General features: G+C 69.9%; 101 protein-coding genes, 5 tRNA genes, 2 pseudogenes and 1 riboswitch (1 of these 109 only partly in view). Of the genes and pseudogenes, 42 read left to right on the forward strand and 66 right to left on the reverse strand.

Going from position 1 to position 112,548, the window contains the following annotated elements:
• Nucleotides 1–244, reverse strand: a pseudogene (locus ACYVDG_RS07930) (HNH endonuclease); the annotation flags it as partial.
• Nucleotides 245–1,246: 1,002 nt separating this feature from the next.
• On the opposite strand from ACYVDG_RS07930, the gene ACYVDG_RS07935 reads away from it, so the two are divergent.
• From ACYVDG_RS07935 to ACYVDG_RS07950, 4 genes are all read left to right on the forward strand, one after another.
• The gene (locus ACYVDG_RS07935; RefSeq protein WP_460747764.1) at nt 1,247–2,755 is read left to right on the forward strand and encodes an MmgE/PrpD family protein; all 1,509 of its coding nucleotides are present in this window, start codon (nt 1,247–1,249) and stop codon (nt 2,753–2,755) included.
• The gene (gene prpB, locus ACYVDG_RS07940) at nt 2,755–3,648 is read left to right on the forward strand and encodes a methylisocitrate lyase (protein ID WP_460747765.1); all 894 of its coding nucleotides are present in this window, start codon (nt 2,755–2,757) and stop codon (nt 3,646–3,648) included. Before ACYVDG_RS07935 ends, prpB begins: the two co-directional genes overlap by 1 nt.
• Nucleotides 3,649–3,663: 15 nt before the next feature.
• Nucleotides 3,664–4,800, forward strand: a complete 1,137-nt coding sequence (locus ACYVDG_RS07945; RefSeq protein ID WP_460747766.1) for a bifunctional 2-methylcitrate synthase/citrate synthase — start codon at nt 3,664–3,666, stop codon at nt 4,798–4,800.
• Between the two features lie 85 nt (nt 4,801–4,885).
• Nucleotides 4,886–6,538 carry a CocE/NonD family hydrolase gene (locus tag ACYVDG_RS07950; RefSeq protein ID WP_460747767.1) on the forward strand — a complete coding sequence of 551 codons (1,653 nt, stop codon included), beginning with the start codon at nt 4,886–4,888 and terminating at the stop codon, nt 6,536–6,538.
• On the opposite strand, the gene ACYVDG_RS07955 is transcribed toward ACYVDG_RS07950, so the two are convergent.
• Nucleotides 6,495–7,496, reverse strand: coding sequence for a lysostaphin resistance A-like protein (locus ACYVDG_RS07955; protein WP_460747768.1), 1,002 nt, complete (start codon nt 7,494–7,496; stop codon nt 6,495–6,497). The two genes, ACYVDG_RS07950 and ACYVDG_RS07955, sit on opposite strands and share 44 nt — an antisense overlap.
• 165 nt (nt 7,497–7,661) lie before the next feature.
• Between ACYVDG_RS07955 and ACYVDG_RS07960 the strand changes: the two genes are divergently transcribed.
• The gene (locus tag ACYVDG_RS07960) at nt 7,662–8,324 is read left to right on the forward strand and encodes a class I SAM-dependent methyltransferase (RefSeq protein WP_460747769.1); all 663 of its coding nucleotides are present in this window, start codon (nt 7,662–7,664) and stop codon (nt 8,322–8,324) included.
• A gap of 62 nt (nt 8,325–8,386) precedes the next feature.
• Here the strand turns inward: ACYVDG_RS07960 and ACYVDG_RS07965 are convergent, their stop codons facing one another.
• Complete coding sequence (locus tag ACYVDG_RS07965; protein WP_460747770.1) at nt 8,387–9,145, reverse strand: dienelactone hydrolase family protein; 759 nt, start codon at nt 9,143–9,145, stop codon at nt 8,387–8,389.
• 139 nt (nt 9,146–9,284) lie between these two features.
• Between ACYVDG_RS07965 and ACYVDG_RS07970 the strand changes: the two genes are divergently transcribed.
• Both ACYVDG_RS07970 and ACYVDG_RS07975 read left to right on the forward strand, forming a co-directional pair.
• Nucleotides 9,285–10,307, forward strand: coding sequence for a methyltransferase (locus ACYVDG_RS07970; protein WP_460747771.1), 1,023 nt, complete (start codon nt 9,285–9,287; stop codon nt 10,305–10,307).
• Nucleotides 10,308–10,445: 138 nt separating this feature from the next.
• Complete coding sequence (locus tag ACYVDG_RS07975; RefSeq protein WP_460747773.1) at nt 10,446–11,621, forward strand: beta-1,3-glucanase family protein; 1,176 nt, start codon at nt 10,446–10,448, stop codon at nt 11,619–11,621.
• 135 nt (nt 11,622–11,756) lie between these two features.
• Here the strand turns inward: ACYVDG_RS07975 and mmsB are convergent, their stop codons facing one another.
• From mmsB to ACYVDG_RS07995, 4 genes are all read right to left on the reverse strand, one after another.
• On the reverse strand, nt 11,757–12,695 hold the full coding sequence (gene mmsB / locus ACYVDG_RS07980) for a 3-hydroxyisobutyrate dehydrogenase (RefSeq protein WP_460747774.1): 939 nt from the start codon (nt 12,693–12,695) through the stop codon (nt 11,757–11,759).
• Nucleotides 12,692–13,834 (reverse strand): enoyl-CoA hydratase/isomerase family protein, encoded by a 1,143-nt coding sequence (locus tag ACYVDG_RS07985; protein WP_460747775.1) that lies wholly within the window; start codon nt 13,832–13,834, stop codon nt 12,692–12,694. Before ACYVDG_RS07985 ends, mmsB begins: the two co-directional genes overlap by 4 nt.
• A complete protein-coding gene (locus tag ACYVDG_RS07990; protein ID WP_460747776.1) occupies nt 13,834–14,976 on the reverse strand; it encodes an acyl-CoA dehydrogenase family protein in 1,143 nt (380 codons plus the stop codon). Before ACYVDG_RS07990 ends, ACYVDG_RS07985 begins: the two co-directional genes overlap by 1 nt.
• Nucleotides 14,973–16,472, reverse strand: coding sequence for a CoA-acylating methylmalonate-semialdehyde dehydrogenase (locus tag ACYVDG_RS07995; RefSeq protein ID WP_460747777.1), 1,500 nt, complete (start codon nt 16,470–16,472; stop codon nt 14,973–14,975). Before ACYVDG_RS07995 ends, ACYVDG_RS07990 begins: the two co-directional genes overlap by 4 nt.
• A riboswitch (adenosylcobalamin (AdoCbl) riboswitch) is annotated at nt 16,471–16,618 on the reverse strand. (Overlaps the previous gene by 2 nt.)
• Before the next feature lie 165 nt (nt 16,619–16,783).
• Here ACYVDG_RS07995 and ACYVDG_RS08000 point away from each other — a divergent pair.
• Nucleotides 16,784–18,529 (forward strand): hypothetical protein, encoded by a 1,746-nt coding sequence (locus tag ACYVDG_RS08000; protein ID WP_460747778.1) that lies wholly within the window; start codon nt 16,784–16,786, stop codon nt 18,527–18,529.
• Between the two features lie 19 nt (nt 18,530–18,548).
• Here the strand turns inward: ACYVDG_RS08000 and ACYVDG_RS08005 are convergent, their stop codons facing one another.
• A complete protein-coding gene (locus tag ACYVDG_RS08005) occupies nt 18,549–18,830 on the reverse strand; it encodes a hypothetical protein (protein WP_460747779.1) in 282 nt (93 codons plus the stop codon).
• Between the two features lie 64 nt (nt 18,831–18,894).
• On the opposite strand from ACYVDG_RS08005, the gene ACYVDG_RS08010 reads away from it, so the two are divergent.
• Nucleotides 18,895–19,515 carry a hypothetical protein gene (locus tag ACYVDG_RS08010; RefSeq protein ID WP_460747780.1) on the forward strand — a complete coding sequence of 207 codons (621 nt, stop codon included), beginning with the start codon at nt 18,895–18,897 and terminating at the stop codon, nt 19,513–19,515.
• A 48-nt stretch (nt 19,516–19,563) separates the two neighbouring features.
• Here ACYVDG_RS08010 and ACYVDG_RS08015 read toward each other — a convergent pair whose 3' ends face one another.
• Both ACYVDG_RS08015 and ACYVDG_RS08020 read right to left on the reverse strand, forming a co-directional pair.
• Nucleotides 19,564–21,339, reverse strand: coding sequence for a hypothetical protein (locus tag ACYVDG_RS08015; RefSeq protein WP_460747781.1), 1,776 nt, complete (start codon nt 21,337–21,339; stop codon nt 19,564–19,566).
• Complete coding sequence (locus tag ACYVDG_RS08020) at nt 21,261–21,809, reverse strand: ATP-binding protein (protein ID WP_460747782.1); 549 nt, start codon at nt 21,807–21,809, stop codon at nt 21,261–21,263. Before ACYVDG_RS08020 ends, ACYVDG_RS08015 begins: the two co-directional genes overlap by 79 nt.
• Before the next feature lie 178 nt (nt 21,810–21,987).
• On the opposite strand from ACYVDG_RS08020, the gene ACYVDG_RS08025 reads away from it, so the two are divergent.
• Entirely contained in the window at nt 21,988–23,274 is a 1,287-nt protein-coding gene (locus ACYVDG_RS08025) for an MFS transporter (RefSeq protein ID WP_460747783.1), read from the forward strand.
• Between the two features lie 60 nt (nt 23,275–23,334).
• Here ACYVDG_RS08025 and ACYVDG_RS08030 read toward each other — a convergent pair whose 3' ends face one another.
• Complete coding sequence (locus ACYVDG_RS08030; protein WP_460747784.1) at nt 23,335–23,928, reverse strand: TetR family transcriptional regulator; 594 nt, start codon at nt 23,926–23,928, stop codon at nt 23,335–23,337.
• Between the two features lie 491 nt (nt 23,929–24,419).
• Here ACYVDG_RS08030 and ACYVDG_RS08035 point away from each other — a divergent pair, with 491 nt between their 5' ends.
• Nucleotides 24,420–25,523 (forward strand): WD40/YVTN/BNR-like repeat-containing protein, encoded by a 1,104-nt coding sequence (locus ACYVDG_RS08035; protein ID WP_460747785.1) that lies wholly within the window; start codon nt 24,420–24,422, stop codon nt 25,521–25,523.
• Between the two features lies 1 nt (nt 25,524).
• Entirely contained in the window at nt 25,525–25,809 is a 285-nt protein-coding gene (locus ACYVDG_RS08040; RefSeq protein WP_460747786.1) for a MoaD/ThiS family protein, read from the forward strand.
• Nucleotides 25,810–25,837: 28 nt separating this feature from the next.
• Here the strand turns inward: ACYVDG_RS08040 and ACYVDG_RS08045 are convergent, their stop codons facing one another.
• On the reverse strand, nt 25,838–27,064 hold the full coding sequence (locus tag ACYVDG_RS08045) for a DUF418 domain-containing protein (RefSeq protein ID WP_460747787.1): 1,227 nt from the start codon (nt 27,062–27,064) through the stop codon (nt 25,838–25,840).
• A 267-nt stretch (nt 27,065–27,331) separates the two neighbouring features.
• On the opposite strand from ACYVDG_RS08045, the gene ACYVDG_RS08050 reads away from it, so the two are divergent.
• The 6 genes from ACYVDG_RS08050 (at nt 27,332) to ACYVDG_RS08075 (ending at nt 32,370) form a co-directional block, all read left to right on the forward strand.
• Entirely contained in the window at nt 27,332–27,739 is a 408-nt protein-coding gene (locus ACYVDG_RS08050) for a hypothetical protein (protein WP_460747789.1), read from the forward strand.
• The gene (locus tag ACYVDG_RS08055) at nt 27,736–28,620 is read left to right on the forward strand and encodes an MmyB family transcriptional regulator (RefSeq protein WP_460747790.1); all 885 of its coding nucleotides are present in this window, start codon (nt 27,736–27,738) and stop codon (nt 28,618–28,620) included. Before ACYVDG_RS08050 ends, ACYVDG_RS08055 begins: the two co-directional genes overlap by 4 nt.
• A gap of 39 nt (nt 28,621–28,659) precedes the next feature.
• Nucleotides 28,660–29,883: a sensor histidine kinase gene (locus ACYVDG_RS08060; RefSeq protein ID WP_460747791.1), complete on the forward strand. Its 1,224-nt coding sequence runs from the start codon at nt 28,660–28,662 to the stop codon at nt 29,881–29,883.
• Complete coding sequence (locus ACYVDG_RS08065; protein ID WP_460747792.1) at nt 29,880–30,530, forward strand: response regulator; 651 nt, start codon at nt 29,880–29,882, stop codon at nt 30,528–30,530. Before ACYVDG_RS08060 ends, ACYVDG_RS08065 begins: the two co-directional genes overlap by 4 nt.
• Before the next feature lie 156 nt (nt 30,531–30,686).
• Nucleotides 30,687–31,700 (forward strand): zinc-binding dehydrogenase, encoded by a 1,014-nt coding sequence (locus tag ACYVDG_RS08070; protein ID WP_460747793.1) that lies wholly within the window; start codon nt 30,687–30,689, stop codon nt 31,698–31,700.
• Between the two features lie 31 nt (nt 31,701–31,731).
• The gene (locus ACYVDG_RS08075) at nt 31,732–32,370 is read left to right on the forward strand and encodes a class I SAM-dependent methyltransferase (RefSeq protein ID WP_460747794.1); all 639 of its coding nucleotides are present in this window, start codon (nt 31,732–31,734) and stop codon (nt 32,368–32,370) included.
• Here the strand turns inward: ACYVDG_RS08075 and ACYVDG_RS08080 are convergent.
• The gene (locus ACYVDG_RS08080; protein ID WP_460747795.1) at nt 32,349–33,851 is read right to left on the reverse strand and encodes an SDR family NAD(P)-dependent oxidoreductase; all 1,503 of its coding nucleotides are present in this window, start codon (nt 33,849–33,851) and stop codon (nt 32,349–32,351) included. The two genes, ACYVDG_RS08075 and ACYVDG_RS08080, sit on opposite strands and share 22 nt — an antisense overlap.
• A gap of 187 nt (nt 33,852–34,038) precedes the next feature.
• Here ACYVDG_RS08080 and idi point away from each other — a divergent pair, with 187 nt between their 5' ends.
• Together idi and ACYVDG_RS08090 are read left to right on the forward strand one after the other, a co-directional pair.
• Nucleotides 34,039–34,599 carry an isopentenyl-diphosphate Delta-isomerase gene (gene idi / locus ACYVDG_RS08085; RefSeq protein WP_460747796.1) on the forward strand — a complete coding sequence of 187 codons (561 nt, stop codon included), beginning with the start codon at nt 34,039–34,041 and terminating at the stop codon, nt 34,597–34,599.
• Nucleotides 34,600–34,660: 61 nt separating this feature from the next.
• Entirely contained in the window at nt 34,661–35,347 is a 687-nt protein-coding gene (locus tag ACYVDG_RS08090) for an HAD family hydrolase (protein WP_460747797.1), read from the forward strand.
• A gap of 164 nt (nt 35,348–35,511) precedes the next feature.
• Here the strand turns inward: ACYVDG_RS08090 and ACYVDG_RS08095 are convergent, their stop codons facing one another.
• The 10 genes from ACYVDG_RS08095 to ACYVDG_RS08140 all read right to left on the reverse strand — a co-directional run bounded on the left by ACYVDG_RS08095 (nt 35,512) and on the right by ACYVDG_RS08140 (nt 47,855).
• Nucleotides 35,512–35,811, reverse strand: a complete 300-nt coding sequence (locus ACYVDG_RS08095) for a DUF6221 family protein (protein WP_460747798.1) — start codon at nt 35,809–35,811, stop codon at nt 35,512–35,514.
• Between the two features lie 210 nt (nt 35,812–36,021).
• Nucleotides 36,022–36,849: a glutamate ABC transporter substrate-binding protein gene (locus ACYVDG_RS08100; protein ID WP_460747799.1), complete on the reverse strand. Its 828-nt coding sequence runs from the start codon at nt 36,847–36,849 to the stop codon at nt 36,022–36,024.
• 23 nt (nt 36,850–36,872) lie between these two features.
• Nucleotides 36,873–38,276: a hypothetical protein gene (locus tag ACYVDG_RS08105; protein ID WP_460747947.1), complete on the reverse strand. Its 1,404-nt coding sequence runs from the start codon at nt 38,274–38,276 to the stop codon at nt 36,873–36,875.
• Nucleotides 38,277–38,486: 210 nt separating this feature from the next.
• Nucleotides 38,487–39,158, reverse strand: coding sequence for an FHA domain-containing protein (locus ACYVDG_RS08110; protein WP_460747800.1), 672 nt, complete (start codon nt 39,156–39,158; stop codon nt 38,487–38,489).
• 9 nt (nt 39,159–39,167) lie between these two features.
• Nucleotides 39,168–40,517, reverse strand: coding sequence for a VWA domain-containing protein (locus ACYVDG_RS08115; RefSeq protein ID WP_460747801.1), 1,350 nt, complete (start codon nt 40,515–40,517; stop codon nt 39,168–39,170).
• Nucleotides 40,501–41,868: a PP2C family protein-serine/threonine phosphatase gene (locus ACYVDG_RS08120; RefSeq protein WP_460747803.1), complete on the reverse strand. Its 1,368-nt coding sequence runs from the start codon at nt 41,866–41,868 to the stop codon at nt 40,501–40,503. The genes ACYVDG_RS08115 and ACYVDG_RS08120 overlap by 17 nt, the downstream gene beginning before the upstream one ends.
• 17 nt (nt 41,869–41,885) lie before the next feature.
• Nucleotides 41,886–44,435, reverse strand: a complete 2,550-nt coding sequence (locus tag ACYVDG_RS08125; RefSeq protein ID WP_460747805.1) for a tetratricopeptide repeat protein — start codon at nt 44,433–44,435, stop codon at nt 41,886–41,888.
• The gene (locus ACYVDG_RS08130) at nt 44,432–45,688 is read right to left on the reverse strand and encodes a hypothetical protein (RefSeq protein ID WP_460747950.1); all 1,257 of its coding nucleotides are present in this window, start codon (nt 45,686–45,688) and stop codon (nt 44,432–44,434) included. The genes ACYVDG_RS08125 and ACYVDG_RS08130 overlap by 4 nt, the downstream gene beginning before the upstream one ends.
• Before the next feature lie 338 nt (nt 45,689–46,026).
• Entirely contained in the window at nt 46,027–46,647 is a 621-nt protein-coding gene (locus ACYVDG_RS08135) for an AAA family ATPase (RefSeq protein ID WP_460747806.1), read from the reverse strand.
• A gap of 41 nt (nt 46,648–46,688) precedes the next feature.
• Nucleotides 46,689–47,855: a macrolide family glycosyltransferase gene (locus ACYVDG_RS08140; protein ID WP_460747952.1), complete on the reverse strand. Its 1,167-nt coding sequence runs from the start codon at nt 47,853–47,855 to the stop codon at nt 46,689–46,691.
• A 220-nt stretch (nt 47,856–48,075) separates the two neighbouring features.
• Between ACYVDG_RS08140 and ACYVDG_RS08145 the strand changes: the two genes are divergently transcribed.
• A complete protein-coding gene (locus ACYVDG_RS08145; protein WP_460747807.1) occupies nt 48,076–48,384 on the forward strand; it encodes a putative quinol monooxygenase in 309 nt (102 codons plus the stop codon).
• A 30-nt stretch (nt 48,385–48,414) separates the two neighbouring features.
• Here the strand turns inward: ACYVDG_RS08145 and ACYVDG_RS08150 are convergent, their stop codons facing one another.
• The 5 genes from ACYVDG_RS08150 to ACYVDG_RS08170 all read right to left on the reverse strand — a co-directional run bounded on the left by ACYVDG_RS08150 (nt 48,415) and on the right by ACYVDG_RS08170 (nt 55,249).
• Nucleotides 48,415–49,320, reverse strand: a complete 906-nt coding sequence (locus tag ACYVDG_RS08150) for an HdeD family acid-resistance protein (RefSeq protein ID WP_460747808.1) — start codon at nt 49,318–49,320, stop codon at nt 48,415–48,417.
• A gap of 212 nt (nt 49,321–49,532) precedes the next feature.
• Nucleotides 49,533–50,819, reverse strand: a complete 1,287-nt coding sequence (locus tag ACYVDG_RS08155) for a citrate synthase (RefSeq protein WP_460747810.1) — start codon at nt 50,817–50,819, stop codon at nt 49,533–49,535.
• Between the two features lie 803 nt (nt 50,820–51,622).
• Nucleotides 51,623–53,248: a peptide chain release factor 3 gene (locus ACYVDG_RS08160; protein ID WP_460747811.1), complete on the reverse strand. Its 1,626-nt coding sequence runs from the start codon at nt 53,246–53,248 to the stop codon at nt 51,623–51,625.
• Between the two features lie 107 nt (nt 53,249–53,355).
• Nucleotides 53,356–54,405, reverse strand: coding sequence for a hypothetical protein (locus tag ACYVDG_RS08165; protein WP_460747812.1), 1,050 nt, complete (start codon nt 54,403–54,405; stop codon nt 53,356–53,358).
• Nucleotides 54,406–54,493: 88 nt separating this feature from the next.
• The gene (locus tag ACYVDG_RS08170) at nt 54,494–55,249 is read right to left on the reverse strand and encodes a TetR/AcrR family transcriptional regulator (RefSeq protein ID WP_460747814.1); all 756 of its coding nucleotides are present in this window, start codon (nt 55,247–55,249) and stop codon (nt 54,494–54,496) included.
• A 161-nt stretch (nt 55,250–55,410) separates the two neighbouring features.
• Here ACYVDG_RS08170 and ACYVDG_RS08175 point away from each other — a divergent pair, with 161 nt between their 5' ends.
• Nucleotides 55,411–56,568: an acyl-CoA dehydrogenase family protein gene (locus ACYVDG_RS08175; RefSeq protein ID WP_460747815.1), complete on the forward strand. Its 1,158-nt coding sequence runs from the start codon at nt 55,411–55,413 to the stop codon at nt 56,566–56,568.
• A gap of 102 nt (nt 56,569–56,670) precedes the next feature.
• On the opposite strand, the gene ACYVDG_RS08180 is transcribed toward ACYVDG_RS08175, so the two are convergent.
• Nucleotides 56,671–57,486: an NAD(P)H-binding protein gene (locus tag ACYVDG_RS08180; protein ID WP_460747816.1), complete on the reverse strand. Its 816-nt coding sequence runs from the start codon at nt 57,484–57,486 to the stop codon at nt 56,671–56,673.
• Between the two features lie 217 nt (nt 57,487–57,703).
• On the opposite strand from ACYVDG_RS08180, the gene ACYVDG_RS08185 reads away from it, so the two are divergent.
• Together ACYVDG_RS08185 and ACYVDG_RS08190 are read left to right on the forward strand one after the other, a co-directional pair.
• The gene (locus tag ACYVDG_RS08185; protein ID WP_460747817.1) at nt 57,704–58,876 is read left to right on the forward strand and encodes a sensor histidine kinase; all 1,173 of its coding nucleotides are present in this window, start codon (nt 57,704–57,706) and stop codon (nt 58,874–58,876) included.
• On the forward strand, nt 58,873–59,568 hold the full coding sequence (locus ACYVDG_RS08190) for a response regulator transcription factor (protein ID WP_460747818.1): 696 nt from the start codon (nt 58,873–58,875) through the stop codon (nt 59,566–59,568). The genes ACYVDG_RS08185 and ACYVDG_RS08190 overlap by 4 nt, the downstream gene beginning before the upstream one ends.
• Before the next feature lie 70 nt (nt 59,569–59,638).
• On the opposite strand, the gene ACYVDG_RS08195 is transcribed toward ACYVDG_RS08190, so the two are convergent.
• The 14 genes from ACYVDG_RS08195 to ACYVDG_RS08260 form a co-directional block, all read right to left on the reverse strand.
• Nucleotides 59,639–61,396, reverse strand: coding sequence for a serine/threonine-protein kinase (locus ACYVDG_RS08195; RefSeq protein ID WP_460747819.1), 1,758 nt, complete (start codon nt 61,394–61,396; stop codon nt 59,639–59,641).
• 267 nt (nt 61,397–61,663) lie between these two features.
• The gene (locus tag ACYVDG_RS08200) at nt 61,664–62,764 is read right to left on the reverse strand and encodes a cytochrome P450 family protein (RefSeq protein ID WP_460747820.1); all 1,101 of its coding nucleotides are present in this window, start codon (nt 62,762–62,764) and stop codon (nt 61,664–61,666) included.
• Nucleotides 62,761–64,047, reverse strand: coding sequence for a cytochrome P450 family protein (locus tag ACYVDG_RS08205; RefSeq protein WP_460747954.1), 1,287 nt, complete (start codon nt 64,045–64,047; stop codon nt 62,761–62,763). Before ACYVDG_RS08205 ends, ACYVDG_RS08200 begins: the two co-directional genes overlap by 4 nt.
• Nucleotides 64,048–64,320: 273 nt before the next feature.
• Nucleotides 64,321–66,645: a heavy metal translocating P-type ATPase gene (locus tag ACYVDG_RS08210; protein ID WP_460747821.1), complete on the reverse strand. Its 2,325-nt coding sequence runs from the start codon at nt 66,643–66,645 to the stop codon at nt 64,321–64,323.
• Nucleotides 66,646–66,663: 18 nt separating this feature from the next.
• A complete protein-coding gene (locus tag ACYVDG_RS08215; RefSeq protein WP_460747822.1) occupies nt 66,664–66,849 on the reverse strand; it encodes a hypothetical protein in 186 nt (61 codons plus the stop codon).
• 1 nt (nt 66,850) lies between these two features.
• Complete coding sequence (locus ACYVDG_RS08220; RefSeq protein WP_460747823.1) at nt 66,851–67,060, reverse strand: heavy-metal-associated domain-containing protein; 210 nt, start codon at nt 67,058–67,060, stop codon at nt 66,851–66,853.
• Nucleotides 67,061–67,405: 345 nt separating this feature from the next.
• The gene (locus tag ACYVDG_RS08225) at nt 67,406–68,005 is read right to left on the reverse strand and encodes a GNAT family N-acetyltransferase (RefSeq protein WP_460747824.1); all 600 of its coding nucleotides are present in this window, start codon (nt 68,003–68,005) and stop codon (nt 67,406–67,408) included.
• A gap of 254 nt (nt 68,006–68,259) precedes the next feature.
• Nucleotides 68,260–69,756: an alanine/glycine:cation symporter family protein gene (locus tag ACYVDG_RS08230; protein WP_460747825.1), complete on the reverse strand. Its 1,497-nt coding sequence runs from the start codon at nt 69,754–69,756 to the stop codon at nt 68,260–68,262.
• 1,701 nt (nt 69,757–71,457) lie between these two features.
• Nucleotides 71,458–71,745 carry a GNAT family N-acetyltransferase gene (locus ACYVDG_RS08235; protein ID WP_460747826.1) on the reverse strand — a complete coding sequence of 96 codons (288 nt, stop codon included), beginning with the start codon at nt 71,743–71,745 and terminating at the stop codon, nt 71,458–71,460.
• Between the two features lie 126 nt (nt 71,746–71,871).
• The gene (locus ACYVDG_RS08240; RefSeq protein WP_460747827.1) at nt 71,872–72,810 is read right to left on the reverse strand and encodes a DUF5996 family protein; all 939 of its coding nucleotides are present in this window, start codon (nt 72,808–72,810) and stop codon (nt 71,872–71,874) included.
• A gap of 104 nt (nt 72,811–72,914) precedes the next feature.
• Nucleotides 72,915–73,685, reverse strand: a complete 771-nt coding sequence (gene narI / locus ACYVDG_RS08245; protein WP_460747828.1) for a respiratory nitrate reductase subunit gamma — start codon at nt 73,683–73,685, stop codon at nt 72,915–72,917.
• Between the two features lie 14 nt (nt 73,686–73,699).
• On the reverse strand, nt 73,700–74,422 hold the full coding sequence (narJ, locus tag ACYVDG_RS08250; RefSeq protein ID WP_460747830.1) for a nitrate reductase molybdenum cofactor assembly chaperone: 723 nt from the start codon (nt 74,420–74,422) through the stop codon (nt 73,700–73,702).
• An 11-nt stretch (nt 74,423–74,433) separates the two neighbouring features.
• Complete coding sequence (gene narH, locus ACYVDG_RS08255) at nt 74,434–76,230, reverse strand: nitrate reductase subunit beta (protein ID WP_460747831.1); 1,797 nt, start codon at nt 76,228–76,230, stop codon at nt 74,434–74,436.
• Complete coding sequence (locus tag ACYVDG_RS08260; protein ID WP_460747832.1) at nt 76,230–79,943, reverse strand: nitrate reductase subunit alpha; 3,714 nt, start codon at nt 79,941–79,943, stop codon at nt 76,230–76,232. The genes narH and ACYVDG_RS08260 overlap by 1 nt, the downstream gene beginning before the upstream one ends.
• A 163-nt stretch (nt 79,944–80,106) precedes the next feature.
• Here ACYVDG_RS08260 and ACYVDG_RS08265 point away from each other — a divergent pair, with 163 nt between their 5' ends.
• On the forward strand, nt 80,107–81,300 hold the full coding sequence (locus ACYVDG_RS08265) for an MFS transporter (RefSeq protein WP_460747834.1): 1,194 nt from the start codon (nt 80,107–80,109) through the stop codon (nt 81,298–81,300).
• Nucleotides 81,301–81,413: 113 nt separating this feature from the next.
• Here ACYVDG_RS08265 and ACYVDG_RS08270 read toward each other — a convergent pair whose 3' ends face one another.
• Complete coding sequence (locus ACYVDG_RS08270) at nt 81,414–82,142, reverse strand: rRNA methyltransferase (RefSeq protein WP_460747835.1); 729 nt, start codon at nt 82,140–82,142, stop codon at nt 81,414–81,416.
• A gap of 68 nt (nt 82,143–82,210) precedes the next feature.
• A tRNA-Asp gene (locus ACYVDG_RS08275) sits at nt 82,211–82,285 on the reverse strand.
• 98 nt (nt 82,286–82,383) lie between these two features.
• Here ACYVDG_RS08275 and ACYVDG_RS08280 point away from each other — a divergent pair.
• The 3 genes from ACYVDG_RS08280 (at nt 82,384) to ACYVDG_RS08290 (ending at nt 84,121) form a co-directional block, all read left to right on the forward strand.
• Nucleotides 82,384–82,791: an RNA-binding S4 domain-containing protein gene (locus tag ACYVDG_RS08280; protein WP_460747836.1), complete on the forward strand. Its 408-nt coding sequence runs from the start codon at nt 82,384–82,386 to the stop codon at nt 82,789–82,791.
• 9 nt (nt 82,792–82,800) lie between these two features.
• The gene (locus ACYVDG_RS08285; protein WP_460747837.1) at nt 82,801–83,457 is read left to right on the forward strand and encodes an aminoglycoside phosphotransferase family protein; all 657 of its coding nucleotides are present in this window, start codon (nt 82,801–82,803) and stop codon (nt 83,455–83,457) included.
• Nucleotides 83,458–83,626: 169 nt separating this feature from the next.
• Nucleotides 83,627–84,121, forward strand: coding sequence for a hypothetical protein (locus ACYVDG_RS08290; RefSeq protein WP_460747838.1), 495 nt, complete (start codon nt 83,627–83,629; stop codon nt 84,119–84,121).
• Here the strand turns inward: ACYVDG_RS08290 and ACYVDG_RS08295 are convergent.
• Complete coding sequence (locus ACYVDG_RS08295; protein WP_460747839.1) at nt 84,118–84,903, reverse strand: alpha/beta fold hydrolase; 786 nt, start codon at nt 84,901–84,903, stop codon at nt 84,118–84,120. The genes ACYVDG_RS08290 and ACYVDG_RS08295 overlap by 4 nt on opposite strands.
• Before the next feature lie 158 nt (nt 84,904–85,061).
• On the opposite strand from ACYVDG_RS08295, the gene ACYVDG_RS08300 reads away from it, so the two are divergent.
• Nucleotides 85,062–85,991, forward strand: a complete 930-nt coding sequence (locus ACYVDG_RS08300; protein ID WP_460747840.1) for a PP2C family protein-serine/threonine phosphatase — start codon at nt 85,062–85,064, stop codon at nt 85,989–85,991.
• A gap of 135 nt (nt 85,992–86,126) precedes the next feature.
• On the opposite strand, the gene ACYVDG_RS08305 is transcribed toward ACYVDG_RS08300, so the two are convergent.
• The 4 genes from ACYVDG_RS08305 to ACYVDG_RS08320 form a co-directional block, all read right to left on the reverse strand.
• A tRNA-Phe gene (locus tag ACYVDG_RS08305) sits at nt 86,127–86,200 on the reverse strand.
• Between the two features lie 28 nt (nt 86,201–86,228).
• Nucleotides 86,229–86,303 (reverse strand) — tRNA-Asp (locus ACYVDG_RS08310).
• Between the two features lie 90 nt (nt 86,304–86,393).
• Nucleotides 86,394–86,466, reverse strand: a tRNA-Glu gene (locus ACYVDG_RS08315).
• Between the two features lie 96 nt (nt 86,467–86,562).
• A complete protein-coding gene (locus tag ACYVDG_RS08320; RefSeq protein WP_460747956.1) occupies nt 86,563–88,095 on the reverse strand; it encodes a metallophosphoesterase family protein in 1,533 nt (510 codons plus the stop codon).
• A gap of 96 nt (nt 88,096–88,191) precedes the next feature.
• On the opposite strand from ACYVDG_RS08320, the gene ACYVDG_RS08325 reads away from it, so the two are divergent.
• Both ACYVDG_RS08325 and ACYVDG_RS08330 read left to right on the forward strand, forming a co-directional pair.
• Nucleotides 88,192–88,542: a metallopeptidase family protein gene (locus ACYVDG_RS08325; RefSeq protein ID WP_460747841.1), complete on the forward strand. Its 351-nt coding sequence runs from the start codon at nt 88,192–88,194 to the stop codon at nt 88,540–88,542.
• A 362-nt stretch (nt 88,543–88,904) separates the two neighbouring features.
• Nucleotides 88,905–90,221: an MFS transporter gene (locus ACYVDG_RS08330; RefSeq protein WP_460747842.1), complete on the forward strand. Its 1,317-nt coding sequence runs from the start codon at nt 88,905–88,907 to the stop codon at nt 90,219–90,221.
• Between the two features lie 152 nt (nt 90,222–90,373).
• On the opposite strand, the gene ACYVDG_RS08335 is transcribed toward ACYVDG_RS08330, so the two are convergent.
• The 3 genes from ACYVDG_RS08335 to ACYVDG_RS08345 form a co-directional block, all read right to left on the reverse strand.
• On the reverse strand, nt 90,374–90,634 hold the full coding sequence (locus ACYVDG_RS08335) for a PspC domain-containing protein (RefSeq protein ID WP_460747843.1): 261 nt from the start codon (nt 90,632–90,634) through the stop codon (nt 90,374–90,376).
• 302 nt (nt 90,635–90,936) lie between these two features.
• The gene (locus ACYVDG_RS08340) at nt 90,937–91,548 is read right to left on the reverse strand and encodes a TetR/AcrR family transcriptional regulator (RefSeq protein ID WP_460747958.1); all 612 of its coding nucleotides are present in this window, start codon (nt 91,546–91,548) and stop codon (nt 90,937–90,939) included.
• A gap of 133 nt (nt 91,549–91,681) precedes the next feature.
• On the reverse strand, nt 91,682–92,065 hold the full coding sequence (locus ACYVDG_RS08345; protein WP_460747844.1) for a PPOX class F420-dependent oxidoreductase: 384 nt from the start codon (nt 92,063–92,065) through the stop codon (nt 91,682–91,684).
• Between the two features lie 251 nt (nt 92,066–92,316).
• Here ACYVDG_RS08345 and ACYVDG_RS08350 point away from each other — a divergent pair.
• Nucleotides 92,317–92,389: transfer RNA gene (locus ACYVDG_RS08350), tRNA-Lys, on the forward strand.
• Between the two features lie 327 nt (nt 92,390–92,716).
• Here ACYVDG_RS08350 and ACYVDG_RS08355 read toward each other — a convergent pair.
• Nucleotides 92,717–92,866, reverse strand: coding sequence for a hypothetical protein (locus tag ACYVDG_RS08355; RefSeq protein ID WP_460747845.1), 150 nt, complete (start codon nt 92,864–92,866; stop codon nt 92,717–92,719).
• Between the two features lie 219 nt (nt 92,867–93,085).
• Here ACYVDG_RS08355 and ACYVDG_RS08360 point away from each other — a divergent pair, with 219 nt between their 5' ends.
• A complete protein-coding gene (locus ACYVDG_RS08360) occupies nt 93,086–94,489 on the forward strand; it encodes a peptidoglycan recognition protein family protein (protein ID WP_460747846.1) in 1,404 nt (467 codons plus the stop codon).
• A 369-nt stretch (nt 94,490–94,858) separates the two neighbouring features.
• Here ACYVDG_RS08360 and ACYVDG_RS08365 read toward each other — a convergent pair whose 3' ends face one another.
• Together ACYVDG_RS08365 and ACYVDG_RS08370 are read right to left on the reverse strand one after the other, a co-directional pair.
• Nucleotides 94,859–95,047, reverse strand: coding sequence for a DUF397 domain-containing protein (locus tag ACYVDG_RS08365; protein ID WP_460747847.1), 189 nt, complete (start codon nt 95,045–95,047; stop codon nt 94,859–94,861).
• 11 nt (nt 95,048–95,058) lie between these two features.
• Entirely contained in the window at nt 95,059–95,901 is an 843-nt protein-coding gene (locus tag ACYVDG_RS08370; protein ID WP_460747848.1) for a helix-turn-helix domain-containing protein, read from the reverse strand.
• Nucleotides 95,902–96,069: 168 nt separating this feature from the next.
• Between ACYVDG_RS08370 and ACYVDG_RS08375 the strand changes: the two genes are divergently transcribed.
• From ACYVDG_RS08375 to ACYVDG_RS08390, 4 genes are all read left to right on the forward strand, one after another.
• Nucleotides 96,070–96,327 carry a hypothetical protein gene (locus tag ACYVDG_RS08375; protein ID WP_460747849.1) on the forward strand — a complete coding sequence of 86 codons (258 nt, stop codon included), beginning with the start codon at nt 96,070–96,072 and terminating at the stop codon, nt 96,325–96,327.
• Nucleotides 96,327–96,845: a hypothetical protein gene (locus ACYVDG_RS08380; protein WP_460747850.1), complete on the forward strand. Its 519-nt coding sequence runs from the start codon at nt 96,327–96,329 to the stop codon at nt 96,843–96,845. Before ACYVDG_RS08375 ends, ACYVDG_RS08380 begins: the two co-directional genes overlap by 1 nt.
• 132 nt (nt 96,846–96,977) lie before the next feature.
• On the forward strand, nt 96,978–97,496 hold the full coding sequence (locus tag ACYVDG_RS08385) for an ATP-binding protein (RefSeq protein ID WP_460747851.1): 519 nt from the start codon (nt 96,978–96,980) through the stop codon (nt 97,494–97,496).
• Nucleotides 97,493–97,936, forward strand: a complete 444-nt coding sequence (locus ACYVDG_RS08390; RefSeq protein ID WP_460747852.1) for a hypothetical protein — start codon at nt 97,493–97,495, stop codon at nt 97,934–97,936. The genes ACYVDG_RS08385 and ACYVDG_RS08390 overlap by 4 nt, the downstream gene beginning before the upstream one ends.
• Nucleotides 97,937–98,069: 133 nt before the next feature.
• Here the strand turns inward: ACYVDG_RS08390 and ACYVDG_RS08395 are convergent, their stop codons facing one another.
• The 4 genes from ACYVDG_RS08395 to ACYVDG_RS08410 all read right to left on the reverse strand — a co-directional run bounded on the left by ACYVDG_RS08395 (nt 98,070) and on the right by ACYVDG_RS08410 (nt 101,808).
• A complete protein-coding gene (locus tag ACYVDG_RS08395) occupies nt 98,070–98,711 on the reverse strand; it encodes a response regulator (RefSeq protein WP_460747853.1) in 642 nt (213 codons plus the stop codon).
• A complete protein-coding gene (locus ACYVDG_RS08400; RefSeq protein WP_460747854.1) occupies nt 98,704–100,095 on the reverse strand; it encodes a sensor histidine kinase in 1,392 nt (463 codons plus the stop codon). Before ACYVDG_RS08400 ends, ACYVDG_RS08395 begins: the two co-directional genes overlap by 8 nt.
• A gap of 2 nt (nt 100,096–100,097) precedes the next feature.
• Complete coding sequence (locus ACYVDG_RS08405; RefSeq protein WP_460747855.1) at nt 100,098–100,799, reverse strand: ABC transporter permease; 702 nt, start codon at nt 100,797–100,799, stop codon at nt 100,098–100,100.
• 91 nt (nt 100,800–100,890) lie between these two features.
• Entirely contained in the window at nt 100,891–101,808 is a 918-nt protein-coding gene (locus tag ACYVDG_RS08410; protein WP_460747856.1) for an ABC transporter ATP-binding protein, read from the reverse strand.
• A gap of 203 nt (nt 101,809–102,011) precedes the next feature.
• On the opposite strand from ACYVDG_RS08410, the gene ACYVDG_RS08415 reads away from it, so the two are divergent.
• The gene (locus ACYVDG_RS08415; protein WP_460747858.1) at nt 102,012–102,977 is read left to right on the forward strand and encodes a D-2-hydroxyacid dehydrogenase family protein; all 966 of its coding nucleotides are present in this window, start codon (nt 102,012–102,014) and stop codon (nt 102,975–102,977) included.
• 97 nt (nt 102,978–103,074) lie between these two features.
• Here ACYVDG_RS08415 and ACYVDG_RS08420 read toward each other — a convergent pair whose 3' ends face one another.
• Both ACYVDG_RS08420 and ACYVDG_RS08425 read right to left on the reverse strand, forming a co-directional pair.
• Entirely contained in the window at nt 103,075–103,791 is a 717-nt protein-coding gene (locus ACYVDG_RS08420) for an ABC transporter permease (protein ID WP_460747859.1), read from the reverse strand.
• 52 nt (nt 103,792–103,843) lie between these two features.
• The gene (locus ACYVDG_RS08425) at nt 103,844–104,725 is read right to left on the reverse strand and encodes an ABC transporter ATP-binding protein (RefSeq protein WP_460747861.1); all 882 of its coding nucleotides are present in this window, start codon (nt 104,723–104,725) and stop codon (nt 103,844–103,846) included.
• Nucleotides 104,726–104,889: 164 nt separating this feature from the next.
• Here ACYVDG_RS08425 and ACYVDG_RS08430 point away from each other — a divergent pair, with 164 nt between their 5' ends.
• Nucleotides 104,890–106,047, forward strand: coding sequence for a sensor histidine kinase (locus ACYVDG_RS08430; protein WP_460747862.1), 1,158 nt, complete (start codon nt 104,890–104,892; stop codon nt 106,045–106,047).
• Nucleotides 106,044–106,646, forward strand: a complete 603-nt coding sequence (locus ACYVDG_RS08435; RefSeq protein WP_460747863.1) for a response regulator transcription factor — start codon at nt 106,044–106,046, stop codon at nt 106,644–106,646. The genes ACYVDG_RS08430 and ACYVDG_RS08435 overlap by 4 nt, the downstream gene beginning before the upstream one ends.
• A 40-nt stretch (nt 106,647–106,686) precedes the next feature.
• On the opposite strand, the gene ACYVDG_RS08440 is transcribed toward ACYVDG_RS08435, so the two are convergent.
• From ACYVDG_RS08440 to ACYVDG_RS08450, 3 genes and pseudogenes are all read right to left on the reverse strand, one after another.
• Nucleotides 106,687–107,514, reverse strand: a complete 828-nt coding sequence (locus ACYVDG_RS08440) for a class I SAM-dependent methyltransferase (RefSeq protein WP_460747864.1) — start codon at nt 107,512–107,514, stop codon at nt 106,687–106,689.
• A gap of 107 nt (nt 107,515–107,621) precedes the next feature.
• The gene (locus tag ACYVDG_RS08445) at nt 107,622–108,653 is read right to left on the reverse strand and encodes an SMP-30/gluconolactonase/LRE family protein (RefSeq protein WP_460747865.1); all 1,032 of its coding nucleotides are present in this window, start codon (nt 108,651–108,653) and stop codon (nt 107,622–107,624) included.
• A pseudogene (locus ACYVDG_RS08450) lies at nt 108,650–110,500 on the reverse strand (flavin-containing monooxygenase). The gene ACYVDG_RS08445 and the pseudogene ACYVDG_RS08450 overlap by 4 nt, the downstream one beginning before the upstream one ends.
• Nucleotides 110,501–110,722: 222 nt before the next feature.
• On the opposite strand from ACYVDG_RS08450, the gene ACYVDG_RS08455 reads away from it, so the two are divergent.
• Nucleotides 110,723–111,196, forward strand: a complete 474-nt coding sequence (locus ACYVDG_RS08455; protein ID WP_460747866.1) for a MarR family winged helix-turn-helix transcriptional regulator — start codon at nt 110,723–110,725, stop codon at nt 111,194–111,196.
• Between the two features lie 41 nt (nt 111,197–111,237).
• Here ACYVDG_RS08455 and ACYVDG_RS08460 read toward each other — a convergent pair whose 3' ends face one another.
• A complete protein-coding gene (locus tag ACYVDG_RS08460; protein WP_460747868.1) occupies nt 111,238–112,431 on the reverse strand; it encodes an AlbA family DNA-binding domain-containing protein in 1,194 nt (397 codons plus the stop codon).
• Nucleotides 112,432–112,540: 109 nt separating this feature from the next.
• Between ACYVDG_RS08460 and ACYVDG_RS08465 the strand changes: the two genes are divergently transcribed.
• Nucleotides 112,541–112,548, forward strand: the 5' portion of a protein-coding gene (locus tag ACYVDG_RS08465; RefSeq protein ID WP_460747869.1) for a CdaR family transcriptional regulator. 1,120 nt of this gene lie beyond the right edge of the window; the window shows 8 of its 1,128 coding nt (coding positions 1–8); it begins with the start codon at nt 112,541–112,543; the stop codon falls past the right edge of the window.

A 112,548-nucleotide genomic window follows, 5' to 3' on the forward strand; every position in this document is an offset into this window, starting at 1 on the left:
TCCTCTGTCCGCCCTGTTCCAGCAGCTGGCCGGTGGCTTCGAGTTGGGCCAGCCGTGCGGCCATGGAGACTTTGATCTGGTCGAGGTGTTCCCACACGCGGGTGGCCTGGTCCAGCACCTCGCCCGCTGCTCCCGGGGGCACGTCGCGGTCGAAGAACGCGGTGGTCTCGTCCCGAGCAGCGACCACCGCGGTATCCACCGGGGTGTGCCCGGTGGGGGTGGGTGCTTCAGGAGAGATCGTCATTCTTCTATTGTAAGCGAAAGGGTCGAACAAAGGAAGTATTATCGCTGGTTCGTGCTGAATGCATGACTTTCGTCAGGGGTGCCCCCTGACTTTCTTCAGGCTCCTGATTCAGGCCACCTGGTGTGGTGTTTATTGGCACCGGGAATTCCAGGTCGCTCATAGGGGATGATCTTGCCCCTGTCTCCACTCTCGACGGTCGAGGGTGGAGCTGGGGGCAAGATCATCGGGGAAAAAGGCCGCCCGTTGCGGTTCGCAGCAGAGAATGACCGGCCGCGACACCCGCAACCGTTCCGCGCCGGCGCAGGGGCAGGCATCGGCCCCCAGGCCGAGGGGTTCGCAGCAGAGCATGACCCGCCGCGACACCCGACCCGTCAACGCGCCGGCGGAGTGGCCGCTGACGGCCGCCAGGCCGTGCTTGTGCCGTTGGGGTCCGGCCGAAGGCCGGACCATCGCTACCCCGACCACACCTCCCCCTTTCCTGACTGCCGCCGACCCGCCGTCGCAGCGAAGCGGGTCAAGGTGGAGCGCCAATGACGCGCGAAGCGCTCGATGGCGACGACCTTGAGGCGCGCAGCGGAGACGGCCACCATCAAGCGGCAGGAAAAGGGGGAGAACCACCCGCACAAGACCGCGGCCCCACTACCCCAACAGCCCCAATACCCCAAGCGGGCCCACCCAGCGGACCCACTACCCCAGCGCACCCAACACCCCCACGGGCGAACCCACCCCCAAAACCCAACGAGCCATGCCCACGAGCACACCCACAGGGCATGAGGAATGAGCAGGCCAGGGCATGAGGAATGAGCAGGCCTCAGCACGCCTCAGCCGGCACAACAGCCTTAGCAGGCTTAGCTGAATCACCCCACCCCGTTAGCACAACCCAGCAGATTTAGGTCCTTCCACCTGCCCTTACCACCGTGCCAACCTCGGTCGCACAGCATCGGTCGCACAGCATCGGTCGCACAGCATCGGTCGCACAGCAACAGCGTCGAGGGGATGAACATGGTGCAGCACCGCGTCCGGGTCCACCGGAGCTCCGAGGGGCCCGCCAAGGAAGAGCAGCTGGCCCACCGGATCGCCTCCGTGGCGACCGACGGGGTCCCGGTGGAGCACGACGTCGTGGAGATGATCGGGAACCGGATCATCGACAACGCGGCCGTGGCCGCCGCCTCCCTGCGCCGCCGCCCCGTGCGCGGCGCGCGCGCCCAGGCCACCCGGCACCCGCTGACGCCCGGCGCGGCGATCATGGGCACCCCGCCGTCCACCCGGGTCTCACCCGAGTGGGCCGCCTGGGCCAACGGGGTCGCCGTCCGCGAACTGGACTTCCACGACACCTACCTCGCCGCCGACTACTCCCACCCCGGCGACAACATCCCGCCGATCCTCGCCGTCGCCCAGCACCTGGGCCGGGACGGCCGGGACCTGGTGCGGGGCATCGCCACCGGGTACGAGATCCAGGTCGCGCTGGTGAAGGGCATCTGCCTGCACGAGCACAAGATCGACCACATCGCCCACCTGGGCCCGTCGGCCGCCGCCGGCATCGGAACGCTCTTGGACCTCGACACCGAGACCGTCTACCAGGCGGTCCAGCAGGCCCTGCACGTCACCACCACCACGCGCCAGTCCCGCAAGGGCGAGATCTCCAGCTGGAAGGCCTTCGCCCCCGCGTTCGCCGGGAAGATGGCCGTGGAGTCCGTGGACCGCGCCATGCGCGGCGAGGGCGCACCCTCCCCCGCTTACGAGGGCGAGGACGGCTTCATCGCCTACCTGCTCAGCGGCCCGGGTGTCGAGTACGTCGTGGAACTCCCCGGACCGGGCGAGGCCAAGCGCGGCATCCTGGAGACCTACACCAAGGAGCACTCCGCCGAGTACCAGAGCCAGGCCCTCATCGACCTCGCCCGTCGGCTCGGTCCGAAGGTCGGAGACACCTCGAAGGTCCTCTCGGTCACCATCCACACCAGCCACCACACGCACTACGTGATCGGCACCGGATCGGGCGACCCGCAGAAGATGGACCCGAAGGCCAGCCGGGAGACCCTGGACCACTCGATCCCCTACATCTTCGCGGTGGCCCTCCAGGACGGGGAGTGGCACCACGAGAAGTCTTACGCCCCCGAGCGCGCCCAGCGCCCGGACACCGTCGAGCTGTGGCAGAAGGTCACCACGGTCGAGGACCCGGTGTGGACCGAGCGCTACCACGCGACGGACCCGACCAAGAAGGCCTTCGGCGGCCGCGTGGTCGTGGAGCTGGAGGACGGCACCGTGATCGAGGACGAGATCGCGATGGCCGACGCGCACCCGCTCGGCGCCCGCCCCTTCACCCGCCCGGACTACGTGGCCAAGTTCCGTAACCTCGCCGAGGGGGTCCTGTCCAAGGAGGACCAGGACCGCTTCCTCGGACTTGTCGAGCGCCTGCCCGAACTCACCGCTGACGAGGTGCGCGAGCTGTCCTTCACTGAGGACTCCGCCACCACACCGGACGGCCTGCCCACCTCCAAGGGGATCTTCTGATGCTGCATGCCACCACGGCCCCGCACGAAAAACGACGCCGCCTGCGCGAGGACCTCGCGTCCAACCGTCTCCTGAAAGTCCCCGGCGCGGTCAACCCGCTCACCGCAGTGCTCATCCAGGAGCTGGGCTTCGACGGGGTGTACGTCTCCGGCGCGGTGATCGCCGCCGACCTGGCCCTGCCCGACATCGGCCTGACCACCCTCACTGAGGTGGCCGGGCGCGGCGGCCAGATCGCCCGGGTCTCCGACCTGCCCACGCTCATCGACGCCGACACCGGGTTCGGCGAGCCGATGAACGCCGCCCGCACCCTGCAGTCCCTGGAGGACGCCGGGATCGCCGGGTGCCACCTGGAGGACCAGGTCAACCCCAAGCGCTGCGGGCACCTCGACGGTAAGACCATCGCCGACACCGACACCATGGTCCGCAGGATCCGCGCCGCCGTCAGCGCCCGCCGCGACGACGGCTTCCTCGTGTGCGCCCGCACCGACGCGGCGGCGGTCGAGGGCCTGGACGCGGCGATCGACCGCGCCAAGGCCTACGTGGACGCCGGCGCCGACATGGTCTTCCCTGAGGCGATGCGCGGTCCCGCCGACTTCGAGGCCTTCCGTAAAGCCGTGGACGTGCCGCTGCTGGCCAACATGACCGAGTTCGGCAAGAGCGAGCTGCTCACCGCCGAGCAGCTGGAGTCCCTCGGGATGAACATGGTGATCTACCCGGTCACCACACTGCGCCTGGCGATGGGCGCAGTGGAGGACGGGTTGCGCACCATCCGGGACGAGGGCACCCAGGCGGGCGTCGTCGACCGGATGCAGACCCGCAAACGCCTCTACGAACTCCTCGACTACCCCGCCTACAACGCCTTCGACGGCGACGTCTTCAACTTCACGATCTGAACGGATGTGGTGAGCATGACCGACACGGCGATCCGCAAGGGCCTGGCCGGGGTGGTGGTCGACACCACCGAGATCTCCATGGTCGACGAGGCCTCCAACTCGCTGACCTACCGCGGCTACCCGGTGCAGGACCTGGCCGCCTCGTGCACGTTCGAGGAGGTCGCCTACCTGCTCTGGTACGGGGAACTGCCCACGGCGGCGCAGTTGCGCGAGTTCACCGCCCGTGAGCGGGCCAACCGCTCCCTGGACCGGCACACCCTGGAGCTGCTGCGCCGCCTCCCCGAGACCGCGCACCCCATGGACGTGCTGCGCACCGCCATCAGCTACCTCGGCGCGGACGACCCCGCCGAGGAGGACAACTCGGTCGCGGCCAACCGGGTGAAGGCCGAGGCGATGCTGGCCAAGCTCCCAACGGTCGTCGCCGCCGACCACCGGCGCCGCCAGGGCTTGGAGCCCGTCCAGCCGGACCCGGGCCTGGACTACGCGGAGAACTTCTTCTACATGTGCTTCGGGGAGGTGCCCGAGACCGAGGTGGTGCGCTGCTTCGAGGTCTCGATGATCCTCTACGCCGAGCACAGCTTCAACGCCTCCACGTTCACCGCCCGTGTGGTGACGTCGACGCTGTCGGACATCTACAGCTCGGTCACCGCGGCGATCGGCGCGCTCAAGGGTTCCCTGCACGGCGGCGCCAACGAGGCCGTCATGCACATGCTCACCGAGATCGGTTCCGCCGACCGGGCCGCCGGCTGGCTGGACCAGGCGCTCGCCGACAAGCGCAAGATCATGGGCTTCGGCCACCGCGTCTACAAGCGCGGAGACTCTCGGGTCCCCACCATGCACGACGCGCTCGGGAAGTTGGCCGAGCTCAAGGGCGCCGACGGGCTCATGGAGCTGTACGAGGCGATGGAGCGGGCCATGGCCGAGCGCAAGGCTATCCACCCGAACCTCGACTACCCGGCGGGCCCGGCCTACCACCTGATGGGATTCGAGGTCCCGACGTTCACCCCGCTGTTCGTGATGGCCCGGATCACCGGCTGGACCGCGCATATCCTGGAGCAGCAGGAAGCCAACGCGCTCATCCGCCCGCTGAGCAGCTACACCGGCCGCGAGCGCCGTTCGGTGCCGCTGCCCGCCCAGCGGCTGGCGGGCTGACCACCACCGGGGTCCTCCCCTCCTGCAGGGCCCGCAGCGTAGGGTCGGTGGCCCGGACGCTTCACCCTTGCAGGAGGGGAAGAACATGCCCGAGAACCAGACCCTGCTCAGCCGACGAGCGCTGACCCAGAGCCTGTTCACCGTTCGTGTCGAACACGACCTCGAGATCCCGATGCCGGACGGCGCCACCCTCCTGGCGGACCGCCGCTACCCGAGCAACGACCCCCAGGCCCCGCTCGTCCTCATGCGCGGCCCCTACGGCCGCAGCGGCCCCCAAGCCATACTGGACCGGTTCATCGCCGCCCGCGGCTACCAGGTCCTGCACGTCAGTCTGCGCGGCACTTCCGGCTCCGGCGGCGCCTTCGCGCCGTTCCGCTCCCCCGAGGGCGACGGCCCGGCGACGGTGGAGTGGATGCGCGTCCAACCCTGGTTCCCCGGCCGCTTCGCCACAATCGGCACCAGCTATCTCGGCTTCTCCCAGTGGGAACTGGCGCGCGAGCACATCCCCGAGTGGCGTGCGGCCGTCATCCAGGACGCGCCCTCCCGGATCCACCCCTTCCTGTACCCGGGCGGCGCGTTCGCCCTGGGTAGCGCGCTCGGCTGGACCGACGTGGTCCACCGCCTGCACTCCCCCGGCGGCGAGTCCTTCCTACGCCAGCTGCGTGAGGAGGCGGACGCCGACCGCCGGATGCGGGAGGCGTGCGCGAGAGTCCCGATCACGGAAGCGGACGCGGCGGCCGTCGGCGAACACGTCGACTGGTTCCAGGAGTGGCTGCGCCACCCAGAGCCGGGAGCGTACTGGGAGGGTACGGACTTCAGCTCAGTGGAGCACATGCCGCCGGTCGTCCACCTCTCCGGCGGTTGGTTCGACTTCTTCCTGCCGACCATGCTCCGCGACCACTCCGCTTTGGTGGAGAGCGGCCGCGAGGTACGGCTGCGGATCGGACCGTGGTCGCACGGCCAGGGGGTGATGTCGCCGAAGCACCTGCGGGACGCGTTCGCGACCCTGGACCTGGCCCTGCGCGACAGGGGTTACCTGCCCGAGCCCGAAGTGCGGGTGTTCGTGGGCGGCGCCGACCGCTGGTGCAGGTCACCCGCCTGGCCGCCGCCGGGTGGGACTCCCGAAACCTGGCACTTGCGCGGAGGTGACGTCCTCTCCCCCACCGAACCCGCGCTCGGCTCCCACACCGCGTCCCCGTCCCGGTTCCGCTTCGACCCGCGGGACCCCACCCCCAGCGCGGGTGGTTCGGTCATGCGGGGCGGCGGGTCTGTGGACAACCGGGCGCTGGCCGAACGGGACGACGTGCTCACCTTCACCGGGCCCGCCCTGCCCGAGGACCTGTGGGTGGTCGGGCCGGTCAGCGCCCGTATCCACGTCCGCACCAGCGCACCCGACGCGGACGTCTTCGTCCGGCTGTGCGACGTGGAACCGAACGGGCGCGCCAGGAACGTCACCGACGGCCTGGTCCGCCTCGACTCGCACACCCCCGAAGCCGCCGACGGCACGCGCGTCGCCGAGGTCGAGCTGTGGCCGACCGGCCACGTGTTCCGCGCCCGCCACCGGCTCCGAGTGCTGGTGGCGGGCGGCGCCCACCCCCGGTTCGCCCGCAACACCGGTACCGGCGACCAGCTGGACACCGAGATGCGGGCGGTGGACTTCGAGGTCGTGCACGACGCCGACCACCCGTCCGAGGTCACCCTGCCGACCCGTGCTCCCGGGACGCCGCACCGGCCCTGACCGGTCCGGAGCCGACCACACCACTCCTTCGCGCCACCAGCAGGGTGACCGCGAGAGCCGCCGAGGCCATGACCGCCAAGCCGATCAGTCCTCCGTTGCCCCCGGGAAACAGCCAGGGGGCGCTCGGACCGTCGGCGTGCATCAGGGTGAGCGAGATGACCGGCAAGAAGGCGTTGTTGACCCCGTGCCCGACCACGGCGGGCCACACCGACCGGGTGGCCAGCCGCAGCCAGCCCAGGATGAGCCCCATCAGGACGACGGAGGCGAGGAACGACAGGTTCTCCGCGATCCCGAAACTGCCCACAGTGCTGTGAATGAATAGCTGGGGACTGTGCCACAGGCCGTGGATCACCCCGCTGACCAGTAGCGCGGGCCACACGCCCAGCGGCATCAGTCGCGGCAGCAGGTAACCCCGCCAGCCGAGCTCCTCGCCGAAGCACATCAGCAGGACCAGCGGAGACGCGAGCACGACCCCGCCCAGGACCACGAGGTAGGCCTCCGAGGGGAACCCGGTCTCCGGCATCGCGGCCGCGGCCTCCGGGGCCCGTTCGGCCAGCACCTCGCGGATCCCGGAGAAGTGCTCGAGGTCGAGCTGCACGACCCCGGACGCGACCGCCACCAGCAGGCTCACCGCGGGCAGGAGAACGAACAGCGCGAAGGCGGACAGCGTGTACCCGCCGACCCTGCGTACCGGGCGCAGCGGGCTCAGTCCCAAGGCCCGCCACACGTTCGCCGGACGCCAGAGGAAGAAGGTCACCAGGAGCGCGGCGACCGCCGGGGTGAACATGTAGACCTGGGAAGCGACGGCGAACGCCGGGTCGGCCGGCGAGGTGCCGTTCAGCAGGAGCGGGGTGAAGACGAGCCAGGCCAGCCCGTAGGCGAGCAGAACGAAGATCGAGATCTCCCGGAGGGGCAGTGCGCCGCGTCCGGGACCGGTGTTCACGGGTGGGGAGCTCATCCTTAGACGCTAGGAACCGGGGCCTCCGACCGGTATGCGGCCAGCCCTCCGATCCACCTGCGGTCAACCCCAGGACGCCCATGAGGTGCCCCTCGGCGGCCCGGGTCAGGCAGGGACGCCAGGTGCGTGGCCAAGGCGGGGATCGGAGCATGAGAGTCTTCACCCGTGACCGAACCCGCCTCCCGCCTCCGCGCAACAGCGCACGCCTACGATGCCGTGGCCGCCCGGTACGCGGAGTTCGCCCGCGACGAGCTCGACACCCTTCCCTTGGACCGCGCCGTGCTCGCCGCGTTCGCCGAGATCGTGCGGGACACCGGCGCCGGGCCCGTCGCTGATCTGGGATGCGGCCCCGGACGCGTGGCCGCGCATCTGCGGGGACTGGGCCTGGATGTCTTCGGCGTGGACCTGTCGCCGGTGATGATCGGCCTAGCCCGCGAGACCTACCCGGATCTGCGGTTCGAGGTCGGCTCCATGGTCGCCCTGGATCTGGCCGACGGCGGGTTGGACGGCATCGTGTCTTGGTACTCGGTCATCCACACCCCGCCTCCGGACCTGCCCGCGTACCTCGCCGAGTTCCGTCGGGTACTCGCTCCCGGCGGCCACCTCCTGCTCGCCTTCTTCGAGTCGGAGGGCGGGCCGGTAGCGGACTTCGACCACGCCGTGGCGACGGCCTACCGGTGGCCGGTGGACGAACTCGCGGGGCTGCTCGGCGAAGCCGGGTTCGTGGAGACCGGCCGGATGCTGCGCGAACCGGGCGCAGGGGAACGGTACCGCCGGGGCCACTTGCTGGTGTGCGCACCGGGGCGCCACCACGTAGAGAGCGGGTAGTCGCCTGACCGGTACACCCGGTCGGCGCGGTCTGCCCGCCCCGGCGCTCTTCAGAGCCCTTGTCAGGAGTCGGGTGGGGCTTCGTGCTTGCCCTTGTACGGCTCTCGCAGGTGCTCGGCGAAGAAGGCCTCGATCCGCTTCCACGCATCCGCCGCGGACTCCGGGTGCGGACCGGTGCCCATCGCGCGCAGTACCACGCGCAGGGGTTTCGGGCCGTTGGGCTCCTCATTGAGGAAGGAGTGCCCTGCGTCGAGGTACTCCTTGACGTCGTTGCGCACCCCCGCGTCGTAGAGGGCGCCGCGCAGCCGGTTGGCGGCACCTCTCAGCTGCCGGTCCTTGGCGCCGTAACTGGCCACCACCGGGCAGGAGCGCGCCGCGACGGCCTGGATGTCCGTGGGGAGGAATCCGTAGTTGGGGGCGGAGACGTCGAAGTCGGGGGCGGCGGCGATCGCGAAGCCGCCGCCTAGGCAGAAGCCGATGACGCCCACCTTCCCGGTGCAGTCGTCCTGGGCGCGCAGCCACTCCCGACCGGCGAGCAGGTCCGTGAAGGCCCGGCCGTGCCCGGCGCTGAGGGCGCGCATGACCCCGCGGACGCAGCGCAGCATTCCGCCTTCGCTGTAGAGGTCGGGGACAACGGTGAGGTACCCGGCGCGGGCCATGCGGTCTGCGTGGCGGCGCATCTCCCGGTCGACCCCGAAGGCCTCGTGCGCCACCACCACGCCTGGCCACGGACCCTCGCCCTCGGGGCGGGCCAGGTAGGCCCGAAGGCCCGGCGAGCCGTCACCGCCCCGGGTCAGGTCGCTGAGGTCGATCTCGGGCATGGCTGCCTCCTGATGTCCCGCCCCCGGGTCCACGCTTCCCTGACTCTAGACACCCTGCCGCTCTTGGGAAGGGGGTTACGGGGTACATCCGTCGGCGATGGGAAATCCGGGCCGACCGGGACAGCGGAGAGAGGGTTCGATGAGCGGGGAGCAGGGTTCGGAGGAGGAGCGGGAGGCCGCGGGGCGGCTGTGGGGCAAGGCCAGCCTGGTCACGCCGATGGCGATCCGTGCGGTGGCGACCCTGCGGGTGGCCGACCAGCTCGCCGAAGGGCCGCACACCGCCGAGGAGCTCGGCCTCGCGGTGGACGCCCGGCCCGAGGCACTGGCCAGGGTGCTGCGGCACCTGGTGCACGAAGGGCTGTTCACCCGGGACGGGGACCGCTTCGCGCTCACGGAGACCGGTGCCGCGCTGCGCTCGGACCACCCGTACTCGAGGCTGGACTGGTTCGCCGCGGACAGCGCCCACGGGCGGGCCGACCTGTGCTTGGCGCAGCTGGCCGAAGCGCTGCGCACCGGGGAGACCGCGTACGGGCTGCACTTCGGGGGATCGGGCTTCTGGGACGACCTGTCCGCCGACCCGGCCCTGTCCGCCTCGTTCAGCGGGATCATGGGCTCGCGCATGGCGGCGCAGGCCCGCGTGCTGGCCCGGATGTACGAGTGGGAGGCGCTGGAGCACGTCGTGGACGTGGGCGGCGGGGACGGTTCGCTGCTGCGCGTGCTGCTGGACCGCTTCCCGAGCACGGGCGGGACCGTCGTGGACCTGTCCGGCCCGGTGGCGGAGGCCCGGGAGAACTTTCGGGTCGCCGGGCTGGCGGACCGCGCCGCGGCGGTCGAGGGCAGCTTCTTCGACCCGCTGCCCGCGGACGGGGACGCGTACCTCCTGTGCTGGATCCTGCACGACTGGGACGACGCCTCGGCCCGGGCCATCCTGCGCCGCTGCGCCGAGGCCGCCGGACCGGAGGGCACGGTCCTGGTCGCCGAGTACGACGCCGGCGGGGGCACCACCGAACTCGACGTGCGGATGCTGGCGTACTTCAACGGCAGGGAACGGGACAGCGAGGCACTGACGGCGCTGGCCGAGGAAGCGGGACTGAGTCTCGCGGGGGACCACGAATCACACGGGATCAGGCTCCTGGAATACACGGTCGGCCGACCAATGTGACATGAATCACACACAACGCCATAACCACGGGTAACGCGGGCACCTCAGAAACCAACCCTGCGAACCCGTTGACGCGAATGCGGCCTCCTGGCTCTATTGGTGCATCTCTTCAACCCGCTACTGAGGAGCAACACCTACATGATCAATCGCAGGCTCTTCCTGGGCGGCGCCTCGCTCGCCGCCGGGGTCCCACTGCTCGGCGCAGCCGGTTGCGCCACCAGGCCCCAGACTGCCAACCCCGTTTCCGGCACGGCCAACTTGGGAGCGCTCCCGGTGAGCGTGGCCAACGAAAGCGGCCGCTACGGCGACGACGAAGTGCTCCTGTACGTCGTCGGCACCGACCTGGTGGACGACGTCCACTGCTGGGTCGACGCCGAAGGCACGCCCCACCCGGTCAGCGTCGACGACAACACCGACGACGGGTACACGGACTACTCGATCCCCCTGGACTCCCTGCCCGATGACTGGACGGTGCCGTACATGTCCGGCCGGATCTACTTCGCCCTCGGCGGCAAGCTGGGGATCCGGATCGTCGAGGACGGCGACGGCAACCCCGCCCTCCAGCTCCCCTCGGGCTGGGTCGAGGACGACGACAGCTTCGACGTCCTGCACGACTCGGTGGAGTTCACCCACAACGAGGACGGCATGTTCTGCAACACCACGATGGTGGACCAGTTCAGCGTGCCGATCGGGATCCGGCTGACCGGTGACGACGACCAGAGCACCGGCTTCCTCCTGCCCGGCGGGCGCGACGCGATCTTCGAGACGGTCGCCGCCGACCCGGACTTCTCATCGCTGGTGTTCGACGACCGGATCATCGCCCCCGGCCACGGTCTCGACGCCGGGATCTTCCCCACCGACTACTACGACCCCTACGTAGACGAGGTGTGGTCGCACTACGCGGGCACCGACCTGACCGTCACCACCAACGCCGGGACCTTCACCGGCCGGGTGGAGGGCGACGAGCTGCTGTTCGACGGCGGGGTCTCCCCGATCGCCAAGCCCAGTACGCGCGACGTGTTCTTCTGCGACGGCGCCCTGGACGCACCCAACGACGGCATCACCGGCCCGGTGGCGGCGATCGTCGGCGCCGCGCTCAACCGCTCCACCCTGCTGGACTTCGCCGACCAGCCCACCAACGACCCGGCCGAGTTCTACCTGGCCGACATCGCCAACCGCTACGCCGGCGTCTTCCACGACCACACCGAGGACGGCAAGGCCTACGGCTTCGCCTTCGACGACGTCGAGGACTTCGCGTCCTACGTCCAGGACCACGGACCCTCCGGCCTGGAGATCACCCTGACCCCCTTCTGACCGGCCCCGCACGGCGGCCGCCACAAGCGCGCGCCCCGGGTAGCCCCGAACCGGGATGGGAGCGGGGGCACCCGGGGCGCGCCCGTGTGTGCCGCGGGTCGGCCTCCCAGTCGGGATCCCGCGGTCCTCAGCGGCTCACTCCGAAGCCGGTTCAACCGGCTTCTCTGAACGCTCGCGGACGGCCTCAACGATCGCGGAGAAGTCCCGCTCACCGTCCAGTTCGTCGGCGAAGGCCCGGTAGATCTCGGCCGCCCGGCTCCCGATCCGCGACTCCACACCGGCCTGTTCGAGGGCGTTGGCGGCCAGACCCAGGTCCTTGGCCATCAGCGAGGCCGCGAACCCCGGCTTGTAGTCGTTATTGGCCGGGCTGGCGGGAACCGGCCCCGGGACCGGACAGTAGGACGTCAGCGACCAGCACTGCCCCGAGGCCGTCGACATCACGTCGTACAGCGCCTGGTGGGTCAGTCCCAGCCGCTCCCCCAGCACGAACGCCTCGCTCACCGCCAGCATCGACGCGCCCAGGACCATGTTGTTGCAGATCTTGGCCGCCTGGCCGCCGCCCGGGCCGCCGCAGTGGACGACCTTCTTTCCCATCGCGCTCAGCAGCGGCTCCGCCGAGGGGAAATCGGGCTCGTCCGCACCCACCATGAAGGTGAGCGTCCCGCCCTCGGCACCCGCAACACCCCCGGAGACGGGTGCGTCCACGGACCGGTGTCCGGCGGCGACGGCGGCCGTGTTGGCGGAGCGTGCGTCGGCCACGTCCACCGTCGAGCAGTCGATGAACAGCGTGCCGGTCCGGGCCGCGGTCAGCAGCCCGCCGTCCGCACCGCCCGTACCGTCGGCACCCTGGTAGGCGGCGAGCAGGTGGCGGCCGCTCGGCAGCATGGTGACGACGACGTCGGCGTCGGCCACCGCCTCGGCCGCGGAGCCCGCCACCAGCACACCGGACTCGGCTGCCCGTTCCAGGGCCTCGGGAACCAGGTCGAACCCGGTGACGGAGTGTCCGGCGGCGGCCAGGTTGGCGGCCATCGGACCACCCATGTTGCCGAGGCCCACAAAGGCGATCGCGGTCATGGCGCACCTCCGGTGGCGGACTGCGTGTCGGACCGCTCGGAGCCGGGCGGATCCGCGAGACCGACCGGCCCGTCCGGCACCGGTTCGAAGGCGCGGGCGACGTCGGCGCCGGTGACCTCCGCGAGAGTGGCCGGGGACCACTGCGGGTTGCGGTCCTTGTCGATGACCTGTGCCCGGATACCCTCCGCGAGGTCCGGCCAGGCCAGCGCGGCACAGGAGACCCGGTACTCCTGCTCCAGGACCTCCTCCAGGGTGCCGAGCCCGCGAGCGCGGCGCAGCGCCGCCAAGGTGGTCTTCACCGAGGTCGGCGACTTGCTCTCGATCAGGTCAGCGGCCTTGGCGGCCTCCGGGTCGCCGTGGGCGCGCAACCGCGCCACGATCTCCTCAGCGTCGTCGGAGGAGTAGCAGCTGTCGATCCAGGACCGCTGGTCCGCCAGCTTCCCGGCCGGGGCGATCTCGGCGTAGCGGCCCACCGCACCGGCGACGTCGGCCTCCGGCGCGGCCTTGGCGATCGCGGCGACCAGGTCCTCCAGCCGGTCGGAGGGCACGAAGTGGTCGGCCATGCCGGTGTAGAGCGCGTCCGCGGCACCGATCGGGGTGCCGGTGAGCGCCAGGTGGGTCCCGGTCTCGCCCGGCGCCCGCGAGAGCAGGTAGGTGCCGCCCACGTCGGGCACGAACCCGATGGTGGTCTCCGGCAGGCCCACAGAAGAGCGTTCAGTGACCACGCGCACTGCGCCGTGCGCGGACACACCGACGCCGCCGCCCATGACCACGCCGTCCATGAGGGCGACGTAGGGCTTGGCGTAACGGGCGATCCGGGCGTTGAGGTGGTACTCGTCCCGCCAGAAGTCAGCGGCCTGGCTGTCTCCGTCCACGGCGCTGGCCCTGATGGCGCGGATGTCGCCGCCCGCGCACAGGCCCCGGTCTCCTGCGCCGTCGAGCAGCACCACCGAGACCGCGTCATCCCTCTCCCAGCGGGTCAGGGCGTCGTCGAGGACGCGGACCATGTCGTGGTCGAGCGCGTTGATGGTGCGGGGCCGGTTGAGCGTGGCGTGCCCGAGCCCGTTCCCGACGCTGAACAGGACCTTGTCGTCCTGCGGCGCCGCGGTCCCTTTGGGGGCGCTGGCATCGTTCGGCATCAGGCGGCCCCGGTCAGTCCGCGGGCGATGATCAGACTCATGATCTCGTTGGTCCCTTCCAGGATTCGGTGGACCCTCAGGTCGCGCACGATCTTCTCAATGCCGTACTCCGTCAGGTAGCCGTACCCCCCGTGCAGTTGGAGGGCTTGGTCGGCGACGGTGAATCCGGCTTCCGTGGCGAACCGCTTGGCCATGGCGCACAGGTGCGCGGCCTCGGGTTCGCCCTCGTCCAGGGCTGCGGCGGCCCGCCGCAGCAGGGAGCGGGCGGCCTCCAGTTCGGTGGCCATCTCCGCGAGCCGGAACTGGAGCGCCTGGGCGTTGATCAGCGGGGCGCCGAAGGCCTCCCTGCTACCAAGGTAGGAGGTCGTGGCCTCCAATGCGGCGAGGGCCCCGCCGAGTGAGCAGGCGGCGATACCGAGGCGGCCGCCGTTGAGCCCGTTCATCGCGATGCGGAAGCCGTCGCCCTCCGCGCCCAGGCGCCGGTCGGCGGTCAGGCGCACCCCGTCCATGAGGACCTGGCGGGTGGGCTGGGCGTTCCAGCCCATCTTGGCCTCGTCAGCGCCGAAGGAGACCCCGGGGTCCTCTCGGTGGACGACGAACGCGGAGATCCCCGCGGCGCCGTCGCCGCCGGTGCGGGCCATCACCACGTACACCTCGGAGGCTCCCGCCCCGGAGATGAACTGCTTGGACCCGGTCAGGACGTAGTCGCCGGCGTCGCGGACCGCGCGGGTGCTGAGCGCGGCGGCGTCGGACCCGGCCCCCGGTTCGGTGAGGCAGTAGCTGCCCAGGGTCTCCATGGAGCACAGGCCGGGCAGCCAGCGGGCCTTCTGGTCGTCGTCGCCGTAGCGGTCCACCATCCAGGCGACCATGTTGTGGATGGACAGGTAGCCGGCGACGGACGGGCAGCCGGTGGCCAGGGCCTCGAAGGCCACGGCGCCGTCGTGTCTGGTCAGACCGGTGCCGCCGGATTCCTCGGAGACGTAGAGTCCGCCCATACCGAGTTCGGCTGCCTTGCGGAGCACATCGACCGGGAAGTGCTTGTTCTGGTCCCACTCGACGGCGAAGGGCGCGAGGTGTTCGTCGGCGAACCCGCGCGCGGTCTCGGCCAGCGCGCGCTGTTCGTCCGTGGTCGCGGGGGTCACCGGACGACCGGGATGGTGAACTCCGCGCCCTCCTTGACCCCGGAGGGCCAGCGCGAAGTGACGGTCTTGGTGCGGGTGTAGAAGCGGATGGAGTCGGGCCCGTGCTGGTTGAGGTCGCCGAATCCGGAGCGCTTCCAGCCGCCGAAGGTGTGGTAAGCGACGGGCACCGGGATGGGCACGTTCACGCCGACCATGCCGGTGTCGACCCGCTGTGAGAAGTCGCGCGCCGTGTCACCGTCCCGGGTGAAGATGGAGACGCCGTTGCCGTACTCGTGCTCGCTGGGCAGACGCAGGGCCTCCGCGTAGTCGGCGGCGCGCACCACGCACAGCACCGGGCCGAAGATCTCCTCCTGGTAGATCCGCATGTCCGGGGTGACGCGGTCGAAGAGGGAGGCCCCGGTGAAGAAGCCGTCCTCGTTGCCCTTGACCTTGTGGCCGCGGCCGTCGACCACCAGTTCGGCGCCCTCTTCGACGCCCAGCCCCACGTAGGAGTCGACCTTCTCCAAGGCTTCCTTGGACACGAGCGGGCCGAAGTCGGCGTCGGGGTCGTCGGAGGTGCCGACCGTCAGGTCGGAAATGCGCTCGGTGAGCTTGGCGACGAGGGCGTCCGCGGTCTTATCGCCCACCGGAACCGCGACGGAGATGGCCATGCAGCGCTCGCCCGCCGAGCCGTAGCCGGCGCCGATGAGGGCGTCGGCGACCTGGTCGAGATCCGCGTCGGGCATGACGACCATGTGGTTCTTGGCCCCGCCGAAGCACTGGGCGCGCTTGCCGTGCGCGGTGGCGGTGGAGTAGACGTGCTCGGCGATCGGGGTGGAGCCCACGAAGCCCACCGCGGCCACGCGGGGGTCGGTGAGCAGGGTGTCCACGGTCTCCTTGCCGCCGTTGACGACGTTGAGCACACCCGGGGGCAGCCCGGCCTCCAGGAACAGTTCGGCCAGCCGGAGCGGCACCGAGGGGTCGCGTTCGGAGGGCTTGAGAATGAAGGCGTTCCCGCAGGCCAGCGCGGGTGCGACCTTCCAGAGCGGGATCATCGCCGGGAAGTTGAACGGGGTGATGCCCGCGACCACGCCGAGGGGCTGGCGCAGGGAGTGCACGTCGATCCCGGCGCCCGCGTTGTCGGAGAACTCGCCCTTGGCCAGGTGCGGGATGCCGGCGGCGAACTCGACCACCTCCAGACCCCGCTGGAGGTCGCCGTGCGCGTCGGCGACGGTCTTGCCGTGCTCGGCGGACAGGGCCCGAGCGATGGACTCCCGCTCCGGCTCGACCAGCTGCAGGAAGCGCAGCAGGACCCGGGCCCTGCGCTGGGCACTCCAGGAACCCCACTCGATCTGCGCCGCCTCGGCGTCGGCGATGACCTGTTCGGTCTCCGCCCGGTCCGCCAGGGGGACGCGTGCCTGCACCTGACCGGTGTTGGGGTCGTAGACGTCGCCGAAGAGACCAGACCGGCCCGGGACGTTCCTGCCATGCACGAAATGCGTCAGCTCGCTGACCATGCGTGTTCGCTCCATCCTCGTGGATCACACGAATTCTCGGGCCGCGAGCGGTGACCTGACTCCCGGGCGTTCCCCCCGGTCACAGTGGCGGGACCGTGCTGGATTCGCACCAGCTTCCCCGCTCCGCGGCCCCTTCACCATATAGTTGGACGTCCTACTAAATCTAGACCCGGGGCCCCTTGGATCACGCGCGGACGCGGAGCCGCAGGCCAAGGACACTGCGGAGGACAGCGCCAGCTGCGACACCACCGCGAACGGACATACCCGACTCTTTGCCGGATGGGCGACACCCCCAGTAGGCTCTGCGACTTGTGACCGCCAAGGAGCCTCCCCGCACAGCCGACCGGATCCTCGCCCTGACCCCCGAGTGGCGAACCGTCGACACCAGCCTGCGCGTACTCCTCGTGATCCACAGCGTTACCGCCGCCACCCGCATCGCCGACATCCTTCCCGCGCTCCACGACCCCCGCGTCCAGCTCTACTGCGCCCAAACCAGCGGTGCCGTCTTCGCCAACGGCGTCCAGGAGTACATCCGGGAGAACGGCGTCCGCCACCTCCCCTGGGACCAGGCCCGGAAAAGGGAATTCGACCTCGTCGTCACCGCCAGCCTCGGCGATAATCTGCACGAGATAAATTCCCCGATCCTGAGAATTCCCCACGGCAACGGATATAATAAGAGGTGGAAGCAGGAAGCAGGAAGCAGGAAGCAGGAAGCAGGAAGCAGGAAGCAGGAAGCAGGAAGCAGGAAGCAGGAAGCAGGAAGCAGGAAGCAGGAAGTCTTCGGGCTTTCCGACGGGACCCTCAAACACGAAGGGCGCCTGGTCCCTTCAGCCATCGCGCTCTCACACAACGAACAGTTCGACCGGCTCCGCCAAGGCTGCCCCGACGCCCTCCCCCTCGCCTTTCTCGCCGGTGACCCCTGCTACGACCGGCTACTCGCCAGCGCACCGCGGCGGCTCAACTACCGCGACCATCTCGGCCTGCGCCCCGGACAGAAGCTCATCACCGTCAATTCCACCTGGAAAACCGATTCCCTCTTCGGGTCCCACCCCTCGCTCGTACCACGGCTCCTCGCCCGACTCCCGTACGACGAATACCGCCTCGCGCTCGTCCTGCACCCCAATGTCTGGTCCTCGCACAGTGAGCGCCAGATCGAGGCGTGGCTCGACGAAGCCCTCCGCTCCGGCCTCCTCCTGATCCCGCCCGACGAGGGCTGGCGCGCCGCCGTCACCGCCGCCGACCTCGTCCTCTCCGACCACGGCTCCGTCAGCGTCTACGCCGCCGCCCTCGGCCGCCCGGTCCTGCTCTCCCCCGGCGGCCGCGACGCCGTCGACCCCGACTCCGCGCTCGGCCGCCTCTATGACGCAGCCCAGCCCTTCGACCCCCACGCACCGTTCCCGCCCCAGTTCCACCAGGCAGAGAAGCTCCGCGACCACACGCACGAGACCGCCCGCGCCTGGGTCAGTTCCGCGCCCGAGCAGTCGCTCGACCTCATCCGCGCCGAGGCCTACCGGATCATGGGGGTCGATCCGCCCGCGCGCACCCCCGCGCTCCTCGCTGTGCCGCCGCCGAGGGTCCAGAGCCTCGGGGCCGCCTCCCTGTGGGTCGACGTCACCCCGATGCAGGACTCCCTCGCCGTCCACAGGGTTCCCGCCGCCGCGAACACTGACGGCCCCGGGATCCTGGTCGTGTCCGACGCCGAACTCGACCACCGCCTCGCCGGGGCCGCCGACGCCTTCACCGTCGCGGAGGAGGGCCTCCCCGCCGACGAGGAACTGTGGTCCGACACCGTGTTCGCCCACCGGCCCGGCGCGAGGCTCACCGTCGTGCACTCCCCCGCGGGCGCCCGCCTGCGCACCCGCGAAGGGGCGCTGCTCCGGGTTGCTTTCGAAAACTCCCTCGACGACGACCACCTGGCCGTGTGCGTCCTCGCCGAACGCCTCGTCACGGCTGACCACCCGACCACCCCGGCGGCGCTCGCGGCCCGCAGCCCGCTGAGGATCCGGATCTCCCCGGAGCGCACACTCACCGTCCCCTTCGAGGTCTGCACCCGCTGATTTCCGGATTCCACCGACATCACGCGACCACGCTCTGTAGTTTCATGCCATGCCCGGATTCGACCACGAGCTGCAAGTACGGCTGTTCCAGAACCAGCCCGAGCTGGCACCTCTGATGCTGAGTGACACGATCGGTTTCCCCGTGCCCGACTTCGCCCGCGCGGAGATCGGCTGTGGCGACCACACCAAACTCAAACCCCAAGCCTTCAAGTCGGACAAGGTCGTCGTGCTCTACGACCGCGACGGCGCCAAAGTGCTGGCCATCCTCACCGAGGTCCAGCAGGGCGTGGACGAGGGACAAGCCCTATACCTGGCCGCTGTACCTCGCCACCGTCAGAGAGGAGCTGCGCTGCCCGGTTCGGCTGATGGTCGTGTGCCCGGACAGCCACACCGAGCGGTGGGCACGCACCCCCATCGAGGTGGAGACCGGAGGAGCCTTGCTCAGGCCCGCGATCCTTGGGCCCAGCAACACACCGGTCGTCGACGACATCGACCGGGCGAAGCGCCTCCCGGAGCTGGCGGTGCTCTCAGCAGCGGCACATGGGGAAAACCCAGCGGTACTCAAGGCCGCCGAAACGGCGCTGGACGACCTGCCCGAACACACGCGGCTCATCTACTATGACTTCATAGAGTCCAAGCTCAGCGCTGCGGCTCGACTGATGTGGGAGGAACTCATGGCAACCGGAACCTACGAGTGGCAGAGCGACTTCGCCCGCAAGTACGTCGGGCAGGGCCGCGAGGAGGGCCGTGCCCAGGGCCTCGCAGAAGGCCGTGAGGAAGGCCGAGAGGAAGGGCGCGAAGAAGGCCTGGAGGCAGGGCTCGCCAAGGCCAAGCGCGAGGACATCCTCCGCCTTCTAGTGGTGCACGGGGTCCCGGTCGACACCTCCGCGCGTCGGCGCATCGAGGAATGCACCGACCTGGAGCAGCTCGACACCTGGTTCGGCCGGGCCATCAAGGCCGAGACCACCGACGAACTCTTCGCCTGACCCCGTTCCAGCAATACCGGGGCCGGAGCTTCGTGCCCGGCCCCGACGCTATGCCCGCTCCAGCCCGGTGAGCTTCTCCCGGACGCGCTTGGCGGCTCCGGTCGCGCCGACGAGCTCGTACACCTCGGCCGCCGTGGTCCACCGCCCCCCTGGGCTGTCCCCGAGGTCGCCCAGGGTCTCCAGGACCTTGCCGACCTGGTAGGCGCGGTTGGCCGCGACGAAGCGGTCCAGGGCCTCCCCCAGCAGCGCGACGGCCTGGCCGGGGTGCTCCTCGGCCAGGATGCGGGCCTGGCTCACCAGCAGCTTGCCCTCGTTGGCGTGGTCGGGCCCTTCCGCCTCGGCGTGCTCGCGGAACAGCCGGAGCGAACTCGCGTACCGGTCGAGGGCCGCCTCCTGGTCACCGCCCAGCAGTGCCGTGTCCCCCATGTGCATGTGGTGGAGGGCTGACGGCCGGGCGCGAGTGTGGTCGAGGTAGGGAAACGACTCCTCGAGCCGACGTTCCGCGGCTTCCCGGTGACCCTCACGGCGTTCCAGGATGCCGAGCCACTCCAGGGCCGCGCCCCTGCCTCTCGGGTCGGCCCGCTCGTGCTCAGCGGCTTCCAGGGAGAGATCGAGCTGCTGCCTGGCCTCGGCCAGTCGGCCCCGCCCGAGCATCGCCTCGCCCCACTGCCCCCGGATCCGGGCCACGGCGTCGGCGCTCCCGCTGGCCTCGGCATCGCGGACAGCCAAGGCGAGCAGGGCCACGCGCTCGTCGGTCCGGCCGTGCGCGGTGAAGTAGCCGTTGGTTGCCTCGGCCACCTGCCAGGCGTAGCCGGGATCGGGCAGGCACCCGTCCCACACCCGGCCGGACCGCTCCACGCAGGCGATGATCGCGTCCAGGTTGGCCTCGAACCACTCGTCGGGGGTCGGATCGCGTTCCATCCGGCCGGGCACGAACTCGGCGCTGCGTTCACGGATCTCACGGCGCCGGACCAACCAGGGTTCGAGGCGGTCGGGAAGCCTGTCGTCCTGCCGGACCTGTTTCGCGGCCGCGGCGAAGTCCGGCAACGAGCAAGGGGCGGCTTTCCCGTACAGGGGACCGAGCTTCCAGCGCTGGGTGCGGACCGTGTCGGCCGCCACCGCGCCGTACAGGTAGTAGTCGGCGATACCCCGCAGGAGGCGGCGGCGTTCCTCCGGAGAGCTCTTCGCGGTGGCGACCCACGTCGCGTGCTCGTAGGTGAGATCCTCCATCACGTACCGGCCCGCCCAGTCGGTCTTGACCAGGCTGCGCTTCAGGAGGCGGTCCAGCGCCCCGTCGCCTCGGTCCGAGTTCTGGCCGAAGACGGACCGGGCCAGCCACCGGTCGAAGTCACGGGTGGGATGCAGGCCCAGCGCGCGGTACAGCAGGGCGGCGTGCTCGTCGAGTTCCCGGTAGAACGCGTCGAAGACCGCGATGGGCCGGGTGGAGACCTCGGAGGCCTCGTCCAGATAGGCGAGCCGGCCGCACTCCTCCATACGCGCGACCAGCTCCCCGGCGGACAGGCCCGGCTCGTCGCACAGCAGGGCGGCAGAGTGACCGGCGATCAGAGGGATCCCCGCGCACAGTCGGACCAGCCGGTCGAAGGAGTCCGGATCGTCGGCGAAGCGCTCGGGGCCGAGGATGTCGTGGAACAGCGCCGCGACGGCCCCGTCCTCCAGCGGCCCGACCCGCACCGTGGTCGGGAGCCGCATGCCCAGCCCTCGGACCGGTTCGCGGCTGGTGGTGATCACGACCGTCCCGGGCAGGTCGGACAGGAACGGTTCGACCTGCGCGGCCGAGCGGACGTCGTCCAGCAGCACGACCACGGGCCTTCCCTCGGTGTGCTGCCGGAAGAGGCTGAGCTTGCCCTCCAGGCTGTCGAACCCCGGCGCGTCGGATCGACACCGGCGGCGTGGAAGTACTCGTCGCACACCTGCTCGACGCCCCTGCCCCGCCCCGCACCGGGGTCTCCGCCGCAGGCCATGGCGATCTGGGCGTGACCGAAACGGTGCCGGTTGAGGATGATCCAGGTGAGGGCGAGCGTGGTCTTGCCGACCGCCGCCTCTCCGACCAGGCTCCACAGCCAGCTCCCCGTGCCCTCCTTCGCACGTTCGAAGAGGGTGTCGAGCTGGGCCAGTTCCCCGCTCCGGTTCTGGAAGGCGCTGGTCTCGCGCTGCGGAAGGAGCCGGACCGTACGGGGCTCACTCTGGTGGATGCTCACCGAGCCGGCCACCGACCCGATCTGCACCTGGGTGCCGTGGTTGTCGCCGTGGGAGGTGTTGTGTGTGCCGCTCACAGCGCCCCATCCTGGCCGAGAACGGCGCTCCCGACCACCCCCGCAGGTCGGAACGGGTTGTCCTATGCCGGTCACGGTCCGCCATCGGCCGCCGCTTAGCCTGGCTGGGCGTTCCGGTGCTCCGATCGGGACCGGACCGGGGTTCCGGCGCGGGGCGCGAAAGGTCGGTGTTGCCCCCATGTCCGACTCCACGACCCGGGCGTCGACGGCGCCGCTCGGTGGCCGGTTCTGGGCCTTCTGGTCCGCCTCCCTGGCCTCGAACCTGAGTGACGGCGTGGCGATGATCGCCATGCCCTGGCTCGCCTCCTCGCTCGCGCCCGACAACGCGGCCCTGGTGGCGGCGGTCGCGACCGCCGGGCGGCTGCCCTGGCTCTTCCTGGCCCTGCCCGTCGGGGTGCTGATCGACCGGGTCCCCCGGTTCACGCTGATGGTCTCCGCGAACACCCTGCGTATGCTGCTGTGGCTGCTCCTCGCGCTGGTCGTGTTCTCCGGCTGGCACTCGGTCCCCCTGCTGGCGGCCTTCGCGTTCGCGTTCGGCGTCTTGGAGGTCTGTTACGACACCGCCGCCGAGACCACGGTGACGGCGCTGGTCCCCAAGGAGCGTCTGGAACGGGCCAACGGGCACATCCGGTCCGGGGCGATCGTGGCGCAGGAGTTCGCCGGGCGTCCGCTGGGCGGTTTCGTGCTGGCGCTGGGCCTGTTCACGCCGTTCCTGTTCAACACCGCCGCGCTGCTGGTGTCAGTGGTGGCCCTGCTCAGGGTCCGGGCGACCTTACCCGCCACAACCGCCCCGTCGTCCGAGGCCCCGGCGGCGGCGCCGCGCGGGCTCCGCGGGGTGTGGGAAGACGTGGCCGAAGGTGTGCGGGCCCTGTGGAACCAGCCCCTGCTGCGCGCGGTGGCGGTCATCGCGGTCTTCATCAACACCGCCTACGCGACCCTGCTCTCCACCCAGGTCCTGTTCGTGCGCGACACCCTGGGCTTGGGCTCAGCCGGGTTCGGCCTGCTCATGGCCTTCGCCGCGATCGGCGGCATCGTGGGCGGGCAGCTGGTCTCCTGGCTGCGTTCCGCCCTGCCGCACGGCACCCTGCCGGTGCTCTGCTTGGCCGTCAGCGGACTGCTGTACCTGGTGGTGGCGCTGTTCCCGCTCACCGCGGTCGTGGCCGGGGTGTACTTCCTCTCCGGCGGACTGGTGCTGGGCTACGCGATCGCGATGACCTCGATCCGCCAGCGCATCACCCCGGACCACCTGCTCGGGCGGGTGAACGCCGCCATGCGCACGGTCAGCGTCGGTATGAGCGCCGTGGGCATGGCGGTCGGCGGTGTCCTGGTGTCGTCCTTGGCGCCGACGCTGGGGCAGACGGACGCCCTCCGTGCCCCCTACGTCCTGGTGAGCGCGGTCAGCCTGACGGTGGTGGTGTTCTTCGGCCGCCAGCTCACCCGCCTGGTGCGGGAGAACGACATCTGACCCCCGCCGACCCTGCACCGTCGGCGCGGCGGCGCCCTCAGGTCCCGAGGGCGTGCCGTCTCAGGCCCCGAGGGTGCGCAGTTTCCCGTGGGCCTCGTCCATGCGGACCGGGAAGGCCTCAGGGCTCTCCGCGAGGCGCATCGCGCTGAGTTCACAGGCCATCGCGGCGTGGGCGGCCAGGACCGCGACGGTCTCGGTCGCCCCGGCCTCGGTCAGCGCCGCGGCGAGCCGGAGCGCGCGCTGCTGCCGGGTGAGCAGGTAGCGCGATCTCAGGTCGACGCTCTCCTTGAGCAGCCGCACGAGCACTGCGGAGTGAGCGGGTGACAGGGAGGCGTACGGCCTGGTGACGGCGCTGGCCTCACGCAGCAGGGTGAGGGCCGCCCCGAGGTCGTCGCCCAGGGGCCGGTCCGCCTTGTCGCGCACGTAGGCGCACATGCGGTCCGCCTCCGCGCTGTCGTCGGCGAACAGCACCTGTTGTTTGTCACCGAAGTACCGGAAGAACGTGGTGCGGCCGACCTCGGCGCGTTCGGCGATGGCGGCGACAGTGACGTTGTCGAATCCGTGTTCGGCGAAGAGCTGGAAGGCGGCCGACACGATCGTGGCCCGCGCCTTACGACGTTTGCGAGCGTGGAGCGTGTCCGGGGGGTGGTGCATGAGGCGACCCTATCGAGTGGGAACTCGGTTCTCTTTGGTACGCGGGACCGACCATAGGGACGGTGGTCCTGAAACGGACCGAGAAGCCGAGGATGCGGGAAGTCGTCCGGGCTTGATGACGGATTGTATCCGGCACCCGAGGCCTGGGGGAGCTTCGGGCAAACACCGGTTGGCCCGGGATTTTATTGCAAAGAGGTCTGGTACTCGCAACCGCCTTCCCCTTACCGGCTGAACCCTTGCCAGGAAAGAGTTCCCTCCTCACGGAAGTTATCCCTCCAACGGGCCCACCATTTCCCGCGGGAGGCGAATTTGCACTCCCAGCAAATCGTTCAGGTTCCTAACTGTTCGTTATCCGAGGTATCCGAAAGCCGCGCCCACGGGCCGCGAGGGCCACTCGCCGCACCCCTCCGCAGGCGCCTTCCGCGCGCACCCTCCCGAATGTCACCCCCCTGTGCCACAGTGGAGACCCACATCACAACTTGGGGCTCGTCATGGCATATATCCTGGTCATAGGCACGCGCAAGGGGCTGTTCACCGCCCACAGCGAGGATCGGCGTGGGTGGAAGGTGCACGGTCCGCACCGACTCGACGAAGAAAACGATGCGGGGATGAGCCCCGTCTACTCCGTCGGGATCAACCCGCACACCGGTCGCCTGCTCGCCGGAACGGAGAGCTGGCACTTCGGACCCAGCGTCTGGCACAGCGACGACCTCGGCGCGACCTGGACCGAACCGGAGACCGCACCCATCGCCTTCCCCGAGGACACCGACACCTCGCTCGCGCGTGCCTGGCAGTTCGCCTTCGGGGCCACCCCGGACACGGTCTACGCGGGGGTGGAGCCGCACGCCCTGTTCCGGTCCTCCGACGGCGGCACCAGCTTCGAACTGGTCCGGGCGCTGTGGGACCACCCTCACCGGACCAACTGGTTCCCCGGGGCCGGGGGCGCGGCGATCCACACCGTCCTGCCGGGAACGCTCGGTACCGGCCAGCGGTCGCCGGAGGCTATCACCGTGGCCATGTCCACGGGGGGTGTCTACCAGACCGGGGACGGCGGGGCCAGTTGGGCACCGGCTAACCGGGGCATCTCCGCGGGCTTCCTGCCGGACGAGGAACCCGAGTACGGCCAGTGCGTGCACAAGGTCGCGGCCGCCCCGGACGGCTCGTTCTACGCGCAGAACCACCACGGCGTGTACCGCAGCGACGCCCCGGCCGCCGACGGGTGGAGCCGGATCGAGGAAGGGCTGCCCACCGACTTCGGCTTCGCGGTGGTCGCACACCCGCACCGGCCCGAGTCCGCGCTCAACTTCCCCGTGGTCAGCCAGGAAGTGCATTTCCCACCCGGGCACCGGCTGAGCGCCTACCGTACCGACGACGGGGGGAAGGCCTGGCGTTCGGTCAACAAGGGCCTGCCGGAGGAGCCGTACTTCGGAATCGTGCTGCGCGACGGTGCCTGCACCGACGGCGCGGACGTCCCCGGTTTCTACTTCGGTACGCGCTCGGGCGACGTCTACGCCGCCGCCGACGACGGAGAGCGCTGGCACCGGGTGGCCGCTCACCTGCCCGACGTGCTGTGCATCCGAGCGGCGGAGGTGTGAAGTGCGGGTGACCGTACACCTGACCAGCGTGCTGCGGGCCGACGCCGACGGGGCCTCCCACGTACCGCTGGAGGTCCCCGACGACAGCGCGCTGCGCGGTGTGCTGGACACCCTGGCCGCCCGGCACCCGGGTCTGGACCGGCGGATCCGGGACGAGCGCGGCCAGCTCCGCCGGTACGTCAACGTGTTCGTGGACGAGGACGAGTGCCGGGCCGTCGGCGGCTTGGACGCACACGTCCGCGACGGGGCCGATGTACGCCTGCTCCCCTCGGTGGCGGGAGGATAGGCCCGGCCCCGACCAGAACCGGCACCGGTCAGGCCGCGTGTACGCCTTCGCCGCGCCGCATCGGCATGGGGCGCAGGTGGGTGAGGCGCCGCCACACCCACTCCAGCGGGCCCAGCCGGAACGCGCGCAGCCACCAGCGGGCGAGGAAGAACACCAGCACGAAGTAGGCGACACCGATCCCGTACTGCGCCATGAGCGGGATCTCCCCCTCGAACGGCTTCATGGTTAGCAGGAACACGGCAGTACTGCCGAGGTAGACGCTGAGCGTCATGCGACCCAGCGGGGCCAGGGCGCCCAGCGCACGGGAGGCCGGCCCGTTCCGGCGGACCAGCCACCACACGAGCCCCAAGAAGAACAGGGCGCCGCCCAGACCGGTCAGCGTGCCCGAGAAGGACACCATCATCTCGGCCCCCGGCGCGACCACCGGCATGCCCTCGGAGGTGAGGTGCACAGGGGCGCCGGCGGCATCCGTTTCCATGGGGAAGAGCAGGTCGGAGCCGTAGAGGACGGCCAGGCCGAGCACCTGACCGACCAGGCCGGTCCACACCATCCGGAGCGGGAGCCAGGAGGGGTCGCCGGCGGTCTCCGGAGCGAGTTCGGGCCGGTGGGCGAGCCACAGGCCGACGCAGAAGAAACCCAGGGTCTGCGGCACCAAGGTGACCAGGACGTCCCCTTCGGTCCGCGGCCCTACCGTGCCCGCGAGGTACTCGAGGAACGGCGCGGCCGAGAATGCGGCGACCGCGAACCAGAACGCACGCCCCGCTCCGCCCAGCAGGAACGGCATCAGCGGGGCGAGCACCAGCGCGGTGAGCGCGTAGTGGGTGAGGATGTCGCCGGGGAACACGAGCAGGTGCGGCACCCCGAACAGCACGCCGAGGACCGCGTAGCGGCGCAGCATGAGGGCCATCGGCCTCCCTCCGCGCCGTTCCGCCGCCCGCCAGGCGAGGGCGGCGCCGACCCCGAGCAGCACCATGAGCATGGCCCGCGCCTTCCCCGCCATCAGGAGGCCCAGCACGGCGTCCACGGCCGAGGCCACAGCGCTCTGATCGCGCTCGCCGAGCCGTTCTGCGGCGAAGACGATGGTGTGCGCGTTCATCATGACCACGCCGACCATCGCCAGTGCGCGTGCCGCGTCCAGGAACGCGATCCTCCTGGCGGGACCATCGGCGTTCACGGCGGCCCCGCCGTCGGCGGAGGCAGCAGCCGGTCCGACCTCATCGGACGGCACGGTGGCGGACGGGTTCACAGCTTTCATCAAGGGTCCTCTCCGTGGATAGGCCCCAAGCTTGGCCAGCGCTCCCCCTCCCGCACATCGCCCGAACAGCCGAAACGCCTCCCCTCCCGGTTCAGCCTTTCGGCCGACCCCGCCGCCGCACCCTCACCGCCCGGCCAGCCCCGGACCCTCCAACAGCTCTCTCGGGCCGCCGCCGTTACCTCCGACGTCATCGACGCCGCTCCCCCTGCCGGGCGACAGTTGTGCCTCACCCGGCCGACCACGGCCGACAGCATCCTGGAGGCTCCCATGGCCAGCACACTCTCCGTGCCCGCGACCGACCGTCCGCTCCGCCTGTCCCTACGTCTGGACTCCCTGGCCTGCGCCGTCTGCGGACTGGTGCTCCTGCCCGGCGCGGCCCCGCTGTCCGCGGTTCTGGGTCTGCCCGCAGCCCTGCTCGTCGCCGCGGGCTTGTTCCTGCTGGCGTTCGCGGCGTTCCTCTGGTGGACGTCGGCCACCGGGACCGTCCGGCACGGCTCGGTGCACACGGTGGTGGCGGTCAACGTCCTGTGGATCCTGGGTTCGTTCGCGGTCGTCGCCCTGTTCGCGCCCTCCCTCTGGGGCGTAGCCTTCGTCCTGGCGCAGGCCGTCGCGGTCGCGGGTATCACCGTCGCGGAGGTCCTGACCCTGCGAGGGAGCACAAGGAGGGCCGCGTGACCAACACGCCACCGGGCAGCGCACGGTCGGGCAGTACCCGGCCGGGCGGGGCGCGGCCGGGCGGGGCGCGGCCGGGGCCCGCCGCGCCGGGGGGCCAACGGTCGCGTCCGGTCGGTGACCTGCTCCGCGAGTGGCGGGGCAGGCGCCGGTTCAGCCAGCTGGCCCTGTCCCTGGAGGCCGACATCTCCACGCGGCACCTGAGCTTCGTGGAGACCGGCAGGTCCCAACCGAGCCGGGAGATGGTCCTCCGGCTCTGCGAGACGCTCCAGGTACCCCTACGGGAGCGCAACCGGCTCCTGCTCGCCGCCGGGTACGCACCCGAGTTCCCTGAGACCCCGCCGGACGGTCCCGGCCTGGAGTCGCTGCTCACCACCGTCCGCGCGATCCTCACCGGCCACGAGCCCTACCCTGCCGTGGTGCTCGACTCGGACTGGGACCTTCTCGAGGCCAACGCCGCCGTACCGCTCCTCCTCGAAGGGGTCTCGGCGGAACTCCTCACCGCTCCGGTCAATGTGTTGCGGGTGGCACTGCACCCCGACGGCATGGCGCCACGCGTGCTCAACTTCGGCCGTTGGCGGGCGCATCTGCTGGACCGGCTGCGGCGCGAAGCGGAGTGGACCGGAGAAGGCGACCTGCGCGCTCTGCTCCGAGAGCTGTCCGACTACCCTGCCCCGGATCCCCGCGGGGACGACCTCGCGGCAGAGCCGACGGAGCTGGCCGTGCCGTTGCGGCTGCGGACCTCCCAGGGAGACCTCTCCCTCCTGAGTACCGTCGCCACCTTCGGAACCGCCGTGGACGTGACGGTCGCAGGGCTCGCCATCGAGACCTTCCTGCCCGCCGACCCGGCCACCGCGGAGGTGCTCCGCGGGTCGGCCGATTGACCGATGCCCGGCCCCCACGTATCGGCCTAGCCTTGCCGCATGACACATACGACCGCGCTGAGCAGGCTCTTCGCTTCCATCGAACGAAGGTCCCTTGCGCTGCAGTACCTGGCGGCCGTGGTCCTGTCGGCGGTGGTACTCCTGCAGTGGTCACTCGATCTGCGGACCGCGCTGGAGATCCCGCGTATCGAGGGCTGGCCCGGCCCGCCGACCTCCCCGATGGACTTCGCGGCGAGCGTCTCCGGAGCGGTCTGCGTACTCCTCGTGACCCTGGTCAGCCCGCCCTGGGCCGGCGCCAGGGCAACCCTGGCCGCGGGGGTCGCCGCGCCGGTGTCGGTCATGACGGTGTCCGCACTGCTGTGGCCGCTACCCAAGGGGATCTTCGGCTACCCCATCACGATGGCCGAGGCCGTCACCCTGCTCATCGTCCTGGCGCTGACCGCTTTGCGCTGCCGCGCCTGGCACATCGCGGTGGTAACCGCCCTGGTCTTCCTCGCCGCCTACTCCGACTACCTCCGCCAACCCTTCAACCTCGATCCGACCACCGCGCTTTCAGTCGTAGCGGTAGGCCTGGCACCAGGCCTGTACCTGCGCTGGAGGCGGGCCGAACGCGGCGCGCGCGTGGAGCGGGTCCGGTCGGAGGAGCGCCTGGCCATCGCCCGTGACCTGCACGACGTGGTAGCCCACGAGGTGACCGGGATCGTGGTGCAGGCGCAGGCCCTTCGGCACATCGCCGACCGGGACCCAGGGGCGGTCCGGGACGCCCTGCCCGAGATCGAGGAGTCGGGCACCCGCGCCCTGGAGTCGATGCGGGGCATGGTCTCCCGGCTGCGGCAGCCCGGGGAAGCCCCGCTGGCGCCGACACCCGCGGAAGGGCTGGCGGCGCTGGCGTCCCCGGCCGCCCCGGGGCGGCCGGAGGTGACTGTGCACGTCTGCGAAGGGCTGGCGGGTCTTCCGCCGGCCGTGGGCACCGCGGTACTGCGGATCGCTCAGGAGTCGGTGACCAACGCGCTGCGGTACGCCCGCGGCGCCACCCGGGTGAGCGTGGTCGTGTCCGCCGAGGACGACGGTGTGCTGGTCCGGGTGGACGACGACGGCCGGGGCGGCGGACTTCCCGTGGGCGGCGGGCACGGGCTGGTGGGCATGGCCGAGCGGGCCCGGCTCCTCGGCGGCGAGCTGACCGCGGGCCCCGTCGGGATGGGGCAGGGTTGGACGGTGCGGGCGACCCTGCCCGTACCGCGCGAGGGGGACGGACCAGAGTGACGATTCGAGTACTGCTCGCCGACGACCAGCAGATGGTCCGCACGGGCTTCCGTTACATGCTCAACGCGGAGGACGGGATCGAGGTCGTCGGGGAGGCCGGAGACGGTCTCGAAGCGGTCCGGCTCGCCGGGGAGCTGCTGCCGGACGTCATCCTCATGGACATCCGGATGCCTGGGATCGACGGGCTGGAGGCGACCCGGCGCCTGGTCGGCCCCGGGGTCGCCGACCCGATGCGGGTGGTCGTGGTGACCACCTTCGACCTGGACGAGTACGTGCACGCCGCGCTGACCGGCGGCGCGGTCGGCTTCCTGCTCAAGGACGCGGGACCGGCCCTGCTGGTGGAGGCCGTGCGGTCGGCCGACCGGGGCGACGCCCTCGTGTCCCCGCGGATCACCGTGCGCCTGCTGAAGCACTTCTCCGGCGGCCGGGCGCCCCGGCGGAGTCCGGTCGAGAGCGACCTGACCGCGCGTGAGACGGACATCGTGCGCACGGTCGCGCGCGGACTCACCAACACGGAAGTGGCGGCGGAACTGCACGTCACTGTGAGCACGGTCAAGACGCACCTGGCGCGGGTCCAGGAGAAGCTGGGTGCGCGCAACAGGGTGGAGGTCGCCGCGTGGGCCTACCGGAGCGGTCTCATGGACTGACGTCCGGCAGCGCGCCCCTGAGCGCTCGAGCGGATTGACGAAAAAGTGAGCGGGTTCTGACCCGCATCGCCCGTGTCGTCCACGTACACACCCCGGTACGAAGCGTGATGATCGGGGGTGAAAAGGGCACCCACGACACGACTGCGAGGAAGACCTATGGCCACCATGCGCGCGGCCCGGCTGAACATCAGCGACCGGAGCCTGGAGGTCACCGACGTCCCCAAGCCCACCCCCGGCCGGGGCCAGGTCCTCGTCCGGGTACGGGCCGCGGGGGTCTGCCTGTCCGACGTCCACCTCATCGAAGGCACCCTGACCCCGCTCCACCTCAAGGGGGACGCGGTCACCCTCGGGCACGAGGTCTCCGGTGTCGTCGAGGAGCTGGGGCCGGAGGTCCTCGACGCGAGGGTCGGCGACCGGGTGGCGTTGCATGCCGGTGAACACGACCGGCACGGACAGGTCCTCACCAGGGGTGTCGACTACGACGGCGGGTGGGCGGAGTACGCGCTGGCCGGCGAAGAGACCCTCGTTCCCCTCCCCGACGGACTCCCCTTCGACCAGGCAGCGATCATCCCCGACGCCGTTTCCACCCCCTGGGCGGCCGTGACCGCGACCGGTGACGTGCGTCCCGCCGAAGCGGTGTGCGTCTGGGGCGTGGGCGGGTTGGGCGCGCACGCGGTCCAGCTGCTCAGGCTGGTCGGCGCGGCCCCGATCATCGCCGCCGACCCGGACGCACACGCCCGCGAGCGCGCACTCCAGTTCGGTGCCGACGTCGCCCTGGACTCGACCGCACCGGACTTCCTCACCCGGATCGGCCAGCTCACCCACGGCCGCGGACTGGACGCCGCCTTCGACTTCGCCGGGGTACCGGCCGTGCGCGAGCAGGCCGTTCAGCTCCTCGGCGAACACGGCCGCCTGGTCCTGGTGGGCCTGACCAACCGGCCGCTGGAAGTGAAGGACGGCACCCGGTTCAGCTACCTGCGCCAGCAGATCCTCGGCCACTACGGTTCCGAGCCCGAACACGTGGTGCAGCTGGTCGACCTGGTCGGCGCGGAACGGCTGGACTTCAAGCGGTCCATCAGCGACAGCCTGCCCCTGGAACAGGCACCCGATGCGGTCGAACGCCTCGAGAAGCGGATCGGTTCCCCGGTCCGCCTGGTCCTCGAACCCTGAGCCGGGAACACTTCAGGGCGAGGTGAATTCGATGGCCAAGGACCAGACCTCCCGGTCGCGGAGCCAGTACGACGCGTACGCACCCCGATACGACACCGAGGCCGGCGTCTACGAGACGCTCATGCTCGATGACGGCCGCGCTTGGGCCTGCGGATGGGCGGTCGGGGACACGCTGGAGATCGCGGTCGGTACCGGTCTCAACCTTCCCCACTACCATCCGCGGGTCCGGCTCTGCGGACTCGACCTGAGCCGGGGCATGCTCGCCGGGGCCCGTTGGCGCGCGCTGTCGGTGCGGCCGGACACGCTCCTGGTGCAGGGGGACGCGCAGCGCCTGCCCTTCCGGTCCGCCGCCTTCGACACGGTGGTGTGCACGCTCGGTCTGAGCGGCGTCCCCGACCCGGACGCGGCCCTGGCAGAGTCCTACAGGGTGCTGCGCACCGGGGGCCACCTCGTCCTCTTGGGGCACGTCGCCAGTCCCTGGCGTGCCGTTCGCGGCCTCCAGGCGGCGCTCGAGGCAGTGGCGCTTTCGCGGCCCGCCGACCACCAGCGCCGCCGGACCCTTCCTTCCTTGTGGGCGGCGGGGTTCACCGTGGTCTACCGGCAGACCAGCCGCGCGGGCACCGTCGAAAGGGTGGTCGCGACCAAGCGCTACCAGTTCGAGGGCCGGTAGTCCTTGAGGAAGCAGCCGTGCAGGTCCTCGCCGAGCTCGCCGCGGACGACGGGGTCGTACACGCGGGCGGCCCCGTCCTCCAGGTCCAAGGGGGCGTGGAACCCCTCCTCGGCCAAGCGCTCCTTGTCCGGGTGCGGACGTTCGTCCGTGATCCAACCGGTGTCCACGCTGGTCATGAGGATGCCGTCGCTCTCCAGCATCTCCTGGGCGCTGGTCCGGGTGAGCATGTTCAGGGCGCTCTTCGCCATGTTCGTGTGCGGGTGCCCGGGGCCCTTGTAACCGCGGCCGAACACACCCTCCATCGCGGACACGTTGACGATGTAGGTGCGCCGCGCGGGAGCGGCGGCCATCGCCGGGCGCAGCCGGTCCACCAGCAGGAAGGGCGCGCTCACGTTGCACAGCTGCACCTCCAGCATCTCGACGGGATCGATCCGGCCGATCCGCTGGGTCCAGCTGTTCACCGGGGCCAGGTCCGGCACCAGTCCCCCGGCGTCGATCGCTCCGCCCTCGCGGACCCGGTCCGGATGCGCGGAACCTGTGGTCAGCGCCAGGGACGTGAGCATCTCGGGGGTCAGTTCGTGCGGCGCGGCCTCGGCGACTTCAGCCCCATCGGCCTCCGCCAGCTCCCGCGGACGGACCCCGCCGAGCACCAGCGGCTCGGGCAGCCCCGCGCCGGTGAGCGGCTGAGCTTCGGCCTCGATCAGCGGGGCGTAGGAACCGGGCGAGCGGCGGACGGTCTGTGCGGCGTTGTTGATGAGGATGTCCAGCGGCCCCTGGTCGGCTACCGAGTCGGCCAGCCGCACCACCTGGCCGGGGTCGCGCAGGTCGATACCGACCACCCGCAGCCGGTGCAGCCACTGGTCGCTGTCGGGCATCGCTGCGAACCGGCGTACGGCGTCGTTGGGGAAACGCGTGGTGACCGTGGTGTGGGCGCCGTCGCGCAGCAGCCGCAGCGCGATGTACATGCCGATCTTGGCCCGGCCCCCGGTGAGCAGGGCCCGGCGCCCGGTCAGGTCGGTCCTGGCCTCGCGGCGCTGCCAGTTGAACGCGGCGCACTCCGGGCAGAGCTGGTGGTAGAAGGCGTCGACCTCTCGGTACTTCGTCTTACAGACGTAGCAGGACCGGGCCTTGCGCAGCACCCCGGCGAGCTGGGCACCCCGTTCGCCGTCTCCGGCGCCTTCACCGGCACCCAGGGCGCGGCTGGTGAGCGCGCGACCGTTGGTCTCGTCGTCGATCCGGTCCGGTGCAGCCGTCGCTGTGGCGGCGAACACCGCTTCGTCGTGGGCCTTCTGGGCGGCCCTGCGCTCCTTGCGCCGCCGCTCCTTGAGCGCCTTGAAGACCCGGGCGGTGGCCCGCTGCAAGGTCTTGGAGTCCTCGTGGTCGCCGGGCAGCTCCTCCGCCTCTGCGAGCACCTCCAAGCACACCCGAAGCTTCTCCGGGTCGATCCCGTCGACCGTCCTACGCGTCACCGTTTCCGTCACCACTGCATCCCGCCGCTGTCCCGATGGCCGCCTTCGTGGGCCATGAGGAACACTATGCGCACTTCGGCACCGGACTGTCTCTCCCGTTCCCGCCCCCGTCCGGTACGGACCGATGTACGGTACGGGCGACCATAGAAGGCAGGAGAATCGTTTGCGCGGCCCCGGGGCCGCGGGTAGGGAGAGTTCCGTGAGCCAGCAGACAACGGTACCGGCGGCGGCCGAGGGCGGGCCCCAGCGTGAGTTCGTGGTGCTGCTGGACGAGGACCACCAGCGCGTGGGGGTGGCGGACAAGGCCACCGTGCACACCGAGGACACTCCTCTGCACCTGGCCTTCTCCTGCTACGTCGTGGGCCCCGACGGCCGCGTTCTGCTCACCCGGCGGGCCCTGGGAAAGACCACTTGGCCCGGTGTGTGGACCAACAGCTGCTGCGGCCACCCCGCACCTGAGGAGACCATGGTCGAGGCCGTGCACCGCCGCGTCCGGCAGGAACTCGGCATCGGACTGACCGAGGTCACCGAGGCGCTACCGGACTTCCGCTACCGTGCGGTCTCCGCCGAGGGGATCGTGGAGAACGAGTTCTGCCCGGTGTTCTGGGCCCGGACGGAGGACACTCCCGCCCCGGACCCGAGCGAGATCGCCGAGTTCGCCTGGGCGGCCTGGTCGGACGTGACCGCCCTCGCCGAACGGACACCCTGGCTCATCAGCCCGTGGGCCGCGGAGCAGGTCCCCCGGCTGGCCGCGTCCTGAGCACACGCCCCGGACGCGGGTAGGTACGCACCAACACCCCTCAGGAGTTGGAGCGCAGCCGATGCCCCCGCAGACGCACGAACGTCCCGCCCGTCCCACCGCGCTGGTCCTCGACGTCCTCGACACCCTCTTCCCGCTCGGCCCCCTGGAGTGGCGCTTCCGTGCGGCGGGTATCCCCCGCGTGCTCATGACCAGGTGGTGGGACCACCTGATGCGCGACGCGTTCGCGCTGTCGCTGCTGGCCGGGGAGCGCACCTTCGAGGACGTCGCACGGGGTTCGCTCCGCGACATCACCGGCAACCAGATCGCCCCCGCCGCCGAGGACGCCATCATCGACGGGCTGACCCGGCTGGAACCGCGCACGGAGGCCGCACAGGTGCTGGCCGCCGCGCGGGAGGAGGGGGTCCGGACGGCGACACTCGGCTACGGGGACCCCAAGGACGTCCGCATGCTGTTGGAGCGCTCCGGGCTCGCGGTGGACGCGGTGCTGGACGGCGGCGGGCCCCGGACGTGGAAACCGGTCCGTGAGGCCTACCTTTCCGCCGCGCGCGCCTTGGAGGTGGCACCGGAACGACTGGGCCTGGTCACCGCGCATGGCTGGGACGCCGCGGGCGGTCGGCGGGCCGGGTTGGTGACGGGTTGGTCGGCCCACCTGGAGGGGCGCTTTCCGTCGGTCTTCGACCGACCGGACGTCGAGGGCCGCGACCTCACCGAGACCGTCGAGCGCTTGCTCGCCCTGCCGGGATGAGCCAGTTCGCGCGCCGGGGAGCCTGGGTTGCAGCAAGCACAGTGCAAGGGGGTCAAGCCGCCAGCGAGGAAGCAAGACACATTCCAGACTGCGCGGAAGGCGTCCGTAGAGCGTTTGTGGCGGGCGACGGGCGGGAGGCGCGGAGGCCCAAAGCAAACACAGCTTCAGTCCTCCCAGGACCGGTCGTACTCGGGGTGGCCTCGGTAGACGGCGGCCAGGTACTTCACCGCGAGGCGCCAGGCGAGGAGCTCGGACCACGGGTCACCCTTGACCTTCACCGCCTGGGAGGAGGTGTCGAGTATGCGCATGCTCTCGCGGTGCGCCTCGGTGTACCCGCGGACGATCTTGCGTTTGGCCGACACCTCGGCCAGTGCGCGCTCCCGACCGCGTGAACCCACGGGCACGGCTTTGGACGCGCGTTCGTCCTCGTCCAACCGATCGTTCAGGAACTCGACGATGGTCAACGGACAACTCCTCCTCTGTCCCCCCAAGGCACTACATATGGTTCAGTATCTGCCATATATCCCGTTCGGGCCACCCGGGAAGCCCCCGCCGTCCCAGTCGTTATGTCTGCGCGCGCCCCGAGCATCACTCTGGGTGCACGGGCCCCGTCCGTTGCAAACGGGACCCGCCGTCGACATCACCAGACTGCACAGCTCGGTCGCAACCTCGGATCAGTCGCAACCCTCGAACTGCGGAACGCTCTCGACCACCTCCAGGTCGGTCTCCCCGAACCACTCCTCGAGCAGCCCCGGCGCCGTCCCGTCCTGGTACATCTCGGTCACCGCCTTGTTCACCGCCTCGCAGGCCGCCACGTCACCGTGGGGCAGCCCCACCCCGTACTTCTCGTCGGTGAAGGGGTTGTTCACGAACCGGAACGCGTCGGGGTCCTCGGCCAGGAAGCCGGCGAGGATCAGGTCGTCCGTGGACACAGCGTCCACGGAGCCGTCGCCCAGCCTCTCGATGCAGGCGCTGTAGCTGTCCACCTCCTGCAGCTCCGACACGTCGATGCCGAGGCCGTCGGTGATCCGGAACGCCGAGTTGGAGCCCTCGCCCTGGCAGACGCTCCGCCCTTCCAGGTCGCGCACCCCCTCGACGGCGTCCTCGTCCGCGCGTACCAGGATGTCCTGCTTGGCCACGTAGTACGGGCCCCCGTAGGTCACCTCCGTCTTGCGCTCCGGGGTGATGGAGTAGGTGGCCACCACCATGTCGACCTCCTCCTCGATCAGCGCGTCCTCGCGCTCTGCGGAGGTGACGCCCACCAGCTCGACGTCGTCGATCCCCATGTGATCGGCGATGTAGAGCGCGACGTCCACGTCGAACCCGACCAGGTCGCCGTCCACGTCCAGCCCCAGTCCGGGCTGGTCGTCCTTGACCCCGATCGTCAGCGAACTCGCGTCGACCAGGGATTCCTCCCGCTCCGCCGAGCAGGAGGACAGCACCATCACCGCCACGGCGCCCAAGGCAGCCGCGGCCGAGCCACGACGGTGTCGAAAGCGCATCGGCCTGTTCCTTTCTCTCGGGGTCAGCGGTACTCGGCGAGACGGGGACGCACCCCGACGACAACCAGGGACAGGAGGATGAGGGAGCCGACCGGCAGCACCCACGTCCACAGGGACAGCGCGGAGTCACCGCGTTCGATCCCCGCGGTGAACTCCTCCTGGTGCAGTTCGATCAGCCCGTCCAGGGCGGCCGAGTAGGCGGGGAAGGCCCCGTCCTCGGAGTGGGCCACCCCCATCCGGATATCGAGCGCCTCGTCCAGCTCGCCGGACTCCGCGGCCTCCCGCATCCGCTGATCCTCGACCTGCAGGTCGTTATAGGAGGTGAGTACCTCCGCCAGCGCGTCCTCCTGTCCCGGCAGCAGCGAGTCCTGGGCGCTCTGGCCCAGGTAGCCCAGCGTCCCCGGGTCTTCGGGATCCGCGCCGTCCGCGCCCGGCAGGGCGGGGTAGGCGTCCGGGATCTCACCGATCGCCGCGTAGTACTCGTCGAGCGTGCTGGCCGGGCGGAACAGCACCTGCTGGGCGCGCTCCAGGTAGACCTGCTGGTGGTTGTCGGCGAAATCGTCGTCCGCGAGATAACGGCTCTGGTCGGCCTGCATGTCGGTGGCGATGGCCCCGGCGCGGGCCAGCGCCATGGCGGCGTCCAACCCTTCGTCCTTGGCCCCGCTCTGATGCGTTCCACTGCTGTTCAGCGCCAAGACGACCCCGAGGGTCAGCACCACGGTCCCGGCCGTCGCGCCCAGGAGCGGCGCGTTGAACCGGCGCCGGAAGCGCACACGCAGGTAGAGCTGCAGGCCCATCAGGGAGGCGACGGTCGCCACGCCCACCGCGCCGACCCACACGAGGCCGAGTGCCACCGACGACTGCCCCTCCTCGTGGTTGGTACGCACGATCGCGGAGGAGTCCAGCCCCAGGTTGAACGCCTTGGGCATCAGCTCGGTGTGCATCAGCTGGCTGGCCTCGCGGTAGGCCTCGAGGGCCGCCGGGTCGACCTCCCCTGGCGGGGCCTGGGCCTCGTCGTTGAGCAGCCGCGCCTCACTGGCCCTCTGCTCGTAGTCGCCCATCCCGTCGAGGACGGCCTGGACGTTGCCCTCCTCGACCGTGTCGCCCTCGGTGAGGGACGAGGCCTGGAGGAGGGCCTCGTTGGCCTGGGCCCGGCTGGCGTCGTAGCGCTCCAAGGCGTCCTCCCGCCCCGACCCCAGGTCGTGGTCGGTACCCATGAGAAGCACGTCCGCGCTCCTGGCGTCCATGTCGGCCAGCGCCAGGTACAGCTCAGTGGTCGCCATCGCCTGCGGGCCCGCGTCCCGGCCGAGGACGTGGAGGCCGTCGCTGGCCTGGTTGAGCGTGAACGTCGCCGAGCCGAACAGGCCGCCGATGGTGAGGACGCACAGGAGGGCCAGCGCCCACACCCGCGCGGGCGTGGTGCGCATCGACCTCCGCACACGCGGCCACAGGGCGCGGATCCGCTGCCCGGTGGCGGAGTCGGAGCCGTTGGCATCGGCTCCGACGACAGGTCCGGAACCGGTGGCTCCGGTAGTGGGGCCACCGGGGGCGGGGGTGGAGGGACTGGGAGGCAGCGAGGGAGCGCCCGGCTCGGGGCGCCTGGCCACCTGGTCGGAGTTGGGGGGCATCAACGGGGTTCACCCCTTCTGGAGGATGATGACGGTCCAAGCGCCTACGTAGATACGGTCACTGTCGTTCAGTGGAACCTCCACGTGGTGGGAGATGGGGTTGGCGGTCCCGTTGATCGTGGTCCCGTTGGTCGACCCGGGGTCGACGACGGCCCAGGTCTCGTCCGGGCGGGACAGCAGGATCGCGTGGATGTGGGAGATCGCGGGGTCTCCGTCGGGCCCGCCCAGGTCGATCTCCGGGGTGAACCCCCGGGACTTGCTCCGCCGACCGATGTGCACTCGGTCCCCTTGGAGCGTGACGCGACGCTGTTGGCCTCCCGCGGGGAAGTTGATCTGGGACGGATCGAGCATCCCTTGGTCCACCATGTACTGGTAGTAGGCGGGATCGGCGGCGACGATCGCGCGCCAGCGCACACCGATCGGCGCGCTCCCGGGATCGGAGATGCGCCGCTGGTGGCTCCCTGACTGGGAGGCGAAGTCGTAACCGCACTCCTCGCAGAACCGACCGGCCCTGGACGTGCCGCACTCGGGACACGGCCCGCCGCGGGTCGCCGGTTTCGGTTGTCGTGGTTGCGGTCTCTGGGGGGCTGGCTGCGGTGCGGAGAGCGCTTGGAGGCGCAGCCCGCAGATATCGCAGAAGTCGGTGGCCGCGGAGTGGTGCCCTGAAGGGCAACTCGGCATGGGTCCCTCCTACCCGGGTCCGGGGGCGCCGCCGGTCCCGGACCCGCTCTGGCGCGGTCTGGTCCGGACGGTCCGGGTCGAGTTGGTGTCGAGGGTCATCTCGTCGACCTTGTCGACGCTGGGCTTGAGCCGGACGGTTCCGGTGACCGCGTCGACGACGTCGACCACACGGTCGAGGAGTTTCGCGGTCTCCTCGTTGCCCGACTCGTGTGCGAGTGCGACGGCCCGGCCCAGCCTGGTGGTGGCGGTCGACTCGTCGCCTTCGCGACGGGCGGTAAGCCCGTCCTGGATCGCCTGGGCCAGTTCGACCTGGCCCGTGTAGTGAGCCACCCGGGGGTTGATCTCGGTGGCTCGGGCCTCATCCGACGTCCACTCGGCGAGGATGTTGCCGGAGGCGAGGACCTGGTCCTCGGCCCCGCCCTCGCCGGGCATCACCACACGCACCCACCCCGCGCGCAGCTGGCGTCCCGGGTCGCCCGGGGGCACCTCCACGCACACGTGGTAGTCGCGGCTCTCCGTCCCCCAGGAACCGGTCGGGTAATCGCCCGCTTGGGCTACCCTCTCGATCACCTTCTGGGTGAGGTCCTGCACCGTGGGCGCCACCTGCTTGACGTAGCGCACCACGGAGTTCTGCGGGGTCCACAGGCGCAGCGCGACGTCTGCCACCGCCTTGCCCATGGAGGCCTGCGCCATCGCCCGGAAATCCGCTTCCAGGTCGGCGGGGTCAGCGATGATGCCCGGTCCGCCGCCCAGGAGCGCGGAGTCGATCCGGCGCAGCTCCTCGACCTTCCAGTCGGTGCCCACGCCGCGGCAGTCGCACACGAACCGGCCCGCCAGCCGCTGGAGAACCCCCTCGAAGACGTCGGACATCTCGTTGTTCTGACCGTCCGTGAGCAGGATGGCGTGCTTGATCCCGTCGTCGACGGTGCCGAACAGCTCGTCCGCCTTGAGCAACCAGTTGCCCATCCGCGTGCCGCCGTCGGCGCGCAGGCGGCCCACGGCCTCCAGCGCTTCCGCACGGGTGTCGGAGTCCACCTCCACCAGCTCGGCGGTGTCGGGGAAGATCATCTCCGCCTCGCGGTGCCCGGCGACCACGGCGAAGCGGACGCCGTCCCGCAGGGTCTCGATCGCCGCGCGGGCCGCTTGCTTGGCGGCGTTGATCTTCTCCCCGTACATGGAGCCGGAGGTATCGATGATGATCACTTCGGAGGCCCGTACCGCCGACCCCACCAGCACGGGGCTGTTGGAGGTCACGCTCACTACAGCGTGCACCTCGGTCCCGCCGAGAGGCAGGAACCGGTTCTGGTCGACCTCGACGCGGAACTCGGGCTCGGCTGCCCGGTCAGAGCTGTTCGGCACGGGAACCCCCTTGCTCGGTGGGTACGGGAATGACGACGACGGTGATGTTGTCCTTGCCGCCCGCTCTCAGGGCGAGGCTGACGTAGGTGCGGGCCGCTTCGAGCGGCGCCGCACCCCTTTCGGGGACGGCGTCGGCCAGGTCGTCGGCCTCCGGGTAGTAGTTCCAGAGTCCGTCGCTGCAGAGCACGATCTGCCCGGGTCCGGTCGGGTTGATGGTCGAGATGTGCGCGTCGATCTCACCCGAGTCCGCACCCATCCAGGCGATGAGCGCGTGCGCGTTGGCCGAGCGCATCGCCTCGTCCCGGGAGAGCGCGCCCATCTGCACCATCGCCTCACTCCAGGAGTCGTCCCTGGTGAGCAGCGACGAAGCGCTGGAGGTCGAGCTTCCGGCAAGCCAGTAGGCACGGCTGTCACCGACCCAGCCGACGGTGACGGCACCCGTTTTCGGGTCCGCCACGGCCGACACGTAGGTGCAGGCGGGTGCGGAACTGGGTGAGTCGGCGATGGCGGCGACCGCTTCGGCCGCCCGGGTCATCGCGTCGCCGGTGGCCTCGCGCGGGTCGGCGCCCTCGCGGATGCGGTCGGCGAGAACGGTCGCCCCCGTCTCTGCGGTGACCCTGGAGGCCTCGTCGGACCTGGGCGAACTGGAGACCCCGTCACAGACCACGGTCACGACCGTGCCCGCACCGCGGGGTTCGTCGTCCCCGACCACCCGGATGGCCATGGCGTCCTCGTTGCGCTTGTGCCGCAGGCCGCGGTCGCTGACGCCGAAGGCCAGACCGGCCCGGACCTCGACGTGGTCGCGGCCGGTGGGCTGGAGGAAGCCGCACTTCTCGCAGTAGCCGTCGACCACCCGGCCCGGGCACCACACGCACAGGTCCGGGTTCTCCACAGCCACGGGGTTGCTGCCGACCGCGGGCGGCGGCCACTCGGGGGCCACTTTCGGCGGCGCCGGCGGCGCGGGTTCCGGTGCCGGGACGTCCCGGCGCACGGGCTGGGTCACCTGAGCATCGACATTGTCCCAGTCCGACTCCGGCCCGCCGTCCTCCTGCGGCGCGTCTGCCTCGGAGCGGGCGGACTCGCCGGGTGCACCGGTCCCGGGCGCGCCGTTGAGGCTGACCTGGGGGGCGGTCGGAGCACCCTCGGAGGGGGTCAGTCCCGGTCTTTCGACCACCACCGTCTCCGCCCCCGACATGCTCGTCTGGGGAGTGGTCGGTACGCGGTCGGGCTCAGCTGTCTCCGCCGGCGCGGAACGCACGTCCTCGGGGAGGTTCCGACCGCAGCCCTCACAGAAGGCGTCGCCCGCTGTCACCGTGTCGGCGCAGGTAGGGCAAGTCCGCACCTTTGTCATCGCCGTTCCTTCGATCCTCACAGCAGCGTCACTGGACGTAGCGAGTTGGCCTTGTCGATGAGCTCGTAGCGCTCGGAGGTCCGGCTGGCGCGCTGGGCCAGGTACCGGTAGCGCCGTTCCAGGTTGGAGCGCACACCCGCCTCCGTGAGCTCGACGCCGAGGAGGCTCTGGCCGCTGGGCGGCGTACCTCCCGACCGGAGCCAGTCCAGCGCTGCCTCGAGGACCCGGGCGGCCAGCCGGTCGGCCGACTCGCTGTCCAGGCCGATCCGGCCAAGCCGCTCGCCGGCGCGCACCAGGTCGGACCCGTCGGTGGATCCGTGGGCGAGCGCGGTGATCAGGGCGGTCTGGGCGTGAACGTAGAGGCTCGACAGCTCGGGGACCGTGTCCAGGACCTGGATGGCCGCGGCCCGGTCCCCCTGGGCCAGCCGGATCCGGGCCAGGCCGAACGCCGCGCTGACATAGGAGTGGTCGGCGGCCCAGACCGTCGCGTACTGGCGGGCCGCGGTCTCGAGCTCTCCGATCCGCTCACAGGCGATGGCCAGGCCGAGCTTGGGCGCGACCTCGCCGGGAAGGTGGCTGTAGAGCTCGTCGAAGTGGTCTCTCGCCTCCCTGAAACGCCCCGTGCTCAGCTCCGCGACGGCCAGGTACCACATGGTGCGCCAGTCACCGGCGATCGCCGTACTGAACTGCTGGAGCACGTCGAGGGCTTCGCCGTGTCGGCCGACCGTGATCAGCGCCCGGGTGAGCATGAGCAAGGTCTCCGGCGACGGCGCCTGGGCCGCCCGCAGAGTCGGGATGAGTTCGGCGGGCGGCATGCCCGCGAAACTGCGCAGGAGCTGCGCCGCAGGGTCGGCCGGGTCGATCAGCGGAGCGGGCAGCAGAGCGGCCGCTTCGGTGGGCGAGGGCGGGCTGAGCATGCGGTCCGCGTTGTGCGCACCCGTGTCGGCACCGCTCGTGAAGCTCTCGCCGCCGAAGAGGGCGGAGGCCGCGGGGTGCGGCGTGCCCTCCATCTGGGAGATGACTTCGCGCAGTACCCCGGTCAGCTGATCCGCCATGTCGCCGGCGTCGTGGAAGCGCGCTTCGGGCTCCACGTTGGTGGCCCGGCGCAGGAACCGGTCGAAGGACTCGTAGCGCTGGAGCAGGGGGATCTCGTGCCGGGGCGGGATGCTGTGCGGGTGCTTCCGCATGAAGCTGAAGTGGAAGCTGAGTACGGCCAGGGCACGGCCCACGGAGTAGAGGTCGGCGCTCACGGTGGGTCCGGGGCCGCGGAGCTCGTCCTCGGGCACCCGGTATCCGGGGGTCGTGTACACGGGGCTGAGCGTGTCGTCCATACGCCGGACGCCGCCGAGGTCGATGAGCTTGATCAGCTCCTCGCTCTGGATGACGTTGTCCGGTTTGAAGTCGCAGTAGAGCAGGCCCTTGGAGTGCAGGTAGCCGAGCGCGCGCAGGCACTCCAGCCCGTAGGCGATCACCTGCTCGAGGGGGAGGACCTCCTCGCCGGTCCCGTTCTCCCTGGCCCCGATGAGGAGCTCCCGGAGGGACTTGCCCCCCACGTACTCCATGACGATGTGCCCGCCGGGGATACCGGTGCGCGGATCTGGGTGCTGGGAGAAGTTGATGATCTTGACGATGTTGGGGTGCTCGACCTCGGAGAGGAACGCCCGCTCCGCCGCGGCGGCCTTGTGCGCCTCGGCGTCACCGGCGTTGAGCAGGCCCTTGAGGACCACCCAGCGGTCGTTGACGTTGCGGTCCCTGGCCAGGTAGATCCAGCCGAGCCCGCCGTGGGCCAGGCAGCCGAGCACCTCGTACTGGCCGCCGACGACGTCGCCTTTGACCAGCTTGGGGGTGAAGGAGAACTGGGTGCCGCACTGGCGGCAGAACCCCTCGGTGCGCCCGGGCTGCTCGCCCCGGGACCGGCCGACCTTCTCGGTGCAGTTGCCGCAGAAGCGGTTCTTCTCCGACACGACCGGGTTAGTCATGATCGCCTCGGACGGGTCCTTGGCGGGGACCAGCGGGACCTGGACCATGCCCAGGCCCAGCATGCCGCGGCTGGAACCGCGCCCGGAGGGGCCCGTCCCCGAGGGCGAGCTGCCGACGACCCCGGAGATGCTGCCCGGCCCGGATCGTCCGGAGAGGCGGATGTTGCCCGAGCTGATCGGGTGGGAGTGCACGGACATGTCGTTGCCCGCGGAATCCCGTGTGGAGGGGTTGGAGGACAGCCACTGTTCGGGTCCACTGCCCGAAGGGCCAGAAGGACCGGAGGGTCCGAAGGAGTTCTGGGGCCCGGAGCCCTGCGGGGGCATGCCGGGGGTCCCCGGTGCGGCTTGGGGCGCCGGTCCGGGTGGGCGCGGACCCGAGGGTCCGGGCGGGCCCTGTCTCGGGCCGTAGGAGGGTTGGGGTCCCGAAGCCGGGGCGCCGGGCGGCGCACCCGACGGTCCGCCCTGCTGGGAGGGCGCACCGGGACCCTGGGGGGCCGGGGGTTGCACGTCAACGGGGGCCAGGCCGCACACGACGCAGAAGCCGTCCTCGATCTGGCCCTGGCATCCGGGGGAAGTGCACTTGGTCATCTGCTCACACCACCATCAGTCTCGCCGTCTGACGCTCCGTTTCCCGGTGTGGTTCTGTCCTCCGGGGGTTCGGTTTTCGAAAGTTCCTGGAGCGTGCGCTGGTAAGCGGAGAGCGCCATGGTGGCCGCTCGCAGGTCACAGGGGGCGTTCCACAGTTCCCAGTGGGCGGTCCCGTGGAGTTCGATCAATCGCTCTTCCTCGGCCAGCCCTAAGCGCACCGCTCTGGCCCGGAAGGCGTCCAGGCGCCCTCGGAGTTCGGCACGGCGCTGCAGGAGGCCCGACAGGTTCTGCTCCCGCTCGTACGCGTCGTCGCCGGACTGGTGGACGGAGTGCTGCAGCTGCCCCAGCCGCGCTCCCAGGCCCCGCCAGTCACTGCGGGAGCGCAGGTCGTCCATCTCGGCCACCGCGGCCCGCAGGCCGGGCACCGGGTCGGGAACGTCCACGGCGGCAGGCGCGGAGATCTTCGCCAGGACCCGCGCCCGAAGCTCTTTGGCCCGCTGGACGACCTGTTCGACGTCGTCGATGGCCGAGATGAGGCGTTCGACGCTCTCGGTGTAGGAGTCGCGCATGCGCAGCGCGTCGCGGAGCTCGCCCCTGGTGCGGTCGAGGCGGGCTCTGAGACGGTCGAGGCGGGAGGTGTCGACGCGTGTGTCGGTGACCATCGAGAGCGGGTCCCGGCGTACCGTCTCGCCCACCTCTGCCAATCGCTCGCGGAGGCCCTCGTGCTCGTCCAGGTCCAGCTCGACCAGGTCGGAGAGGGTTCCGACCTCCTGCCACATGGACTCGAGTTCGGCGAGCTTGGGGTGGAGGGCGTCCCACGCGGTCTCCGCCGCCGAGATGACCTCCGTGGCCTCCTCGTAGTCGGCGGACATGCGCGCGATCGCCTCGGCCAGGGTGATGTGCTCGGTGGCGGGGTCGAGAAGGCCGCGCTCGTGCAGGGGCAGCTCCTCCAGGGGGAGGGTGACGGACTCGCCCATGAGCAGGAAAGTGAGTTCGCTCTGCGGGTCGCCCCGACTGCTCTCCCGCACCATCGCGGCCCGGTCGACCACGGTCTGGAAGGTTCCGTGCGTCTTCCACAGCCTGTGGACGTGGACGGCCGCGCGCTCCCAGCGGTTCCGGGTCCCGCCGACCAGGTCGGCGTCCTTGAGCAGGCGGTATCCGACGTGCCGGTCGAGGTCAGCCAGATTGAGGGCGATGCGGTCTGCCTCTCCCCGCACGCGGTTGAGCGCGTGGTCGATGCCCTCCCAACTCATCGGCGGCATACCGTGCCTGGGCGCGCTCGCCACCTACCGGATCCCTCCCAGCCGAGAAGACTCGCTCCAAACGCTCCTTTTTGGTCTAGGACACGAGTGTGGCCGGGCACAACGCGAACCACAAGGGAGTTCGGGGTTTACGGCCACGTGCGGCCACGTGCGGCCACAACCGCAACACGAGCGTCATATCGGACAGCCTGTCTTGGGGTAGGTAGACACGCATGAGCGAAGCAGACGAAGAGTTCCCCGGCATCGGCGCCCCCGCGCGAAGAGCCCTGGCCCGCGCCGGATACACGCGGTTGGAGCAGTTGGACGGGGTGAGCGAGAGCGATCTGCTGTCACTGCAGGGGATGGGGCCCACGGGGACCGACATCCTGAGCGACCTCCTGATCGCTAGGGGGATGTGCCTGGAGGCTTGACCCCCGGCCCGACACCGTGTCCAGGAGGAACCGGGCCCGCTCGGCGACCGGCACCCGGGGCAGGGCGACGATTTCGTACCCGCAGGCCGGGTAGGCCTCGCACATCGCCTCGTAGGTCCGCTCTGCCTCGTCCGACGACTGGTGCCGTTCGGCGTCCCCCTCGAAGATCTCCGGCCAGGGCGGGGCCACGAAGGCCGTGCGGTGGTAGCGGAATCGGCGGGTCGCCTCCCACACGTGCTCCGGGACCGGCAGCCCGCGCAGCAGGAAGTAGCCGACCATGTCCGGCACGCCCCGGTCGCAGACGACAAGCCCCTCGTGCGCGGCGGCCTCCCGGTGTGAGCGCATGTCCCAGGCGAGCATGAGTTCGGCGAACAGGGTGTCGTCCCGCCACGCCAGGCCGGGGCCGCCGATCGTCCGCTGGTCGCGGATGATCGACCGCCCCGCCTCGACCGTGCGCCCGTAGCCGAGCCCGGCCAGGTACTCCACCAGGGTCGTCTTCCCCGATCCCGGCCCTCCGGTGACGATGACGAGTTGGTCCACGGTGCTCCTCCCTGCCGGGCCCCTCTTCCCGGGCCGCGAGGCTACTCGGTGGCCCGTTCCTTAGCTGCCTCCGCCTCGACGAGGTCGGCCGCGTACGCGGTCCCGCTCGCCCGCAGCCGGTCGCTGATCCCGGACAGCCGCTCGGCCACCTCCGGGTCGGAGGTGAGCTCGAGGAGGGCCGTGCGCAGGGTGTCCGCCGTGGCGTCCCCGGTGTCGATCCGCCGGGCCACTCCGAGTTCCTGGAGCCGGTCGGCGTTGTCGAACTGGTCGACCGCCTGGGGCACCGCGATCATCGGTGTGGCGGTGTACAGGCCCTCGCTGGAGCCGCCCATCCCCGCGTGGGTGACGAAGGCGTCCGCCTGGCGCAGGATGTCCAGCTGCGGGACCCAGGAGCGCACTTCGACGCTGTCGGGGACCTCGCCCACGTCGTCGGCGGTCACGTGCTGGCCCACCTGGAGCACCACGTGCCACCCGGGCAGTTCTCCGAAGGCCTTCACGCACTCGCGGTAGAAACCGGGCTGCTTGGTGTAGGCCGATCCCAGGGACACGAGCAGAACCCGCTCGGCGTGTGCGGGCCTTGACCAGGTGCCTTGGTGGTCGCGCCCGCCCAGGCAGGGGCCCACGAACGTGACCGCGTCGGAGACGCTGTCCGCCTGCGGCTGCATCTCGCGCGGGATCATCGCCAGCGCACGGTCCGGAACCCCGGCGAAACCGGTGTGGTCCAGCTCGGTGACCCCGTTCTCGCTCAGCCAGGCGTCGAACTTGGCGTAGTGCTCCGTGGCTCCTGGCTGCGCACGCAGCCACTCGAGGACCGAATTCCAGTAGTCGGCATAGGCGACGTAGGACGGGGAGAGCTGCACGGTGGGGATACCCCAGTTGATCCCGAGGACCCGGGCGGAGTACCCGCCGATGTCGTACAGGAAGACGTCGGGGCGGTCGTCGGCGTAGGCCGCGCGCAGGACGGGCAGAGAGCTGATCGCGTCGTCGAGGAAAATGTCCATCCCCTCGATCGGGTCGTTCGCCCACTCCTCGTCCCCGGTCGGCAGGGTGGTCGTGAACGGCACGGTCTCGGCTCCGGTCGAGGCGATGAGCTCCCCGATGGGGCCGGCGGGGTCGTTGGCGTAGGTGACGCGGTGGCCCCGGTCGACCAGCTCGCGGATGATCTCCAGGCTGGGCAGGACGTGGCTCACGGCGGGGACGCCGACCATGGCGATATGGAGGCGACGGTGCACGGTTACTTCTCCAGAAGGTGTCTACGGGTAGGGCAGGGCGGCGCCGGTCCCCTGGGGGAGGGCGCGTGGAGGCGTCGGGAACGCCGGGCTACTAGCCGTAGAGCAGCTGCTGGAAGTACATGCCTTTAAGCTAGCCGACACCCTGGAACCCCGTCCAAGGGTTTTGGCACGTCCCGTAGAGAGAGCTGGTTCCCCCATGGTGCCCGTTTCGCTGGTCATCTCCGTCCGGACGCTCCCCGGTCGCCGTGACGTGTTCCTCAGGGGCATCTCCCGCAACGCCGCGAGCGCGCTCAGGGGCGAACCCGGCTGCCTGCGGTTCGACGTCGTGGGCGACCCGGACGACCCCGACTCCTTCTGGGTGTACGAGGTGTTCGCGGACTCCGACGCCTTGGTCGCGCACCGCCGGTCGCCGCACTTCCTGGCATGGCAAGAGGAGAAGGCCGCGCTGGTCGTACCCGGTAGCCAGGTCGACCGGCACGGCCCCCTCCTCGTCAGCGAAGGCTGAGCCTCCGCGCGCTCAGTCGTCGCGCGGAGGCTACGTCGCCCCGTGGTCGTCGGGGCGGTTCTTCGGTGCCCGGTGGCGGCCGACTCTGGGGCCTGCGGGCTCGTCCTCCCCGGTCTCCTGGGAACTCTCGGGGGCGTTCGGGTCACCGTGGTAGCCGTCGGAGTACCCGCCCGCGTAGCCCTCGTCGAAGGCGCTGACCTCGCGGTCCGCATCCGTTTCACCGGATCCGGACTCTCCCCCGGCCTGGCCCTCAGCGGAGTGACCGTACCCGGCGTACTCGCCAGTGGAGGACTCGTCGTCGGCGTACTCATCACCGGCGGGACCCTCTTCACCGGCGGCAGCCGCCGAGCCGTCGCGTGCGGTGGCGTCGGCGGCCCCGCGCAGCCGGAATCCCGCGACGGCCATGACCGCACCGAACACGATCGCGTAGATCCCGACCACGAGGGCGATGGCCTGGGCACCCGCCAGCGGCCAGAACCACAGCAGGAGCCCGAAGATGATCGAGAGCGCACCGACGAAGATCAGCAGCCACTCGGAGCTGATGCGCGCGCGCAGGCGCACGGCGGTGACGATCTCGGCGATACCGGTGACGACGGCCCACGCACCGATCACGTAGACAACGGCGATCCCCACGGCCAGTGGCGCGGCGATCGCCAGAACACCGAGCAGAACGCTGAGCACCGCCTGGACCACCATGGGGGTCCGGGTTCCCTTGGCCGACCTGGAGGCGGTCCAACCCAGGGCCAACCCGTCCACGAGCGTGAAGATCCCGAACATGACCGCCAGGGTCATCAGCAGCGTGCCTTCGGGCAGCATCCCGACCCACAGGACCGCCAACAGACCAAGCAGGGCGACGAACCCACCGCGTAGGACCACAAGCCACCAGCTCCGGCTCAGCTCACCGAGCATGCCGCCGGTCATCGCGTACCGGACCATAGTCAGGCCCCCTCCCTCGTGCGGCCCCGCCCGTAGCGGGGGCCGCCTTCTGCAACTTCCCTCAACGTCGCATACCGATGACAGAAGGTAGGCAAATGGCGAGGAAAGGGAGGTTCTACACCTGTGCCGGGCTTCCCCGAACCGCCCCCGGACACAAGAACGCCCGCCCTCGTCGGTGACGGGGCGGGCGGTCGAGGCACTCCGGTGGTTTGTTAGCCCTGGCCGGGGTAACGGCGCTCTTCGGAGCCGATGTAGTGCTGGCGCGGGCGCGCGATCCGGAAGGCCGGGTCGTGCAGCTGCTCGCGGTAGTGGGCGATCCAGCCGGGCAGGCGGCCGATAGCGAACAACACGGTGAACATGTTGGTCGGGAAGCCCATGGTGCGGTAGATGACGCCGGTGTAGAAGTCGACGTTCGGGTAGAGCTTGCGCTCGGTGAAGTACGAGTCCTGGAGCGCGGCGGCCTCGAGCTTGAGGGCGAGCGCGAAGAGCTCGTCGGGGTTGTCGTCCCGGTCGAGGATCTGGCTGGCCAGAACCTTGATCTCCTTGCTGCGCGGGTCGAAGTTCTTGTAGACCCGGTGGCCGAAGCCCATGAGACGCATCTCGCGGGCCTTGACCTTCTCGAGGAAGTCCTCGATGGAGATGCCGCTGTCGCGGATCTCCTCGAGCATCTCCAGGACGGCCTGGTTGGCGCCGCCGTGGGACGGGCCGGAAAGGGCGTTGATGCCGGAGGCGATGCTGGCGAAGATGTCCGCCTGCGAGGAGCCGACCACGCGCACAGTGGCGGTGGAGCAGTTCAGCTCGTGGTCGGCGTGCAGGACGAGCAGCATGCCGACGGCCTGGTTGAACAGCTCGCCGAGCTCGCCGGTGGGCGCCTTGTCCCCGAAGGTCATCCGGATGAAGTTGTCGACGTAGTCGAGCGAGGAGTCCGCGTCGATCGGCGCCTCGCCGATCGAGTTGCGGTAGATGCGGGCCGCGATCGTCGGCAGCTTGGCCATCAGCCGGATCGTGGCGAGCTCTACCTGGTCCCCGTCAGCCGGGTCCACGCTGTCTTCGTAGTACGCGGCGAGGGTGTTCACGGCGCTGGCCATCAGAGCCATGGGGTGGCCGTTGCGCGGCATCGCATCGATGAACGCGCGCATGTCGGCCGGGATGTCGGAGTTGTCGCGCAGCTTGTCCGAGAACTCCTTGAGCTGGCCGGGCTCGGGCAGCTCACCGTAGATCACGAGGTAGGCAACCTCGAGGAAAGTGGCGTTCACCGCGAGGTCCTCGATCGGGTACCCGCGGTAACGCAGGATCCCGGCGGCCCCGTCGATGTAGGTGATCTTCGAGCTACACGAAGCGGTATTGCCGAACCCGGGGTCCAGGGTGGTCATACCGGTCGACCCCAGCAGGGTCTTCAGCTCGATGGTGCTCTCACCCTCGGTACCGGTGAAAACCGGCAGCTTCAGCACGCCGCCCTCGTAGTGGAGCTCCACCGTGCGCTCTTTGTCATCGCTCATGCCCGAGGTCAACCTTTCCAGGCGGGGGATACGTGAGGTGCGTCCAACGCGGGGCGGTCCGCCGCCGCGTTCTTCATTCACTCGTTATTGTTCTGTTTTGTTAAACAACGGTTAAGCAAAATCATATAAGTTTCACCGATTCACGAACAGGTGACATGCAACACATACCCAGACGCCATCAGAATTACCGCTCGGTGAAGATTTGCAAACTTTGCTGACCATCGTTAACGCCGTGATCGCCCTGAGGCGACACGGGCGGCGACGGGGGTTCTCCCGCCCTCGCCCCTCGCCTCCTGAACCGGTCCCCTGGACACCCCGGAACCCGGCCGCACCTACCCACTCGTGCCGTCCTTCACAGATCCGGACATACTCGAACAGAACTCGGTGCGTCCAGGTGTTCGAACGCGCCCTAGTGGCCTGCTCTCAGGGTACCTTCGCCCTGATCACGGGGGCTGACGCGGGGTGCCCCCAGCTCGGTGATCTTGGCCTCTGCCGTGCCCCCGGCAATCCCGGGCGCCCCGGAGCGGGCCTGTCGGCACCCGCCCAGGGACCTGAGTATGTGCCCCGGGCACGCGAGTTCACACACCCCCGCACAGGTCACCCGACCTCTGTCCGAGAATTCCCGTCGGCACCCCGAACCCGCACGCCAATGGGCTAGGAGAGGAGGACACGAGTTGACCAACGGTCACCTTTAACAACCGGGGGTAAACGGTGTAGACATGCTCGGCCGGAAAAGCCGGCCACACGCCGGAACAGCCTCAGCGACAGAAGTGTCCAGGCGCCCTCGGCCGCCCGGACTCTCCCTAGGCGCTCTCGTCCACGCCCCCGGCGAGCAGAGCTTCCATGAACAGCGACGGGTGGTCCCGCTCGATGACCCGCAAGCGCCACTTGTTGTGCACGAGCACCAGGAGCTCCCCGTCCGAGCGGCGGCGGAGCACCTCGGCGCCGGACAGCGCGTGCAGGGCCGGCGCGGACTCCTCGTCGGTCCGGCGCGCCACCGAGTACTCCAGCGGGGAGGCCTCGATCGGGCTGCGGAACTCCTGCTCCATGCGGTGCCTGACCACGTCGAACTGCAGGGGCCCGACCGCGGCCAGCACCGGGGCCTGCTCCCCGCGCACGTCGGAGGTGAGCACCTGAACCACGCCCTCGGCGTCGAGCTGGGCGATCCCGCGCTGGAACTGCTTGTACTTGCCCGCGTCCACGGCCCGAGCGACCACGAAGTGCTCGGGCGCGAAGCTGGGGATCGGCGGGAAGGAGACCTTGGGGCCATCGAAGAGGGTGTCCCCCACGGCCAGCGCGTGCGCGTTCACCAGGGCGATCACGTCACCCGGGTAGGCCGTGTCGATGGTGGAGCGGTCCGAGCCGAACACCGCCTGGGTGTACTTCGTGGCGAAGGGGCGGCCGGTGGACGCGTGGGTGAGGACCATGCCCCGGTCGAACCGGCCCGAGCTGACCCGCACGAACGCCATCCGGTCCCGGTGGTTCTTGTCCATGTTGGCCTGCATCTTGAAGACCTGGCCGGAGAACGGCTGCTCCACGGGACGCGGCCTCTCCTTGTCGTCGACCTTGGCCGACGGTGCCGGCGCCAGGCCCACGACGGTGTCCAGGAGCTGCCCCACCCCGAAGTTGGACAGCGCGGCGCCGAACAGCACCGGGGAGGACTCGCCGGCCATGAAGGACTCGTGGTCGAAGTCCGCGCCCAGCGCCTCCAGCAGCTCGATCTCCTCCTGGGACTGGGTCCAGGCGTCCAGCTCGACCTCAGCGGCCCGGTCGGGGTCCAGGACCTCCTCGATCGCCTTCTGGGCACCGCCGGGCGTCCGGGTCATCTTGGTGTACGTGCCGTCGGTGCGGTCGACGAGGCCGCGGAAGTCGCCCGCGATACCCACCGGCCAGTTGAGCGGGGTGGGGCGCAGGCCGATACGCTGCTCGATCTCGTCGAGGAGCTCCAGGGGCTCGCGGCCGGGCCGGTCCCACTTGTTGACGAACGTGATGACGGGCATCTTGCGCGCCCGGCACACGTCGAAGAGCTTGAGGGTCTGCGGCTCGAGGCCCTTGGCCGAGTCCAGCAGCATGATCGCGCAGTCGACGGCCGAAAGCACCCGGTAGGTGTCCTCGGAGAAGTCGGCGTGGCCGGGGGTGTCCACCAGGTTGAGGACGCGGGTGTCGTAGTCGATCCGCAGCGCGGCCGACGTGATGGAGATCCCCCGGTCCTGCTCCATGTCCATCCAGTCCGAGGTGACACCCCTGCGGTCGCCCTTGCCGTGCACCGCACCCGCGGAGGAGATGGCTGCCGCGTGCAGTGCCAGGGCCTCGGTCAGCGTCGACTTACCGGCGTCCGGGTGGGAGATGACCGCGAAGGTCCGTCGGCGCTCCGCCTCATGTGCGACCTCTGACTCCTGCTTGGTCGCGCCCGCCGTGTCCACGCTCATTTCCGTCGTCCGCCCCGCCTCGTGTGATGCCCCGTTTTCCGGCCCTGTCCAGCCTACGCTCGCGTGAGCGTGCGCAGGACGTCCGGGAAGGGGGTGGCAAGGGTGCTTCAGCCCCGGGCGGGCCGCTTGCTCGCGAGAGCTACGGTGGCGGCCCCCAGCGCGGTCAGCGCGAGCCCGGCCCACAGCGACCACCGGGTGCCCGGGCCCGGCGCGGTGGCGGCGAGCTCTCCGGGAACGGCCTCCAAGGGCGAGGCCGCGCAGTCGTCCGCGTCGTAGGACAGCGAGACCGACCCCTCCTTGGCAGAGACCCGCTCGAAGTGAGCACCCTCGGGGGCGAGGCTGGAACCGCCGCCACCGCCGCCCGCTCCGTCGACCTCCGCGGCGCTCCCGCTCCCGCCGCCACCGCCCCCGTACAGGCCGCCGCCTCCGCCACCCGCCGAACCATCGGTACGAGCTCCCGAGTCCCGGTCCTGGCCCGCGGCCCCGTCGCCGCCGCGGCCGCCGTCCCCGTCCGTGCCGTGCGCGCCGCCTTCGGGGCCGCCGGCACCGCCCGCCCCGGGAAGCACCGTCGTCGCTCCCCCGCCGCCAGCGCCGGAGAGCTCGCCGCCGTCGGCCCGTCCGTCCTGACCGTTCTCGCCGCCCGCGCCCCCGGCGCCGGAGGGCGGATACCCCTCCTCGTCGGCGCCGGCTCCCCCGCCGCCGCCCCCGCCCGCGGCGATCACCACGGGTTCGCCGTCGAGGAGAACCTTGGTGGCCCCGCCGCCACCTCCCCCGCTGAGGCCGCCGCTGGAGCCGCCGTCACCGCCGCCGCGCCCGGCAGCGCCGTAGGCACCCTCGGGGGCCGACGCGACCCCGGCGAGGTCCACGGTGACGACCGCGCCCGAGGGCACGTCCACCGTCGCGCTGACCCGGGTCCCCACACCGCCCCAGCCCAGCTCCCCGTCCGCGTGGTCCCCGTCGGCTCCGTCGGAGCCCTGCGCGGTGACCGCCACCTTGCACGACGACCCCACCGTGAACGTGTGGGCGGCACCGTCACCGTGGGTCAGAGTCCGGGTGGCCTGTTCGGCCGCCGCCTGCGTGCCGCCGACCGCGACCAGTGCCCCGGCGGTCAGCCCGACCCACAGTCCACCAACTACCCCTCGTACCCGATATCGCATAAAAGTTACTCTATGTAGTCAACCCCGCCGTCAGGACGCCGACACACCCGAGCCGGACCGAACCGACACGAACCAGCTCCCGAGCGGCCTACCGCTCCGGGTCGACCGCTTCGGAGACACGTCGCAAGAGCTGCGAGGTCGCCAGACCCCGCGGGTAGACCGCCACCAGAACCCGCTCCTCCGCGTCCGCGCCGCCCTGCGGACCCGCGCCGTCCTGAGCAGTCGGCCTTTCCTGGCCCGCCCCGCCCAGCATCGGAGCCGCCAGGCCGCTCACCCGGGCCATCGCCTCGTCGAGGCGAGCCCAGACGCGACCTTCCTCCGGCTCCCGCAGCCAAGCGCGCAAGACGTGGTTGTGCGCTGCGATGACGGCCGCCGCGATCACCTCGGCCTCCAGGGACGCCCGCTCACCGCCCGCCCGCTGGGCCAGGTAGTGGCTGAACGCCGCTTGGTACCTCGCCGTCATCGCCACCTCCCGGTCCCGCAGCCGATCGTGGGCGCGCACCAGCCGGTACCGGGGCACGGTGATGTCGGGGTCTCGGACGTATCCCTGGAACACCAGGCGCGCGGCGGCCACCACGGTGGTCATCGGGTCGTCCGGGGAGGCTTCCATGAACCGCACGACCGTCTCGAACAGCTCGTCGTGCTCAGCGAAGAGGATGTCCTCCTTGGAGCCGAACCGGCGGAAGAGGCTCCTACGGCTCACCCCGGTCGCGGTGGCGATGCCCTCCATCGTGGTGGCCTCATAGCCCGCATCGGTGAACAGCCGCACCGCGGCCAGAACCACGTCGCGGGTCTCGGTGCGCGGCTGGCCGCCCCGCGCGGCACGCTCACCCGTTGCGCCCATAGTCGCCTCTTTCCCCGCCGAATGACCGGTGTCCCCCGTGAACGTATCGGCCCCGTTGGTGTACTTCTCACCGTTCACCCCCTACCCTGACACTGAATGCCAAGCAGCGGCACCTAGTGCCAGTCACCGGGGATCGTGCGCTTCCTCGGGGAGGGAAGAACATGAGCGACTTCAACCTGTTCAAGACCAACGAGGACCACGAGGAACTGCGCGAGGCCGTCCGCGCGGTCTCCGAGGACAAGATCGCCCCGCACGCCGCTGAGGTGGACGAGAAGTCGGAGTTCCCCCAGAACGCCCTCGACGCGCTGCGCGCCACGGAGTTCCACGCCGCGCACATCTCCGAGGACTACGAGGGCATGGGCGCCGACGCGCTGGCCACCTGCATCATCATCGAAGAGGTCGCCCGCGTGTGCGCCTCCTCGTCCCTCATCCCCGCGGTCAACAAGCTCGGCACCATGCCGCTGATCCTCGGCGCGTCCGAGGAGGTCAAGCAGCGCTACCTGACCCCCGTGGCGCGCGGCGAGTCGATGTTCTCCTACGGCCTGTCCGAGCGCGAGGCCGGTTCCGACACCGCCGCCATGCGCAGCCTGGCCACCCCCAAGGGCGACGACTGGGTCCTCAACGGCCAGAAGTCCTGGATCACCAACGCGGGGGTCAGCGACTACTACACCGTCCTCGCGGTGACCGACCCCGACGGCAAGCGCGGCGGCAACATCTCGGCCTTCGTCGTGCACGCCGACGACCCCGGCTTCACCCTCGGCGAGCCGGAGCGCAAGCTCGGCATCAAGGGCTCCCCCACACGGGAGCTGTTCTTCGACGACGTCCTCATTCCAGGTGACCGCATGGTCGGCTCACCGGGCGAGGGCCTCAAGATCGCGCTGCGCACCCTGGACCACACCCGGGTCACGATCGGCGCGCAGGCCGTCGGCATCGCCCAGGGCGCCCTGGACCACGCCGTGGCCTACGTCAAGGAGCGCAAGCAGTTCGGCAAGGCCGTCGCCGACTTCCAGGGCATCCAGTTCATGCTCGCCGACATGGCAATGAATCTGGAGACCGCCCGCCAGATGGTCTACGTCGCCGCCGCCAAGTCCGAGCGGGGCGACGACGACCTGGCCTTCTACGGTGCCGCGGCCAAGTGCTACGCCTCGGACGCCGCCATGGAGATCACCACCGACGCCGTGCAGCTCCTGGGCGGCGCCGGGTACGTGAAGGACTTCCCGCTGGAGCGCATGATGCGCGACGCCAAGATCACGCAGATCTATGAAGGTACGAACCAGGTCCAGCGCATGGTGATGGCCCGCCAGCTCCTCAAGAAGTAGCTCTGAGTCCGGGGACCCGGTCCCGAGCCCCCGGGCCCGAGTCAGGGTTCCGGCACCGCCGAACGCCCGCTCCCGGGAGCGGGCGTTCGGCGCTCCGGCCTGTCAGACCACGGCCTCACGGAGGAACTTGGCCATCGGGACGGCGTCGCGGCCCAGGGCCCGGCGGACGTCGTCGGTGACCATGGCGGCCTGTCCGTTGGCGATCGCACGGAAGCGCTCGTTGAGGGTGTCCACGTACCGGTCCGGCCAGCCCATGTTGGTGGCGCGGAAGTAGAAACCGGCCTCGTCCAGCTTCTTGAACCGCCACACGGGGCTGTCCGTCCCCTTCGTCTCCCGTACGACCTCGCGGAAGGTGACGGCGGTGGGTCCGGTGAGCGTGTACTCGCGGCCGTGGTGCCCGTCCTCGGTGAGCGCCGCGACGACGGTGTTGGTGACGTCTCTGGCGTCCACGAAGCTGACCGCCGCGGTCTTCTTGACCGGCAGTTCCAGACGACCGTTCCGGGAGCGTGCGAGGCGGGCGAAGAGGCCCTCGGTGAAGTCCTGGTCCAACCAGTTGGGGCGGACCACGGTCCAGCGCTCGAACGACTCCCTGAGTCGGCGTTCCAGCACACGCTGCTCGGAGTCGGGCGGCCCGGTCTCACTGCCCATCGCGGTGACCAGCACGGCGGTCCGGACCCCCGCTTCCGCCGCCCGCTCCACGAAGGCCCCGGCCCGGTCCGTGAGCCCGCTGGCCAGCGGAACCGTCACGAAGAGGCTCTCCACACCCTTCAACGCCGGTTCCCAGCTCGTGGTGTCCGTCCAGTCCAGACGCACCTCACCCTCCCTGGAGGCACCCGCGGCGGGCAGACCGCGTCTGCGGAGTTCGGTCAGGACACGCCGACCCACCTGTCCGGTGGCGCCGGTGACCAGAGTGCTCATCGGGTGGTCTCCCAAGTTCACGCGCGGGTGCTCCGCCTGCTGACGGTACCCACTCCCGCACACGGAACTGGTGCGAAACGGCGTACCGGCCGCCGACAATCCTCAGTCGCGGCACCGGAACGGCACAGACAACCAAAGTAGCGAATCTCCCTTCCTTGGTACCGCGCCTGCTCCCGAGGGCTCCTCGCGGCCGTTGCCGGATCATAGACTCCGAGCGATGAACAACACGTCCACGCGCCCCGAGAAGCACCGGCGCAACGCGCGCGATTGGGCCGTGGACACGGCGATGTTCCTGATCGCGATCGGCTTCGGAGTAGTCGGCTCGGCAACCGTCCCCGGCCATCCGGCGGCTCCGCCGCAACCGGAGCTGTTCACCGCCGCCGACCAGCTGGTAGCGCTCAGCGGCTGCCTGGCCCTGTGGTGGCGGCGCCGGTGGCCGGTCCAGATCGCGGTGGCCCTGGTACTGCTCTCCGCTTTCTTCACCCTGGTGGGCGGGGCGATGCTCGTCGCGCTGTTCTCGCTGGCAGTGCACCGGCCGCCCAAGGTGGGGCTGTCGGTACTGGCCCTGAGCATCCTGGCCTCCTACATCAACGTCACCCTCCACCCCGAGCCGGGCGCACCGTTCCTCGTGATGTTCCTGCTGAGCGCGGTCTTCCAGGGAGCGGTCGCCGGATGGGGGCTGTCGGTCCAGCACCGGCGGCAGTTGTTCGAGTCACTCAGGGAACGGGCCGTCCACGCGGAGACCGAGGCCCAGCTGCGCGCCGAACACGCCCAGCATCACGTACGCGAGTCCATCGCCCGGGAGATCCACGACGTCCTCGGGCACCGGCTGTCGCTGCTCAGCGTGCACGCGGGTGCCCTTGAGTACCGTCCGGACGCCTCCGCCGAGGAGGTCGGCAGGTCCGCGAAGGTGATCCGGGAGAGCGCCCACCAAGCGCTCCAGGACCTGCGCGAGGTGATCGGGGTGCTGCGCGCGCCCGTGGGCGAACTGCCTCAGCCGACCATGGCCGACCTGGCCCAGCTCGTTGCGGAGGCGGGCGATGCGGGGGCGGGGCTGGAGTTCGTCGAGGAGCACACAGGGACCGTTCCCGAGCGGACCGGGCGTACCGCCTACCGTATCGTCCAGGAGGCGCTCACCAACGCCCGCAAGCACGCACCGGGCGCCCACACGTCCGTGCGGACCTCCGGGTCCCCGGGCGAAGGGCTGACCGTCGCCGTGCGCAACGGACCACCCAGGGAGCCCGCGGTGGCACCCTCCTGCGGTTCGGGGGACGGTCAGGGCCTGGTCGGCCTCGCCGAGCGGATCTCCCTCACGTCCGGCCGCCTGGACTACGGTCCGACCGCCGATGGTGGCTGGCACCTCGCCGCGTGGCTACCGTGGCCCTCATGAGCGAAGCGGCGCGGGAGAGCGGTCGGCGGGTCGGTGTGGTGATCGTCGACGACGACGCACTGGTGCGGGTCGGGCTGGTGATGATGCTGGGCGGCGCCCCGGACGTGAACGTCCTGGCCGAAGCGGAGGACGGCGGCGAGGTTCGGGCGCTGGTCGAACGGCACGCGCCCGACGTGGTCCTGATGGACATCCGTATGCCCACCGTGGACGGCCTGACCGCCACCGAGCAGTTGCGGTCCCTGCCCGATCCGCCGGAGGTCCTGGTGCTCACCACCTTCGACGCCGACGAGCACGTGCTCCGTGCGCTGCGGGCCGGTGCGGCCGGATTCCTCCTCAAGGACACGCCGCCGGAGGAGATCGTGGAGTCGGTCCGGCGGGTCGACCGGGGCTTCCCCGTGCTCTCCCCCCAAGTCACCCGGCGGTTGATGCAGCGAGTGGCCCACGACGACCACAGTGACCGGGCGGGCCGGGCCCGCGACCGCCTGTCCGTGCTCAACGCCCGGGAGACGGAGGTCGCGATCGCCGTCGGCGAGGGCCGGTCCAACGCGGACATCGCCGCGCGGCTCTTCCTCAGCGTTCCGACCGTGAAGACGCACGTCTCCAGCATCCTCACCAAACTCGACCTGAACAACCGGGTGCAGATCGCCCTGCTGGTGCACGACGCGGACCTCCTCGACGAGGGCCAGATCTAACGCGCCCGGCCCGCCGGGTCCGACCGTCCCTCAGGCCCCGCCCTGTCCTCGGCGCGCCCGGTCCGGCGCCTCAGTCCGCAGGCTCGAAGGATTCGGCGATCCGGTCCAGCAGGGCGTGGTTGACGCCCTGAGGCTCACCGCTCACCAGGAACAGCGCGTACCCGATGTCCTCGGTGTGGAAGCCGCGGTTGATCGCGTGCATCTCGCCGTCGCTGCCGTCGAAGGTGAACTCCCAGTCCGCCGCGCTGACGTAGTCGTCGGCCCAGCCGGAGTCCACGTCCTCGATCCCGATCAGCGAGTAGCCGCCGAAGTTCTGGCTGCCGACGGGCTCGAAGTCGCGCCAGTCGTCCCCGGCGTCCTCGTTCGGGTTGTCGGTCCGGTCGACCAGCAGGTAGCCGCCGTCGGGGTTGCGGAAGTAGACCATGTCACCCTCGGGGTCGACCTCCCAGTCCTCGGGGACATCCAAGGAGTAGCCGCTGTCGTCCTCGTAGAGGTCGAGGAAGTCCCACTCGTCGTCCTCTTCCTCCTCCGGCTCCTCATCGGCTTCGTCCGCAGCACCGTCCTCGTCGTCGCCCCCGGCCGCGGCCGCGGCCTCGTCCTCGTCGGCGGTGTCGTCGGCCGACTGTTCCTCGCTCGAACCGGCCAAGCCGGTGTCGGGGTCGTCGCCCGGGCGGTTCATGCTGACGAACAGGGTGGTGGCCGCGGCCCCCACCAGCAGGACCAGCGCTGCGGCGGCGACCACGAGCGTCCGCTTCCCGGCACCGGATCCGCGGGTGTGCCGCGGCCCCTCCGCGGAAGGCGGCGCGCCGGGCACGGCCCCGGCCGACTCCGCGGGTGCGTCCTCAGCCGGGGCGGGCTCGGCACCGCTGACCGCCCGGGCCACCGTCCCCTCGGAACTGACGGCGTTCCAGTCCGGTGCGTCTTCGGTCCCGGTCGGCTCCGGCGCGGATTCCGTGGCTGGGAGCGCGGGCGACACCGCGGTGGCGGCCGCCGAGCCCGCGGAGTCGCGGATCCCGGTCAGGAGGCTGCGCACCTCTTCGGTCGTGGGCCGGTCCTCGGGGCGCTTCTCGGTCAGTGCCTCCAGGACGGGGCGGAGCGGGCCCGCGTTGGGGGTCTCCGGCAGGTCCTGGGTGACGATGGCGGTCAGGGTGGCCATCGGTGTGGGCCGGTCGAAGGGAAGCGTGCCCTCGACTGCTTGGTAGAGGGTGATACCGAGCGCCCACATGTCCGAGGCGGCCGTGGCCGAGCGGCCGTGGGCGACCTCCGGCGCGAGGTAGCTCGGTGAGCCGATGAGCAGCCCGGTGCTGGTCAGGTGCGTGGAACCGTCCAGGTGGGCGATACCGAAGTCGGTGAGGACGGCCCGGTCGTTCCCGGCGATGAGCACGTTGCCCGGCTTGATGTCGCGGTGCACGATGCCGTGCTTGTGCGCCTCACCCAGGGCGGCGGCCATCTGCTCGCCGATGTGTGCGGCACGCCGCACGGGGACCGCACCGTGGTCGCGCACGAGGTCGCCCAAGGAGGGCCCCTGCACGAGCTCCATAACGATCCACGGACGGCCGTCCTCCTCGGCCACGTCGAACACGGTGATGATGGCCGGGTGGCTGAGCTGGGCGGCGCTGCGGGCCTCGCGGAGCATGCGGGTGCGCAGTACCTCGACCTCGTGTGGCGGGAGGTTGGGCGGAGTGGTCAGCTCCTTGACCGCGACCGGCCGGTCCAGCAGGGTGTCCGTTCCCTTCCAGACGCGACCCATACCGCCCGCACCGATGACCTCGTCCAGGCGGTACCGGTTGGCCAGGATGCGGCCGGGGTCGGCTTCCGAACTGTTCATGTGTGTGCGCAATCCTCTGAGGGGAGGGGCCTTCACGGTAGAAGGGCATGACGGGAGGCGGGGCAGGGCAGGGGGATCGGGGGCCACCTTGAGTCTAGAAGCCGGGACGCCTCTTCGCTGCTTCCCCGGAGGTGTCAACTGTGTCCCCGCAAAGCCACAGACCCGCCCAAGACACCCCTGAAATGCGAAGACCCCGCCAAGGAGCACCGACGTACCCCTTGACGGAACCGGAAAATCCGGGCGTGTTCCGGCTGCTGTCCTCCCGGCTCAGCCGTCGAGCCGTACCGGCAGGGCCTCGACGCCCGCGGTGATGATGGAGGGCGACTGGGTCAGCTCGGCCTCGGCCACCGCGACGTCGAGCTTGGGGAAGCGCTCGAACAGGCGCGGCAGCACCTCGTTGACCTCCATGCGGGCCAGACTCGCCCCCAGGCAGTAGTGCCGACCGTGCGAGAAGGCCAGGTGCGAGGTGTCCTCACGGGTGATGTCGAAGTCCCCGGCGGTCGATCCGTACTGTTCGGGGTCCCGACCGGCCGAAGCGTAGCCGAGCATCAGTGCCTCGCCCTTGGGGATGCGCACCCCGTCCAACTCCATCTCTTCGGTGGTGTAGCGCATCGGTACGTACTCCCCGGGCGGGGTGAGGCGCAGAACCTCCTCGATGGCCTTGGACCACTCGACCCTGCCCTCGACGATCAGGTCCAACTGGTCCCGGTGGGTGGTGAGGACCCGCACGGCGTTGCCGATGAGGTTCATCGTGGTCTCGTAGCCGGCGCTGATGAACAGCACCAGGTTCCAGATGAGCTCGTCCTCGGTGAGCTGGTCCTCCTCGTCGCGGGCGGCGATGAGGGCGGTGGTCAGGTCGTCGCCGGGCTCGGCGCGCTTGGTCGCCACCAGTTCGGTGAGGACGGCCCACATGTCGAAGAAGATCGTCATCGCCTCTTCGGGCGTGACGCTCTGGTCGAAGAAGACGCCGACGAGCCGGTGCAGCTTGGGCCGCATCTCCTCGTCCAGGCCGAACAGGTCGCTGATCACCGTGAGCGGCAGCGGCTGCGCGACCAGTTCCTTGAGGTCGACGACCCCGTCCTCGCTCTGCTCGGCCGCCCGCTCCATGTCGTCGAGCAGGGAATCGACGATGCCCACGATCGCCGGTCGCAGCTTCTCGACCCTGCGCGGGGTGAACGCCTTCGAGACCAGCCTGCGCAACCGGGTGTGGTCCTCGCCGTCCTTGGACAGCATGTTCTCGTTGATGATCCAGGAGATCAGCGGCCAGTCCGAAGGGACCTCACCCTCGTTGAACGCCCTCCAGTGCTGCTTGCTCTTCTGGACCCGGGGGTCGGCCAACGCGTCGCTGACCGCCTTGTGCGAGGTCACGACCCACGCATCAACCTGACCAGGAAGTTCGACAGGGACGACAGGGGCGATGTCCCTGAGGTGGTCTGCTTGTGCGCTGATGTTTCCGGGGGCGAGTCGGACGCGGTCCAAGTTGTTCCTTCCACTGGCGCGGGGGTCGGCGGGGGTTGGGGGTCGAACTGCACGGGAAGTTCGACCGGGATCCAGGACAGCGCCGACAGGTGCCAGCGCAGGTTCTCCGGCGGCACCGCCAGGCGCAGTCCGGGAAGTCGGTCGAGGAGGGTGCGCAGCGCGATGATGGTGATCGTCGAGGCCTCCTCCCGCGCCGGGCAGCGGTGGACTCCGGCGCCCCAGGCCACGTGGGCCCGGTTGCTCGACTCCGCCATCTGCTCCGCGTTCTCCTCGACGAAGAAGCGGTTGGCGGCGGCGAAGCCCAGCAGGATCGGTTCGCCCGCCTCGATGGTGCGGCCGCCGCCGAGCGGCACGTCCACCCTCGGGTAGATGACGGGGTAGTTGGTGATCGGGGGGTCCCGCCACAGGACCCGGTCGACGGTGTCGGCCAGGGCGGTCTGGGAAGGTGTTCTGCCGCTCGCGAGGTTGGGATCGGTGAGGACCGCCCGCACCCCCGCGTTGATGAGGTTGGCGGTGGGCTCGTTGGCGGCGGCCACCACCAGGAGGAGCTGCATGATCACCTCCTCGTCGCTGAACGCCGCGCGGTGCTGGATCAGCCGGGTGGTGACGTCGTCGCCGGGCTCGCGGTGCTTGGCGGTGACCACCTCGGACAGGGCGCGCTCGGCCTCGGCGTTCGACTTCTCCGCGTCGATACCGAGCCAGAGGTTGCGCATGGCCTCGACGAAGCGCACGCCCTGGTCCCGTTCGAAGCCGAACAGTTCGTTCATGACGAGCAGCGGCAGCATCCGGGCGTACTCGTTCAGGGCGTCGGCCTGCCCCCGCGTGCAGAACTCGTCGATGAGTCCGTGCGCGTACCGCTCGGTGACCTCGATCAGCCGCTCCGACCCGATCGCGCCGAGGCTGTCGGTGAGCGCCCGGCGGTAGCGCTGGTGCTCGGCGCCGTCGACGAAGAGGGCGCTCGAGCGGGGGGCCATCATCGGCAGCACGGCCGCGTCAGCGTCGATCCTGCCCTCGCGGAAGTCCTTCCACAGGCGGGCGTCGTGCCCGAACGTGGTGGTGTCCCGGCTCCAGGAGATCAGGGTGGTGTAGTCGGTGACCAGCCACCCGTGCACACCGGGTTCCAACTCGACCGGGACCACCGGGCCGTGTTCGGCACGCATCTGGGCGTACACGGCGTAGGGGTCGGGGTGCGGCTCTTCTTGGTAAAGCTTGGCGCGGGGACATCCAGTCGTCACGGGGACCTCGGCTGTGCGGGGGTTGGGGCTGTGGCGCTGCGGGACCGCCATTTCAGGCTCATGCGGACAGAAGGAAAACCGATCGGGTCTGCGCGGAAACCCCACATGGGTGAGGTACCGCGCAAACCCTAGCGGCTTCGTCGGCCGCAGACGAGGTCCGAGCCCCCTCCGAGAGCGGACATTCCGTCCGTTATCTGGCGTTATGTTGTTTTATTTCCTTGACCGCACGCTGTCGGCCGTGTGCGGGACGTCCGGAGCGGCAGGAGCCCCGGTCAGCGGGCGGAAACGGCGCAGCCGCTGGCTGTTGCTCACCACGAACACGCTGGACAGGGCCATCGCGGCCCCCGCGAGCATCGGGTTGAGCAGCCCCGCCGCCGCCAGGGGCAGCGCGGCGGTGTTGTAGGCGAAGGCCCAGAACAGGTTGCCCTTGATGGTGCCGAGAGTGCGCCTTGACAGTCGCACGGCGTCGGCGGCCGCTCGCAGGTCGCCCCGGACCAAGGTCAGGTCGCTGGCCTCGATGGCCACGTCGGTGCCGGTACCCATGGACAGCCCAAGGTCGGCCTGGGCCAGCGCTGCGGCGTCGTTGACCCCGTCGCCGACCATCGCCACCGCGCGGCCCTCGTCCTGGAGCCGGGTGATCACGTCGACCTTCTCCTTGGGCAGGACTTCGGCGATGACCTCCTCGATCCCCACCTCGTCGGCGACCGCCCTGGCCACCGCCCGGTTGTCTCCGGTCAGCAGGATCGGGGTGAGGCCCAAGCCCCTGAACTGGCGGACCGCCTCGGCGCTGGTGGGCTTGACCGCGTCGGCCACGTCCAGCACCCCCCTGGCCCGGCCGTCCCAGCCCACCGCGACCGCGGTGCGCCCTTCGGATTCGGCCGCCTCCAGCGCCCGGAGCAGCTCCTCGGGCAGCTCCTGAGACCACTCCGCCAGGAGCGCGGCACGGCCCGCCAGGACGGCGCGGCCCTCCACGGTTCCCTGGACACCCCGCCCCTCGATGTTGGCGAAGTCCTCCGGGGCGGGCAGGTCGCCGCCCCGGACCATCGCTCCCGTGGCGATCGCCCGCGCGACGGGGTGTTCGGAAGCGCTCTCCAGTGCGCCCGCCAAGCGGAGTACCTCGTCCTCGCTCTCCCCCTCGGCGGCGGTCACACCGGTCAGGGTCATCTTCCCGGTGGTCACCGTGCCGGTCTTGTCCAGCACGACGGTGTCCACGCGGCGGGTGCTCTCCAACACCTCGGGACCCTTGATGAGGATGCCGAGCTGCGCGCCGCGACCGGTGCCCATCATGAGCGCCATCGGGGTGGCCAGGCCCAGGGCGCAGGGGCAGGCGATGATCAGCACGGCCACGGCGGCGGTGAAGGCCGCACCCACCGGGTCGCCGGTCCCGAGCCAGAAGCCGAGCGATCCGGCGGCGAGCAGGATGGCGCCCGGGACGAACACCCCGGAGACCCGGTCGGCGAGCCGCTGAACGGCTGCCTTGCCGTTCTGGGCTTCCTCCACCAAGCGCGCCATCTGCGCGAGCTGGGTGTCGGAGCCGATCCGGGAGGCCCGCACAACCAAGCGACCGCCGGCGTTGACGGTCGCGCCGGCCACGGCCGAACCCGGCGCGACCTCGACCGGGACGGACTCGCCGGTGAGCATGCTCATGTCGACGGCGGAGGTGCCCTCCTCGACGGTGCCGTCCGTGGCGATCTTCTCGCCGGGCCGGACCACGAAGCGGTCGCCGACCTCCAGCCGGTCCACGGGGACGAGCTCCTCGCGGGCCGAGGCGCCCTCGCCCCGCAGGACGGTGACCTCTTTGGCCCCCATCTCCAGCAGGGCCCGAAGGGCGGATCCTGCGTTGCGCTTGGAGCGTGCCTCGAAGTACTTGCCCAGGAGAATGAAGGAGGTCACGCCGGCCGCGACCTCCAAGTAGATATTGGCCGCGCCGTCGGTGCGGGCGATGGTGAACTCGAAGGGGTGCGTCATGCCCGGGATTCCGGCGGTGCCGAGGAACAGGGCGTAGAGGGACCACAGGAACGCCGCCGAAACACCCAAGGAGACGAGGGTGTCCATGGTGGCGGTACCGAGCCTGAGGTTCTTCAGCGCGGCGATGTGGAAGGGCAGCGCACCCCACACCACGACCGGCGCGGCCAGGGCGAGGGAGGCCCACTGCCAGTAGGTGAACTGCAGGACCGGGGCCATCGCCATCGCGATGACGGGGACGGAGAGCACCATCGACACGAGAGCGCGGTTCCACAGGGCCCGCGTGGGGTCGTCCGGGTCGGCGCCTCCTTCCTCGGCGGCCGGTTCGGATTCGGGCACGGTGGCGCTGTAGCCCGCCTTCTCGACCTGGGCGACCAGGTCCTCGACCGGGAGCGTCGGCCCTTCGAAGGAGACCCGGGCCTTCTCGGTGGCGAAGTTGACCGAGGCGCTGACGCCCTCCATCTTGTTGAGGCGCTTCTCCACCCGGTTCGCGCAGGCCGCGCAGGTCATCCCGCCGATAGCGAGTTCGACCTGACCCGCTTCGGCGGGCGCCGTCTTGCTGCTACTCATGTGTCGCTCCAGGCTGCGCTAGTGTTCGGCGCCGTTGTCGCCGTCGTGGTCCTGTTCGCTGTCCACGGGCCGCTCCACGCTCTCCGAGTGCCCTTCCGGGGGCTCCGACAGAACGGGGCCGACCATGGAGCCGACCCCGAACGCCGCGGCGAACACGACCACGAGACCGGCCGCGTAGAGCCCGAGTTTCGTGGCCACACCCATGTCAGCCAGCCACCTCGTACCCGGCCTCGTCGATCGCGGCGCGCACGGCCGAGTCGTCGACCTGGCCCTCGCCGGTCACCGTGACCTGCTTTCCCTCGAGGTCGACCTTGACGTCAGTGACACCGGCGACCTCGCTGACCTCCTCGGTGACCGAGTTGACGCAGTGCCCGCAGCTCATGCCCTCGACGGTATAGACGACAGTGCTGGCCATTGCTGCCTCCTGATGCGATCTACCGCGCTGGTTGGCGGATTGACGTTCCAACACGGACCAATATACCCCCCAGGGGTATCCACTTGTCAAACGCCCACGACGTCCCCGCCGGGCACGCGTTCGCCAGACTACCCCAGGGGGGTACCAAGCACAGGTAAAGCCCCCGTCAGCACAGCACAGGGACTGGAGGGCGGGGCCAGGGGTAGGGGCTGGGGAAAGGACAGGGGCTGGAGGAACGGACTGGGGAAAGGACAGGGGGACGGGGAACGGGCTGGAGGCGGACCAGGGGACGGGTCGGCACCGAAGAGGGTTGGCGGATATACCCTCCCCCCGTTTATTCGGGTCCTACTCTTCCTTCAGTTCGAGCCGGGCCACCACGCGCTCGCTCAGGTGGTGTCCCGTGAGGGTGAACCCGGCGCGGCGGAACATCTCCACCGTCCCCGTGTACACCTCGGCGCTGGGGGCACGCCCCCCGACCGTGTCGACCGGATAGGCCTCCAGGACCCGTGCCCCGCCGGCCCGCGCGAAATCGATCGCTCCGTCCAGCAGGCGGCTGCCCAACCTTCGACGGCGCCTCCGCGGCGGCAGCCAGAAGCACACCAGCGACCACACACCGGGCTCGTGGGGGTCGACCGGGCGCAGGGTCCGCGAACGGGACAGGCGGATGAAGTCCTCGCGCGGCGCCACCGACACCCAACCGCAGGGGCCGTCCTCGTCATAGGCGAGCAGGCCGGGCACCCGGCCGTCCAGCGTCAGTCGGCGCAGTTCTTGCTTGTTGTCCTGACCACGGGTGGCGCGATCGCACGAGACGCTCGCCGTGTGGTCCTTGGCCCTTCGACGGAAGAACGTGCACCAGCAGTGCCCGTACGCTCCGGTCGGTCCGAACAGGTTCTCCAGGTCATCCCACCGCTCGGCGGTGGCGGGCTCGATTGAGACGATGGACATCGGACTCCCTCGCGAGACACAACACTGACCGCCACAACTGTGACCCAGCACACTAGCGATGATCCGCTGTGACCGAAAGAACACAGATGCCGGAAAACGCCTACCGTTAGGGATTTGTGTGCCTTTTCGCGGAATCCGAGTTGCTCCGCGAGGCCCCCGAGTCCTCTGAGGACCCCAAGTGCCACGGGGACGCAGGAAAAGGCGCGGGGCGTGCCCAGACCACCCGGACACGCCCCGATCCACGCTCTCCTCGGTCAGGAGGAAGCCTGTCCCTTGCCGGACTCGGCCATCTCGCGCGGCTCCCAGCACTCCACACCGCGCAGATCCGGCATCCGGTCCCGCGTGAAGACCGGGTCCAGGCCCTGTCTGCGCTGATCCGTGTAGTCCTTGAGCAGACGGCACGCGATCACCGTCAACGGGGTGATGGCGATCAGGTTGATCAGCGCCATCATGCCCATGGTGGTGTCGGCCAGGGTCCAGATCAGGTCGATCGAACCCAGCGACCCAAGGAAGGTGGCGGTCAGGAAGACCATCTTGTAACCGAACAGCACGTTGCGGTTCTCGGTCAGGTACTCGAGGTTGGACTCGCCGTAGTAGTAGTTGCCCAGCACGGAGGTGAACGCCACCAGGAAGATGATGAGCGTCATCAGGTGCAGCGCCCAGGGGCCGAGCATGGACATCAGGGCCATCTGGGTCAGGTCGCCCTCGAGCTGCCCGTCCATGGCGCCCTGGTAACCGAGCAGGACGATGAAAGCGGTCACCGAGCAGACCACCAGGGTGTCTACGTAGACGCCCAGGGTCTGCACGAGTCCCTGCTTCACCGGATGCGTGACCGAGGCGCTGCCCGCGGCGACCGGGGCCGAACCCAGGCCCGCCTCGTTGGAGAACATGCCCCGGCGGACGCCCTGGATGATGATGACGCCCAGCGTCGCGGCGGCGAACTCGCCCAGACCGAAAGCGTTCTCGAGGATCATGACGAACATCCCCGGGACCAGTTCCCAGTTCATCGCAATGATGATGAGGCCGATCACGATGTACAAGCCGGCGAAGAACGGGATGAGCGCCTGCGCAGTGTGCGCGATCCGGCGGACGCCGCCGAAGATCACCAGGCCGGTGAGGACCACCAGCAGGGCGCCGATCACCGCGGAGAGGAGCAAGTTGTGCTCGAGGCCGACCTCACCGGCGGAGTTCGCGATGGTGTTGGTGATCGTGTTGCTCTGTACCGCGTTGAACACCATCGGGAAGGTCAGGATCAGGATGACCGCGAAGAGCACGGCCGCCCAGCGCTGGCCGAGGCCGCGTTCGATGTAGTAGGCGGGGCCTCCCCGGAACCCTGCCGGGTGCCGGACCTTGTACAGCTGCGCGAGCGTGGACTCCACGAAGCTGGCCCCGCAGACCACGATGGCCATCATCCACATCCAGAAGACGGCGCCGGGGCCGCCCAGGGAGATGGCTATGGACACACCGATGATGTTTCCGGTGCCGATCCGCGCGGCCGCCGAGATCATGAAGGCCTGAAGGGAACTGACGGCCTTCTTGCCGTCCGGAGCGATCTCGGGCTTGCTCTTCAGCACCCGGAACATCTCCGGGAACATGCGGAACTGGACTGCCCCGGTCCTGACGGTGATGTAAAGGCTCACCACCACCAGGAGGGGGATCAGGACCCAGGCCCAGAAGTAGTCGTCGTTGAAGGCGCCGATCGCATCGGTAAGTTGCGCGTCCCAAGTCGCGGCTTGGTGGGTCAGTATCAAGGTGCGGGGCTCCTTTGCTCCAATAAGGACAACCGCCAACTCTTGCCCACACAGTGGGACAAAACACCCCGTCAGCGCAGTCTGTGGCCGGATGGTGATCTAGTTTTTGGCGGCGCAGACCTCGTCCCTTCAGGGCGGGGATAGCCGCCCCGCGCAGAAATGCCACACCCTTTGGCTACGGTCCTGCCCAGGATCGACGACGGCGCGCATTGGTACGTGTCCCTGCTCTGCGAAGACGGGCAGCACACGCCCACCGAGCATGCGGTGCGTGGGTGGGGAGTCCGCGTGGGGAGTCCGCGTGGGTGGGGAATCCGCGTGGGTGGGGGCTGAGGGTGGCTGGGGGCTGAGGGTGGCTGGGGGCTGAGGGTGGCTGGGGGCTGAGGGTGGCTGGGGGCTGAGGGTGGCTGGGGGCTGAGGGTGGCTGGGGTTTGTTGTTGGGTGCGAGGTTGCCCCGTTTCCTGCCGCTTGATGGTGGCCGTCTCCGCTGCGCGCGTCAAGGTCGTCGCCGTCGAAGCGCTGGCGCGCTATCGGTGGCGCTCCACCTTGACCCGCTTCGCTGCGACGGCGGGTGGGCGGCTGTCAGGAAACGGGGGACGTGTGGTCGGGGCCCCAAGGGGCCCTTCGGGCCCCGGGCCTGCGGCCCGAAGGGCCGGGCTTCGCCCGGTCCGGCCGTGACCGGCCGGATCCCTGCCCATCCGCCCGGCTTCATCGGCCAGCGCGTCCCAATCCAGTGACCAGCCAGCGACGAAGAGCCCGAACAGGCCGGGCGCATGGCCGAGCGCGTCCCACCGGACTTTCGGTCAGGGGTGGGCCCCCTTTCCAACGATGATCTTGCCCCTGTCTCAACCCTCGACGGCCGAGGGTGGAGCTGGGGGCAAGATCATCGGGGATGAACCGGTTTCGGACACAGCGGTCATCTTCGCCGGGCCGGTTTCGGACAGCGGGGCTGCCTCCGTGTGGGGCGCCCACCGGGGGCGCCCGCTACCCCCCCCACATGGGGGCGCCTGGGGCGCCGAGCCCCCGCCCAGAAGCACCCGGGGCCGGTGAACCCCCTCCCTGGAGGCAATCTCGGTACCCAAAATGACTCCAGCAGGGGGTTCGATGCCCTGGAACCCACACCCGACCGGTTCACCGACACCACCCGCACCCGTATGGGCCACCCACCACCGAGCCGCAAGACCGGTGGGACGCGCCCAGCCACCCGCCCCGCCTGAACGGGCCCTTCGTTGCCGACCGGCCACTGGATTGCGACGCGCCTGCCGACACAACCAGACCCACGGGAAGGAATCCGGCCGGCCAAGGCCGGACCGGGCCGCAGGCTCGGAGCAGTACCCGGCCGAAGGCCGGTCCCGTCGCCACCCCGACCACACGCCCCCCGTTTCCTGACTGCCGCCGACCCGCCGTCGCAGCGAAGCGGGTCAAGGTGGAGCGCCTCCGATAGCGCGCCAGCGCTTCGACGGCGAAGACCTTGACGCGCGCAGCGGAGACGGCCACCATCAAGCGGCAGGAAACGGGGCAACCCGCACCCGCAGGGAACCCCACGGCCACGCAGGACCGAACCCACCCGCGCGGACTCTCCCACCCGCGCGGACTCTCCCACCCGCGCGGACTCTCCCACCCGCGCGGCAAGCGGCACACCCCAAGGGCAGGGTAACCAAACCCCCTTTGTCACCAGGCTCTAAGTCAGGCCAGCTGCCTGCGTCAACCCTCGTGGACGAGGTCCGCGTAATCCGGGTTGCGCTCGAGGAAGGCCCGTGCGAACGGGCAGATCGGCATGATTCTCAGCCCTTGCTCCCGAACCTGGTCCAACGACTCCCGCATGAGCGCGCTGGCCACACCCTTGCCTTCGAAGTCCGGCTCCACCTCCACGTGCGGGAGGGCGAGAACCCCCTCGGCGACCAAGTGGTAGGCCGAGAACCCGACCACCTTGCCGTCCGCGCTCACCTCGTACCTAGACCGCTCCGGCACGTCAACGACGGACAGATCCATGCCACTACTCCCGCTTCGTGCGTCTTCCGCGCACGAGGTGCGCGCGTGGTGGGCCCCACAGGATGTCACGTTCCCACATCGGCCCACCCCGCACACATCGGGACGTGTGCACCGAACCGGACGGGCTCAGTGCCCCGCCCGATAGGGGTCGGTCACCCCGCCGGGGCAGGCCAGCCCGTCGATGTCCCAGCCGAGCCTGCCCGCGCCCGCCCGATAGGCGCTTTCCAGGAACTCGAGGACCACCGCGTGCGGGTCCGGGTGCTTGCGGACCTCCGCGTAGCGCAGCAGTGCCAGGTGGCCGTGGCCGCTGGACACCCACTCCGCTGCGGCAGGGGTGAGCGGCTGGCCGGTCAGGCCGTCGGGTTCGGGGGCGGCGTAGGCGTAGAAGCAGGGCTCAGGGACGTTGTCGTCGCCGAACCAGAACCCGAAGCTGACCACCTCGCGCGAATAGGCCTCGCGTACCAGGCCGCCCGCTTCCCGGGGCTGGTCGACCTGGTGCGTCGAGAACCGGGTGACGGCGATGTCGAACGTGTGCCAGAAGTGGTGCACCGGGCTGGTCTTGCCGGAGAACCCCGCCGCGAACTCCTCCAGCACCAGGTTCACCTGGCTCAGGACCTGCCAGTACCTGGCCGCGTGTTCCGGCACGTAGGTGGCGTGTTCGTGGTCCTCCACAAAGGGCCGGGTGGCGTCCGGCAGGTCGAAGGGGTGCGCAATCGCGATGCTGCCGTCCACCCCCAGGCTGTCCAGGGCCGACTGGAACTGGAGGTAGAACGAGGAGACGCTGTGCCCCTGGAGCGGGAAGGAGGCGGTGTGCCCCTCCAGGTTCGAGGCGACCAGCTCGTGGCGGACGAAGTCGAAGTCCACCGTGAAGACCGGGTTGCCGTCCGCGAGCCCCATCGGGCGGGACGTGATCCCGCTGCCGGTCAAGTGGAAGGGCACGTTCCACCAGTGGTTGCGGCGGGGGCTGTGCTCCAGCCGGACCTTGCCGACGATCTGCTCGAAACGGTGGATGGTCTGTTTGGTGTCGTACCACTCATCGAGCGGGAACGCTGGGAACAGCTCCATGGTGACGGTTCTCCTCAGTAGCATCTCTGGGCGGTCAGCGGCGGCGGGACCGGGTCGGCCGGGTTCGGGTCCGGGTTCGGGTCCGGAACCTGATCCGGGTTCGGTCACCAGCCCCGGCGCGTGGCCCGCTCGGACTGCCCCGCGGCGGCCGGGTGCGGATCACGCGTGCGGTAGACGATGTAGGGGCGGAACAGGTACCCGATCGGCGCGCTGAAGGCGTGCACGAGCCGGGTGAACGGCAACAGCGCGAACAGGGCCAGCCCCATGAGCGCGTGCAGTTTGTAAGGAGCGGAGGCGGCGGCCATCGCCGCGATGTCCGGCTGGAGTATCCAGATCGACCGGAACCACGGCGAAACCGTCTCCCGGTAGTCCTGAGTGTGCCCGCCCGCGACCTCCACACCCGCGAAGTAGACGGTCATTCCCAGGCCGGTCAGGATCGCCAGCACCAGAACCAGGTACATCACCTTGTCGTTGCGGGTGGTGGCGCTGAAGACCGGACCGACCGTGCGTCGGCGCCAGACGAGCAGGGTGATCCCGGCGAGCGTGCACACCCCGGCCACCAGGCCCATCGACAGCGCGACCACGTGGTAGACCGTGTCGGAGACTCCCAGTGCCCGCGTCCAGGTATCGGGAACGAGCAGCCCCACCACGTGGCCGACGATCACCACCAGCAGGCCGAAGTGGAACAGCGGGCTGCCGATCCGCAGTATTCGGGACTCGTAGAGCTCTGAGGAACGGGTGGTCCAGCCGAACCGGTCGTAGCGGTACCGCCACACCAACCCGCCCACCACGAGCACCAGCACCACGTAGGGCAGCACGCCCCAGAGCAACTGGTCGGCGGGGCCGTAGCCGCCCGTGACCGCTTCCCTTCCCAACGCCGCCTCCCCGCTCAACGCTGCTTCTCCGTGATGTCGGTCAGCGGCAGCGGGGCCCGGGGGCGCACGCCGTAGGGCTCCATGCCCACGTCCTCGGCGGGCGGCCCCTCAGCGGCCAGGCGGCGCATCCGCTCCTCGTCCGCGCGCCGTGGCGCCGGAAGGGTGTGCCGGACCGCGTCGACCACCCGCGCGTAGGGCGTGCCGTGTTCCCCCAAGGACTGGGAGAGCAGTTCGAGACCCGGTCGGAAGTTCACGAGCAGCTCCTGACCAGAGTCGGCGTCACCCCGCGCGGCGAACTCCAGCATGACGGCGAGGTGGTCGGGCAGCTCGCGGGCGGACACCCGCCACCCCGCTTCGGCGTAGACCCGTTTGACCTCGGACAGCGCGTGGCCGCGGCGCCGGGTGTCGCCGTCGGTGTAGTAGGTCATGTGCAGCGCCCTGCGGCGGCGCAGGTCGAACACCTCCACGTAGTGCTCTGCCAACTCCAGTTCTGGCGTGGTGGCAGCGTGCTCACAGAACTCGAGCAGGTCGACGCGGGGTTGGCCCTTGGGCAGTTCCGCCGCGGCTCGCGCCGCCAGCGGGAGCCGTTCGAAGAAATCGGCGTCCGGGTAACCGAGCAGGACCGATGCCGCCTGGTGGGTCACGGCCTTCGCGTGCGCCCTGCGCGCGGCCCGCCCGGCCCCCAGCCAGCCCGTTCCGCCGACCGAGCCCTTTTCCATACCGTTGGTGGTGCTCATGTTGGACCTCGCTAACGGGTTTCGGGGTCGCTGCCCCGTGCTTCGCCGTTGTCGGTACCGCCGTCCGCCCGGGGCGGGAAGAGCCCCCGCGGACGTCCGTTGCCGTCCCAGTTCAGAAGGTTGACGCGGCCGTCCGTGGCCGCCGACGGGCTGTTGGCCGAGCTGTCGCCCGCCGCGCCGCCGACGGTGCCGTCACTGGTCTGGCGCTCACGGAGGGCGTGGAAGGTCTCCACGGAGGCCGCGTCGGGCCGCCCGGAGGCCTCACCGAACGGGACGTCGCCCATGCCGCCCATGCCGGGGCCGCCGTCGAAGTCCAGGCTGCAGCCGACCTCCTCGATCACACCCCGGTCGGACTCGTCCACCCCGAAGGCCGTGGGCACGACGTACCGCTCGTCGTACTTGGCCAGGGCGAGCAGCCGGTACATGTCCTCGATCTCGGTGCCGGTCATGCCGACCGCGGACGCGATGGACTCGTCCCGTTCCTGTCCGAGGTTGACCCGGCGCATGTAGGAGCGCATCGCGGCGAGCCTGCGCAGGACCAGGTCCACCGGTGCGGTGTCCCCCGCGCTGAACAGCTCGGCCAGGTACTCGATCGGGATCCGCAGGGTGTCGATGGCGCCGAAGAGGTTGTCCGCCGACTCACCGTCGTGTCCGGTCCGCGTCAGCGTGTCCACCACCGGGGACAGCGGGGGGACGTACCAGACCATCGGCATCGTGCGGTACTCCGGGTGCAGCGGAAGGGCGACCCGGAAGCGCTTGGCCAGGGCGTAGATCGGCGACCGGGCCGCCGACTCCACCCAGCGCTCCGGGATGCCGTCCCGGCGGGCGGCCGCACGCACGTCCGGGTCCGCGGGGTCGAGGAAGACACCGAGCTGGGCCTCGTAGAGGTCCCTCTCGTCCTCCACTGCGGCCGCGTCACCGACCCGGTCCGCGTCGTAGAGGATGACTCCCAGATAGCGCAGGCGCCCCACGCAGGTCTCGGAGCAGATGGTGGGCATGCCCACCTCCACCCGCGGGTAGCAGAAGGTGCACTTCTCGGCCTTGCCCGTCTTGTGGTTGAAGTAGATCTTCTTGTAAGGGCAGGCGGTGACGCACATGCGCCAGCCCCGGCAGCGGTCCTGGTCGACGAGCACGATGCCGTCCTCGACCCGCTTGTAGAGCGCACCACTGGGGCAGGCCGCCACACAGGTCGGGTTGAGGCAGTGCTCGCAGATGCGCGGCAGGTAGAACATGAAGGTGTCCTCGAAGGACAGCTTCACCTTGTCGCCGAGCCTGCGCACGATCGGGTCCTGGGAGGCGAGTTCGGGTCCGCCGCCCAGGTCGTCGTCCCAGTTGGCGCTCCAGGTGACCTGCATCGGCTTGCCGGTGAGCGCCGAGTGCGGGGTGGCCACCGGGAAGTCGTCGCCCAAGGGGGCGTTGGTCAGGTTCTCGTAGTCGTAGGTCCAGGGCTCGTAGTAGTCCTGGATGGAGGGCATCACCGGGTTGGCGAAGATCGTCGCGAGCCGCTTGATCCGGCCGCCGGCGCGGGGCACGAGCTTGCCGTTGGGCTGGCGGACCCAGCCGCCCCGCCACCTCTCCTGGTCCTGGTAAGTGCGCGGGTACCCCTGGCCGGGCCGGGTCTCGACGTTGTTGAACCACGCGTACTCGACGCCGCTCCGGTTGGTCCACGCCTGCTTGCAGGTGACCGAACAGGTGTGGCAGCCGATGCACTTGTCGAGGTTCATCACCATGGCGACCTGCGCCATGACCCGGCCGATCCGCCGACCACCCGACCGTGCGTCCTCTCGAATCCGGTTCCGCTCCGTCATCAGTAGCGCACCTCCGTCGTCCGCTTGCGCACGACCGTGACCTCGTCGCGCTGGTTCCCGGTCGGTCCTAGGTAGTTGAAGGCGTAGCTGAGCTGTGCGTATCCGCCGATGAGGTGGGTCGGCTTGACCAGCAGCCGGGTGAGCGAATTGTGGATGCCGCCGCGCTTGCCCGTGGTCTCGGTCTTGGGCACGTCGATGGTGCGCTCCTGGGCGTGGTGCATGTACACCGTGCCGGTCGGCATCCGGTGCGACACCACCAAGCGCGCGGCGACGACGCCGTTGCGGTTGACCGCCTCCACCCAGTCGTTGTCGGCGGCCTCGATCGCCTCGGCGTCGGCCACGCTCATCCAGATGGTGGGACCACCGCGGGACAGGGTCTGCAGGAGCAGGTTGTCCTGGTACTCGGAGTGGATGGACCACTTGGAGTGCGGTGTCAGGTAGCGCACCACCACCTCGCGCTGCCCGGTCGGGCCGATCGTCGGCTCGCCGAACAGGCGGCTGATGTCCAGCGGGGGCCGGTAGACCGGCAGGGCCTCGCCGAACTCGTGCATCCAGTCGTGGTCCAGGTAGAAGTGCTGCCGGCCGGTGAGCGTGTGCCAGGGCTTGTCGTGTTCGACGTTGACGGTGAAGGGCGAGTAGCGGCGGTCCGAGGCCTCCTTGCCAGACCATTCGGGACTGCTCCCCACCGGGGTGGGGCCGCGCTTGGCATCGTCGAAGACCACCCGTCGGCCCTCGGAGTGGTGGATCAGCTCGTCCATGTCGGTGCCGGTGCGTGCGGCCAGGCGTTCGAAACCCTGAGCGGCGAGTCGGCCGTTACTGGTACCGGACAGCGCGAGGATCATCTCGCAGGCCTTGACGTCGGTGTCCAGGGCGGGTCGGCCGTCCGCCACCCCGCCGCGGACGGTGCCGTTGCGCTGGCGCAGCCAGTCGATCTCCTCGTCCGGGGTGAAGGACACCCCCTTGACCGGGAGGCCCTTGCTCTCAGCGAGCGGGCCGAGCGCCGCCAGCTTCTGCGCGACCGCGGAGTAGTTGCGGCGGACCGGGACGATGCCCGGCATGGTCCGGCCCGGGACCGGGCGTTCGCCCTCGGCCTTCCAGTCCGGCGGCACCCCGTGCGGCTGGGCCAGCTCCCCCGGGGTGTCGTGCTGGTGGGGTACCGCGACCAGGTCGGTGACCTCGCCGAGGTGGTCGGCGGCGAGTTCGCTGAACACCTTCGCCAGGGCGTGGAAGGTGTCGAAGTCGGTGCGTGTCTCCCAGGGCGGATCGATCGCCGGGTTGAAGGCGTGCACGAAAGGGTGCATGTCCGTCGTGGAGAGGTCGTGCTTCTCGTACCAGGTGGCGGCGGGCAGGACGATGTCCGACAGCAGGGTCGAACTGGTCATCCGGAAGTCCATGGTGAGCAACAGGTCGAGCTTGCCCTCGGGGATCTCGTCCCGCCAGGTCACGTCACTGGGCCGGTGGTCGGGGCCGGCTGGCTCCGACTGGAGGTTGGAGTGGGTGCCCAGGAGGTGTTTCAGGAAGTACTCGTTGCCCTTGGCGGAGGAGCCGAACAGGTTGGACCGCCACAGGGTGAGGGTTCGGGGCCAGTTCGTCGGGTCGTCAGGGTCCTCGGCGGCGAAGCGGAGCGTGCCGTCGTGGAGCTGGTCGGCGACGTACTCGGCGGGGTCCCGGTCGAGTTCGGCGGCTTCCTTGCCGAGCTGGACCGGGTTGCGGTTGAAGGTCGGATAGGACGGCATCCAGCCCATCCGGGCCGACGCCGCCACGAGGTCGGCGGTGTGCTGTCCCTTCACCTTCCCGGGCCCCAGGGGCGACATGAGGGCGTCGGCCCGGTAGGTGTCGTAGCGCCACTGGTCGGTGTGGCTGTACCAGTAAGCGGTCCCGGCCATGAAGCGCGGCGGGCGCGACCAGTCCATCCCTGAGGCATAGGCCGCCCAGCCCGTGGACGTGCGGCACTTCTCCTGGCCCACGTAGTGCGCCCAGCCGCCGCCGTTCACGCCTTGGCATCCGGTGAGCAGCAGCAGGGCGAGGAAGGAGCGGTAGGCGTTCTCCCCGTGGAACCACTGGTTGGTCCCGGCGCCCAGCACGATCATGGCGCGGCCGCCGCTGGCCTCGGCGGTGTCGGCGAACTCGCGGGCGATCCGCACTGCGCGGTCGGCGGGCACCGAGGTCAGGGCCTCCTGCCAGGCGGGGGTGTACGCGCCGGCCGGGTCGTCGTACCCGGCAGGCCAGACCCCCGGCAGGCCCGGTCGGGACACCCCGTACTGGGCCAGGACCAGGTCGAACACGGTGGTGACGAGGCGGTCGCCGACCCTGCGGACCGGGACACCCCTGGTGTCGACCTCCGCCGTGCCGTTGGGGGTGTCGAACCGGGGAAGCGCGACCTTGGCGGCCTCAGCGCCCTCGGCGTAGAAGGTGAGTTCGGGGGTGCGGCCCTCGAGCTCGAGGTTCCACTTGCCCGCACCGTCGTCGCCCCAGCGGTCCCCGATCGTGCCGTTGGGTACCACAGGGCCGTCCTCCCCCTCGGCCCAGATCACGGGTTTCCACTGTGCGTTCGCGGTGCCGGTGCCACCGGATCCGGAGTTCGCGGTGCCGGTGCTGTCCTGCAGGTCCGCGGCGGTGAGGAACTTCCCGGGGACGAGGCGGCCGTCCCTCTTCTCCAACGCCACGAGGAAGGGCAGGTCGGTATAGGTACGCGCGTAGTCAGCGAAGCGGGGGGTGAGCTCGTCGACGAAACGTTCCTTGAGGATCACGTGCCCCATAGCCATCGCCAGGGCCCCGTCGGTGCCGGGGTGCGGGGCGAGCCACTCGTCGGCGAACTTGGCGGCGTCGTTGAAGTCCGGGGCGACCACGACGACCTTCTGGCCGCGGTAGCGGGCCTCGGCCATCCAGTGGGCATCCGGGGTCCTGGTGACCGGGACGTTGGATCCCCACAGCACGAGGTAGGCGGCGTCCCACCAGTCACCGGACTCGGGGACGTCGGTCTGGTCGCCGAACACCTGCGGCGAGGCCACAGGCAGGTCGGCGTACCAGTCGTAGAAGGACAGCATCGAGCCGCCGAGGAGGTTCACGAACCGGGCGCCCACACCATGGGAGACCATCGACATCGCGGGGATCGGCGAGAACCCGGCGATCCGGTCGGGGCCGTACTTCTTGATCGTCAGCACGTGCGCGGCGGCCGCGATCTCCAACGCCTCATCCCACGTGCTCCGGACGAGCCCGCCCTTACCCCGCGCCCGCTGGTAGCGGCTGCGCTTCTCGGGATCCGTGGTGATCTCCTCCCAGGCCAGCACCGGATCGCCCAGGCGCTCCCGGGCCTCCCGGTACATTTCCAAGAGGACCCCGCGCGCGTACGGATAGCGCACCCGCGTCGGAGAATAGGTGTACCAAGAGAAAGCGGCGCCGCGCGGGCAACCCCGGGGTTCGTACTCGGGCCGGTCCGGGCCGACCGAAGGATAATCGGTCGCCTGGGTTTCCCAAGTAATGATCCCGTCTTTTACATAGACATCCCAAGAACAGGAACCAGTGCAGTTCACGCCGTGCGTGGAACGGACCACCCGGTCGTGGCTCCAGCGGTCCCGGTAGAACACGTCACCCTCACGACCACCGTGCCTCACCTGCGCACGGTCTCCATCCAAGGGCTCAGAACGGGTCAGGTAGTTCCCCAACCTGAGCAGGGCGTCCCCGGCTCCCCCGATTTTTCCCTGCGCCGCCATAAGGAATACACTCCGTTTGCCCGACCATTGCCCGAGACGAAAGCAAGTACGCCCATCATCGGCCACATTCCGTTAATAAATATGCCTTGTCCGGCAGGGAAGTCACATCTCCCACACCGCATTGGGTGACAATCTCCGCAGATCGAGAGATGAAGGAGCCGCAATGCGCACGGAGGCTGGGGAGCGGACGGCCCGCTCCGGAACCGCGGGCGGGAACCTCGCCCTCGCGACGGCGGCGTTCGCGCTGACCTTCTGGGCCTGGAACCTGATCGGCCCGTTGTCGCGGACCTACAGCGAGAACCTGGACCTGGCACCGACGCAGACATCGGTCCTGGTGGCCTTCCCCGTGTTGGTGGGATCCCTCGGACGCATCCCCGTGGGCACCCTTACCGACCGCTACGGCGGCCGCGTGATGTTCACGGGCATCTGCTTCCTCAGCATCGTCCCCACCTTCCTGGTGGGGCTCTCCGCGTCCTCCTACGGAATGCTGCTGCTCTGGGGATTCTTCCTCGGCATCGCCGGCACCTCGTTCGCGATCGGCATCCCGTTCGTCAACGCCTGGTACGCGGCCAACCGGCGCGGGTTCGCCACGGGTGTGTTCGGCGCGGGCATGGGCGGCACCGCGCTGTCGGCCTTCCTCACGCCGCGCCTGGTCGAGGGGCTGGGGGTCTTTACCACCCACCTGCTGATGTGTGCGGCGCTGGCCGCGATGGGCGCGGTCATGTGGTTCTTCGCCCGGAACTCGCCCACGTGGAAACCGCAGACCGAACCGGCGCTGCCGCGCATCCGCGAGGCCCTCAAGCTGAAGGCGACCTGGCAGGCATCCGGGCTCTACGCGCTGGTCTTCGGCGGTTTCGTTGCCTTCTCCACCTACCTGCCGACGCTGCTGACCACCGCCTACGAGTTCGCCCAGACCGACGCGGGCCTGCGCACCGCGGGGTTCGCGGTGGCCGCCGTCGTCGCCCGGCCGATCGGCGGCATCCTGTCGGACCGGATCGGACCGGTGCGGGTGTGCCTGATCTCGTTCTCCGCCACCTGCGCCTTCGCCTTCGTGCTGGCGCTGCACCCGCCCGCGGAGTTCCCTGCCGGGCTCGCGTTCGTACTGATCGCGCTCTCACTGGGCCTGGGCACCGGAGCGGTGTTCGCCCTGGTCGCCAAGCTCGTGGACCCGTCGCGCGTGGGTACCGTCACCGGCCTTGTCGGAGCCGCGGGCGGTCTCGGCGGATACTTCCCGCCGCTGCTCATGGGTGCGGTCTACCAGGTCACCGCCCAGTACACGCTGGGCTTCGTCCTGCTGGCCCTGGCCGCGCTGATCGTGGCCATGTACACCTCACGTGCCTTCCGGGACGTGGGCTGAGCCGCGCGCGGAGCGCAGGCCCAGGAGGCCGCGACGAAGAGCGAGAAGCGGTCGCATCGCAGGGGGACGGGAAGGTTCTCCACAGGTTGTGGAGGAGGCACTCGGGCCGCGACTCAGACCGAGGTGAGGTCCCTGGCGCGGACCAGGGCGGCCGACCGGTTGCCGACCTTCACCCGCTCCAGCGCCCGCACGCCCTCCGGAAGTGCGACCCGGCGGGTCCGCGCGGTCACGACGGCCACGGCGTGCGGGGGCAGGACCCGGCCCATCGAGGCGAGCAGCCCTCGGACCGGCCCCTCGTCCGGGACGGCGCCTTCCCACTGGGTCATCTCGCCGTAGGGCACGTCCGTGATCACCAGATCCGCGTCGACCGGCTCGGTCAGCCCGAACACGTCGGCCACACCCGAAGCGTGGGGGAGGTCCCCGCCCATCGCGGCCAGACCGGCGGCCAGGTCGCGCGCCCCCTCGGCCCGCTCCACGAACGCCACCCTCCCGAAGTCCCGGGCCGAACGGCGCAGTTCCCGCTCCCGCTCGGCCATGCCCTCCGCGGTGAGCAGTTCCAGGTTGCGGGCCGCGATGGCCACGGCGTCGTCGTCCACGTCCGTGGCCCGCACGTGTGTCAGCCGGTCGCGGTGCAGGAGGCCCAGGACGGTCACCAGGTACCCGCTGCCGCAGCAGGGGTCCCACAGGCGCACCCGGTCGCCTTCGGCGTGCACCATGGCGCGCTGGAGGAGTTCGCTCGCAAGTCTCACGGGGAACCCCGGGTACCCGGGCGCGGAACGCAACACCTGACCACTCGCCAACGCCGAGTGGTCCGTACGCTCGGTGGCGTACCGGTAGCTCACAACCGTCCCTCTCGTTTCCCCGTCAACGCCGAAGGCCCGGTGTCTGGGACACCGGGCCTTCGATGATGCGGTCCTGACGGGATTTGAACCCGCGGCCTCCACCTTGACAGGGTGGCGAGCACTCCTAACTGCTCCACAGGACCTCGTTGCGTCTACAACTGTAGCGTGACTTTGGAGCGCTTCGTACCGTCGCCGATCTAGAGTGGCTCAGAACGCACCCGAAAGCTCGAGAGGACCTCGCGTGAGCGACTCGTCCGCCCAACTTCCCGCCGGCCCGGACTCCACGCGGGTCGACCGCTGGCTGTGGGCGGTCCGCCTCGTCAAGACCCGCGCCGACTCCGCCCAGGCCTGCCGCGGCGGACACGTCCGCGTCAACGACCGCCCGGCCAAACCGGCCACGACGGTCAAGGTCGGCGACGAGGTCCGGCTCCGCCTGCACGGCACCACCCGGATCGTCGATGTGAGCCACATCATTCTGAAGAGGGTCGGTGCCCCGGTCGCGGTCCGCTGCTACAACGACCGCACGCCCGCCCCGACACCGGAGGCCTCCGCCCCGGTGATCCGCCGGGACCGGGGCGCGGGACGGCCCACCAAGAAGGACCGCCGCAAGCTCGACCAGCTCCGCTCGGACTTTCCTCCCCCCATCTGAGGAGCCACCGTGACCTCCTGGGTCCCCCTCGCCTCCGGGCGCGACGCCGACGTGTTCGCCCTCGACGCCCACAGGGTGCTGCGCCGCTACCGGCACCCCGTGGACAGCGGCCCCGAGGCCGCCGCCATGACTCACGTGGGAACCCACGGCTTCCCCGTACCCGGGGTGCTCCGGGCCGAGGGCGCCGAGATGGAGATGGACCGACTGTACGGCCCCACAATGCTCGATGCGTGCCTGAACGGCGACGTGACAGCGGAAGGGGCAGCCAAGACCCTCGCGGACCTCCAGGGGCGGCTACACGCGCTCCCGCCCCGCTCGGACCGGGGGCCGGTGCTGCACATGGACCTGCACCCCGGAAACGTGGTGCTCACCTCCGGCAGCCCGGTCGTGATCGACTGGACCAACGCCCTCGACGGGGATCCGGACCTGGACCTGGCGGTGAGCGCGCTGCTCCTCGCCATGGTCGCGGACAGCGGCCCGTCGGACCTGGCCGCAGTGGCCGCCGCCGGTCTGCCCCACTACGTGAGGCACGCCCAGGGCGACCCGGCCCGCCTGGTCGACGACGCGGTCGCCCTGCGCCTACGGGACCCCAACCTCAGTCACGATGAGCTCTCCAACCTCCCCAAGAGCGCCGACCTCGTCCGCCGGATCCACAGGAACCGCTGACCCTGGCCCAGGACCCCGCGCGGGACCGGGTAGTGCGACCACCACCGGCGCGGAGGTGGTGGGTCCCGGGCGAACCAGCGTCCGCGCACACCTGAAAGCGGCGGGCCCGCCCCGCGACAATCGCCGTAGAACCACCACGGGAACGGCGAGCACGGCAGGGGGCCGAATCATGGCACGGACGGCGCGGGGCGGCACACCGGGCGTTACTACGGGGGCGCACGGCCGCCCCAAGGCGGTCAGCGCGGCCACCGCGCTGTGGATCGGCGCCGTGGCCGCAGGCGCAGCTGAGGCCGCGATACACGCGTGGGGCCTGCTGAACGACGGCATGCCCTGGAGCGGCCTGCTTCCGGGCTTGGGCCTGCGCGCGCTCGTCTACGCCGTGGTCCTGACCGTGGTGGCGCTCTTCCACCGGGGGCACCGGTGGGCCCGCTGGGCGCTGGCCCTCGGGCTCGGCGTCGTGGGCACGTTCAGCCTCGTCGTGGAGCCGGCCGGTTGGCTTCTGGGCGGTGGGGCGGCCGACGGGATCCCGGCGCTGACCGGGGAGTTCGTGTCGATCGCGGCACTGCGCACCCTGCACCTGCTCGCCGTGATCGCCGGGGTGGTGATGATGTTCCGCCCCTCGGCCAACACCTACTTCGGGGGCCGGCCCCGGCCTCGTTACTAGAGGGGTTTGGCTTCGAGGAACTCCAGGACCGCCTCGGTTGCCTTCGGGGCCACCTCGTGCGGATAGCCGTGGCGAGCGCCCGGCAGGACCAGCAGCTCGGCGCCCGGCACGCGTCCGGCGAGCAGTTCGGCGTTGCCGACCGGGGTGAGCTCGTCGTCCTCTCCGTGCACGACCAGCGTCGGTGCCTGGATCCGGGGCAGCAGGTCCCAGCCGTCGTGCTTCAGGCTGGCCTCGTAGTGGCGGCGCTGCGCGCGCAGCGGGTTGCGGGGAAGGATCCGGGTGACGGTCTCGGGGTGCGCGTCCGCCCACTCCGGCGTGTAGAAGAGGTACGCGATCAGGTCGCGCCCCTCCTCGGTGCTGGCCTTGCGCAGCGCGACCGACGCGTGGCGGGGGCGTTCGACCTCGTTGCTCCCGCCGGGCGCGGTCGCGCCCAGGACCAGGGCGCCGACCCGTTCCGGGGCGATCGCGGCAAGCGTCTGGGCGATCTTGCCGCCCATGGAGAAGCCGTAGACGTGCGCCCGCTCGACGCCGAGGTCGTCCAGGACCGCGAGGGCGTCCCGGGCGAGCAGTTCCATGCTGTACGGCCGGTCGAGGGGTACGTCACTGCCGCCGGTACCGCGGGTGTCCATCCGCACGACCCGGTAGCGTGCGGCGAAGTCCTCGTACACCCCGTCCCACATCTCGTGGTCGAGTGACTGCCCGTGGATGAGCAGCAGGGGTTCTCCCGCACCATGGACGTCGTACCAAAGGCGGGTGCCGTCTGCGGCGGTCGCGTGGTTCACATGGACGGACACTACCGGACGAAGCACTCTTTCCACCCGGTCAACCGGCTACCTGTTCGTGACGCAACCGGGTGAACCAAACACCCGGTTGCGAGCATCTCCCAGGTCCCATCCTCTGTGGATAGTGGTCCCACACGAACGCGGCTGAAGGAGTGCGTATGAGTTCCCCCGTCATCGCCACCGACACCGACCAGGGACCCCGGCCCAGCCAGCAGGACGCCTTCTCCTACCTCCTCGAACCAGAGTCCGGGGGGTGGCGCGCCGCACTGGCCGACGGTTTCGGGGAGCACCCGGCCACCGCCGAGGCCGCGCAGCTCGCCGCGGACACCGCCGTCGAGGCCCACGGGGAAGCCGCGGACGCCGTGCTCGCGGCCACTTCGGCGATCGGCCGGGCCCACCCCGGAGCGGACTGTGTGATGGCCCACGCACGCCAGGACGCCCCGGACGAGCCCATAGACATCGCCTGGGTCGGCGACTGCCGCGTCTGGACCTGGAGCCCCAGCGCGGGCCTGCGCCAGCACACCCGGGACCACACCTACGGCCAGGAGCTGCGCGACCTGTGGGTCGCTGAGGACCTCGCCCAGATCGGCGACCACGCGGTGACGACGTCCGTCGCGACGGCCGTCGCCGACGACATCGGGACCGCCACCGCGCCCGCCGCCGACCTGACCCTGTTCACCTGCGACGGCATCCACGACTACGTGGACGAACGCCTGCTGGCCGAACTCGTCACCGACCACGCCCACGACCCCGACACCCTGGTTCACGTCCTGGTGGACGCCGCCCGCGAGGCCGAGAGCACCGACAACGCCACCGCACTGGTGATCGGATCGAGCCGGAAAGCCGCCACGTCCCCGCACCGGACCCGCCAGGAACGCCTCCTGAACGGCCTGGAAAGCTTCGGCGGCGCCGGGTTCGAGGACGACCTTCCCGAGGACGCGGAACGACTCATGCGCACCCTGGCCGAGGACCGCGCCGCCGGAATCGCCTGCGACCGCTTCCTGCTACGCGACGGCACCACCTACTGGTGCACGAAGGACTCCGACCACACGGACCACCATGTGAGCTGGCACGGCGTCACGTGGTGACCCCTTCCCCGTGACCAGGGGCGGCCCGTCCTCTTCGGGTGACCCGCGACCGGCCACTGGCAACCACCGGCGCACGAAAAGGCCCCGCCATCTGCCTTCGCAGGTGACGGGGCCTTTTTGTATGTCTGTGTGGTGTGGCTAGGGGCGGGGTCGAACCGCCGACCTTCCGCTTTTCAGGCGGACGCTCGTACCAACTGAGCTACCTAGCCGCGGCGCCGATTGCCTCGGCGACGCTTGCGGTCCTGACGGGATTTGAACCCGCGGCCTCCACCTTGACAGGGTGGCGAGCACTCCTAACTGCTCCACAGGACCTTGTTCAGTTGTCACACTCGGCCGTGTTGGCCTCGTGTGTCGCTGCGGTACTTATTCTGCCAGATGTCCGACAGTGCTCTGACCGCTTCGTACCCCCAACGGGATTCGAACCCGCGCTACCGCCTTGAAAGGGCGGCGTCCTGGGCCGCTAGACGATGGGGGCCCGTGTAGACAGCACAAGCATAGGGGAGATTCCCATGAACACCAAAGTGAATACCTCAGGCGGGCGAAACCTCCGCTACCTGCGGGGACCCGGAAGCTACGGTGAGCCGTCCTCCTCGGTGGGTTCGTCCTCGGGCTCCTCGGTCGGATCACCCACCGGACGCTCCGGATCCCCCTCGATATGCCGCTCGACCTGCGCGGACGTGAGGCCGACGCCGCCGAGGTCCACGTCGTCGCGGGCCTGGAGGCGGCCGGTTTCGGCATCGAAGTACAGAACCGAAGCCTGGTACGGCGTCGGCCGACCGTCTCCGTGATCCAGCCCACCCAATCCGGCCCCGCCGGTGGACCCCTGGACGAGGAACCGGGTCCCCAGCTCGGTCAGCTCGGTGGAGCGCATGTGCTCGTTGCCGACCAGGACGAGCGGCACCACCCCGTCGAACGGCCATCCCTGGGTGCGCGTGTGCAGGATCGCGACATCCACGTCGGACCCGCCTTCAGCCACCGCGGCCGCCTGTTCCTCACCCAGCGAGGCCACGCCGGCGGCATCGGGGTTGTCCAGGGTCGCGTCCGGGGTGAACCGGGGGTCTCCCGCGCCGTAGAAGGTGAGACCGCCGACCTCCTCGGTGTCCCCGTCCAGGACGACGGCGTTTTCCTGGGACTCCACCGCGCGCTGCGTTCCCATGGAGTCATGCTCCCCGCGCACCCACACGTAGGGCACGTCCAGGTTGCCGATCTCGTCCGCGAAGACGTCCTCCGCCGCGCTGCCGCGGTCGGTCAGGTCACCGGAGTCCACGATCACGTCCACCCCGTACTGCTCCTGGAGTGTGCTGATGATGCTCCAAGACGCCGGGTTGAGCTGGATGTCGGACACGTGCAGCACGGTGACGACCGACTCGTCGTCCTCGTACACCGGCATCGCGGACGTGGCCTCGTAGATCATCGTCACGTTGCCGACCAGCCCGGCGAGCTGCTCCTGGTACTCGCTGAACTGGCTGAACACGTCGTCGGCGCTGCCCACCACCTGGGGGGCGCCCGCGATGAGGCCCGTGTAGCGCGGCTCGGCGATGGCGCTGGGGTTGAAGGTCAGGGCGGCCATCCCGCCGGAGGCCGTCAGGACGGCCAGGGAAGTGACCGCGCTGGCCAGAGCGCGCCACGCGTTGCGGAACAGCAGGAGGCCCATCAGAGCGGCACCCAGGGTCGCCGCGAGTACGGAGCGCAGGACGACGGCTGTCACGCCGTCCGAGAGGTCGGCGCCGATCCCCGCGGCCATCCGGTCGATCGCGTCGGGGTCGGCGAACATCTCCTCCGCGGCGGAGAGCCGGATGTCGCTGATGGTCGCCTCGAGCTTCAGGGGACCCGTGTGCGTGTCGAAGGCCAGCTGGCCCAGCGGGGCGACGTTGACGACCGTCTCACCGCTCCACTGCGGGCTCAGGGAGAAGGTGACGTCTGCCGGGCCGATCGGCGTGACCACCTGACCGGCGAGCGCCAGCCCCAGCCAACCCCCGGCCAGACCCGCGACGACGACACAGCTCCAACGCCATGCCCGCCCGGCACTCCATCGTTTGAGGGCTCTCTTGGACCGGTCAGCGGCCCCACGGAAGTCGTAAGCGCGGATCTTTCCCCAAGACAACACACCCCCATCATGCCGCCGCCGGGGACTCCTCCCAATATTTTCTCCCGCCCAGAGTGTTATGTCTCTTCCTCGCCGCTCCGAGGAGGCAGCACAATGGCAGGCGTGGTTGAACTGATGCGCAGGGACTTCGAGGAACTGGTGGCCGACGCCCTGGACCAGATCCCGCCAGAGCTGGCCCAGCTCATGGACAACGTGGTGATCACCGTCGAGGACGAGTCCCCGGAGGGCTTGCTCGGGCTGTACGAGGGGATCCCGCTGACCGAGCGGGGCGACTCCTATTTCGGGGTGCTCCCGGACCAGATCTTCATCTACCGGCGCAACATCTGCGCGATCTGCGAGACCCCGGACCAGGTGGTCGAGGAGGTCCTCATCACCGTCGTGCACGAGATCGCGCACCACTTCGGCATCGACGACAGCCGACTCACCGAACTGGGCTGGGGCTGACCCCCAATGACAGCCCGGGTAGCGGCCTCCGCGAATAGCCATCCGCTGATCCCATAAGTTTCACCCGCCTGGATCAGGGTTCCACATTCGCGACACCGAGTTGAAACACGGCGGCCACGCAACGGGACCTGGCGCACCTGGCGGCCGGAAAAGCCTCCAGCCCACCCAAGACCACCAGGGAAAACAATCCGAACACCGGACCCCGCAAGCACCATCGAATACTCTCGGACATCATTACCCGCAGCAACGAATCAGACACGAATTTACCCAACCGACTTGCCAGCCAAGCACTCTTCCGGAACGGTTGGTCATTGGGACACGACACACCGTGATTTCAACCGTGTAACAGTAGGGAGAGTCCGGTGGGAAATCCGAACCTCGACCAATCCCCTGACAACGGAGACCACGAATCCTCGGCACCACAGGACGACGAATGGCGTAGCAGCTACCGCGACGTCATGGCGATCGGCGAGTTCCGCTCCATGTGGCTGGCCCACGCCCTGACCATGGTCGGTACCAATCTGCTGAACATCACGTCCAGTGTTCTGGTCTACCAATTGACGGGTTCGGCCTTCGCCGCCGGAATCACGCTGGCCGTGATGTTCCTGCCCCCGATCCTCGCCGGGCCCCTGTTCTCCGGGCTCGCCGACATCCTGCCCCGGCGCCGGGTCATGGTGGTCTGCGACGTGCTCAGAGCCGTTCTCATCATCGCCGTCGGGATTCCCGGACTGCCGATCTGGCTGATCTGGGCGCTGCTGTTCCTGTCGATCCTGCCGTCGCTCCCGTTCGCGGCCGCCAGGGCGGCGCTGCTGAGCCAGATCATCCAGGGCGAGCGCTACGTGGCCAGCACCGCGATCATCCAGCTGACTTCGCAGGTCGGAATGCTCCTCGGACTGATCGCGGGCGGTGTGATCGTCTCCCTGATCGGCCCCAGCATCACCCTGATGTCGACGGGGCTGCTCTTCTTCCTGTCCGCGCTGATCCTGCGGTTCGGGGTCAGGGCCCGTCCCGCCCCGCTCAGGGAGCAGGACGACGAGAAGCAGCCGGGCCTGTGGGCTGTGACCCGGGACGGCGCCAAGCTCGTGTTCAGCGACCCGAAACTGCGTGTACTCGCCCTGCTCGCCTGGCTCGCCGGCCTGTACTCGGTGCCCTACGGCCTGGCCAATCCCATGGCGGCCGAGGCTGGTGCCGGGCCGACCGCGGCCGGATTCATCATGGCCGGACAGGCGATCGGCGCATTCGTCGGCGGCTTCGTTCTCACCCGGCTGATCGCGCCTCCGACCAGGACCCGGCTGCTCGGACCGCTCGCGATCCTCACCTGTGTTCCGCTGCTGCTCTGGGTATTTCCGATACCGCTGTGGCTGATGGTCGGTGCGCTCGCCCTGTGCGGGGCTTTCGGCTCCTACCAGTTCGTGGCCAACGCGGCCTTCGTCCTCTGTGTGCCGAAGGAGGGCCGCGGTCTGGCCTTCGGACTGGTTGCCTCGGGCCTTCAGGCCGCCCAAGGCATCGGCATCCTGCTGTCCAGCTTCTTCGTGGAGATCACGAGCACCAGCACCGTCATCGTCGGTGCGGGCCTGCTCGCCCTGCTCTCCGCGGTGGCCCTCGCCGTCCCCTGGTCCCGGATGTCCGGCGACGTCGCCGCCCGGATGGCGGAAACCGAGTCGGAGACGGCCTCCTAGGAGCGCTCCGCGGCCATGGTGCCGCGGTCAGTGCCGCTAGCGCTCCGCGGCGCACTCCGCTGGCGGTTCGCAGGCCTCCTCGGCCTCGCGTTCCTCCCGCGGGGCGCACAGCTCACGGCGCCGCCACTCTGGGTGTGCTCGCAGAGTCCACATCAGTTCTCACTCGGCTTTCCTTGGAAATTGCGGATGATCTGCTCCATCAGCGAACGGCGCTCACTCGCCGCCGGCATCAGCAGCCAGGCCAGGACGTAGACCAGGATGCCGCTGAAGCCCAACAGCGTGAAGACCGCGAAGAGAACGCGGATCAGGGTGGAGTCCAGGCCGGTGTAGTCGGCGATGCCCCCGCACACACCGGTCAGGAAACGGTCGGATTCACTGCGCTGGAGCCGCTTGCTCTTGAAGTTCTCGCTCATATCTCCACCATGCCCGTTACTGACGACGATTCCCATCGGGGAGAGCCCTGGGCGACCCCTGACATCCACCCCGAACCAGGAACGGGCTGCCGGGTTGCGCGGGCCCTTGCCCGCTTTCGACGGATGGGGAGCATGTGTCGTTCCTGAGGCGTGGGGCACATCCGACCGCCCTGGACAACGGATGAGGACCGTGCCTCGCGCGATGCGGGAGGCACGCGGGTTGAGAGGGATGTCGGGGTTGGGGGGCGGTTGAGCGGGGATGAGGCATCAGGGATCGGGGGCGGCGGGGCCGTCGGCGGAGTTCAGCCGACGCTCTTCGGCGCGAACGCCTCACCCAGCATCCGAAACGACGTCCGCAGCCGCTCCCGCACCTCCCCGGCCCCCACGTCGCCCCCGTAGGGGACGCGCTTCATCGCGTGGCGCATGGCGGACATCGCGGCCGCCGCTGCCAGCAGGGAACGCTCGTCGTCGGCGGGCGCCCCGGCGCGTTCGGCGATCGCCCCGGCCATGCCCTGCTCCACGGTGTGGAACCGGTGGAGCAGACCGGGCAACAGCTGGGGCTCGCGGTCCATCAGCTGTTTGCGCTGAGCCATGTCGGCACGCTGTGTGGCGAGGTCGTCGGAGGTGATCAGGGTGGCGACGAGCAGGGTGACGAGGTCTTCGGTGAACTCGCCGGTGGGACCGCCCTCGACGAACGTCTCGCGCGCGAGCTCGTCCGGGGCCATCGGCACGTCGCCAAGCAGCGCGTCCTCCTTGGTCGCGAAGTAGTTGAAGAAAGTGCGGGGGGAGACGTCGGCGTCGGCCGCGATCTCCTCCACCGTCACGTTCTCCAAGCCGCGCTCCAGGGTGAGCCGCACCGCGGCCTCCTGGAGTGCACGGCGCGTGGCCCGCTTCTTGCGCTCCCGTAGCCCCATGGATCCTCCCAGCACACGACTAATAATTGCATGCCGTGCAAATTTTCTCACTTTTTCGTTCCCCAGGCGGAGGGCCCGGCCCCAACCGGGACCGGGCCCTCCGCACTCCGGGGCTGCCGTCTAGCTGCCCGCGTCAGCGGCCACTGACGTGGGTCGGGCGAACCCACACGACCACACGCTTTTCCTCGGGGCTGCCCCACGGATAGGGCTCTCCGATGTACTTCTGCGCCATCGCGTCGATGAACTCGTTCTCCGGGTCGTCCTCCACCCGGTCCACCACCCCGCGGACCTCCACGTACATGTAGGGGTCGTCGGGGTCCGTGGCCGAGACCGAGATCCGCCCGTCCCGCTCCAGGTTGCGGAGCTTCTGCCGGGTGGTGGTCTGACTGAACCTGAGGTGTTCGCCGTCCCAGTCGACCCAGACCGGGCTGCTCTGCGGCTCCCCCCGGGGGCCGATGGTGGCCACATGCCCGAACGAGGGCTTGCGGAGAACGTCCTGCTGGCGTTCGGTGATCATCTCACTCCTTGCGGTCGGCTCGTCCGAGTAGACCAACACCGCGCCCCCGCGCCAAAGTGACGCGCTCGGCACGCCCTGAGGCGGCGACCAACGGCGGCACGCCCACCCCCTGCTCACGCCCTGGCATCCCCCGCAGCAGAAGCCCCACAGCCACAGGCCTCCCGGCCTTCTCGCCCGTCCACCCGCGGTTGCTCTGCGACCGCCTTACCACTGCGGTAGAGTTGTCCCGGCGACGGGCCCAGTGCCCTCGTGGGGCCTTAGCTCAACTGGCAGAGCAGCGGACTTTTAATCCGCGGGTTCGGGGTTCGATCCCCCGGGGCCCTACCGAAGAAACCCCAGGTCAGAGCGCAGGTAGTGCCGCTCAAGCCTGGGGTTTTCGCGTGCCCGGGACCCGGGTTTCGCTCCATGTGTGCTCCCCGGTGCAAGGTCGAGCGCTCCCACCTCGAGAGGACCTCGATCCACGAGCTCAGCACCGAGCCCGAACCCCTACCGGACACCCTCCCGGGCGCCCCAGGGCGGCAGGTATCCGACACGGCCTGACCTGTTCCGACTTCACCGGCTTCTGCCCCTCCCCGGGCTGGACCTCTTATTCCCAGGCGTGAATATTCCTGGGAATCTTGACCCCCACCCGACTGCCGTCCCGGGAGCTGGTCAACCTTCGAAGTCGTGCCGCCACTTGATCCGGTCCACCACACTCATGGGGTCGATGAACGCGGCTTCCCCGTCCTCCCGTTCCAGAGTGATCACGAGTTCCTCGGGGTAGATCGCCTCGGAGAATTCGCAGGTGAGGTCCATGGTCAATCCGAGAGTTCCTACCTGTGGCTCCAGTCCCGCAGGGTAATCGCCTCCTCGGGCCATCTCCCGTGTCAAAACCAAGTGACGTTCGTCCTCGTTTTCGCAATAGACATCCGGGTACTGTCCCTCTACATGGGAATCAGAGTTGTTGACGGTTCCGAGTGTGAATTCGAAGGCGTGCGCTTGCCCCTCTTGCGCGTCCCTCATCCGCACTGACGTCACAGTGTGGGAGATCGCTTCCCCCGGCCCCATCGAGTCTGTCCGGTAGTCGAAGAAATCACCGAACCGCAGCGCATCAGCCCCGGAGTCTTTTTGCTCAACCCCGGGCTCAGAGGGGAAGGCGTAGATCGCAATACCACCCACCAGCAGAAACGAGAGGACGCCGACGGCGAAGCCGAAAACAAAACACCTGATGAGGAACCATCCCTTCAGCTAGTTACCCGAAAATGGCAATATCAGGTTGCTCGATCCCTTGGAGGACGTCGCATTATGAACCTATCCGCACAGGCTGATGAGATCACCGGCGAGGACGTCGTCACCCGGCAAGACTGGGACGCAGACCCAGACGGAGACCCGAGCAGCAACGGACCCATCGATAGCTCACCGGGCATCGCGATCCACTACACAGCCTCGGTCTGGCCCCTGCCCATCTTGCACAGCAACTGCGACGAGTACGTACGCGGGATCCAGGAAGATCACCTGAACGACCTCTATGACGACATCGCGTACAACTACCTCGTCTGTCGGCACGGCTACATTTACATCGGCCGCGGTTACGAGTACCAGTCGGGTGCGAACGGTACCGACTTCGGCAACGCCACCTACTACGCTATCTGCGGCTTGGTCGGTATCTTCGACGGGGCCGTGCTCATCCCCGGCACGACACCACCTCTCATTCCTGCGGTGCGTCGTGTCATCGCCCACCTGGAAGGTTTGGGTGCTAACGCCGACGACATCATCGGCCACGGGGATATCCCGGACATGGAGGAAGAAACCCTGTGTCCAGGCAGTCTGCGCCTCTACGTCGAGGACGGGTCCTTCCAGCCGGACGGTACCACCACCGAGTCCGGCCCGGCACCGGATGCACACATCAGAGTCGCACAAGCAGCGGAGCCTCCCGAGTGGCCCGGTGTGGAGTTCACGAACCCACCCCCGACCGAACACGACTCAGTCCAGGTGTGGCAGGAACAGATGGTCACGCGCGGGTGGAGGCTCGATGCCGACGGTGTTTACGGCAACCGGAGCCAGCTCGCTTGCCGTTTGTTTCAAGCAGAGAAGGCGTTGGACGTGGACGGGATCGTGGGTGAGCAGACGTGGAACGCTGCTTGGACCGAACCCGTAACCGAACCAGTGGACTGGACATGGCCCGGACTCTACTTCCGGCACCAGCCAGCGAGCCTGCATCCCGACATCTCGCGCTCTTACCCGACCGTGACCACTCACACCAGTGTGTCCGTCTGGCAGAGCCAGATGGCTTACCGAGGGTGGAACATCGGCGCGGTCGATGGTGCCTACGGGGCTCAGTCTCAGGCAGTGTGCCTGGCGTTCCAGGAAGAGATGGAGCTCACGGTCGATGGGATCGTCGGCCCTGAAACTTGGTCTGCCTCCTGGGATGCTCCGATCGGCTGAACGAACTCAGCTCTTGTTCAACTTCGGCAGGATCTTTTCCTACCGAGGTTCACCGTTCCCAAGACATCAGAGCCGGCCGTCCCTCACCCCCGCTTGTGGCTACAACGACGCAGCTGGCCCCACCCGTAGACGGCTCGAACCAGTCCCGCCCTCCAATGCCGGAGGCCGTAGCGGTCCGATTCGGTACCGCCTCCGAAGTGCGATGGCGAGGGCAGGTGGGGAGGAAAACGTCCCGAACCCCCGACCACCCGCGGTCAGCGAAGCCTGCTGCCGTTCCGAATGGCCAGGTGTGCCGTGTCTACTGGATAAATACAGTGGCCCCCGACCAGCACGAATGCCAACGGTCGGGGCCCTCGTCCCTCGTCTGCCCTACCGGTCGGTGCATGCGGCGTGGATCAGCGCCGCCCACTCCTGGCCGGGGAAGGACAGGTGACCGGCCTCCCGGTGCTGGGTGTCGCGTACAGCCGCACCGTCCAGGAGATCGGCGACCTCGACGCAGTTGTCGCCGGAACCGCTGTAGGACGACTTCCGGAAGTGCAGGTCGATGGATGAATGCATGGTCGTCCTTGCTAGATGAGAGATTCCAGGTACCGGACCGTAGCCTCAGGTGACTCCGCCGAGCTACAGATATGGCCGAAGATGCCGACGTAGTGCTGGATCGCCTCGGGCTGTTCCAGGTACAGGTCCTCGGTCGCGGTCTCTATGTACACCAGGGGTAGGTCGGCTGGGTCTGGGAAGTCCAAGATGAGGAAAGCCCCGTCCGTCGCGGCGTGAGAGCCCACCTCGTCTCGGAGCACCTGAATGTCGATGTTCGGCCGCTCGGCAATAGCGATGAGGTGCCGGACCTGGTCCTCCATCACCTCAGGCCCGCCGATTCTCTTGCGTAGCGCGGCCTCGTCGATCACCGCCCACACGCGTGGTGCAGCCTCCGCAGCGAGGATCTCCTGCCGTTTCATGCGACCCGCGACCTTGCGCTCAATGTCGTCATCGCTCAGCACTCGGCCACCACGCAGTACCGCAGCAGCGTATTCGGGGGTCTGGAGTAGCCCAGGGATCAGCAAGGCTTCATAGGTGCGGATCATCGAGGCACCAGTTTCGAAGTCAGCCAGGCCGCCTCTGAGGACGTCCTTGAAGTCGATCCACCAGCCTCGCAAGCGGGATTCACTCGCCAGAGACACGATGGCATCTCGCATCTCGTCGGGCAGCTTGTAGACCTCGGCGAGGTCCTTCATATCGCGGACGCTCGGAAGCTTCCACTCGTTGCGCTCCATGCGCGAGAGCTTGCCGCTGGACCAGCCCAACTGCTTGTTCACGCTTTCGATCTTGAGGTTGCGATCCTCACGCATGCGTCGGAGCAGAGCGGACAGTCGGCGCCTTCTGGCGCTGGGACTGTACCGGCTGTCGGCCACCATGTGTCACCTCCTGGCCTGCCTGATCATAGGCCAGGCAACGGGAATCAGACATATCACCCAGATGCGAATCACATCTTGTGAAAAGCATTGCACGTATCGCATCATGGTTATTCGCATTCGTCTATGCCGCCCTCATCCAGCGGCATTCGAGTTCCAGGAGCCCGCGCCATGCCGCGATACCTGAACCTGTCCGAGCTGGCGCACGTGCGTTGGTTGGCTTCCGAAGCGATGTGCCGCCGTCGCCCCCGCAGGGCAGGACGAGTCCGCGCCTTTGCCGCCAACCCCCGCAGCCACTCCGAAGCGCGGCCCGCCCGCTCTCCGCGCCCGCCGCTCATCCCCGCACCCCGCCGACCGCTGGACACCGCACCCCTGGAGGTCCTCCACGCGGTCCTGGCCGGATTGCAGCGCCTGGGGGTGGCCGCCTGATGCACGACATCCACACCAGGGACCTGCACACCGTCATCGACGAAGCCCTGCAGCCACCCGCGCACCTGCCCCCGTCCCAGCTGGCCGGGTGGCACTCCCACACCCTGCGCGGCCGCCTGCCCCTGATCCGAGAAGCACTGCGCATCGCCCACGAGCAGAACGACGCCGAACTGGCCACATTGCTGATCGACCAGGCCATCGCCGATCACCCCGACCCGCCCAGCACGGCCCGGACGGTCGGCGGTGACGGGGGCCGCCTTCCGCTGCCCTCACAGGCGAGCCCGCCCGCCGAGGGCGAGCTGCCCATCCCCGAGCACGTCCTGTGCCCGCTGCTCCACAAGCAGTGGACCCTGACCATCGAGGGCCAACCGCCCCACGAGACCTACGTGGCCCGCCGCCCGATCGGCTGGGCAGGCGAAGGCGACCCCTTCGAGCTGATCACCGCGCCCAACCGCCGCGAACTCCTTCGCTTGCTCGGCCACCGCCTCCTGGGGGCCGACAACCCGCCCGCGCCCTAGAACCCGGTCCCCGAGGCCCGGCGGGAACGCGGCCCATCTGGAGCACCCACGAGAAAAGCTCTGGCGGGTGCACCAACACCCCCAGAGCAGGCCGACAACCACATCCCACTTCAACGAAAGCGAGCTGCCGACATGACCATTGTGCCAAACATCCTCACCCCCGCACCCGCCTACGCCGGACGCCGCTGGCCCTCTCGCCTCTACCCGGGCGACCTGGCCCAGACCAGCGGGGTGCGCGCGGACCTGAGCACCGACCTGTACCACCTGGCCGGACTGCGCACAGAGACCAGCGAGACCGCCGAGAACATGGTGCTCTGTGCCAGCGAGATGTTCGCCAACGCCTGCGCGCACTCGCGTTCGGGGCAGGACGTCGAGGGGCGGGTGATCCGCACCCTGCACACCACCGCCACCACGGTTCAGGTCGCGATCATCGATGACGGGATGCGCACCGACCGTGCCGAGTTCCAGGCCCCGGAAACCCCGCAGCACACGGTCGAGGAGTGGCAGCAGGCCGAACGCGGCCGGGGGCTGCTGCTCATCGGCCACCTCGCCGCCCGGTGGGGTACCCGCTCGGTACTGGACTTCCCCTTCTGCGCAGGCCTGGGCACCGTCACTTGGGCCGAGTTCACCCTTCCGGAGGTCTCCCGGTGACCACCCCGCACCAGGTGGAGCCCGGGGTGCGCCAGCGGCTGGCCGCACCCCGGGGCCGCCGCTTCTCCCGCCCTGGAAGCAGCCGCCAGTCGGCCGCCCCGCCCGAGTCCCACCAGGAGCGGCAGGAACGGCTGCTGCGTCAGATGGAAGGCAACCCCCGCCTCGCCTACTCGCTCCAGCACCACGCCGTCCCGCACTGGGCCGAGGCCACCCGCCAACACCGGGAACAGACCGAACAGAGGGCCCGGCAGGAACAGCGGGCCCGGGAAGCTACCGCGCCCTCTCCCACGACCCCGACCATCCGCACCCGGGGACGCCACCGGGCGCCGCGCCGGTGGTGGGCCTGGCCCGCCGTAGCCGTCGGCGCCACCCTGCTCTTCGCCCACACCCAGGCCGAATCCCTCGGCGAAGCGGCCTTCCATGCCGGGTTTCCGCTCTGACCTGCACCAGTGACCAAGCGCCTGTTCTCGGGGGTGTTGGCCGACCACTGGTCCGGCTCCGTCCGCCACCGATCGGCTTCTCCTTTCCCCCGCAGAACACCTGAGCCGGGCGGGCGGTCTTGCAGAGCCGCGCTCACCCGCCGCCCGGGTCCAGCAGGCCGCGCCGGAAACCCGCCGCGACCGCGGCTGCACGGTCGTTGACGCCGAGCTTGGCGTAGACGTGCAGGACGTGCGTTTTTATCGTGGCTTCGCTGATGAACAGGCGGGCGGCCGCCTCCCGGTTGGTGGACCCGTCGGCGATGAGCCGGAGGATCTCCAGCTCCCGGTCGCTCAGCGGCACGGCGGGTTCGCGGACCCGGCCGACCAGGCGGGTCGCCACCAGCGGGGAGAGCACGGTCTCTCCGCGCGCAGCCAGGCGGACGGCGCGGACCAGCTCGTCGGGGAGGGCGTCCTTGAGGAGGTAGCCGGTGGCTCCGGCCTCGATGGCGGGGCTGACGTCGCTGTCACTGGCGTAGGTGGTGAGGACCAGGACCCGGGTCGGAAGGCCCAACCGGGTGAGCTCCCGGATGGCCTCGACGCCGTTCATCCCGGGCATGCGCAGGTCCATCAGCACCACGTCGGGTTCCAAGGCGCGCGCGAGCTCGACGGCACGGGCGCCGTCAGCGGCCTCCCCGACCACCTCGAACCCCGGTTCGCCGTCGAACATGCCGCGGATGCCGTCGCGGACGACGGGGTGGTCGTCGGTCACCAGGACACGGATACGGGCTTCACTCACCGGGGGACTCCCTCGGAACGGCCGGAACGGTGGCGGAGACCGCCGCCCAGGCACCGGGTTCGGACTCGATCTCCAGGGTGCCCGCCAGCCGGGCCAACCGCTGCCGCATCGAGGTCAGACCGAACCCGCCGCCCGTGTCCTCTCCCCCGCCCGAGTCGGCTCCAGAGCCAGTGCCCTCTCCCCCGTCAGGGTCCTCTGTCCCGGACTTGTCCCCGGGACCCGGGGCGGGCGCGAAACCCACACCGTCATCGCGTACGTCCAGGGCGACCAGGTCCTCCATGTACGACAGCGTCACCCCGACCCGGGTGGCCCCGGCGTGCCTGGCGACGTTGGCCAGGGACTCCTGGGCGGTGCGGAGCAGGGCCGCCTCGACCTCGTCGTGCAGGGGTCGGTCCGGCCCGGTCGCGGTGAAGTCGGCGCGCACCCCGTTGAGCCGGGACCATTCGGCGGTGAGGTCGGACAGGGCGTCGGGCAGCGGGGTGCTCGCCAGGTGCCCCGGGCCCAAGGCGTGCACGGACCTGCGTGCCTCCGCCAGGTTGTCGCGGGCCAAACTGGTGGCGTTGGCGACCCGGAGCCGCCACTCGGCACCGGCCCCGGACCCAGATCCGGCCTCGGCCCCGACCCCGACCCCGGCCGTACGGTCGGCCCCGGTCGCCGCCCCGGCCTCGGCCCGTTCGGCCGCCTGGAGCTGGGTGATGATGCCGACCAGCCCCTGCGCCAGGGTGTCGTGGATTTCCCGGGCCATGCGCTCCCGCTCGTCGTGCACCCCGGCCTCCCGGGCCTGGAGCAGCAGCTGGGCTTGGAGGCCTTCGTTCTCTCGGATGGATTCCCGCAGGCGCTCCACCACCCGGCTGCGCTCGTCGCTGCGCTCTGCGGTGACCGCTCCGACCTGGCTGAACACCGTGACCATGACGGCCACCGCGGCGATGAAGACCAGATGGACGCCGACGGAGGAGGGTGTGGGCTCGGGGAGCCCGCCCATGAAGGCGGTGACGGTGACCGCGGCGGTGGCGGTCACCCCCGCCAGCTTCCACCAGCCGCGGAGGAAGTGTGTGGAGTACACGTAGCCGACGAACCCGAAGAAGCCCGCGAACCAGATGCTCCGGGTGCTGAGCACCGCGATCATCACGATCAGCACGGCGACGAAGACGGCCATCAGCCTCGGGCGGGAGGTCCACTCCGGGTTCAGGCCGGTCATCGTACAGACCAGGACCGCTGCGAGAACCGCGAGACCGAGCGTCTCCAGGTGCCAAGCCAGGGGAAGGTCGTGGGTGACCAGGGTGAGGACGGAGGAGGCCACGAGGACGACGTAGGGCACGGAGGCCGTGAGCCGGCGCAGCCGCCGCTCCCGCAGGTCGAGGTCGGGTTCGGACACCGTCTCCATACTCACTCCCAGCGGAAGAACCTGGCCGCGGCGAAGCTGAGGACCAGGGCGTAGACGGCCATGGTGACCAGTGCCAGCGGCGCGGGGACCGCGCCGCTCCAGACGTCTTGGAGGCTCTGCCGCAGGGCCCCCAACGGGGTGTACCCGCTGGCGGGCGCCAGGATAGCGGGCATGTGCTCGACGGGCTGCATGAGACCGCCCAGGTAGGCCAGCGGGAAGAAGAGCAGCACACCGATGCCGTTGGCGGACCGCCCGTTGGTGCAGAGCGAGGCGATGAGCAGGCCGATGGAGAACATCGCGGCGGTTCCGAGCACGAAGACCGCCAGGAACCACGCGGCGCTGGGCGCGAGGGCGCCGAAGAACCCGATCCCGACGACGAGCAGCAGCGAGACCGCGAACACGGCGAGTGCCAGCTGGAGCAGGATCTGCACGGTGAGCAGACTACTCGGGCGCACCGGCGTCACCGAGAGCCTGCGCAGGATGCCCCGCTCCCGGTAGGTGGCCAGGGTCGTGGGGAGCAAGTAGATGCCGACCATGGCGATCCCGTACGACACGGCCATCGGCATGATGAAGGTGTCCCCCTCCGTGATCGCGCTCCCGAAGACCACGAGGATGAAGAGGGGGATGAGTAGGGCGAACACGGATCCGGGTTCACGCACCAGCAGTTTGGTCTCGACGGTGGTGAGCTTGGCGAGGGTCGTCACGGCGGTCCTTCCGTTGGGTTCGGGCCTCGGCGGGGCCTGGGTCTGGCGGGAACGGCCTGAAGCGGCTTGGATCTGATCTGCGGGCAGCTGGTCAGGCCCGGAGTGAGCGGCCGGTGAGGGCGACGAAGGCGTCGTCCAGGGTGCGCTTGTCGATGCGCAGGTCGGTGACGAGCACACGCTCGCGGGCCAGTGCCGCGGTGACGTCGGTGGCGAAGTCGCCCCGCCCGGTCACGACGACCCGTCCCTCGGCGCTGGACACCGAGGTCACCCCGTCGAGGTCCCTCAGCAGTCCTGCGGGTTCGGGGACGCTCGCGTCCATGAGCTGGAAGCTCATCCGGTACTCGGCGTCCACGCCGTCGATCAGCCCCTGAGGGCTGTCCAGGGCGACGAGGCGGCCCCGGTCGAGGACCGCGACCCGGTCGCACAGCTCCTCGACCTCGTCCATGAAGTGGCTGACCAGGACCACGGTCACGCCCTCGGCACGGACTTGCTTGACCAGCTCCCAAGTGGCCCGGCGGGCCTGGGGGTCGAGCCCGCTGGTGAGTTCGTCCAGGAAGGCGACCCTCGGGTCACCGGCCATGGCCAGGGCGATGAACAGGCGCTGCTGCTGCCCGCCGGAAAGCTTCCCGAAATACGTGTTCCGCTTGTCCGCAAGGCCCCACTGTTCCAACAGCTCACGCCAGTCGCGGGGCTTGGCGTAGAACGAGGCGTAGAGGTCGAGCACCTCCCACACCCTGATGTTCTCGGGCAGTCGGGTGTCCTGGAGCTGGACGCCGATGTGCTCGCGCAGCTCCGCGCCCCGCCGGTGCGGATCGGACCCGAGCACCCGCACCTGACCGGAGTCGGGGCGCCGCAGGCCTTCCACGCACTCGACGGCAGTGGTCTTCCCCGCGCCGTTGGGGCCGAGGATCCCGAAGATCTCCCCCTCGTCCACGGAGAAGGACAAACCGTCCAGGACCGCTTGGCCGTCGTACCTCTTGCTGAGCTCTGTCGCTTCGATGATCGCCATGCCCACAAGCCTGGCCAACGGCGCCCCGGCGCGGATCGCCTGTCCGGCCCCGGTCCCGCACTGATACGACTGAGCCCCGGCATCCATCGAACGGTGGATGCGCCGCCCTCTGGCGAGTCCCGGGGCGGGGACGTCCGCCCCTGTGGCGGTGTGATAGAGCCGAGGTCCGGCCGACGGACTCCACCGACTGAAGGGACACGGCGATGGGCGTTCGAGTGGCGATTTTGGACGACTACCAGGGGGTCGCCGCCTCGCTGGCACCCTGGGCGGACTCCGGGCTGGGCATCGAGCTCGTGGTCTACCGGGAACCGGTGCGGGACGACGACCAGCTCGTGGACTGGCTGAAGGGTTGCCAGGCGGCGGTGCTGATGCGCGAACGGACCCCGTTGAAGCGTTCGGTGGTGGACCGGCTTCCGGACCTGCGTCTCGTGGTCACGACCGGCATGGCCAACAGCGCGATCGAACCGGACCTCGGGGTGACCGTGTGCGGGACGGCTTCCTCCTCGGTGCCGCCGGCCGAGCTCACCTGGGCCCTCATCACCGCCCTGCGCCGGAACCTGGTCGTCGAGGACCGGGCGGTACGGGAGGGGCGCTGGCAGAGCACGCTCGGTGAGGAGCTCGAGGGTTCGACTCTCGGTCTGGTGGGGCTAGGGAAGATCGGCAGCCGAGTCGCCGCGGTCGGCCGTGCCTTCGGCATGCGGGTGCTGGCGTGGAGCCAGAACCTCGACGCCGACAGGGCAGCAGGGCTGGGTGTCGAGGCCGTCGCCAAGGACGTGCTGCTCTCCACCTCCGACGTGGTCTCGCTGCACCTGCGGCTCAGCGACCGGTCCCGGAACACGATCGGCGCATCGGAGCTCGCGGCGATGAAACCCGGCGCCGTGCTGGTCAACACGGCACGCGCCGGGCTGGTCGACACCGGGGCGCTGTGCGCCGCGCTCCGGGAGGGGAGTCTGGGCGGCGCCGGCCTGGACGTCTTCGACACCGAACCGGCGCGGGCGGACGACCCCCTGGTCACCGCACCGCGCACGGTGCTCACCCCGCACCTGGGATACGTGTCCAGGCAGAACTACCGCACCTACTTCACCCAGGCGCTGGAGGACGTTGAGGGCTTCTTCACCGGTGCGCCGGTGCGGGTGATCGCGGAGGGCACCCGGCCGCCCGAGCCCTAGTGGAGGCCTTCCAGCCCGCGGAAATGACCGGCCCGCAGGAATGACCGGCCCGCAGGGATGACGGTGGGCGGCGGGCGTCCTGCGGGCCGGTGCGGTACTACCGGCGCGGCTCCCATCGGAAGATCCGGGCGGCGAGTGCGACGGCGACGACGACCCAGGCCAGCGTGGGTGCCAGGAGGAACAGGGAGTCCGCGACCGAAGTGCCGCCGTTCCAGGCGTTGACGACCAGTTCGGTGGCCGAACCGCCGGGCAGCAGCCGCTTCAGCAGAGTGAGCTCCTCGGTGCCGGTGAACCCCACCCAGCCCGAAACGGCCAAGGTGCCGACCATCACAGGCAGAGTGGTCACCTGGGCGTGTTCGGGCGAGTTGGTCAGTCCGGCCGTGGCCAGGCCCAGGCCGAGCATCATCGTCACCGTCGAGAGTACGGCCGCCGTGAGGAGGAGGACATGGGTGGGTTCGCCCGCGACCACGGCCAGCACGGCGAGGACCGCGGTCACTTGGACCAGCGTGATGGCGGTGACCGGGAACAGTAGGCCGGTGAGGATGCCGGTGTCGCCCGCCGCGGTGGACCGCAGCCGCTTGAGGAAGAGGGTCTGCCGCCGCGAGGCGAGCGTGGTCACCGTGGTCGTGTAGAGCCCTAGGGTCACCACGAGGAACACCAGTACCGCAGCGACGGCGCCGAGGTCCAACCCCGGGACGGTGTCGTGCAGGTAGATGTAGAAGGCGCTGAACGCCGCGGGCAGAACGAGCATGGTGACCAGAACCAGCCGGTTCCGGAAGATCTGGATCAGCTCACTGTGAGCGATCACGAGCATGGCGCGGGTCCGTTTCTTGGAGAGTAAGGCTTCTTGGCGGGTCCGGCCGGTACTAGTCGCTGCCGATGGCACGGAAGACGTCGTCGAGCCGGGTCGGACCGGCCCGCAGGTCCCGCAGTTCCACCGCGTGGTCCTGGGCCCAGCCGAGCAGGGTGTGCAGGTCCTTCTGCAGTCCGAGGGTCTCGACGAGGAGCGTGCCGCCGCCCTCGTCCACGGCCTGGAGCGGCGGTGTCGGCGCGGTGGACGGGAGGGTGAAGCGGATCGTGGCCGGCAGGCTCCGGGTCAGTTCGGAGACGGTCCCCTCCCGGTGGAGAGAGCCCTTGTGCATCAGCCCGATGCGATCGGCGCGCTGCTGCGCCTCCTCCAGGTAGTGCGTGGTGAGCACGACGGTGGACCCGTCCTCGCGCAGCCGGTCGACGGCGTCCCAGAGATCGTCCCGGGACTGGATGTCCAGGCCGGTGGTGGGCTCGTCCAGGAAGATCAGCTCCGGAGTGCCGTACACGGCGGTGGCGAAGTCCAGGCGCCGCTTCTCACCACCGGAGAGCTGGGACACCTTGGTTCCGGCCTTGCCGGCCAGGTCGACGACGCCGAGAACGCGCTCGACGCTGTCCGCCCGCCGAGTGAGCGCTCCGATCAGCCGGACCGACTCGCGCACCGTCAGATCCGGGGAGAAGCCGCTCTCCTGCAGCATGATGCCGGTCCTGGGCCGCACGGCCCGGCGGTCGCGCGGGTTCTCGCCGAAGACCCGCACGGTGCCCGATGTGGCGGCGCGGTGGCCTTCGACGGTCTCCAAGGCCGAGGTCTTACCCGCCCCGTTCGTGCCGAGCAGGGCATAGAACTCCCCGCGCCGTACGTGGAAGGACAGGTCCTTCACGGCGTGGAAGTCTCCGTACTCGAGGTTCAGCCGTTCGACGTCGATCACTGGTGTAGTCATGCCGTCTATTCCAGCCGTCGGCTCGCCCGATCGGCAGTGGAGCCGCGTCACCACTCCGCCATGACGTTTTTCCAGGTGGAGTCATGACGTGGTGTCACTGGTGGCCGGGTGCGGCCGGAAGAATACTGGGACGGGCTCCGCTGACCGATCCTGGAAAGGCCCACATGACGTCCGATCACACCGAAGCGACGCAGGGGGATCTCCGCACGGTCAGCCGCAACATCGTGTTCGCGTCACTCTCCGCCGTGGGGGCGCTGCTGGTTTCGGGCAACGCCGAGACCTGGGGGGAGGCGACCGTGCTCGGGCTGGGCGTGGTGGCGGCCATCACGGCGGTCGCCGCGTGGAAGTCGGCACGCCTCTCCCGCACGACGCTTCTCTGCCTGGCCGTCGCGGCCGCCGTGTGGATCGTCGGGGTGCTGGTCGTGGACAGCCCTTCCGCGTCCTTCGGCCTCTCCATCGCGGGCACCATCCTCGTCTTCCAGCTGCCGCGCCACCGCCGGGTCGCGGCGCTGGCTTTGGTCGCCTTCATCGCCTCGGTGGTCGCGGTGCGCCTGGTGATGTCACCCGAGGAGGCCGGTCGCGTACTGCTCGACTACGCCGTCGGCGCCACGAGCGTCGCCGTCACGGGAGCCGTCCTGACCTCCCTCAACTACGTGGTCTCCGGCCTCATCGAGGAGCTGGTGGAGTCACGGGAACGCGAGGCGGAGATGGCAGTGGTCCGGGAGCGCGTGCGTTTCGCCAGCGACCTGCACGATATCCAGGGGCACACGCTCCACGTGGTGAAGCTGAAGGTCGCGCTGGCCCGAAAACTCGTGCGTAGCGACATCGACCAGGTGGAGCGGGAACTGGGCGAGGTGCACACCCTGGTCGGCGACACCATCGCCCAGACCAAGGAGCTCGCCTACGCCCAGCGCCGCCTCAACCTGCCCGCGGAGTTGGAGAACGCCAAGAACCTCTTCGAAGCCGCGGGGATCCGCGTCCACGTCGACCGCGGGGCCGGCGCCGATACGCGCGCGGGCGCGCTGTTCGCCCAGGTCCTCCGGGAGACGACGACCAACATCCTGCGGCACGCGCAGGCCGAACACGTGTGGATCACCCTCACGGAAGCGGGCATCACCATCGTCAACGACGGTGTGCGGGGCGGGGTGCCGCCCGAGCTCAGCGGCCTCGCCACCCTCAGGGACCGGGTGGCCCACGGCGGCGGCGAACTCTCGGTGGAACGGAAGGGCGGGCGGTTCCGGACGGCCGCGCGTCTTCCGCGGCAGCACTCCGGAACCGGCCTGCCCGTCAAAGACGGAACACACGGAAAGGACGACCGATGACCACCGTGGTACTCGCCGACGACGAGGCCCTCCTCCGCAAGGCCCTGGCGTCGCTGCTCCCGCTCGAGGGGGAGGTCAGCGTACTCGCCGAAGCCGACGACGGCGCGGCGGCAGTGGCGGCCACGCTCCGGCACCGGCCCGACGTGCTCGTCATCGACCTGGAGATGCCCGGGGTGGACGGGCTCGGCGCCGTCGCCGCGATCCGCCGGGAGCGACCGGATCAGGTCATCCTCATGCTGACCCGGCACGCCAGGCCCGGTGTGCTCCGCAAGGCGCTGCGGCTCGGGGTCCAGGGCTTCGTCAGCAAGTCGGCGGATCCGGCGGACATCGCCTCGGTCATCAAGACCCTGCACGAAGGCAGGCGGTGGGTCGACCCGGACGTCTCCGCGCTCGCCGTCATCGACGACTGCCCGCTCACCGACCGGGAGATCGACGTGCTGAGGGCGACCGGTGAAGGGTACGCAGCCGCCGAGATCGCCGCCCGGCTCCACCTGGCGGAGGGGACGGTGCGCAACTACCTCTCGAACGCGATGCAGAAGACCCAGACGCGGACCCGGCACGAGGCGGCGCGGTACGCGCGCGAACACGACTGGCTCTGACGCCCCCGACGCGGACGACGGCGGGCTTCCGCGCCCGGGGTCAGGGCTTGCGTGCTCGCAGCGAGTACATCAGCGGGATGCTGGGGCGGGAGACCGGGAAACGGTAGAAGCCTTCGGCGGTGCGTTCGAGGTCCCCGAACCGGGGGAAGAGCGTGGCGTCGTGCTCGTGGAGGAACTCGATCCGCAGCCCGGCGGAGGCCAGGGACGAGATCACGTCGCCGATGGGGTGTTGCCACTCCACGCTGCGGTTGTGGACGGTCCTGGCCTCCAGGTCCGCGTACGTGCCGGGGGTCTCGTCCACCCAAGCGTCCTTCGCGAAGTAGTCCCGCACGACCCGGGTGCCCGTCTCGTCGTCGAGGACGTCGGTGAGCGGGTGGAACTCCGCGAGGTAGAGGAAGCCGCCGGGAGCGACGAGCGACGCCGCGGTCCGTGCCCAGCGGCGGATGTCGGGGAGCCAGCACAGCGCGCCGACACCCGTGTAGACGATGTCGTAGCTCTCCTCCGGCACGGCGGCGGCCGCGTCGTACACGTCTGCCTCGACGAAGCCCGCTTGTCCGTCCGGGAGGCCGATCTCGGCGGCGAGGCCGCGGGCCGCCTCCACGGCGGGTCCGGAGAAGTCCAGCCCGACCACGCGCTTCGCGCCGTGCCGCGCCCATGACAGCGTGTCCAGTCCGATGTGGCACTGCAGGTGGAGCAGCGACTTCCCGGTGACGTCGCCGACCTCGGCGCGCTCGAATGCTCGCAACGCGTCCGCCCCGGCCCGGAAACCGTCCAGGTCGTAGAAGTCGCTCGCGATGTGCAGGGGGACCCTCTCGTCCCAGTGCGACCGGTTGGCCGCCCGCCAGTCAGCCGGGCCAGTTGTCTCCATGGCGGAGAAGCTATCAGTGCTCCCCGGTGGCGGAGCCGCGTGGTCCGGGCTGACCGGTGCGCGGTTCGTGGGCGGCGCCCGGCCGATCACCACGGCACCCGGGGGGGTCACCCGCCGTTCGACTGGCGGATCCCCTCGGCAAGCGCGTCGAACTGGTAGATGAAGCCGCCGTCGTCGCCGCTGACGGTCATGTACGCCTCGGTCGTACCCGGCACGATGGCGAGATTGGTCGCCGTGTCCAGGCCCTCAGCGTCGTCGTCCGGGATGCTGACCGTCGCGAGGTGCTCGCCCGTCGAGCTGTACACGTAGATCCTCGGTTGGCCGTGGACGGCCTGGTAGACGTTGCCCGCCGCGTCGACCGCGTTGGAGTCGACCTGGCTCGTGCCGCCGTCGAAGTGGATACCCGGGTGGGACGTGACCACCTCGGTCCGGTCCTCGTTGAGCGCCATGTAGTCGATGCGGTTCGCGGTGTACTGGCTGACCCACAGGCCCTCGAAGTCCTCGCTGAACGAGATGCCGTTCGGCGCCGGGAGCTCGTCCGCCAGGACGGTGGCCTCTTCGGTCTCCCGGTCGATCCTGACCACCCTGCCCTGGGGCTCCCAGGAGGGGTCGGAAAAGCCGGTCGAGTCGCTGACGTACATGTGCCCGTCCTCGTCGAAGGCCAGGTCGTCCGGGTGCATCGGTACGCCGTCGACGTCCCCCTCGAAGACCGTGGTGGGGTCGTCGCCCTCCGGGGTGATGCTGTCGATCTTCCCGCCGGCGAAGTCCGTCAGGTAGAGCCGGTCGTCATGCGGGCTGAACTGCGCGGACGTATAGGCGCTGGTCTCGTCGGTGTACACCGGTTCTACGTCCTCGGAGTCGGTGTCCACCCTCATCACCTTCGGGTCCCCGGGAGGGGCGGTGACATCGACGATGACGAGGCCGCCGTCCTCGTCGAAGGTCGGGCCTTCGAGCAGGGTCATCCCCGTCTCCTCGTGGACGGAGGTCACCTGGAGCAGCTGCTCCGCCGTGCGTTCGGTCTCCTGCTCATCACCCGTACCAGCGGCACCGGAGCACCCCGCCACCATCCCGGTCACCGCGAGGGCGGGCAGGATGCGGGCGGTCACCGGCGATCGCGTACTGCGGCTGTTCGATGTCATACGGCTCCGTTCCGGCCAGGTGCGGTCTCGGGTCCGTCCCGCCACAGGACGTCGTCCACGTTGCTGTCGCGCCACTCCTCCAGGAGGCGGTGGAAGGCCACGGGGCCGGGGCTGTAGGAGAAGCCGCCGTGCATGACGGCGCCTTCCCTGTTGTAGTAACCGGGAGTGCACTGCGCTTGGAACGCGGAGTTGTCGTGCGAGGTCTCTTGGACGGTCCGGCTCCACTCCTCGGCCGCTTCGCGTGTCGGCTCGATGACGCGGGCGCCGGTCTTGAGCCCTTCCGTGATGACGGCGGCGATGTGTTCGGCCTGCTCCAGCAGGATGTGCGCGAAGTTCACCGAGTTGGCGTTCTGCAAGGGGCCCAGGTGGAAGAGGTTCGGGAACCCGTTGCTGTAGAAGCCGTGCAGTGTCTTCGGTCCGCGGCTCCAGGATTCGAGCAGCCCCTGCCCGCCGCGGCCCCGGACCGGCATCGTCCCGGTCATCACCCCGGAGGCCCCCACGTCGAACCCGGTGGCGAAGATGACGCAGTCGACCTCGTACTCGGTGTCGCCCACGACGATCGAGTTCTCGGTCATCCTGGTCACGCCGCCGTGGTCCGCGGTGTCGACGAGGGTGACGTTGGGCCGGTTGAAGGTCTGGAGGTAGTGGTCGCTGAAGCAGGGCCGCTTGCACATGTAGCGGTACCAGGGCTTGAGCACCTCGGCCGTCACGGGATGGTCGACGACCCCGTCCACGCGCGCCCGGATCTGGTTCATCTTCTGGGCGTCGACGATTTCGTCGACCCGCTCGCGCTCCTCCGCGGACACGCTCGTGTCCAGTGCGCCGGAGATCATCTTTCGCTGGAGCCGTGCCGTCGACGTCCACCCGTCCTGGACCAGGTCGGTCTCGACCGGCTCACCCGAAACGGTGCGGAGGAAGTTCTCCATGCGCCTGCGCTGCCAGCCGGGTTCCAGGGAGTCCGCCCACTCGGGATCGGTGGGGCGGTTGTCGCGGACGTCCACCGAGGAGGGCGTGCGCTGGAACACGTACAGGTGCTCCGCGTCGCGTCCCACGTGCGGGATGACCTGCACGCCGGTGGCACCGGTACCGATGACCGCGACCTTCTTGTCGGCGAGCCCGGTGAGGCCGCCGCTGGCGTCGCCGCCGGTGTAGCCGTAGTCCCACCGGCTGGTGTGGAAGGTGTGGCCGCCGAAGGTCTCGATCCCCGGGATCCCCGGCAGCTACGGCTGGGTGAGCGTGCCGGACGAGGTGATGACGAACCGGGCGCGCATCCGGTCGCCGCGGTCGGTCTCGACCACCCAGTGGTCGGTCTGGTCGTCCCAGCTCAGGCCGGTGACACGAGTCTGGAAGAGCGCGTCGCGGTACAGGTCGAAGGTGGTGGCGATCGCCACTGCGTGTCGGCGGATCTCCTCGCCGGGGGCGTAGCGCCACTTCGGTACGTAGCCGACCTCCTCCAGGAGGGGCATGTAGGAGTACGACTCGATGTCGCAGTGGATGCCCGGATAGCGGTTCCAGTACCAGGTGCCGCCGAAGTCCCCGGCCTCGTCCATCATCCGGAGCGACTCGACGCCCGCTTGGCGGAGCCGTGCCCCGGTCGTGAGACCGCCGAACCCGCCACCGATCACGATGGCCTCGACGGTGTCCGTCAGTGGTTCGCGCTCCACACGCGGGGTGTACGGGTCCTTCGCGTAGTAGCCGAACTCGCCGGCGGCCGAACGGTACTGGGCCGCGCCGTCGGGCCGGATCCGGCGGTCCCGTTCCCTCGCGTACTTGGCCCGGAGGGCGTCGATGTCTATCTCGTCCGCGTTTTCCGCCGTGCTCGAGAGTGCACTGGAGGCAGTGGTCACGTGCCGTCCTCACTTCGTGGCCGGTACGCCGGAACGGAGGCGGGAGACGCGCCCCTGGGCACGCGGGAGGAACCGGTCCTGCCGCTCGTGGGGAGCCGTACGGGCCCCTACTGCCCGCCCCGTGATACGGCGTCGGCATCGGGAACTGTCCGGCAAAAGGTTAGCATCATCCTAAGTATTTTCGGCGCTAGGGGCGGGCAGCGGAACGCCTACCCTGGTGGCATGACGCAAGAGGTGACTGACCAGGGCGAACGCGAGCACACCGTGCGTGAGATCGAAACCCTGATCCGGTCCATGGAGCAGAACGCGCTGACCACCGTCCACCAGCACCTGCTCTCGATGGACCTCACCCTCCAGCAGCTCAAGGTCCTGATCGTCCTGGCCAGCACGGAGGGGGGCGCCACCGGCAGGGGCCTGGCCGAGTCGTTCGGCGTCTCCATGGCGTCGATGTCCGGCCTGCTCGACCGCCTCGTGGCCCGAGGGGCCGCCACGCGTTCGGAGGACCCCGAAGACCACCGCGTCCGCCGCGTCCACGCCACACCCCTCGGTTCCTCATTCGTGCGGCGCCTGGTGGTGGAGCGCCCGGAGTTCCGCCACGACATCCTCATGGACCTGGGGGACGAGGACCTGCACGCCCTGGCCCAAGGCCTGCGCGCCGTCAGCGACCTGATCACCCGGATCGGCAGAGCCGACTGAGGCGGGCGGCCTACCAGTCCCCGACTGGCGACTGACCGGTGTTACTCGGGGTCCGAGAGCAGGTCGGAGTGGGCCGAGGCGTTGCCCAGCGACCGGAGGAGTTCGCCGACGAGGCGGTCGGTCGCACTGCCCGGCTTCTCCAGCTCCAGCTGGGGCACCCGGGTGACCTGTTCGTAGCGTTCCGCGTCGTACTCCACATCCGGGGAGTACAGGGGCCCTCCGGCCCACGCGGACACCCCGTGCATATTGGTGACCGCCACGCCCACGTCCCAGCTGCCGCCGTACCCGGCGTCCTCGGAGAGGTTGCCGAGCAGGTCGAGGAAGGCCCGGACCCGGAAGGCCAGCGCGCCGTCGAAGAACAGGTGCTGGCCGTTCCTGCGGTCACCGGCCCGCCCGCAGTACAAGGAGACCTCGCCGCGCTCCCGGACGACGAACCGCAGCTCGTCCTGCTCACCGCCCTCCGACGAGGGCTGGCTCCCGATACCGACCCCGCCCGCCGTGCGGAACCCGGAACGGAGCTCCTGGAAGGTCGGTGACACGTCGGCCTCCCCGCCGCCGCGCTCCCGGGTATGGCCGGAGATCCCGTCCCGGACGAGGTCGAAGAGCAGGGGCTGGGAGTTCTCCGAAGCGGTCCACGCCTTGAACATGCCGGGTACCTGGCGCGAGGGCAGGGCGACCACGTGCAGGTGCGCCAGTTCCCCTTCCGGGAACGGGTCCTTGCGCACCTGTTCGTGCAGCGCGGCGCGCACGACGTCGAGGGAGGCGTCCCTGGCCCGGATGAGCCGTTCCACCTCGGCGTCGGACAGGCGCCGCTTCTCCTTGTCGCCTCGCCCGTAGTACGCGCCCCCGGCCATGTGCGGGGCCAGCGGTGAGGCGGGCACCTCGATGAGCAGGTAGCCGTGGCCCGGCCGCTCGCTCTCGAGCCAGTCCACCGAGACCTGGAGCGGCGGGTCGCAGGACGAGGCGGCGATCCGGGCGGGGGTCTCCAGGATCTGGTCGATCCACTCGACCGGGGCGAGCTCGAACCGGCCCTCGGCCTTGATCTCGCTGACACCGACCACGATCAGACCGCCGTCGATGGCGAAGGAGGCCATGTCCTTCGCCTGGTCCTTGGACCCGCGGAGCTGCTGCTTCGCCTCGCGCTTCGGGGTCTCGGTGAACGCGCCTTCGTTCAGTGCGGCTTCGAGTTCGGCTTCGCTGGACGGACGCCATGTCGGAGGGAGGACTCGATCCATGTCGACATCATGCCCGCTCTTACCGACAAGCTCCCAACACTTTTGTCTCCTGTGGACAACTCTGGTCCGGCGGACAGGGGACCCGGGCACGGGTCACTACTCTGTCGGTATGCCCGA

It is taken from the genome of Nocardiopsis oceani, assembly GCF_054777395.1.

What these genes read in the sequence shown, in the direction of transcription:
- ACYVDG_RS08030 (WP_460747784.1), bottom strand. Translation starts at nt 23,928, where the DNA reads ATGCACCACCCCCCGGACACGCTCCACGCTCGCAAACGTCGTAAGGCG.
- ACYVDG_RS08045 (WP_460747787.1), bottom strand. Translation starts at nt 27,064, where the DNA reads ATGAAAGCTGTGAACCCGTCCGCCACCGTGCCGTCCGATGAGGTCGGA.
- ACYVDG_RS08440 (WP_460747864.1), bottom strand. Translation starts at nt 107,514, where the DNA reads ATGGAGACAACTGGCCCGGCTGACTGGCGGGCGGCCAACCGGTCGCAC.
- ACYVDG_RS07985 (WP_460747775.1), bottom strand. Translation starts at nt 13,834, where the DNA reads ATGCCGAACGATGCCAGCGCCCCCAAAGGGACCGCGGCGCCGCAGGAC.
- ACYVDG_RS08175 (WP_460747815.1), top strand. Translation starts at nt 55,411, where the DNA reads ATGAGCGACTTCAACCTGTTCAAGACCAACGAGGACCACGAGGAACTG.
- ACYVDG_RS07955 (WP_460747768.1), bottom strand. Translation starts at nt 7,496, where the DNA reads ATGAGCTCCCCACCCGTGAACACCGGTCCCGGACGCGGCGCACTGCCC.
- prpB (WP_460747765.1), top strand. Translation starts at nt 2,755, where the DNA reads ATGCTGCATGCCACCACGGCCCCGCACGAAAAACGACGCCGCCTGCGC.
- ACYVDG_RS08385 (WP_460747851.1), top strand. Translation starts at nt 96,978, where the DNA reads ATGACCATTGTGCCAAACATCCTCACCCCCGCACCCGCCTACGCCGGA.
- ACYVDG_RS08180 (WP_460747816.1), bottom strand. Translation starts at nt 57,486, where the DNA reads ATGAGCACTCTGGTCACCGGCGCCACCGGACAGGTGGGTCGGCGTGTC.
- ACYVDG_RS07965 (WP_460747770.1), bottom strand. Translation starts at nt 9,145, where the DNA reads ATGCCCGAGATCGACCTCAGCGACCTGACCCGGGGCGGTGACGGCTCG.
- ACYVDG_RS08410 (WP_460747856.1), bottom strand. Translation starts at nt 101,808, where the DNA reads ATGGCGATCATCGAAGCGACAGAGCTCAGCAAGAGGTACGACGGCCAA.
- ACYVDG_RS08235 (WP_460747826.1), bottom strand. Translation starts at nt 71,745, where the DNA reads ATGGATCTGTCCGTCGTTGACGTGCCGGAGCGGTCTAGGTACGAGGTG.
- ACYVDG_RS08425 (WP_460747861.1), bottom strand. Translation starts at nt 104,725, where the DNA reads ATGACTACACCAGTGATCGACGTCGAACGGCTGAACCTCGAGTACGGA.
- ACYVDG_RS07970 (WP_460747771.1), top strand. Translation starts at nt 9,285, where the DNA reads ATGAGCGGGGAGCAGGGTTCGGAGGAGGAGCGGGAGGCCGCGGGGCGG.
- ACYVDG_RS08060 (WP_460747791.1), top strand. Translation starts at nt 28,660, where the DNA reads ATGACACATACGACCGCGCTGAGCAGGCTCTTCGCTTCCATCGAACGA.
- ACYVDG_RS08455 (WP_460747866.1), top strand. Translation starts at nt 110,723, where the DNA reads ATGACGCAAGAGGTGACTGACCAGGGCGAACGCGAGCACACCGTGCGT.
- ACYVDG_RS08435 (WP_460747863.1), top strand. Translation starts at nt 106,044, where the DNA reads ATGACCACCGTGGTACTCGCCGACGACGAGGCCCTCCTCCGCAAGGCC.
- ACYVDG_RS08260 (WP_460747832.1), bottom strand. Translation starts at nt 79,943, where the DNA reads ATGGCGGCGCAGGGAAAAATCGGGGGAGCCGGGGACGCCCTGCTCAGG.
- ACYVDG_RS08010 (WP_460747780.1), top strand. Translation starts at nt 18,895, where the DNA reads ATGGTCGTGTGCCCGGACAGCCACACCGAGCGGTGGGCACGCACCCCC.
- ACYVDG_RS08335 (WP_460747843.1), bottom strand. Translation starts at nt 90,634, where the DNA reads ATGAGCGAGAACTTCAAGAGCAAGCGGCTCCAGCGCAGTGAATCCGAC.
- ACYVDG_RS08210 (WP_460747821.1), bottom strand. Translation starts at nt 66,645, where the DNA reads ATGAGTAGCAGCAAGACGGCGCCCGCCGAAGCGGGTCAGGTCGAACTC.
- ACYVDG_RS08190 (WP_460747818.1), top strand. Translation starts at nt 58,873, where the DNA reads ATGAGCGAAGCGGCGCGGGAGAGCGGTCGGCGGGTCGGTGTGGTGATC.
- ACYVDG_RS07950 (WP_460747767.1), top strand. Translation starts at nt 4,886, where the DNA reads ATGCCCGAGAACCAGACCCTGCTCAGCCGACGAGCGCTGACCCAGAGC.
- ACYVDG_RS08150 (WP_460747808.1), bottom strand. Translation starts at nt 49,320, where the DNA reads ATGGTCCGGTACGCGATGACCGGCGGCATGCTCGGTGAGCTGAGCCGG.
- ACYVDG_RS07975 (WP_460747773.1), top strand. Translation starts at nt 10,446, where the DNA reads ATGATCAATCGCAGGCTCTTCCTGGGCGGCGCCTCGCTCGCCGCCGGG.
- ACYVDG_RS08290 (WP_460747838.1), top strand. Translation starts at nt 83,627, where the DNA reads ATGGCACGGACGGCGCGGGGCGGCACACCGGGCGTTACTACGGGGGCG.
- ACYVDG_RS08100 (WP_460747799.1), bottom strand. Translation starts at nt 36,849, where the DNA reads ATGCGCTTTCGACACCGTCGTGGCTCGGCCGCGGCTGCCTTGGGCGCC.
- ACYVDG_RS08220 (WP_460747823.1), bottom strand. Translation starts at nt 67,060, where the DNA reads ATGGCCAGCACTGTCGTCTATACCGTCGAGGGCATGAGCTGCGGGCAC.
- ACYVDG_RS08400 (WP_460747854.1), bottom strand. Translation starts at nt 100,095, where the DNA reads ATGGAGACGGTGTCCGAACCCGACCTCGACCTGCGGGAGCGGCGGCTG.
- ACYVDG_RS08110 (WP_460747800.1), bottom strand. Translation starts at nt 39,158, where the DNA reads ATGCCGAGTTGCCCTTCAGGGCACCACTCCGCGGCCACCGACTTCTGC.
- ACYVDG_RS08090 (WP_460747797.1), top strand. Translation starts at nt 34,661, where the DNA reads ATGCCCCCGCAGACGCACGAACGTCCCGCCCGTCCCACCGCGCTGGTC.
- ACYVDG_RS08430 (WP_460747862.1), top strand. Translation starts at nt 104,890, where the DNA reads ATGACGTCCGATCACACCGAAGCGACGCAGGGGGATCTCCGCACGGTC.
- ACYVDG_RS08155 (WP_460747810.1), bottom strand. Translation starts at nt 50,819, where the DNA reads ATGAGCGATGACAAAGAGCGCACGGTGGAGCTCCACTACGAGGGCGGC.
- ACYVDG_RS08130 (WP_460747950.1), bottom strand. Translation starts at nt 45,688, where the DNA reads ATGAGTTGGGAGGGCATCGACCACGCGCTCAACCGCGTGCGGGGAGAG.
- ACYVDG_RS08125 (WP_460747805.1), bottom strand. Translation starts at nt 44,435, where the DNA reads ATGACCAAGTGCACTTCCCCCGGATGCCAGGGCCAGATCGAGGACGGC.
- ACYVDG_RS08195 (WP_460747819.1), bottom strand. Translation starts at nt 61,396, where the DNA reads ATGAACAGTTCGGAAGCCGACCCCGGCCGCATCCTGGCCAACCGGTAC.
- ACYVDG_RS08120 (WP_460747803.1), bottom strand. Translation starts at nt 41,868, where the DNA reads ATGACAAAGGTGCGGACTTGCCCTACCTGCGCCGACACGGTGACAGCG.
- ACYVDG_RS07945 (WP_460747766.1), top strand. Translation starts at nt 3,664, where the DNA reads ATGACCGACACGGCGATCCGCAAGGGCCTGGCCGGGGTGGTGGTCGAC.
- ACYVDG_RS08445 (WP_460747865.1), bottom strand. Translation starts at nt 108,653, where the DNA reads ATGACATCGAACAGCCGCAGTACGCGATCGCCGGTGACCGCCCGCATC.
- narJ (WP_460747830.1), bottom strand. Translation starts at nt 74,422, where the DNA reads ATGAGCACCACCAACGGTATGGAAAAGGGCTCGGTCGGCGGAACGGGC.
- ACYVDG_RS08340 (WP_460747958.1), bottom strand. Translation starts at nt 91,548, where the DNA reads ATGGGGCTACGGGAGCGCAAGAAGCGGGCCACGCGCCGTGCACTCCAG.
- ACYVDG_RS08370 (WP_460747848.1), bottom strand. Translation starts at nt 95,901, where the DNA reads ATGGTGGCCGACAGCCGGTACAGTCCCAGCGCCAGAAGGCGCCGACTG.
- ACYVDG_RS07935 (WP_460747764.1), top strand. Translation starts at nt 1,247, where the DNA reads ATGGTGCAGCACCGCGTCCGGGTCCACCGGAGCTCCGAGGGGCCCGCC.
- ACYVDG_RS08185 (WP_460747817.1), top strand. Translation starts at nt 57,704, where the DNA reads ATGAACAACACGTCCACGCGCCCCGAGAAGCACCGGCGCAACGCGCGC.
- ACYVDG_RS08460 (WP_460747868.1), bottom strand. Translation starts at nt 112,431, where the DNA reads ATGGATCGAGTCCTCCCTCCGACATGGCGTCCGTCCAGCGAAGCCGAA.
- ACYVDG_RS08380 (WP_460747850.1), top strand. Translation starts at nt 96,327, where the DNA reads ATGCACGACATCCACACCAGGGACCTGCACACCGTCATCGACGAAGCC.
- ACYVDG_RS08215 (WP_460747822.1), bottom strand. Translation starts at nt 66,849, where the DNA reads ATGGGTGTGGCCACGAAACTCGGGCTCTACGCGGCCGGTCTCGTGGTC.
- ACYVDG_RS08325 (WP_460747841.1), top strand. Translation starts at nt 88,192, where the DNA reads ATGGCAGGCGTGGTTGAACTGATGCGCAGGGACTTCGAGGAACTGGTG.
- ACYVDG_RS08105 (WP_460747947.1), bottom strand. Translation starts at nt 38,276, where the DNA reads ATGCGCACCACGCCCGCGCGGGTGTGGGCGCTGGCCCTCCTGTGCGTC.
- ACYVDG_RS08420 (WP_460747859.1), bottom strand. Translation starts at nt 103,791, where the DNA reads ATGCTCGTGATCGCTCACAGTGAGCTGATCCAGATCTTCCGGAACCGG.
- narH (WP_460747831.1), bottom strand. Translation starts at nt 76,230, where the DNA reads ATGACGGAGCGGAACCGGATTCGAGAGGACGCACGGTCGGGTGGTCGG.
- ACYVDG_RS08075 (WP_460747794.1), top strand. Translation starts at nt 31,732, where the DNA reads ATGGCCAAGGACCAGACCTCCCGGTCGCGGAGCCAGTACGACGCGTAC.
- ACYVDG_RS08050 (WP_460747789.1), top strand. Translation starts at nt 27,332, where the DNA reads ATGGCCAGCACACTCTCCGTGCCCGCGACCGACCGTCCGCTCCGCCTG.
- ACYVDG_RS07995 (WP_460747777.1), bottom strand. Translation starts at nt 16,472, where the DNA reads ATGGTCAGCGAGCTGACGCATTTCGTGCATGGCAGGAACGTCCCGGGC.
- ACYVDG_RS08160 (WP_460747811.1), bottom strand. Translation starts at nt 53,248, where the DNA reads ATGAGCGTGGACACGGCGGGCGCGACCAAGCAGGAGTCAGAGGTCGCA.
- ACYVDG_RS08225 (WP_460747824.1), bottom strand. Translation starts at nt 68,005, where the DNA reads ATGTCCATCGTCTCAATCGAGCCCGCCACCGCCGAGCGGTGGGATGAC.
- ACYVDG_RS08345 (WP_460747844.1), bottom strand. Translation starts at nt 92,065, where the DNA reads ATGATCACCGAACGCCAGCAGGACGTTCTCCGCAAGCCCTCGTTCGGG.
- ACYVDG_RS08240 (WP_460747827.1), bottom strand. Translation starts at nt 72,810, where the DNA reads ATGGAGCTGTTCCCAGCGTTCCCGCTCGATGAGTGGTACGACACCAAA.
- ACYVDG_RS08070 (WP_460747793.1), top strand. Translation starts at nt 30,687, where the DNA reads ATGGCCACCATGCGCGCGGCCCGGCTGAACATCAGCGACCGGAGCCTG.
- ACYVDG_RS08165 (WP_460747812.1), bottom strand. Translation starts at nt 54,405, where the DNA reads ATGCGATATCGGGTACGAGGGGTAGTTGGTGGACTGTGGGTCGGGCTG.
- ACYVDG_RS08145 (WP_460747807.1), top strand. Translation starts at nt 48,076, where the DNA reads ATGGTGCCCGTTTCGCTGGTCATCTCCGTCCGGACGCTCCCCGGTCGC.
- ACYVDG_RS08300 (WP_460747840.1), top strand. Translation starts at nt 85,062, where the DNA reads ATGAGTTCCCCCGTCATCGCCACCGACACCGACCAGGGACCCCGGCCC.
- ACYVDG_RS08140 (WP_460747952.1), bottom strand. Translation starts at nt 47,855, where the DNA reads ATGGTCGGCGTCCCCGCCGTGAGCCACGTCCTGCCCAGCCTGGAGATC.
- ACYVDG_RS08170 (WP_460747814.1), bottom strand. Translation starts at nt 55,249, where the DNA reads ATGGGCGCAACGGGTGAGCGTGCCGCGCGGGGCGGCCAGCCGCGCACC.
- ACYVDG_RS08375 (WP_460747849.1), top strand. Translation starts at nt 96,070, where the DNA reads ATGCCGCGATACCTGAACCTGTCCGAGCTGGCGCACGTGCGTTGGTTG.
- ACYVDG_RS08265 (WP_460747834.1), top strand. Translation starts at nt 80,107, where the DNA reads ATGCGCACGGAGGCTGGGGAGCGGACGGCCCGCTCCGGAACCGCGGGC.
- ACYVDG_RS08025 (WP_460747783.1), top strand. Translation starts at nt 21,988, where the DNA reads ATGTCCGACTCCACGACCCGGGCGTCGACGGCGCCGCTCGGTGGCCGG.
- ACYVDG_RS08415 (WP_460747858.1), top strand. Translation starts at nt 102,012, where the DNA reads ATGGGCGTTCGAGTGGCGATTTTGGACGACTACCAGGGGGTCGCCGCC.
- mmsB (WP_460747774.1), bottom strand. Translation starts at nt 12,695, where the DNA reads ATGACCGCGATCGCCTTTGTGGGCCTCGGCAACATGGGTGGTCCGATG.
- ACYVDG_RS08365 (WP_460747847.1), bottom strand. Translation starts at nt 95,047, where the DNA reads ATGCATTCATCCATCGACCTGCACTTCCGGAAGTCGTCCTACAGCGGT.
- ACYVDG_RS08035 (WP_460747785.1), top strand. Translation starts at nt 24,420, where the DNA reads ATGGCATATATCCTGGTCATAGGCACGCGCAAGGGGCTGTTCACCGCC.